At 73.0% G+C, this 115,343-nt stretch carries 87 protein-coding genes, 1 pseudogene and 2 riboswitches (2 of these 90 cut by a window edge); of the genes and pseudogenes, 48 read left to right on the forward strand and 40 right to left on the reverse strand.

Annotated elements, in window-relative coordinates:
- Positions 1 to 266 carry the 5' end (the start) of a Gfo/Idh/MocA family protein gene (locus FVE25_RS35325; RefSeq protein ID WP_157251591.1) on the reverse strand. Its footprint begins 724 nt before the window's first position, so 266 of the gene's 990 nt are visible here — the first part of the coding sequence; it begins with the start codon at positions 264 to 266; the stop codon falls past the left edge of the window.
- A 94-nt stretch (positions 267 to 360) separates the two neighbouring features.
- Between FVE25_RS35325 and FVE25_RS35330 the strand changes: the two genes are divergently transcribed.
- On the forward strand, positions 361 to 1,197 hold the full coding sequence (locus tag FVE25_RS35330) for a Gfo/Idh/MocA family protein (protein WP_157251593.1): 837 nt from the start codon (positions 361 to 363) through the stop codon (positions 1,195 to 1,197).
- Here FVE25_RS35330 and FVE25_RS35335 read toward each other — a convergent pair.
- Positions 1,175 to 1,891 (reverse strand): alpha/beta hydrolase, encoded by a 717-nt coding sequence (locus FVE25_RS35335; RefSeq protein WP_157251594.1) that lies wholly within the window; start codon positions 1,889 to 1,891, stop codon positions 1,175 to 1,177. The genes FVE25_RS35330 and FVE25_RS35335 overlap by 23 nt on opposite strands.
- A 145-nt stretch (positions 1,892 to 2,036) precedes the next feature.
- On the opposite strand from FVE25_RS35335, the gene FVE25_RS35340 reads away from it, so the two are divergent.
- From FVE25_RS35340 to FVE25_RS35375, 8 genes are all read left to right on the forward strand, one after another.
- Positions 2,037 to 3,269 carry an enolase C-terminal domain-like protein gene (locus tag FVE25_RS35340; RefSeq protein ID WP_157251596.1) on the forward strand — a complete coding sequence of 411 codons (1,233 nt, stop codon included), beginning with the start codon at positions 2,037 to 2,039 and terminating at the stop codon, positions 3,267 to 3,269.
- 51 nt (positions 3,270 to 3,320) lie between these two features.
- Entirely contained in the window at positions 3,321 to 4,265 is a 945-nt protein-coding gene (locus FVE25_RS35345) for an NAD(P)-dependent oxidoreductase (RefSeq protein ID WP_157251597.1), read from the forward strand.
- A complete protein-coding gene (locus FVE25_RS35350) occupies positions 4,262 to 5,029 on the forward strand; it encodes an amidohydrolase family protein (RefSeq protein WP_157251599.1) in 768 nt (255 codons plus the stop codon). Before FVE25_RS35345 ends, FVE25_RS35350 begins: the two co-directional genes overlap by 4 nt.
- Before the next feature lie 97 nt (positions 5,030 to 5,126).
- The gene (locus FVE25_RS35355) at positions 5,127 to 6,062 is read left to right on the forward strand and encodes a Gfo/Idh/MocA family protein (protein ID WP_281367947.1); all 936 of its coding nucleotides are present in this window, start codon (positions 5,127 to 5,129) and stop codon (positions 6,060 to 6,062) included.
- The gene (locus tag FVE25_RS35360) at positions 6,059 to 6,811 is read left to right on the forward strand and encodes a creatininase family protein (RefSeq protein WP_181019810.1); all 753 of its coding nucleotides are present in this window, start codon (positions 6,059 to 6,061) and stop codon (positions 6,809 to 6,811) included. The genes FVE25_RS35355 and FVE25_RS35360 overlap by 4 nt, the downstream gene beginning before the upstream one ends.
- The gene (locus FVE25_RS35365; RefSeq protein WP_157251605.1) at positions 6,811 to 7,509 is read left to right on the forward strand and encodes an NAD-dependent epimerase/dehydratase family protein; all 699 of its coding nucleotides are present in this window, start codon (positions 6,811 to 6,813) and stop codon (positions 7,507 to 7,509) included. Before FVE25_RS35360 ends, FVE25_RS35365 begins: the two co-directional genes overlap by 1 nt.
- Positions 7,510 to 7,581: 72 nt before the next feature.
- Positions 7,582 to 8,307 (forward strand): helix-turn-helix transcriptional regulator, encoded by a 726-nt coding sequence (locus FVE25_RS35370; protein WP_246267906.1) that lies wholly within the window; start codon positions 7,582 to 7,584, stop codon positions 8,305 to 8,307.
- 79 nt (positions 8,308 to 8,386) lie between these two features.
- The gene (locus FVE25_RS35375) at positions 8,387 to 8,938 is read left to right on the forward strand and encodes a hypothetical protein (protein WP_181019811.1); all 552 of its coding nucleotides are present in this window, start codon (positions 8,387 to 8,389) and stop codon (positions 8,936 to 8,938) included.
- Here FVE25_RS35375 and FVE25_RS35380 read toward each other — a convergent pair.
- Both FVE25_RS35380 and FVE25_RS35385 read right to left on the reverse strand, forming a co-directional pair.
- Entirely contained in the window at positions 8,892 to 10,088 is a 1,197-nt protein-coding gene (locus tag FVE25_RS35380) for a cytochrome P450 family protein (RefSeq protein ID WP_219825771.1), read from the reverse strand. The two genes, FVE25_RS35375 and FVE25_RS35380, sit on opposite strands and share 47 nt — an antisense overlap.
- Positions 10,089 to 10,110: 22 nt before the next feature.
- Positions 10,111 to 11,016 (reverse strand): AraC family transcriptional regulator, encoded by a 906-nt coding sequence (locus tag FVE25_RS35385; RefSeq protein ID WP_157251607.1) that lies wholly within the window; start codon positions 11,014 to 11,016, stop codon positions 10,111 to 10,113.
- Positions 11,017 to 11,097: 81 nt separating this feature from the next.
- On the opposite strand from FVE25_RS35385, the gene FVE25_RS35390 reads away from it, so the two are divergent.
- Positions 11,098 to 11,928: an NmrA family NAD(P)-binding protein gene (locus tag FVE25_RS35390; protein WP_219825772.1), complete on the forward strand. Its 831-nt coding sequence runs from the start codon at positions 11,098 to 11,100 to the stop codon at positions 11,926 to 11,928.
- Positions 11,929 to 12,128: 200 nt separating this feature from the next.
- Complete coding sequence (locus FVE25_RS35395; RefSeq protein WP_157251611.1) at positions 12,129 to 12,542, forward strand: hypothetical protein; 414 nt, start codon at positions 12,129 to 12,131, stop codon at positions 12,540 to 12,542.
- Here the strand turns inward: FVE25_RS35395 and FVE25_RS35400 are convergent.
- Both FVE25_RS35400 and FVE25_RS35405 read right to left on the reverse strand, forming a co-directional pair.
- Entirely contained in the window at positions 12,457 to 12,759 is a 303-nt protein-coding gene (locus FVE25_RS35400) for a winged helix-turn-helix domain-containing protein (protein WP_157251613.1), read from the reverse strand. The genes FVE25_RS35395 and FVE25_RS35400 overlap by 86 nt on opposite strands.
- Positions 12,759 to 13,223: a hypothetical protein gene (locus FVE25_RS35405; protein ID WP_157251615.1), complete on the reverse strand. Its 465-nt coding sequence runs from the start codon at positions 13,221 to 13,223 to the stop codon at positions 12,759 to 12,761. The genes FVE25_RS35400 and FVE25_RS35405 overlap by 1 nt, the downstream gene beginning before the upstream one ends.
- 269 nt (positions 13,224 to 13,492) lie before the next feature.
- On the opposite strand from FVE25_RS35405, the gene FVE25_RS35410 reads away from it, so the two are divergent.
- The 4 genes from FVE25_RS35410 to FVE25_RS35425 all read left to right on the forward strand — a co-directional run bounded on the left by FVE25_RS35410 (position 13,493) and on the right by FVE25_RS35425 (position 17,164).
- On the forward strand, positions 13,493 to 14,998 hold the full coding sequence (locus tag FVE25_RS35410) for a carbohydrate binding domain-containing protein (protein WP_246267908.1): 1,506 nt from the start codon (positions 13,493 to 13,495) through the stop codon (positions 14,996 to 14,998).
- A 102-nt stretch (positions 14,999 to 15,100) separates the two neighbouring features.
- Positions 15,101 to 15,292 carry a DUF5708 family protein gene (locus FVE25_RS35415; protein ID WP_157251619.1) on the forward strand — a complete coding sequence of 64 codons (192 nt, stop codon included), beginning with the start codon at positions 15,101 to 15,103 and terminating at the stop codon, positions 15,290 to 15,292.
- Between the two features lie 25 nt (positions 15,293 to 15,317).
- A complete protein-coding gene (locus FVE25_RS35420; RefSeq protein WP_157251620.1) occupies positions 15,318 to 15,707 on the forward strand; it encodes an ACT domain-containing protein in 390 nt (129 codons plus the stop codon).
- A gap of 47 nt (positions 15,708 to 15,754) precedes the next feature.
- Positions 15,755 to 17,164: an FAD-binding oxidoreductase gene (locus FVE25_RS35425; RefSeq protein WP_157251622.1), complete on the forward strand. Its 1,410-nt coding sequence runs from the start codon at positions 15,755 to 15,757 to the stop codon at positions 17,162 to 17,164.
- Here FVE25_RS35425 and FVE25_RS35430 read toward each other — a convergent pair.
- Positions 17,157 to 17,549 (reverse strand): MerR family transcriptional regulator, encoded by a 393-nt coding sequence (locus tag FVE25_RS35430; protein ID WP_157251625.1) that lies wholly within the window; start codon positions 17,547 to 17,549, stop codon positions 17,157 to 17,159. The genes FVE25_RS35425 and FVE25_RS35430 overlap by 8 nt on opposite strands.
- Positions 17,550 to 17,596: 47 nt before the next feature.
- Here FVE25_RS35430 and FVE25_RS35435 point away from each other — a divergent pair, with 47 nt between their 5' ends.
- A complete protein-coding gene (locus tag FVE25_RS35435) occupies positions 17,597 to 18,391 on the forward strand; it encodes an MBL fold metallo-hydrolase (protein WP_157251627.1) in 795 nt (264 codons plus the stop codon).
- 78 nt (positions 18,392 to 18,469) lie between these two features.
- Here FVE25_RS35435 and FVE25_RS35440 read toward each other — a convergent pair whose 3' ends face one another.
- Both FVE25_RS35440 and FVE25_RS35445 read right to left on the reverse strand, forming a co-directional pair.
- Positions 18,470 to 19,465: a S1 family peptidase gene (locus FVE25_RS35440; protein WP_157251629.1), complete on the reverse strand. Its 996-nt coding sequence runs from the start codon at positions 19,463 to 19,465 to the stop codon at positions 18,470 to 18,472.
- A gap of 206 nt (positions 19,466 to 19,671) precedes the next feature.
- Complete coding sequence (locus tag FVE25_RS35445) at positions 19,672 to 20,865, reverse strand: glycosyltransferase (protein ID WP_157251631.1); 1,194 nt, start codon at positions 20,863 to 20,865, stop codon at positions 19,672 to 19,674.
- Between the two features lie 38 nt (positions 20,866 to 20,903).
- Between FVE25_RS35445 and FVE25_RS35450 the strand changes: the two genes are divergently transcribed.
- Positions 20,904 to 21,524, forward strand: a complete 621-nt coding sequence (locus FVE25_RS35450) for a TetR/AcrR family transcriptional regulator (protein ID WP_181019812.1) — start codon at positions 20,904 to 20,906, stop codon at positions 21,522 to 21,524.
- On the opposite strand, the gene FVE25_RS35455 is transcribed toward FVE25_RS35450, so the two are convergent.
- The gene (locus FVE25_RS35455; protein ID WP_181019813.1) at positions 21,482 to 21,880 is read right to left on the reverse strand and encodes a RidA family protein; all 399 of its coding nucleotides are present in this window, start codon (positions 21,878 to 21,880) and stop codon (positions 21,482 to 21,484) included. The two genes, FVE25_RS35450 and FVE25_RS35455, sit on opposite strands and share 43 nt — an antisense overlap.
- A gap of 150 nt (positions 21,881 to 22,030) precedes the next feature.
- Between FVE25_RS35455 and FVE25_RS35460 the strand changes: the two genes are divergently transcribed.
- The 4 genes from FVE25_RS35460 to FVE25_RS35475 all read left to right on the forward strand — a co-directional run bounded on the left by FVE25_RS35460 (position 22,031) and on the right by FVE25_RS35475 (position 25,870).
- A complete protein-coding gene (locus FVE25_RS35460) occupies positions 22,031 to 22,456 on the forward strand; it encodes a MarR family winged helix-turn-helix transcriptional regulator (protein ID WP_219825773.1) in 426 nt (141 codons plus the stop codon).
- Between the two features lie 9 nt (positions 22,457 to 22,465).
- A complete protein-coding gene (locus tag FVE25_RS35465) occupies positions 22,466 to 22,957 on the forward strand; it encodes a MarR family winged helix-turn-helix transcriptional regulator (protein ID WP_246267910.1) in 492 nt (163 codons plus the stop codon).
- 269 nt (positions 22,958 to 23,226) lie between these two features.
- On the forward strand, positions 23,227 to 23,484 hold the full coding sequence (locus FVE25_RS35470) for a hypothetical protein (RefSeq protein ID WP_157251637.1): 258 nt from the start codon (positions 23,227 to 23,229) through the stop codon (positions 23,482 to 23,484).
- Between the two features lie 166 nt (positions 23,485 to 23,650).
- On the forward strand, positions 23,651 to 25,870 hold the full coding sequence (locus FVE25_RS35475; RefSeq protein WP_181019814.1) for a S8 family serine peptidase: 2,220 nt from the start codon (positions 23,651 to 23,653) through the stop codon (positions 25,868 to 25,870).
- Here the strand turns inward: FVE25_RS35475 and FVE25_RS35480 are convergent.
- The gene (locus FVE25_RS35480) at positions 25,867 to 26,817 is read right to left on the reverse strand and encodes a LysR family transcriptional regulator (protein WP_157251641.1); all 951 of its coding nucleotides are present in this window, start codon (positions 26,815 to 26,817) and stop codon (positions 25,867 to 25,869) included. The genes FVE25_RS35475 and FVE25_RS35480 overlap by 4 nt on opposite strands.
- Positions 26,818 to 26,907: 90 nt before the next feature.
- Here FVE25_RS35480 and FVE25_RS35485 point away from each other — a divergent pair, with 90 nt between their 5' ends.
- Positions 26,908 to 28,257: an MFS transporter gene (locus FVE25_RS35485; RefSeq protein ID WP_219825774.1), complete on the forward strand. Its 1,350-nt coding sequence runs from the start codon at positions 26,908 to 26,910 to the stop codon at positions 28,255 to 28,257.
- On the opposite strand, the gene FVE25_RS35490 is transcribed toward FVE25_RS35485, so the two are convergent.
- The 3 genes from FVE25_RS35490 to cobF form a co-directional block, all read right to left on the reverse strand.
- Positions 28,211 to 29,533 (reverse strand): amidohydrolase family protein, encoded by a 1,323-nt coding sequence (locus FVE25_RS35490; RefSeq protein ID WP_157251643.1) that lies wholly within the window; start codon positions 29,531 to 29,533, stop codon positions 28,211 to 28,213. The genes FVE25_RS35485 and FVE25_RS35490 overlap by 47 nt on opposite strands.
- 70 nt (positions 29,534 to 29,603) lie before the next feature.
- Entirely contained in the window at positions 29,604 to 30,869 is a 1,266-nt protein-coding gene (locus FVE25_RS35495; protein WP_219825775.1) for a right-handed parallel beta-helix repeat-containing protein, read from the reverse strand.
- A gap of 107 nt (positions 30,870 to 30,976) precedes the next feature.
- On the reverse strand, positions 30,977 to 31,723 hold the full coding sequence (gene cobF, locus FVE25_RS35500; RefSeq protein ID WP_157251645.1) for a precorrin-6A synthase (deacetylating): 747 nt from the start codon (positions 31,721 to 31,723) through the stop codon (positions 30,977 to 30,979).
- An 81-nt stretch (positions 31,724 to 31,804) separates the two neighbouring features.
- Here cobF and FVE25_RS35505 point away from each other — a divergent pair, with 81 nt between their 5' ends.
- From FVE25_RS35505 to FVE25_RS35520, 4 genes are read left to right on the forward strand one after another with little or no spacing between them, the layout of a single operon-like run.
- A complete protein-coding gene (locus FVE25_RS35505) occupies positions 31,805 to 32,185 on the forward strand; it encodes a pyridoxamine 5'-phosphate oxidase family protein (protein WP_157251647.1) in 381 nt (126 codons plus the stop codon).
- A complete protein-coding gene (gene cbiE / locus FVE25_RS35510; protein WP_157251649.1) occupies positions 32,182 to 33,429 on the forward strand; it encodes a precorrin-6y C5,15-methyltransferase (decarboxylating) subunit CbiE in 1,248 nt (415 codons plus the stop codon). Before FVE25_RS35505 ends, cbiE begins: the two co-directional genes overlap by 4 nt.
- On the forward strand, positions 33,426 to 34,169 hold the full coding sequence (cobM, locus tag FVE25_RS54500) for a precorrin-4 C(11)-methyltransferase (protein WP_157251651.1): 744 nt from the start codon (positions 33,426 to 33,428) through the stop codon (positions 34,167 to 34,169). Before cbiE ends, cobM begins: the two co-directional genes overlap by 4 nt.
- Entirely contained in the window at positions 34,166 to 34,948 is a 783-nt protein-coding gene (locus FVE25_RS35520) for a cobalt-precorrin-6A reductase (RefSeq protein ID WP_219825776.1), read from the forward strand. Before cobM ends, FVE25_RS35520 begins: the two co-directional genes overlap by 4 nt.
- Here the strand turns inward: FVE25_RS35520 and FVE25_RS35525 are convergent.
- Genes FVE25_RS35525 through FVE25_RS35535 form a run of 3 tightly spaced genes read right to left on the reverse strand, consistent with a single transcriptional unit; the run spans position 34,936 to position 38,125 of the window.
- A complete protein-coding gene (locus FVE25_RS35525) occupies positions 34,936 to 36,423 on the reverse strand; it encodes a precorrin-2 C(20)-methyltransferase (RefSeq protein WP_157251653.1) in 1,488 nt (495 codons plus the stop codon). The genes FVE25_RS35520 and FVE25_RS35525 overlap by 13 nt on opposite strands.
- The gene (locus tag FVE25_RS35530; protein WP_157251655.1) at positions 36,423 to 37,043 is read right to left on the reverse strand and encodes a precorrin-8X methylmutase; all 621 of its coding nucleotides are present in this window, start codon (positions 37,041 to 37,043) and stop codon (positions 36,423 to 36,425) included. The genes FVE25_RS35525 and FVE25_RS35530 overlap by 1 nt, the downstream gene beginning before the upstream one ends.
- Complete coding sequence (locus tag FVE25_RS35535; RefSeq protein ID WP_219825777.1) at positions 37,040 to 38,125, reverse strand: precorrin-3B synthase; 1,086 nt, start codon at positions 38,123 to 38,125, stop codon at positions 37,040 to 37,042. Before FVE25_RS35535 ends, FVE25_RS35530 begins: the two co-directional genes overlap by 4 nt.
- Before the next feature lie 4 nt (positions 38,126 to 38,129).
- A riboswitch (cobalamin riboswitch) is annotated at positions 38,130 to 38,308 on the forward strand.
- Between the two features lie 36 nt (positions 38,309 to 38,344).
- Here FVE25_RS35535 and cobN point away from each other — a divergent pair.
- Entirely contained in the window at positions 38,345 to 41,953 is a 3,609-nt protein-coding gene (gene cobN / locus FVE25_RS35540; protein WP_157251657.1) for a cobaltochelatase subunit CobN, read from the forward strand.
- Here the strand turns inward: cobN and FVE25_RS35545 are convergent.
- From FVE25_RS35545 to FVE25_RS35565, 6 genes are all read right to left on the reverse strand, one after another.
- Positions 41,908 to 43,233 carry a cobyrinic acid a,c-diamide synthase CobB gene (locus FVE25_RS35545; RefSeq protein ID WP_246267974.1) on the reverse strand — a complete coding sequence of 442 codons (1,326 nt, stop codon included), beginning with the start codon at positions 43,231 to 43,233 and terminating at the stop codon, positions 41,908 to 41,910. The genes cobN and FVE25_RS35545 overlap by 46 nt on opposite strands.
- The gene (gene cobO / locus FVE25_RS54025) at positions 43,230 to 43,832 is read right to left on the reverse strand and encodes a cob(I)yrinic acid a,c-diamide adenosyltransferase (protein WP_181019816.1); all 603 of its coding nucleotides are present in this window, start codon (positions 43,830 to 43,832) and stop codon (positions 43,230 to 43,232) included. The genes FVE25_RS35545 and cobO overlap by 4 nt, the downstream gene beginning before the upstream one ends.
- Before the next feature lie 5 nt (positions 43,833 to 43,837).
- Positions 43,838 to 45,880: a magnesium chelatase subunit D family protein gene (locus FVE25_RS35550; protein ID WP_157251661.1), complete on the reverse strand. Its 2,043-nt coding sequence runs from the start codon at positions 45,878 to 45,880 to the stop codon at positions 43,838 to 43,840.
- A complete protein-coding gene (locus FVE25_RS35555; RefSeq protein ID WP_157251663.1) occupies positions 45,877 to 46,620 on the reverse strand; it encodes a histidine phosphatase family protein in 744 nt (247 codons plus the stop codon). The genes FVE25_RS35550 and FVE25_RS35555 overlap by 4 nt, the downstream gene beginning before the upstream one ends.
- A 5-nt stretch (positions 46,621 to 46,625) precedes the next feature.
- On the reverse strand, positions 46,626 to 47,366 hold the full coding sequence (locus FVE25_RS35560; RefSeq protein ID WP_157251664.1) for a CbtA family protein: 741 nt from the start codon (positions 47,364 to 47,366) through the stop codon (positions 46,626 to 46,628).
- 12 nt (positions 47,367 to 47,378) lie between these two features.
- Positions 47,379 to 47,570, reverse strand: a complete 192-nt coding sequence (locus FVE25_RS35565; protein WP_157251666.1) for a CbtB domain-containing protein — start codon at positions 47,568 to 47,570, stop codon at positions 47,379 to 47,381.
- Positions 47,568 to 47,718, reverse strand: a riboswitch (adenosylcobalamin (AdoCbl) riboswitch). Its footprint overlaps the gene before it by 3 nt.
- A gap of 103 nt (positions 47,719 to 47,821) precedes the next feature.
- On the opposite strand from FVE25_RS35565, the gene FVE25_RS35570 reads away from it, so the two are divergent.
- From FVE25_RS35570 to FVE25_RS35600, 7 genes are all read left to right on the forward strand, one after another.
- Positions 47,822 to 48,121 carry a YbaB/EbfC family nucleoid-associated protein gene (locus FVE25_RS35570; RefSeq protein ID WP_157251668.1) on the forward strand — a complete coding sequence of 100 codons (300 nt, stop codon included), beginning with the start codon at positions 47,822 to 47,824 and terminating at the stop codon, positions 48,119 to 48,121.
- Positions 48,118 to 49,023 (forward strand): WXG100-like domain-containing protein, encoded by a 906-nt coding sequence (locus tag FVE25_RS35575; RefSeq protein ID WP_157251670.1) that lies wholly within the window; start codon positions 48,118 to 48,120, stop codon positions 49,021 to 49,023. The genes FVE25_RS35570 and FVE25_RS35575 overlap by 4 nt, the downstream gene beginning before the upstream one ends.
- 7 nt (positions 49,024 to 49,030) lie before the next feature.
- Positions 49,031 to 49,387 (forward strand): hypothetical protein, encoded by a 357-nt coding sequence (locus FVE25_RS35580; RefSeq protein ID WP_157251672.1) that lies wholly within the window; start codon positions 49,031 to 49,033, stop codon positions 49,385 to 49,387.
- 48 nt (positions 49,388 to 49,435) lie between these two features.
- Complete coding sequence (locus FVE25_RS35585) at positions 49,436 to 50,173, forward strand: hypothetical protein (protein ID WP_157251673.1); 738 nt, start codon at positions 49,436 to 49,438, stop codon at positions 50,171 to 50,173.
- A gap of 125 nt (positions 50,174 to 50,298) precedes the next feature.
- On the forward strand, positions 50,299 to 51,177 hold the full coding sequence (gene sigJ / locus FVE25_RS35590) for an RNA polymerase sigma factor SigJ (protein ID WP_157251674.1): 879 nt from the start codon (positions 50,299 to 50,301) through the stop codon (positions 51,175 to 51,177).
- Positions 51,178 to 51,234: 57 nt separating this feature from the next.
- The gene (locus FVE25_RS35595) at positions 51,235 to 51,771 is read left to right on the forward strand and encodes an NUDIX hydrolase family protein (protein WP_157251676.1); all 537 of its coding nucleotides are present in this window, start codon (positions 51,235 to 51,237) and stop codon (positions 51,769 to 51,771) included.
- Between the two features lie 74 nt (positions 51,772 to 51,845).
- The gene (locus tag FVE25_RS35600; protein ID WP_157251678.1) at positions 51,846 to 52,658 is read left to right on the forward strand and encodes a glycerophosphodiester phosphodiesterase; all 813 of its coding nucleotides are present in this window, start codon (positions 51,846 to 51,848) and stop codon (positions 52,656 to 52,658) included.
- Between the two features lie 82 nt (positions 52,659 to 52,740).
- Here the strand turns inward: FVE25_RS35600 and FVE25_RS35605 are convergent, their stop codons facing one another.
- The gene (locus FVE25_RS35605; RefSeq protein ID WP_157251680.1) at positions 52,741 to 53,973 is read right to left on the reverse strand and encodes a hypothetical protein; all 1,233 of its coding nucleotides are present in this window, start codon (positions 53,971 to 53,973) and stop codon (positions 52,741 to 52,743) included.
- A gap of 148 nt (positions 53,974 to 54,121) precedes the next feature.
- Positions 54,122 to 55,198, reverse strand: a complete 1,077-nt coding sequence (locus FVE25_RS35610) for a calcium-binding protein (protein ID WP_181019817.1) — start codon at positions 55,196 to 55,198, stop codon at positions 54,122 to 54,124.
- A 136-nt stretch (positions 55,199 to 55,334) separates the two neighbouring features.
- On the opposite strand from FVE25_RS35610, the gene FVE25_RS35615 reads away from it, so the two are divergent.
- From FVE25_RS35615 to FVE25_RS35625, 3 genes are read left to right on the forward strand one after another with little or no spacing between them, the layout of a single operon-like run.
- Positions 55,335 to 56,219, forward strand: a complete 885-nt coding sequence (locus FVE25_RS35615; RefSeq protein ID WP_157251683.1) for an ABC transporter ATP-binding protein — start codon at positions 55,335 to 55,337, stop codon at positions 56,217 to 56,219.
- Positions 56,220 to 56,221: 2 nt separating this feature from the next.
- Positions 56,222 to 57,793 carry an ABC transporter permease gene (locus FVE25_RS35620; protein ID WP_157251685.1) on the forward strand — a complete coding sequence of 524 codons (1,572 nt, stop codon included), beginning with the start codon at positions 56,222 to 56,224 and terminating at the stop codon, positions 57,791 to 57,793.
- Entirely contained in the window at positions 57,793 to 58,476 is a 684-nt protein-coding gene (locus FVE25_RS35625) for a M24 family metallopeptidase (RefSeq protein ID WP_157251687.1), read from the forward strand. The genes FVE25_RS35620 and FVE25_RS35625 overlap by 1 nt, the downstream gene beginning before the upstream one ends.
- Here the strand turns inward: FVE25_RS35625 and FVE25_RS35630 are convergent.
- Together FVE25_RS35630 and FVE25_RS35635 are read right to left on the reverse strand one after the other, a co-directional pair.
- Positions 58,461 to 59,105, reverse strand: coding sequence for a response regulator (locus tag FVE25_RS35630; protein ID WP_157251689.1), 645 nt, complete (start codon positions 59,103 to 59,105; stop codon positions 58,461 to 58,463). The genes FVE25_RS35625 and FVE25_RS35630 overlap by 16 nt on opposite strands.
- Positions 59,057 to 60,112, reverse strand: a complete 1,056-nt coding sequence (locus tag FVE25_RS35635; protein WP_246267923.1) for a sensor histidine kinase — start codon at positions 60,110 to 60,112, stop codon at positions 59,057 to 59,059. Before FVE25_RS35635 ends, FVE25_RS35630 begins: the two co-directional genes overlap by 49 nt.
- Positions 60,113 to 60,222: 110 nt before the next feature.
- Here FVE25_RS35635 and FVE25_RS35640 point away from each other — a divergent pair.
- Positions 60,223 to 60,873: pseudogene (locus FVE25_RS35640) on the forward strand (ATP-binding cassette domain-containing protein); the annotation flags it as partial.
- 113 nt (positions 60,874 to 60,986) lie between these two features.
- On the forward strand, positions 60,987 to 63,164 hold the full coding sequence (locus FVE25_RS35645; RefSeq protein ID WP_246267925.1) for an alpha/beta fold hydrolase: 2,178 nt from the start codon (positions 60,987 to 60,989) through the stop codon (positions 63,162 to 63,164).
- A 98-nt stretch (positions 63,165 to 63,262) separates the two neighbouring features.
- Here FVE25_RS35645 and FVE25_RS35650 read toward each other — a convergent pair whose 3' ends face one another.
- Positions 63,263 to 64,210 carry an NAD(P)H-dependent flavin oxidoreductase gene (locus FVE25_RS35650; protein ID WP_157251692.1) on the reverse strand — a complete coding sequence of 316 codons (948 nt, stop codon included), beginning with the start codon at positions 64,208 to 64,210 and terminating at the stop codon, positions 63,263 to 63,265.
- 61 nt (positions 64,211 to 64,271) lie between these two features.
- Here FVE25_RS35650 and FVE25_RS35655 point away from each other — a divergent pair, with 61 nt between their 5' ends.
- From FVE25_RS35655 to FVE25_RS35670, 4 genes are all read left to right on the forward strand, one after another.
- Positions 64,272 to 67,073, forward strand: a complete 2,802-nt coding sequence (locus FVE25_RS35655) for an AfsR/SARP family transcriptional regulator (RefSeq protein ID WP_219825778.1) — start codon at positions 64,272 to 64,274, stop codon at positions 67,071 to 67,073.
- Positions 67,074 to 67,121: 48 nt separating this feature from the next.
- Complete coding sequence (locus FVE25_RS35660) at positions 67,122 to 67,826, forward strand: PASTA domain-containing protein (protein ID WP_157251696.1); 705 nt, start codon at positions 67,122 to 67,124, stop codon at positions 67,824 to 67,826.
- The gene (locus FVE25_RS35665) at positions 67,823 to 68,455 is read left to right on the forward strand and encodes a hypothetical protein (protein WP_157251698.1); all 633 of its coding nucleotides are present in this window, start codon (positions 67,823 to 67,825) and stop codon (positions 68,453 to 68,455) included. Before FVE25_RS35660 ends, FVE25_RS35665 begins: the two co-directional genes overlap by 4 nt.
- An 89-nt stretch (positions 68,456 to 68,544) precedes the next feature.
- A complete protein-coding gene (locus tag FVE25_RS35670) occupies positions 68,545 to 70,230 on the forward strand; it encodes a hypothetical protein (protein WP_157251700.1) in 1,686 nt (561 codons plus the stop codon).
- 52 nt (positions 70,231 to 70,282) lie between these two features.
- Here the strand turns inward: FVE25_RS35670 and FVE25_RS35675 are convergent, their stop codons facing one another.
- Positions 70,283 to 70,936, reverse strand: coding sequence for a phosphotransferase (locus tag FVE25_RS35675; protein ID WP_181019819.1), 654 nt, complete (start codon positions 70,934 to 70,936; stop codon positions 70,283 to 70,285).
- 212 nt (positions 70,937 to 71,148) lie between these two features.
- Between FVE25_RS35675 and FVE25_RS35680 the strand changes: the two genes are divergently transcribed.
- From FVE25_RS35680 to FVE25_RS35700, 5 genes are read left to right on the forward strand one after another with little or no spacing between them, the layout of a single operon-like run.
- Entirely contained in the window at positions 71,149 to 71,985 is an 837-nt protein-coding gene (locus FVE25_RS35680) for an ABC transporter ATP-binding protein (RefSeq protein WP_157251703.1), read from the forward strand.
- Positions 71,975 to 72,751 (forward strand): ABC transporter permease, encoded by a 777-nt coding sequence (locus FVE25_RS35685; protein ID WP_157252029.1) that lies wholly within the window; start codon positions 71,975 to 71,977, stop codon positions 72,749 to 72,751. The genes FVE25_RS35680 and FVE25_RS35685 overlap by 11 nt, the downstream gene beginning before the upstream one ends.
- A gap of 35 nt (positions 72,752 to 72,786) precedes the next feature.
- A complete protein-coding gene (locus tag FVE25_RS35690) occupies positions 72,787 to 77,481 on the forward strand; it encodes a type I polyketide synthase (protein ID WP_157251704.1) in 4,695 nt (1,564 codons plus the stop codon).
- Positions 77,478 to 81,323, forward strand: coding sequence for a type I polyketide synthase (locus FVE25_RS35695; protein ID WP_157251705.1), 3,846 nt, complete (start codon positions 77,478 to 77,480; stop codon positions 81,321 to 81,323). Before FVE25_RS35690 ends, FVE25_RS35695 begins: the two co-directional genes overlap by 4 nt.
- A complete protein-coding gene (locus FVE25_RS35700) occupies positions 81,310 to 82,467 on the forward strand; it encodes an acyl-CoA dehydrogenase family protein (protein ID WP_157251707.1) in 1,158 nt (385 codons plus the stop codon). Before FVE25_RS35695 ends, FVE25_RS35700 begins: the two co-directional genes overlap by 14 nt.
- Here FVE25_RS35700 and FVE25_RS35705 read toward each other — a convergent pair.
- The 11 genes in view from FVE25_RS35705 to FVE25_RS35755 are tightly spaced (at most 32 nt apart) and all read right to left on the reverse strand, a layout consistent with a single transcriptional unit that may run on beyond the window.
- The gene (locus tag FVE25_RS35705) at positions 82,430 to 83,056 is read right to left on the reverse strand and encodes a 4'-phosphopantetheinyl transferase family protein (protein ID WP_157251709.1); all 627 of its coding nucleotides are present in this window, start codon (positions 83,054 to 83,056) and stop codon (positions 82,430 to 82,432) included. The genes FVE25_RS35700 and FVE25_RS35705 overlap by 38 nt on opposite strands.
- The gene (locus FVE25_RS35710) at positions 83,047 to 83,841 is read right to left on the reverse strand and encodes a thioesterase II family protein (RefSeq protein ID WP_219825779.1); all 795 of its coding nucleotides are present in this window, start codon (positions 83,839 to 83,841) and stop codon (positions 83,047 to 83,049) included. The genes FVE25_RS35705 and FVE25_RS35710 overlap by 10 nt, the downstream gene beginning before the upstream one ends.
- Positions 83,842 to 83,851: 10 nt before the next feature.
- Positions 83,852 to 84,922 carry an HAD-IIIC family phosphatase gene (locus FVE25_RS35715; RefSeq protein ID WP_157251712.1) on the reverse strand — a complete coding sequence of 357 codons (1,071 nt, stop codon included), beginning with the start codon at positions 84,920 to 84,922 and terminating at the stop codon, positions 83,852 to 83,854.
- A complete protein-coding gene (locus FVE25_RS35720; RefSeq protein ID WP_157251713.1) occupies positions 84,919 to 86,040 on the reverse strand; it encodes an acyl-CoA dehydrogenase family protein in 1,122 nt (373 codons plus the stop codon). The genes FVE25_RS35715 and FVE25_RS35720 overlap by 4 nt, the downstream gene beginning before the upstream one ends.
- Positions 86,037 to 86,285 (reverse strand): acyl carrier protein, encoded by a 249-nt coding sequence (locus tag FVE25_RS35725; protein WP_157251715.1) that lies wholly within the window; start codon positions 86,283 to 86,285, stop codon positions 86,037 to 86,039. Before FVE25_RS35725 ends, FVE25_RS35720 begins: the two co-directional genes overlap by 4 nt.
- A gap of 15 nt (positions 86,286 to 86,300) precedes the next feature.
- Positions 86,301 to 87,143 carry a 3-hydroxyacyl-CoA dehydrogenase family protein gene (locus tag FVE25_RS35730; protein WP_157251717.1) on the reverse strand — a complete coding sequence of 281 codons (843 nt, stop codon included), beginning with the start codon at positions 87,141 to 87,143 and terminating at the stop codon, positions 86,301 to 86,303.
- A gap of 13 nt (positions 87,144 to 87,156) precedes the next feature.
- The gene (locus FVE25_RS35735; protein ID WP_157251719.1) at positions 87,157 to 96,192 is read right to left on the reverse strand and encodes a type I polyketide synthase; all 9,036 of its coding nucleotides are present in this window, start codon (positions 96,190 to 96,192) and stop codon (positions 87,157 to 87,159) included.
- Complete coding sequence (locus tag FVE25_RS35740) at positions 96,185 to 100,942, reverse strand: type I polyketide synthase (protein WP_157251721.1); 4,758 nt, start codon at positions 100,940 to 100,942, stop codon at positions 96,185 to 96,187. Before FVE25_RS35740 ends, FVE25_RS35735 begins: the two co-directional genes overlap by 8 nt.
- Positions 100,943 to 100,974: 32 nt before the next feature.
- Positions 100,975 to 106,221: a type I polyketide synthase gene (locus FVE25_RS35745; RefSeq protein WP_219825780.1), complete on the reverse strand. Its 5,247-nt coding sequence runs from the start codon at positions 106,219 to 106,221 to the stop codon at positions 100,975 to 100,977.
- 3 nt (positions 106,222 to 106,224) lie between these two features.
- Positions 106,225 to 111,528, reverse strand: a complete 5,304-nt coding sequence (locus FVE25_RS35750) for a type I polyketide synthase (RefSeq protein ID WP_157251723.1) — start codon at positions 111,526 to 111,528, stop codon at positions 106,225 to 106,227.
- Positions 111,518 to 115,343, reverse strand: the 3' end of a protein-coding gene (locus FVE25_RS35755) for a type I polyketide synthase (protein WP_181019820.1). The gene runs 4,568 nt beyond the window's last position; 3,826 of the gene's 8,394 nt are visible here — the last part of the coding sequence; its start codon lies beyond the right edge, outside the window — the gene reads right to left on this strand; the stop codon is at positions 111,518 to 111,520. Before FVE25_RS35755 ends, FVE25_RS35750 begins: the two co-directional genes overlap by 11 nt.

Consider the following 115,343-nt stretch of genomic DNA (forward strand, 5'->3'; position numbering starts at 1 on the left):
ACGTGCTTGCCCGCCTTCAGCGCGGGCACGGCCGCGTCCGCGTGCAGGCCGCTCGGCAGGCAGATCACCACCGAGTCGACGTCGTCCCTGGCGTACAGCGCCTCGGCCGAGCCCACGGCCTCGCACCCGTGCTTGCCCGCGAGCTCGGTGGCCCGCTCAAGGTCGTTGTCGGCGACGGCGACGAGTTCGGCCGTTCCTGTCATGTCCGCGATGAGCCTGGCGTGCAAGCCGCCGATGACTCCGCTCCCGACGATCCCGAACCGCACGGACCACCTCCAGATCGCAACTTATGACCTAGGACTCTAGATTGCTCCCGCGAAATAGGTCAATATGCCGTGTAACCCAGAAAAGGAGTGCAGCATGAGGCTCGGGCTCATCGGCCTGGACAACACCCACGCCGACCACGCCATCCGCCATCTCAACGCCGAGCGGGCCCTGGGCGACGTCCGCGTCGTGGCCCTCTGCGGAGGTACGGCGGAGCGCACCGCCCAGCTCTCCGGCCAGGGCGGCGTCGAGTTCGGCGTGGACCGGCCCGAGGACCTGATCGGCCGGATCGACGCCGCCATCGTCATGGACCGCGACCCCGCCCTGCACCGCCCGAACGCCGAGCCCCTGCTGAAGGCCGGAATCCCCGTCTTCGTCGACAAGCCCCTGGCCGGATCGGTGGCGGACGCCGAGGCGATCCTGGCCGCGGCGCGGACCGGCGGCGTGCCGGTGACCTCGTCCAGCGCGCTGCGCTGGGCGGTGGAGGCGCTGCGCGAACGTCTCGACGGCCTCGGGGAACTGCGGTCGGTCGTGGCCACCGGGCCCGTGCAGCGCGACAGCCCGTACGGCGGGGTGGCCTTCTACGGCGTGCATGCGGTGGAGATGGCGTTGCACCTGTTCGAGCCGCCCTCCGCGGCGCCGCTGGTCTCGGTGCTGCCCGGAGCGGTGCTCGCGACCGCTCGGGCGGGCGCGGCGCACGCCGTGGTGAACCTGGTCGAGCGGGACGCCGAAGGCGCCGTGCCGTTCACCGTCCAGGTCACCGGGACCCGGGGTGTTCTCGCCGAGCCGATGGCGCTGGGCAAGGACTACACGCTGCCCGCGCTCCGGAGGTTCGCCGACATGGTGGAGACCGGCAAGCAGCCCCTGGACGAGGCGGAACTGCTGGCGCCGGTGCGCTTCATGGAGGCGATCACCCGGGCGTTGCCCGCGTGACGAAGGCGTCGATCTCGGCCTGGGCGCGGGCGCTGTCCGGCGTGTCCGGGTCGTAGAAGAAGCCGTGCTCGGCCTCGGGCAGCAGCACCACCCGCGCGTCGTCCAGGCGCGCGGCCAGGCTGCGGACGTGATCGTGCGGGAAGTAGCGCTCCTTGCCGACCACGACGAACAGCATGGGCGGAGCGGTCGCCGGGTCGGCGTGATGCTCGGGCGAGGCGGCCGCGTAGTCGCCGCCGGCCAGGTGCTCGACCGCGGCCCGGATCTCCGGGTCCATGCCCGGCCACGGGTGCAGCGTGCCCGGCCCGTTGAGCGCCACGCACCCGGCGGGCGGCCTGATGCCGTCCGGCGGCGCGAGGGCGAGCAGGGTGGCGAGATGCGCGCCGGCGGAACTGCCGACCAGGAACACCGGCCGCGGCCCGTCCAGGTGCTCGAGGAACAGCCGGTACCCGTCGGTGACGTCGGCCATCATCGCGGGCAGCCGCTCACCGACCCGGTAGCCCAGCGAGGCGCTGATCACGCCGTACTGGGCGAACCTGCGCATCTGCCGATGCCACTGCGCGGGCTCGCCCGCCCGCCAGCCGCCGCCGTGGACGAAGCACAGGGCGTAGGGGGCGTGCGGGGCGGGCGGGCGCAGGAGGTCGAGGTGGCGTCGCGGATGGGAATCCTGGTCGTACGGCAGGGCGCGGATGTCCATAGATAGATCCTAGGTCCTAAGTTGAAGAGGATGACATATGCCGAATATCCAGATATGTCGGGCGCATGCGGAGTTCACAGATGTTGTGCTTGACCATCCCCTCAGGTTGGCTGGAGGTGATGTCGACCGGTTCACACTGGCGGTGGTGACGGCCGAGGCCGAGAGCGCGGACGGGCGGCTCGTCCGGGGACGTGGGGCGAGCATGTTGTCCGTGCCCTGGGCCTGGCCGCGGTCGCCGCTGGGGTGGAGGGAGCGTGATCGGGCGTTGCGGGAGCTCACCGATTCCCTGTGCGACCAGGCGGGGCGGACCGCGCCGGGCGATCCCCTGACGATCTTCGACGAGCTGGAGGCCCACCTGGACGCGCGGGACGGCCACCTGAACCAGCGAGGCGGCCGACCCGGCCCACGGAACGGCCATATGAACGCGCCGGACGGCTCTGGGCCCATGCCGCGGCTGGCTGCGGCGCTCGCGCTCGGGGCGGTGGACAACGCGGTGCACGACGCCTGGGCGCGAGCGGCCGGGAAACCCGCCGCCGACCTCTACCCCGACCTCCTCGGCGTGCCCGCGTGGGGTCCGCCCAGGACGCGCCTGCCGGTCCAGCACGTGGTCGGCGTCGGCGACCCGCTCGACGAGGTACGCGCCTGGCTGGCGCGCGACGGCATCCGGCACGTCAAGGTGAAGGCCGCCGGACGCGACCCCGAGGCGGACGCGGCCCGCGTCACCACGATCCACGCCCTGCTCAGCGAGGCGACGGCGAAGGCAGGGGCAGGGGCAAAGGCAGAGGCAGAGGCGGGAGCGGGGGCAAGGGCGAAGGCGACGGCGAAGGCAGGGACGGCGGCAAGGGCCGGGGCGGCGGCGGGCGCCACCGTCTCGGTGGACCTGAACGAGGGGTACGCCTCCCCGGCCGACGCGGTCGCGATGATCGACGCCCTGCCCCCCGAGGTCCTGGCCGGCGTGACCTACCTGGAGCAGCCGGTCGCCAGGGACGCTCCCCCGGACCCGGACGGCATGCGGGAGCTGACCCGCCGCCTGCCCGTCCTGGCCGACGAGTCGCTGGCCGCCACCGCCGACCTGGAACGCCTGGCCGCCGACGGCTGGAGCGGCGTCGTGGTCAAGGCGGCGCGGGGGCAGAGCCTGGCGTTGCGAAGCTGGCGGTTCGCCAGGGAGCGCGGCCTGGCGGCGATGGTGCAGGACCTGACGGCGGTGGATCTGGGCCTGGCCCACTCGGCCCGCCTGGCCGCGTCGCTGCCCTGGTCGTGGCCGGCATTCGAGTGCAACAGCAGGCAGTACGCGCCGGGTGCCAACGCGGGGCTGGACTTCATGAACGTCGTCGACGGCCACCTCACCCTGGCCCCGCCCGGCCCCGGCCTGGCATGAAATAGGACCTAGGTCTTTTCTTCTGACCGCTGTCGTCCTAGAGTCGAGGCCGTGCGCGTGGCATGGATAGGCACCGGGCTGATGGGCGAACCGATGGCACGGCGGGTGCTGGAGGCGGGCCATCAGGTCACGGTCTACAACAGGACACCGGCCAAGACCACGGACCTGGCCGCCCGAGGCGCTTCCGTCGCCGCTTCTGTGGCCGACGCCGTCCGCGGTCTGGCACTCCCCGAGCCGACGGTGGAAGTGACCTCCGGCCTGGGCACAGTGGCCGACGCCGGGCTGGACGCGGCAAGCGGCGGGCCCGATGGGGGCGCGTGGGCCGAGGTCGTGGTGACCATGCTGCCCTACCCCGACGACGTCGAACGCGTCTACGGCGAGGTGTTCGAGGCCGCGACCCCGGGCACGGTCGCGGTGGACTGCTCCACGTCCTCCCCCGCTCTGGCCCGTGCCCTGGCCGAGCGGGGGGCCGCCCGTGGCATCGCCGTACTGGACGCGCCCGTCAGCGGCGGACCGGCGGGGGCGCACGCGGGGTCGTTGTCGGTGATGGTCGGCGGCGAGGCGGCGGCGCTGGAGAAGATACGGCTGGTGCTGGGGGCGGTGGCGGGCACGGTCGTGCACCACGGCGGCCCGGGGGCCGGGCAGGTGGCCAAGCTCGTGAACCAGACGCTGGTGGCCGGGGTCACGCTGGCCGCCTGTGAGGCGTACGCGCTGGCCGAGCGGGGCGGGCTGGACATCGACAAAGCTCTGGCATCGGTACGGCCGGGCGTCGCCGGATCACCGCTGATGGAGTTCATCTGGACCCGGCTGCGCTCCGGCGACCTGGAGCCCGGGTTCAAGCTCGACCACTTCCTGAAGGACCTCGGCCTGGCCAGGGAGGCGGCCGGCGGGCTGAACCTGTCCGGGCTGGACCAGGTGATCGAGGTGGCCGAGCGGGTGCGGGCCGCCCATGGCGGGGACCGCGGCACGCAGGCCCTGGTGAAGGGGACCGAGTGATCGTCGACTCGCATGTGCACGTGGGCACGTGGAAATATCCCGAAATTTCGGCCTACCTCCCGGACATGGCCGGCGCCGGCGTGGACGCCGCCGTGCTGGTGCAGTTCGTGGGCAACATCGACAACGCCTACCTGCTGCGCTGCGCCGAGGCCCATCCCGGCAGGCTCGCGGTGGTCGCCATGGTCGACCCCGGCGCGCACGGCGCGCCCCTCCACGTCACCCGCCTGGCCGCCTCTCCGCACGTCAAGGGCATCCGGTTGTGGGCAAGCACCCGATCCCCCGGCCCCGATCCCCTCGCGCTGTGGCGGGCCATCGCCGCCGCCGGACTCGTGGCCAGCGTCCGCGGGCCGCTCCAGGACATCGCCGACCCGGCCTTCGCCGCCCTCCTCGACGAGCTGCCCGGCCTCAAGGTCCGCCTGGAACACCTCGGCTTCACCACCTACCCGGACGCCGACCGGAAGGACTTCGCCCGCTTCCTCGCCCTGGCCGGACGCCCCGGGGTTCACACCATGTGGGCGGGCTTCTACGCCAACAGCGGCCGGCCGTACCCCCACCCCGACGCCGACCCGTACCTGCGTGAGGCGGTCGCCGCCTACGGCGCCCGCCGGATCACCTGGAGCGGCGACTGGAACCGGCCCGACCCCGGTCCCGGCGACTACGCCGCGGCCATCCGGCACGTGCTGGAGCGCCCCTATCTGACCGACGCCGACAAGCGCTGGATCCTGGGCGGCTCCGCGGCCGAGTTGTTCGGGCTGGGCCGGTGAGCGTGCAGACCGGGGTACGCGGTGAACCGGTGAGCGTGCGGGCCGGGTGCGAGGTGGGGCCGTGAGCGTGTGGGGTGGTGGCACGGGGCCCGGGGCCGTGGGCGTCCGGGTTGGTGTCGTGGGACCCGGGGCCATCGCCGAGCGGCACGCCGCAGCGCTTCTGGCGGCCGGGGCGGAGCTGGTCGCGGTGGCCGGTCCCGAGCGGGAGCAGACCACGGCGTTCGCCCGCGGCTTCGGCGTCCCCGCCGCCTACGGCACGGCCGAGGAGCTTTACGCGCATCCGGGGCTGGACGCCGTCGTCATCGCCTCCCCGCACGCCCATCACGCGAGGCAGACCCTGACCGCGCTGGAGGCGGGGCTGCACGTGCTGTGCGAGATCCCGATCGCCCTGAGCCTGCCCGAGGCGCAGGCGGTGGCCGAGGCGGCACGGGCGGCCGGCAGGCACGTCGCGGTGGCGCACACGTTGCGGCACTGCCTGCCGTACCTGCGGGTGCGGGAGGAGGTGGAGCGCGGCGCGCTCCACGTGCGGCACATTGTGGCCCGCACGCTGATGTTGCGCCAGGACGACACCGGCATGGGCGGCCGGCCGCGCGGCTGGACCGACGACGTGCTCTGGCACCACGGCGCGCACACGGTGGACGCCGCGCTGTGGTTCCTCGGCGCGACCGGCGCGGAGGTGCGCGGGATGCGCGGCGAGTCATGGGCGCGCAGCGGACGGCCCATGGACGGCGGCGCCGTGCTGCGGACCCCGGACGGCGGGCTGGCCACGATCGCGCTGTCCTACCACGCCCGGCTCCCGTCCAGGGACATGACGATCATCGCCGAGGACCGCACCCTTCACCTGTCCGGCGGCGTCCTGCGCGAGCACGACGGCACGGTGCTCGTGGACTGCGGTGACCAGATGGAGGACGACGGCCTGGCCCGCCAGGACGCCGACTTCGTGGCGGCGATCACCGGCGGGCGGCCACCCGGTTGCGCCGTGGCCGACATCCTGCCCGCGATGCGGGTGCTGCACGAGTGGGGAGCACAGTGAACGACCTGGCCACCATGGTCGCCGAAGAGGCCGCGCGAGCGCTGGAGACGGCCCGGCTGGCGCTGCTGCCGATCGGCGCGACCGAGCAGCACGGCAGGCACCTCACGCTGGAGACCGACTACGCCATCGCGCGTGCGTTCGCCCGCCGCCTGGCCGCCGACCTGGACGGCGACGCGGTGCTGTGCCCCGGCCTGCCGTACGGGCTGTCCGAGCACCACCTCGGCTTCCCCGGCACGATGACGCTGCGCCCCGAGACCCTGATGGCGATCCTGCGCGACCTGGCCGAGTCGCTGGCCGCGGCGGGGGTGCGCAAGGTGCTGGTCGTGAACGGGCACGGCGGCAACGTCGACGCGGTACGGCTGGCCGCCAGGACCCTGCGCCGCGACCACGGCGTGGTCATGGCGCACGTCATGTGGGCCGGTCTGGCCGCGGACGTGATCCCGGAGCTCATGGGAAGCGAACGGTACGGCCACGCCTGCGAAGGTGAGACGTCGGTGGCGATGGTGCTCGTCCCCCACCTGGTCCGGGCCGAGCGGCTGGCCGAGCCGGCGGCGGCGCTGCCCATCCTGCCGCACACCGTTCCGCACGCTCCCCGGGTGGATCTTCACTACCCCTATCACCGGCTGTCCGCCTCGGGGGCGCTGGGCGATGCCCGGCTGGCCTCCGAGGAGCTGGGCCACACGATCGTGAACACCGCCTATGCGCGGGCGCTGGAGTTCGCCCGCGCGTTCGCCGCCGAGGAGGTCTGATGCGCGTTCTGGTCGCCGGGGGTTCCGGCGCGGTCGGCGCGATGGTGCTGCCCGCGCTGGCCGAGCGGCACGAGGTCCGGGTGCTGGACCTGCGTCCGCCGGGCACGCCGGTGGAGTTCGTGGAGGGCAGCGTCACCGATCCCGGCGCGCTGGCCCGGGCGGCCGACGGCCAGGACGCGCTGGTCTACATGGCGATGGGCAGGAAGACCGGCTGGCGGGACGGGCTGGAGTGGGCGCGCACCCATTTCACCGTCAGCGTCACCGGGCTGTACCTGACCGTCGAGGCGAGCGCCGCCGCCGGGGTGCGCCAGGTCGTCTACGCCAGCAGCATGTCCGTCTACGACAACTACCAGACTCGCGACTACACCAAGGCCCCCGAGCCGGACGCCACCGACGCCTACGGCCTCAGCAAGCGGCTGGGCGAGCAGGTGTGCCTGGCCGCGGTACGGCAGCACGGCCTGAAGGTGACCGCGCTGCGCCTGGTGGGCCCGATGCCGGACGAGGACTGGCGGGCCGCGGACGTATCCCCGGTCATGACCGCGGCCTCCGACGTGGCCACCGCGTTCCTGGCCGCCCTGGAGCGTCCGCAGCCCACGTTCGCCGCCTACACGATCACCGGCGACCATCGCCGCGAGGTCCTCGACTGGACCCCCGCGGAGCGCGACCTCGGCTGGCGCCCGATGGCCCGCCGTACGTAAACGCCGTACGTAAAACGCCGTACGGAGGACGCCGTACGGAGGACGCCGTGCCCGACCCGGGATGATGGGCGGGTGGAAGAGAGCGCGCCCCTGAACCAGCTCGCCCGGCGGCTCGAGGAGGTCGTGCGGGAGCTGCGCGGCATCCCCGTGGACGTCGAGCGGCTGGAGAACAGCGAGCAGGTCAGGCAGGAGATCTCCCGGATGGTCGGCGTCTCGCGCGAGCTGCGCGCGATGCATCCGGTGGGCACCGACGACCAGGGCCGCGCCGAGCAGCGCACCAGGCGGGACGTGCTCGACGCGCTGCGGCACGGCCTCACCATGCGCACGGTCGTGCACGCGAGTGTGCTGGACGATCCGCGCAAGGCGGCCCGGGTCAGGGAGCTGAACGCCGCGGGCGACCGGCACCGCGTCGTGGACGAGCCGATCCAGCAGTTGCTCGTCTTCGACCGCGCGGCCGCCTTCCTGCGGATCACCCCGGTGGACGGCGCGCCCGGCGGGCTGCTGGTCAGGCAGCAGAGCCTGATCAGCGTCTGTGTGGACCTGTTCGAGCGGACCTGGGAGCGGGCCCGGGAGGTGGAGGCACCGGTGGCGCGGCTGAGCCCGCGCGAGCGGGAGGTGCTGGCGCTGATCGCGGAGGGGCGGTCCAACGGCGCCGTGGCGCGGGCCCTGTCGATCACGGAGGCGGCGGTGGGCAAGCACGTGGCCGGCGTCTTCGCGAAGCTCGAGCTGCCGGCCGGCGACGACGTCAACCGGCGGGTGCTGGCCGTGCTGGCGTACCTGCGCGGGGCGGTCAGGTAGGGACGGCCCTACCCGGGGGTCGGCCTGGCACCCGTACCGGGGCGCCGCCGTACGAACTTGGATGAAGACCATGCAGCGCATGACTGGATTGCTGGTGGGCGCGGTGTTCGGCGCGGTCTTCGTGGTCGTCAACGCCGGCAGCCCGCTCGACGACGTGGTGGCGGTCGCCTTGAAGGCGGCCGCCTGCCTGGCCGCGCTGGGCGTGGCCGCGATGTGGATGGCGGGCGTGAAGAGGGAGAGGGAGAGGGCGGAGCCTCGTCGGCGGATGTACGGGCGCGGCTATCTCGTGGTCGTCGGGCTGGAGGTGGTCGCGCTCTTCGGTGGCCTGCGGGTCATGGCCGTGATGGGGGTGCCGGAGAAGGCGGCCGTGGCCTGGGTGGCGTTCGTGGTCGGCGTGCACTTCGTCGCGCTGGCGCCGGTGTGGAAGGACTGGTCCATCGGGGTCGTCGGCCTGGTGCTCACCCTGCTCGGCGTCGCCGGCGGCGTGCTGGCCGCGACGGCGGGACTCGACTGGGTCCCGCTCGTCAGCGGCGTGGGCTCCGGGGTGTTCCTGCTGGCGGGCGCGCTCGGCGCGGGCTGGCGGGCTACCCGCCGGCCACGCGTACCGGCAGCCCGGTCAGTCCGTGCATGAGCATGCCGACCCGCCACCGCGTCTCCCCTGCCGGTTCCAGGCCGGGGAAGCGGGTCAGCAGGTGAGTGAAGGCGACCTCGCCCTCGGTCCGGGCCAGGGACGCGCCCAGGCAGTAGTGGATGCCGTGGCCGAAGGCCAGGTGCTGGCCGGCACGGCGGGAGACGTCGAGGTCGTCGGGACGTTCGTACTGCGCGGCGTCGCGGTTGGCCGACAGCAGGGAGACCAGGACGAGCGCCCCGGCCGGGATGTCCGTCTCGCCGATCGTCACCGGTTCGGTGGTGAACCGGTAGGTGGAGGTGCTGAGCGGGCCGTCGAAGCGCAGGAACTCCTCGATGGCCTGCGGCACCAGCGCGGGGTCGGCGCGCAGCAGGGCCATCTGGTCGGGACGGCGCAGCAGCGCCCGCATGCCGTTGGCGATCAGGTGCACGGTCGTCTCGTGCCCGGCGACCAGGAGCAGCCAGGTGGTGCTGACCAGCTCCTCCATGGTCATCCGGCCCTCTTCGTCGTGGGCGTGGACCAGGGCGCTGACCAGGTCGTCGCCGGGGTTCTCGCGCTTGGCCGCGCACAGGTCGCCCAGGTAGGCGACGGTGGCCTGGGCGGCGGCCACGACCTCGGCGGGGTCGAGCGCCGAGCCCTCGATCGTGGTGCTGGACCAGTCGATCACCTTCGGCCAGTCGGGTTCCGGAATGCCGAGCAGTTCGCCGACGACCATGGCGGGCAGCGGGACCGCGTACTCCTTCATCAGGTCGAACTCCCCGCCGAGCCCGTCCAGGAGGCCGCGGCTGAGCTCTTCGATCCTGGGCCGTAACGCCCTGACGCGCCCGGCGGTGAACGCGGCCAGCACCAGGCGGCGCAGCCGCGCGTGGTCGGGCGGGTCGTTGAAGAGCATGTTGTCCGGGACGACGGCGGCGGCGCCGCTGCTGTCGCCGCCCTCGATCTCGTTGGCCTTCATGATGTGCGGGTTGTCGGTGAAGTTCTTGCTCATGCGCGGGTCGGCGAGGACCGCCTTGACGTCCTCGTACCGCGTCACCAGCCAGACGCGGACGCCCTGGGAGGTGACGGTCAGGGCCACGGGCTGCTCTTGTCTCAGCCGGGCGTAGACGGCGTGCGGGTCGCGCAGGTACTCCTGATCGAACACACGGTTAATCACGATTGCCCCTCTGCGTCGGGGATCACTCTATTCCGGAGAGCGCCGCCGCTCTATGCTCCGCGGGGCTCACTCCCGTCAGCCGTTTGAAGGCGGTGCTGAGCGCGAAACCGTTGGCGTAGCCGACCTTCCGCGCGATCGTGGTCAGCGTGGAGTCCGAGGAGCGCAGCAGCTCGGCCGCCATGCGCATCCGCCGGCCGGCCAGGTACGCCATCGGCGGCTCGCCGACCTGCGCGACGAAGCGGCGGGCCAGGGCGGCGCGGGAGACGCCGGTCTCGGCGGCCAGCATCGCCACCGTCCACGCGTGGTCGGGCCGCTCGTGCAGCAGCCGCAGCGCCCGGTCCACCACGGAGTCCCGGCCCGTCACGTGCTCCTCGAACCAGGAGCGCAGCGCGGTCACCAGGGCCAGGTCCAGGAGCCGGTCGAGGACGGCCTGCTGGCCGGGCCGTACCGCGGCGATCTCCTCGGCCAGGAGGCCGAGCGCCTTGTGGCGGCCGGCGGGCAGGACCAGCACGGGCGGCAGCTCCCGCAGCAGCCGGTTGCCGACGGGGCCCTCGTAGGCGCCGCTGAGCAGAAGCGCTTCGCTGTCAGGGCGTGCTCCGCAGGTTCGCGGGGCGAGGGTGAGCGCCCGGCCCAGCTCGCGGCCGTCGGCCCGCATGCAGTAGGACTCGGCGGTCACGACGAAGGCCGGCGGGGTGCCCGGCCGGTCGCCGACCTTGTGCGGCCCCTTGACGACGGCGACGTCGCCGGGGCCGATGCGCGCGGGCGCGCCCTGGTCGGGGACGACCCAGCCCTGCCCGCGCACCATCGTGGTGAGGGTGAGTTCGGCCCCCGCCGCGAATCTGATGGACCACGGCGGGTCCATCAGCGCCTGTCCGAACACGGCCCCCCGTGCCCGCACCCCGTCCAGCAGATCGGCAAGTGCGTCCATGGCCCAGACCATAGACGCTCAGACATCCCGGTGAGCGTTTCGGCCATGGATCGTCTGACAGGCCGGGACTTGACTGGTCACATGAACACCGAATCTCCGATCGTCGTCGTGGGCGGCACCGGCATCACCGGGCGCCGCGCGGTCTCTCTGCTGGCCGGGCGCGGGATCCCCGTGCGGGCCGCCTCGCGCTCCGGGCAGACCAGGTTCGTCTGGGACGAGCGCGCCACATGGGAGCCCGCGCTCGCGGGCGCGCGGGCGCTCTACGTGGTGCCGCTGGACGGCGCGCTGCTCACCGCGCCCCTCGTCGAGCTGGCGGTACGGCTGGGCGTGCCGAAGATCGTGCTGCTGTCGGGCCGCGGGGTGGACGTGCCCGGGTACGGCGAGGCCACCAGCCCGGTTGGCGCCACTCACACCCAGGGGGAGGCGGCCGTGCGCGCCTCGGGAGTGGCGTGGACGATCGTCCGGCCCGGCTGGTTCGCCCAGAACTTCACCGAGGGCTTCTTCCGCGAGGCCGTCGCGGCCGGGGAGATCCGCCTGCCGGCCGGGGACGGCGCCGTCTCCTTCGTGGACGCGGCCGACATCGCCGAGGTCGCCGTGGCCGCGCTGACCGAGGACGGCCACGCCGGGCAGGTGTACGAGCTGTCGGGCCCGCGGGCGCTGACCTTCGCCGAGGTGGCCGCGGCCCTCTCGGCGGCCTCCGGGCGCGCGATCCGCTACGTGCCGGTGGACGAGGACGCCTACGTGGCCGAGAAGATCGCCGAAGGCTGGCCCGTCGAGGACGCCCGGGCCCTCGCCGACACGGTCACGCCGGTACGCAAGGGGATGGACGCCCACATCTCCGACGGCGTGTGGCGGGCGCTCGGCCGGCCGCCGCGCGACTTCGCGGAGTTCGTCCGCGACGCCGGCTTCTAGCCAGAACGGCCAGCCGGCGGTCCTGGCCTTGTCCATGTACGGCCGCGCCGCGAATCCCCACTGTCACTCAAGCGCTCGGCACGAGGTGTTGACGCCCCTTTGACGACGTGATCACGGTGTCCGTCAATAGGGTGTATCGGAGGCGTATGAACGGCGTAGCGGTTGCTGATTTCCGGCCGGATGAAGCGTTGGCTGGATTCATGGAGACGCGTTTCTTGATCGTGGGCGGGTTCGTCGCCGCCGTGCTGTCCAGCGCGGTAGCGGCCCTGCTGTTCCTCGAGCCCGGCGCCCGCGTGGCGGTGGTCGCGGTGCTCGTGGGCGCCTACGCGACGTGGGGACGCAGCCTGGCCGCCGCGCTGGCGACCGGCGTGATGGCCTGGATGTTCGCCACCGGGTTCCTGGTCAACGGCCTCGGCGTGCTGAGCTTCTCCCCCGATGACCTGGTACGGCTGGCCGTCCTCCTGGCCGTGGGCGTCTCCGGCTACCTGCTGGGCGCGGGACCGGCGATGGTGCGCGCCCTGGGCGGCGCTACTCAGGCGTACGCAGTGCGGCGGAGGCGATCCGCCGCAGCGCCTCCGCGTGCCGCCGGAACGCCGTACGCCCCTGGGGCGTGAGCCGTACGTGGGTGCGCCTGGCCCGGCGGTCTTGGTCCTTGCGCACCTCGACGTAGCCTTCCCCGGCCAGGGCGGACACCTGCTTGGACAGGGCCGAGTCGCTGGTCCCGATGCCGTCGCGCAGGAAGGCGAAGTCCACCCAGTCGGCCGGGGCCAGCAGTGCCAGGATCGACAGCCGGGCGGGGACGTGCAGGAACTCGTCGAACTCGGGGTCCATCAGCCGTCCCTGCGCATGATCGCCGCCAGGGCGAGCCGGATCAGCGGCGCGGTGGCCAGGTAGGCCAGGGCGACGACCAGGGCGCCCACGGTGGCCTGTGACAGCAGTCCGCCGGCCGGGAGGTCCAGCACGGCGAAGGCGAGCATGCGCCCGACGCCGAAGATCAGGCAGAGCCCGAGGAGCCAGCCCGAGTACAGCATCATCTCGGCGGTGCCCGGCCGCAACCGGGCCAGGGCGCGGCGCTCCTGCACGATGCCGGCGACCACGTAGACGAGGAGGCCGGCGCAGAGGACGATCCAGTTCCAGGGCGCGGCGAAGTCGGTGCCGACGAAGCCGACGAAGAGTCCTCCGGCGGCGATGAGGGTGTAGGGCAGGGCGAAGCTGTGGCGGACGATGAGTTCGCGCGTGGTTCCCTTGAGACGATCGATGTCGTTCAGGGCCTTCTGAGCGTCGTGCGGGTCCATGAGACATCCCCCGAGAGTCGTTACGGCTTTCCTGAGAGGAAAGTAGCACAGACTTTCCCCGGAGGAAAGTCGTCGGTTGCGGTCGGGTCCCGTCATGGACACGGAGTGGATTTATCCCGATAATTCGGTTAACCCGGCGCGAGCCCCCAGCCTCGCAACCCTGTTGTGTCGTCATGTCCTGTGACCTGCCGTGCCCCCCAAGCGGCAGAAAGGGTTGTTCCGCCATGCAGCGAACACCGCGTCTCCTCGTGCTGGCCACATCGTTACTGTTGGCGATCGCCGCAGTCTTCGTTGTCCAGACCTCGGCCCAAGCGGCCAACATCCTCGTGAACCCCGGCTTCGAATCCGGCGCCCTGTCTCCCTGGTCGTGTACCGGCGGGCTGGGTTCGGTCGTCGCCACACCCGTGAAATCCGGCTCCAAGGCGCTGGCGGGCGCCGCGAGCGGATCCGACAACGCCAAGTGCACCCAGTCGGTCAGCGTACGGCCCAGCACCGCGTACACCCTCTCCGCGTGGGTCCGCGGCAGCTACGTCTACCTGGGCGTCACCGGCGGCAGCGCCCGCTGGGCCTCCTCCGGCGACTACACGCAGCTGACGGTCGCCTTCACGACCGGCGCTGCGCAGAACACCGCCGAGGTCTACCTCCACGGCTGGTACGGCCAGGGCACCTACTACGCCGACGACGTCAACCTCGACGGGCCCGGCGGCCCGTCGCCCACGCCCACCGTCACCCCCACCGTCAGCCCGACCCCGACGATCAGCCCGACGCCGACGATCTCCCCGACCATCTCCCCCACGCCCACCGTCACCCCGACCGACGGGACCTGCGCGGTCAAGGGCAAGCCGGCCGGCAAGGTCCTCCAGGGCTACTGGGAGAACTGGGATGGCGCGATCAACGGCGTGCACCCGCCCTTCGGCTGGACCCCGATCACCGATGCGCGCATGAAGGCCCACGGCTACAACGTCTACAACGCCGCCTTCCCGGTCATCCGCTCTGACGGCACCGTGCTGTGGGAGGACGGCATGGACGCCACCGTGAAGGTGGCCACCCCGGCCGAGATGTGCGCGGCCAAGGCGGCCGGCGCGACGATCCTGATGTCGATCGGCGGCGCGACCGCCGGCATCGACCTCAGCTCCAGCACCGTCGCCGACCGCTTCATCGCCACCGTCGTGCCGATCCTCAAGCGCTTCAACTTCGACGGCATCGACATCGACATCGAGACCGGCCTGACCGGCAGCGGCAACATCAACACGCTGTCGGCCTCGCAGTCCAACCTGATCCGCATCATCGACGGCGTGCTGGCCCAGATGCCGGCGAACTTCGGCCTGACCATGGCGCCGGAGACCGCCTACGTGACCGGCGGCAGCGTCACCTACGGCTCGATCTGGGGCGCCTACCTGCCGATCATCAAGAAGTACGCCGACAACGGCCGCCTGTGGTGGCTGAACATGCAGTACTACAACGGCAGCATGTACGGCTGCTCGGGCGACTCCTACTCGGCCGGCACCGTGCAGGGCTTCGTGGCCCAGACGACCTGCCTGAACAACGGCCTGGTCATCCAGGGCACCACGATCCGCGTGCCGTACGACAAGCAGGTCCCCGGCCTTCCCGCCCAGCCGGGCGCGGGCGGCGGCTACATGTCGCCGTCGCTGGTCTCGCAGAGCTGGAACAGCTTCAGCGGCCAGCTCAAGGGCCTGATGACCTGGTCCATCAACTGGGACGGCTCGAAGAACTGGACCTTCGGCGACAACGTCAAGGCGCTCCAGGGCCGCTGACGTCAACCGAAAGATGTAGCCGTGGATCGTCAGCCCGCAGGACGATCCACGGCTCGTCCTTCACTACCGTTCTACGCAGACAGTCATTAACAGGAGGAAAGAGTGTCTGCGGCCCGAAAGACGATGTTGACCGGCCTCGCCACCTTCGCCGTCGGCACGGCGTTGTGGTTGTGGGGTCTCGACGTCGAGATCGTGATCTTCACTCCGTCGAAGGTCGGCGTGGTCCTGATGATCGTCGGCGGCCTGGAGTTCGCCTACGGCCTGTTCAAGGCGGTCCGGCCCGAGCAGCCGTGATCGCCGCCGCTCTAGGCTGAAGGGCATGAGCTCTCCCACCGCCCAGCGCCTGGGCGTCGTGCCGTCCGTCTTCGCCGTGGAGCACCTGCCGCACGCCACCTTTCCGGAGGACGACGAGTGGATCGCGCTCGTGCGCGCTCCCGAGGGCCTGACCGTGGTGCGCGAGACGTGGCCGACCGGCTCCGGCGAGCGCTGGATCGGCCTGTACGGCGGCGCCACGGCGCACGGTCTGGACACCCCGGGCATGCTGGCGGCGGTCGTGAGCCCGCTGGCCGAGGCGTCCATCCCGGTGTTCGTGGCCTCGACCTTCCACGCGGACCTGGTGCTGGTGCCCGAGCACCGGATCGAGGAGGCGGTGGCGGCCCTGGAGGCGGCGGGCCACCGCGTGGACACCAAGCACCTGCCCGCCCGATAAATCACCTATTTACGGTCTGTCAATCGCCCTGGTGAAAGCTGTCCGTTATGGACAGGCGGACATTGATCAAGATAGGCGGGGCCGTAGCGCTGAGCGGGACGATCGCGGCGGGCGACCCCGGCGGACGACCGGGCCCGCGCCCGGTGACCGGGCTGAAGAACCGGGTGAAGGGCCCCGTGCTCTTCCCCGGCGACAAGGACTTCGCGGCGGAGACCAGGGGCTACAACCCGATCGTCACCCACCGCCCGCAGGCCGTCGTGGTGGCCTCCGACGCGGCGGACGTGGCGGCGGCGGTCGCCTTCGCCTCGATGAACGGGCTGCCGGTGGCCGTCCAGTCCACCGGCCACGGCATCGGCGCGAGCGCGCGGGACGGCATCCTGATCAACACCCGCAAGCTCGACCACGTCATCGTGCACCCCGACCGGCGCACCGCCCGCATCGGCGGCGGCGCCCGGGTCCGCGCGGTCGTGGAGAGCGCGGCCGCCGCCGGGCTGGCCATGCTCAACGGCTCCTCCCTCGACGTCGGCGCGGTCGGCTACACGCTCGGCGGCGGCCTCGGCCCCTTCGGCCGCAGGTACGGCTACGCGGCCGACCACGTGCGCAGCATCGACCTGGTCACCCCGTGGGGCCGGGCGCTGCGGGTGACCCCGCGCGCCCACCGGGACCTGTTCTGGGCACTGCGCGGCGGCCGGAGCAACTTCGGCGTGGTCACCGGCATGGAGATCGACCTCTTCCCGATCCCCGCCGTGTACGGCGGGGCCCTGTTGTTCCCCGGAGCGGCGGCCCCGCAGGTGCTGGCCGCCTACGCAGGACTGCGCCTGCCGGACGCCATGACCACCTCGCTGGCCTTCCTGCGCGCCCCCGGCAAGCCCATGGTGATCCGGGTGACGGCCGCCTTCCTGGGCACGAAGGCCGCGGGCGAGCAGCTGCTGGCCCCGTTGCTGGGCCTCGGGCCGATCCAGAACACGCTGGCCGTGGTGCCCTACGCCAAGGTCGGCACGATCTACAACGACCCGCCGGCGGCACCGATGCCGGTGCACGAGCGCTCGGCCTTCCTCGGCTCGTTCCCGGTCGAGCGGCTCCTGGCGGCGGCCGGGCCGGACGCGCAGCTCCCGCCCGGGATGGTCGAGGTCAGGCAGCTCGGCGGGGCGTTGTCCCGCGAGCCGCGGCTGGACAGCGCGATCGGCCACCGGAAGGGCGCCGCCCACCTGCTGTTCCTGGCCTCGCCGGCGCCGGCCGAGCAGGCGGCCCCGGTGGCCGCGGCGCAGCAGAAGGTCCTGGACACGCTGAAGGCGGACCTGTCCGGCGGCACGCTGCCCACGTTCATGAGCGCCGCGGACATCTCCCCGGAGCGGGTGCGCGCCGCCTACGAGCCGCGCGACTACGCGCGCCTGCTGCGGATCAAGAAGAACTACGACCCGCGCAACCTGTTCCGGGTCAACCACAACCTCAGGTGACGCGGGCGGCCTGCCGGACGGCTGCCTTGAATTCCGGGCACTCGACGAGCGGGTCGTGATCGCAGACGGCGGCGTGGCGGAGGCTGTCGCGCAGGCGGGTGAGCTGGGCGACCTTCGTATCCACCTCGCGCTCCTTCGCCACGAGGTGGGCGCGCAGGGCCGTGTCGTCGGGGCGGGCGCGCAGGAAGCGGGCGATCTCGGCGAGCGTGAAGCCGGCGTCGCGGGCGCAGGTGATGAGGTTGAGGCGGTCCAGGACGCCGGGCTCGTAGGCGCGGCGCAGGCCGTTGCGGCCGTCGGACTCGATGAGACCCTTGCGCTCGTAAAAGCGCAGCGCCGACGGGGCCAGGCCGGAGCGGTGCGCCACCTCGCCGATGTCGAGCAGCATGCGACCTCCTTGACTTGAAGCGTGGTTCAAGTAGCAGCCTATCCGGCATGCGTATTCACCACCTGAACCTGGGGTCGATGCGGGCCATCGACCCGACCTACGACTCCCTGCCGTCCGCGCCTGCCGTCTGCCACGCGCTGCTGGTCGAGACGGCCGGCTCCGGGCTGGTCCTGGTCGAGGCGGGGCTCGGCCGCGACGACATCGCCCGGCCCGGCGAGATGCTCGACGCGGAATGGGCCGAAGCGGTGGCACCCGCCCTGCTGAGCGCCGAGACCGCCGTCGAGCAGGTCGCCCGGCTGGGGTACGACCCGGCGGACGTGCGGCACATCGTGCTGACCCACCTCGACGTGGACCACAGCGGCGGGCTGCCCGACTTCCCGCACGCGCGGGTGCACGTGATGGAGGCGGAGCTGAAGGCGGCCTACGCCGAGGCGCCGAGCCGCCGATACCGGCCGGGACACTGGGCCCACGGGCCCGACTGGGCTGCCTACCAGCCCTCCGGCGAGCGGTGGTTCGGGGTGGAGGGCGTGCTCGAACTGGACGGGGTGCCGCCGGAGATCCTGCTGGTCCCCCTCGCCGGGCACACCCACGGGCACGCGGGCGTGGCCGTACACGATGGGTCGCGGTGGCTGCTGCACGCGGGCGACGCCTACTTCTACCACCGTGAGCTGGAGGAGAAGGACCCCGAGGTCCACCCGCTCATGGACATCCTGCAGAACTCCTCCCAGGTGGACGAGGAGCGGCGGCTGTCGTCGCGGGAGACGCTGCGGGCGCTGCGCAACGAGCACGGCGTGGAGGTCGTCTCCGCGCACGACCCGTGGGAGTTCGCCCGCCACGCATAAGCGTGCCCGGCGCGCGATCCGCGCGCCGGGCACGCCTGGTGGCCCGGGTGAGGCGGGGGGAACCACCCGGGCCCAGGGTCAGCCGACTGTGAGAGTCAGGCCGTAGGTCTGGAGGATCTCGTTCACCGGCTGGTGGAAGGTCGTCCCACCGCTGGTGCAGTTGCCCGAGCCGCCGGAGGTGACGCCCTGGGCCTGGCTGCCGGAGATGAACGAGCCGCCGGAGTCGCCGGGCTGGGCGCACGCGCTGGTGCGGGTCAGGCCGGAGACGGTGCCCTGCGGGTAGGTGACGGAGGCGTTGTGCTGGCGGATGGTGCCGCAGCGCCAGCCGGTGGTGGAACCGGAACGGCAGATGGAGGCGCCCACGGAAGCCTGGGTGGAGCCGCGGACGATCACATTCTGGCCACCGGAACCGCGCACCCACGGCCGGACCGTGTTACCCGGAGCCGCGACCCACGCGTAGTCGTTGCCCGGGAACGACGAGCCCTGGAAGGTGCCGGTCGGCTGGGTGGTCCGCGCACCGGTGCGGCCGCAGTGACCGGCGGTCACGAAGCCGGGGGTGCTGCCACGGGTGATGGAGAAGCCGATCGAGCAGCGTGTGCCGGAGCCGATGAAGTAAGCCGCGCCACCGATGATGTCGATGAACGGCTGCGGGCTCTCGGCGGACACGACGATCTGGACGAGGCTTCTGTCGACGCCGGCGCGGGTCACGAACGCCTCGCCGGCCTCCTGGGTGGGGGCCACGACGGCGACGGTGTTCGTGGTGACGTCGACGTACCACAGTGAGGCCGCGCCCCTGGGCTTGGCGGCAGCTCGGTCGAGCTGGTCCTTCACCGCGGTGAGCTGGGCGAGTGTACGGGCCACGACGACCGGCTGGGCACCCTGTGCCTCGATCGACGCGGCGGCGGACTTGTCGGTGGTGGCGACGTTGAGCTTGGAGGCGTCGGCATTCAGCCAGGCGCCCGCGTAGGTGTCGCCGAGTTGGGTGGTGAGTCTGGCCTCTGTGGCCGCGGCGCGCTGCTCGTTGGCGAGGCGGGTGTGCACCTGCTGCTCGGTGAGGCCGAGGTCTCGCTCCATGGCGTCGACCATGGCGGGCGGAGCCTGCTCAGGGGCTGCTGACGGTGGGTCTGCGTGGGCGGCGGTAACCGGGCCCGCTAAGCAGAGTGCCACCACGGTGATGCCGACGAGTGCGGAGCGTTTACTCGACATATGCACTCCTTTTTGGGGGGTGCTGTCAAATTAACGGCTCATATTCCGGACGTTGCATCCCAAAGGGATCCCCATCACCGCGTTATGAAAGCACGTTCTACCGCCCTCACCACGGGCTCCGCGCCGTCCTCGGCCGCGATCAGCCCGCCGACTTTCTCCGCTCTGGTACGGCGGGCCGGCGCGTCGGCCAGCGCCGCGGCCAGGCGTTCGGCAGTGAGCCGCCCGGTGAGCGGGGGCGGCGCCACGCCCAGCCGGTGCAGCTGCCTGGCCCACAGCGGCTGGTCGTTGATCCAGGGCATGGCCACCGCCGGCACACCGGCGCGCAACCCGGCCGCGGTCGTCCCGGCCGCCGCGTGGTGGGCCACCACCGCCATGCGCGGGAACAACCACGCGTGCGGCACGACACCCACGCCCAGCACGTCGTCGGAGAGCCGTCCCTGGACCCCGGTCTGCAGGACGCCGCGTAACCCGGCCCGGCGCAGCGCGGCCAGCGCCACCTCCGTGTGCCGCTCGGCGTGGCGGCCCAGGGTGGCCTGGCTGCCGAAGCCGACGAACGCCGGCGGCGGCCCCGACTCCAGGAAGTCGGCCAGTTCGGGGGAAGGCCGCCAGTTCGGCCTGGGCTCCGGCCACCAGTACCCGGTGACCTCCAGCCCCGGCCGCCAGTCGGCGGGCCGCGGCAGGACCAGCGGGCTGAACCCGTGGAACACCGGCCAGCGCATGGCCTCCCGGCGCCGGTAGGCGGCGCATGAGCTGATCGGCGGCAGCCCCAGCCTGGCCCGCAGCCGTTTGGCCGAGCCGGAGTGCGCCGGCGTGGGCATGGCGAACATGAGCCGCCCCGCCGTCCGGTTGCCCCACCGGCCGAGCGAGGACCGGACGGCGCCGTGCACCGGCGGGTACTCCGCCGACGGCTCGACCGGCTGCAGATGGGCGCCCATGCTCGGGATGCCCATGGCCTCGGCCACGTGCGTCCCGGCCGAGCTCGCCGCGTTGAGGATCAGCAGGTCGGCGCCCTGGGCCGCGGCGTCGGCCAGCCCGTCGGCGACCTGCCTGCCGTACTCCGCCCAGGCGGCGGGGCGCAGGGTGCTCAGCGCCGCCAGGGGGTCGCCCGGGATGGGGCGGAAGCCGAGCCCGGCCTCGGCCACCATGCTGGCGTAGGGGGTGTGGGCGGCGATGGTCACCTCGAACCCGGCCTCCCGGATCCGGGCCCCCAATCCCGTGTAGGGGGCCACGTCACCCCTGGTGCCGATTCCTATGATCAGTACCTGCATGCGTTTTACCATGCACTCGCATGGCAAAAGGAGTCAAGATGCCGAAAATCGTCGACCACGCGGTACGGCGCCGCCAGATCGCCGAGGCCGTGCACCGCCTCATCGACGCCAAGGGCATCGAGGCCGTCAGCCTGCGCGAGGTCGCCGCCGAGGCCGGGTTCTCCATGGGACTCGTCCAGCACTACTTCACGACCAAGGACGAGATGCTCCTGCTGGCCATGGAACACCTCCACCACCGCATCAGCGACCGCGTCGCCGAGGTGACCGGCACGCCCCGGGCGATCCTGCGCGCCGCCCTCCTCGAACTCCTGCCCCTCGACGAGGGGCGGCGCACCCTGTCCAGGATCGGGTTCGCCTACCTGGCCCGCTCGGTGGTCGCCGAGCCGCTGGCCAGGGTGCTGCGGGACGGCCTGCCGTACGTGCTGGGGTTCTACGCGGGGGTGCTCAGGGACGCCCAGGCCCGGGGCGAGGTGCCGGCCGCGCTCGACGCGGACCGGGCGGCGCGCGGGCTGTACGGCCTGGCCCTGGGCCTGGTGCACCCCGCCCTGGTCGGCCCCTACTCCGCCGAGGAGACGGAGGCGATCGTCGACCAGCACCTGGACCTGTTGTTCACCGGTCAGGGGGCGACGACGGCGACGGCTTCCACCTCGACGAGCTGATCCTCGTAACCCAGCACGGTCACGCCGAGGAGGGTGCTGGGGGCGTCGTGCTCGCCCATGTACGCGCGGTAGACCTCCCATGCGGCGACCAGGTCGGCCCGGCGGGTGGAGGCCACGTACACGGTGGTCTTGGCGATGTCGGTCAGGCTCGCGCCGGCGGCCTCCAGGGAGGTGACGAGGTTGCGCATCACCTGGTGGGTCTGGGCGGCGACGTCACCCGGCGCGACGGTCTTGCCGTCCAGGTCCAGGGGGCAGGCGCCGGCGACCCAGACGTTGCGCGCCGGGACGTCGGCCACGGCGGCGTAGGCGTAGTCGGCCCGGGCGAGCCGGTCGTTGTGCACAAGGCGAACACTCATGATCTCTCCATTCGTCAGGTGGCAGGCAGGGAGCGGCCCACCCGGTCCACCACCGCCACGCCGGCCCGCGCGTCCAAGCTCACGAAATCAGTAAGCATGCGCCTATCGTCTGCATGGGCGTATCGTAAGTCAATCGATTATCGTGGCGTGGTGACCGGACGCCCCGACCTCGCCGCGCTGCTGCAGCCGGTGGTGAAGGCGCTGATCGCGGCCGAGGTCCGGGTGCTGGCGGGCCATGGGATCTCCATGTGGGCCTACGTCGTGCTGAGCGCGCTCGACGACGGGCCGGTGCGCACCCAGACCGCGCTGGCCGAGGCGATCGGCGCGGACAAGACCCGCATCATCTCCACCCTGGACGGGCTCCAGGAGGCGGGGCTGATCTCGCGCGAGCCCGATCCGGGCGACCGCCGGGTGCGGCTGCTGGCGATCACCGCCGCGGGCCGGCGGGCGCGCAGGGCGGCGCAGGCCGAGATCCAGGCCGGCGAGGAACGGCTGCTGGCCTTACTGCCCCCGGACGACCGGGAGGCGTTCCTCCGAGCGGCCGGGACATTGGCCGATATAACAGCGCTTATATAGCCTGGCCGCGTGAAGCACGACGACCCCACCGAGATCAGCCACTGGCGGCCACTGCGTCTCCTGCAGGCGCGCATGGACGACGACATCGCGCGCCTGTACGCCGAAGCCGGGATCGACGGGCTCAAGCCCAGCTACGTCATGGAGCTCATCAAGCTGCACGCGCATGGCCCGATGACCATCAAGGAACTCGCCGCGGCCGTACGGCGCAGCCACTCCGCGCTCAGTCAGAAGGTCGCCGCCATGCGCAAGGCCGGGCTGGTCGAGACCGTCACCGGCGCCGACGCCCGCAGCAAGCAGGTCATGCTCACCGAACGCGCCGAGGGCCTGGTCGGGCGGCTGACGGCGGAATGGCGGGCCACCGAGGCCGCGCTGGCCGAGCTGGAGGCCGAACTCCCCTACCCGCTCGCGCGGGTCGTCGCCGACCTCGAGGAAGCGCTGGCGCGCAGGAGCTTCCACGACCGCATCGCCGACCGCCTCGCCCGGGACCCCGACTGGCGCTGAGCCGCCGCGACGGCGCGCTGTGCCGTACCTGTTATGACAAAAGCGGTTTCTGCCGAATTGACCGCTGATCGTCACCCAAATTCAGCAATAAATGATCAATCAATTGACCCGCCCCGATCGGCGCTATTGACGAATACTTCGGAATTCTTCAGAGTTTGAGCCGATCACAACACGGGGTGACGGGGAAAATGAGAGTGATCGTCCTAGCTTTTGCGGCATTGGCGCTGTCGTGGTCCTGCGCGCATCCACCCAGCGGCACGCGGGTGGTCGTGACCCTCGAGGTCCCCCTCAGCGCCCCGGCGGACCCCGACGACGCCCTCGCCGAACGCCGCTACGCCAAGGCCATCGCGGACGCCCAGGACCGGCTGCTGCAGGAGCTGCGCCCCTACGACACCCAGCTCCTCACCCGCTACCACAATCTCCCGCAGCTCGCCCTGGTCGTCGACCCGGCGGCGCTGCGGCACCTCCGGGAATCACCGCTGGTCACGGCGGTACAGGAGGACACCCCTGGATCACCGCCCAGCTAACGCGGAGGAACAAACCTTGAAAAAGCTAGGAATTGTCGCGACTACGGTCCTGACCAGCCTTATGACCGTTTTGCCACCAGCAGTGGCGAAAAATGCGGATCCGCCGACATCGCCGGAAAGAGCGCTCATCGCCAAAGCGGAGAAACAGGGCCCGCTCCGGGTCATCGTGCGCCTCAAAGACCAGGACGACCAGCAGCCCGTGCTGGCCGCGGTCAGCGAGGAGAGGGTGCTGCGGCGCTACGAACACTTCCCGCTGCTGGCCATGCAGGTCGGCAGCGAGGGCATCGCGCAGCTCGCCGCCTCCGCCCACGTCATCGGCATCCAGGAGGACCCGATCGGCGATCCGGGCCTGGCCTCCACCATCCCGCTCATCGGCGCCGACCGTGCCCACACCCGCGGCTTCACCGGCACCGGCCAGACCGTGGCGGTCCTGGACACCGGCATCGACCGCGACCACCCGTTCTTCGGCAACCGGATCGTGGACGAAGCCTGCTTCTCCAACCCGATGAACACCACCAGCCAGCAGTCGCTGTGCCCCAACGGCCAGACCACGCAGACCGGCGCCGGATCGGCCGACGCCGAGACGGCGCGCTGCCTCAACGGCACCGCCAACCTGTGCGCGCACGGCACCCACGTGGCCGGCATCGCCGCGGGCGGCGCGGGCGTGGCCGGCTCGCCCGGGCCCGGCGTGGCGCCGGCCGCGACCATCATCGCCATCCAGATCTTCGTCCGGTTCAACTCCGGCTGCCCCGGCGGCAACAACCCGTGCGTGCGCTACTTCGGCTCCGACCTGCTGGCCGGGCTGGACCGCGTCTTCGACCTGCGCAACAACTTCACCATCGCCGCGGCCAACATGAGCGTGTACGAGGGCGCCGTGCAGACCGCCGCCTGCGACACCGACAACCGCAAGGCGGCGGTGGACCGGCTCCTCAACGCCGGCATCGCCTCGGTCATGATCGCCGGCAACGAGGCCGACGACCCGGGCGTGCGCGCGCCGGGCTGCATCTCCACCGCCGTGACCGTGGGCAACTCCACCGACAACGACACCATCGCCAACAGCAGCGGCAGAGGCCCCCTGCTCGACCTGTTCGCACCGGGCACCAGCGTGGACTCGTCCGTCCCCGACGACGCCTGGGCGAACTTCGACGGCACCTCGATGGCCGCCCCGCACGTGGCCGGGGCCTTCGCCGTGATGCGCCAGGCGTTCCCCGGCGAAGGCGTCAACCAGATCCTGAACAGGCTGCGCGCGGCCGGGGTCGCCATCACCTACACCACCGGCGGTCAGCAGGTCACCACGCCACGGCTCGACCTGGGCGCCGCGCTGCCGCCCAACCAGGCTCCGCAGGTCTCCATCGACCCCGGCCAGGTCAAGGAGATCGACGAGGGCCAGGAGGTCACCGCCCGCGCGAACTTCACCGACGCCGCCGCCGACGGCCCCTTCACCGGGCAGATCGAATGGGGATTCGGCGACCTCGACCCCGGCACGATCGGTGACGGGACGCTCACGGGCGCGCGGCGCTACGGCGACAACGGCTCCTTCGAGGTCACGATGAGCGTGACCGACAAGGAGGGCGCCACCGGCTCGGCCGCCTTCCCGCTGACCGTCAAGAACGCGGCTCCGGCGGCGGTCATCGACGAGTCGGCCGCGGCCCCGGTCAACGGCACGCCCACGGTCGTCGGCCCGCGCATGGGCGAGCTCCAGCTCAAGGCCCGGATCACCGACCCGGGCAGCGACGATCTCAAGAACACCTGGACGTGGGGCGACGGCACGGAGACGACCACCACCTCGCTGGTCAACCCGCCCGACCAGGACCCGCTGCCCAGCCCGGACGTGCAGCCGCGCGACATCACCGACACCGGCCGGCACTCCTGGCCGGAGCCCTGCTTGTACGACGTCAAGCTGACCACGGCCGACGACGACGGTGGCGCCGGCGAGGACGCGGTCAAGGTCCTCGTCACCGGCGCCCACCCGCGCCGGCTGCCCACGGCCTACTGGGTCAGCCAGTACCGGCCGGGTCCGCGGCTCCCGACGGACCTGCCGGTGCGCACGCTCACCTGCTACCTGGACATCGCCCAGTACGCGAGCAAGGTCTTCTCCGAGGCCGTGGACGCCTCCACCCGGGACAAGGCGCTGCGGATCCTGGCGACGCTGAGCATCGGCCCGAAGGACAGGCTGGACGCCCAGCTCCTGACCGCCTGGCTCAACTTCGCCAACGGCTCCGTCGCCTACAACCAGCTGGTGGACACGGACTTCAACTTCCGCCCGGAGACGAAGTTCGCCGACGCCGTGGCCGCCGCGGAGGCGGTCCGGCTCAACCCGAACGCGCCCGCGGCCGACCTGCTGCGGCAGATGAGGATCATGGAGTGGATCAACCTCGGCTTCTAGCCGGGTGAAGCGGGCCCGTGCGTCAGGTGGCGCACGGGCTCTTCCTCGCCTCCGGCGAACACCGCGCGCACGCGCTCGCGCAGCCAGGCGTGCGCCGGATCGACGTCGTGCCGGGGATGCCACGCCTGCGAGAGCACCAGCGGCGGCAGCTCCAGCGGGAGCGGGAACGTCACCAGGCCGAGCGCGTCGAGGGTGGGCCCGACCATCCAGGCGGCCGCCATGCCGACCAGGTCCGTCTCCCGCACCACGAGCAGGGAGGTGGAGAACGTCGGGACCGTGCCGCCAACCCGGCGGGCGAGTCCCAGAGCGGCCAGCGCGTCGTCGATGGGCCCCCGGGTGCGTCCCTTGCGCGAGGCGATCACATGGTCGAACGCGGCGAAGCGCTCCGGCGTGACAGGGCCGTCCAGCAGAGGGTGCCCGGCCCGGACCACGCCCAGCGGCGCGCGGCTGGCCAGCGGCTCGACCAGGGTCTCCGGCGCCGGGTCGCTGATGATCGTGACCTCCAGCTCGGCCAGGCCGTCCCGCAGGGCGAGCTGGTCGCCCGGCCCCTCGGAGATGAAGCGCAGCCGCACGCCCGGCGCCGTCGCGGCCAGCTCGGTCAGCAGCGGGGCCGCAGCGGCCATGATCACCGGGTCTGAGGCGAGGATCACGAACTCGCGCACCAGCGTCGCCGGGTCCGGCGCCCCCGGCGGCGTGAACACCCGCCGCGCCCCCTCCACCAGTGCGCGCACCTCGGCCCGCACGGCCAGCGCCCGGGGCGTGGGCACCATCCGCTGCCCCGACCGGACCAGGATCGGATCGCCCATCGCCTTCCTGATCCGGCCGAGCGTCCTGCTCATCGCCGGCTCGGACAGGTGCAGCCGGTGCGCGGCGCCGGACACGCTGCCCTCGTCCAGCAGCACGTCCAGAGCGATCAGCAGGTCGAGGCTCGGTTGCGTCTGACGCATATATCTCCTGCAAAAGTTGCATTTGAGGTTAGGCCGACCCTCAGCCTACGGTGAGCGCATTCCCACCACCTCATCTCCCGGGGGACTCCCATGTCTGTCACCAGGCCCGGCCGTGTCCTGGCCGTCATGTCATCGGCCGTCGTCGTCGCGGTCGCCCTCGTGGCCGCGGTCAACCTCGCCCTGCCCACGCTGGCCGCGAGCGAGCTGAGACCCACGCCCGCGCAGCTCGTCTGGATCGTCGACGCCTACGTGCTCGTCTTCGCCTGCCTGCTCATCCCCGCGGGCGCCGCCGGGGACCGGTTCGGCCGCAAGGGCGTGTTCCTGGCCGGGCTCGGCGTCTTCGCGCTCGGCTGCCTGACCGCCGCGCTCGCGCCGGACGTGGCCGTGCTGATCGCCGGGCGGGCCCTCAGCGGCGCGGGGGCCGCCATGGTCATGCCCGGCTCCCTCGCGCTGTCCGTGCACGCCTACCCCGCCGAGCGGCGCGGCCACGCCGTCGCCGTCTGGACCGCCGCCACCGGCATCGCCGGGGTCGTCGGCAACATCGGCGGCGGGCTGGTCATACAGTTCCTGCCGTGGCGGGCGTTGTTCGCGGTCATGGTGCCGATCGCGCTCGTGCTGGCGCTGCTGGCCGCCCTCCTGGCGCCGCGCGTGGACCGGCACGACGCCGCGCTCGACGTGCCCGGCGCCGTCCTCCTGACCGCCGCCTCGGTCGCGCTGGTCGGCGGCATCGTCGAGGGACCCGCGACCGGCTGGGCCAGCCCGCTCGTCATCGCGGCCTTCGCCGGCGCGCTGGTGTTGTTCGCCGCCTTCGCCTTCCACCAGTCGCGTACGGCCCGGCCGCTGCTGGACCCGCGCCTGTTCCGGCTGCCCGGACTGCGCGCGGGCAGTCTGGGCGTGGCGGTGACGTTCTTCGGGATGTTCGCCCTGTTCTTCGTCAACGCCGGCTTTCTCCAGGACGTCAAGGGCTTCTCCCCGCTGCTGACCGGGCTGGCGATCCTGCCGCTGGCGATCCCGATGATCGTGTTGTCGCGGATGTCGGGGCGGTTCAACCGGTTCACCGCGGTCGCCGCTGGGATCCTCGGGAACGTGGCCGGGCTGGTCCTGCTGTCGTTCGCCGACGCGGCCATGCCGTACCCGGTCTATGCCATCGGGCTGGTGGCCATGGGGGCGTCCATGGGGCTCTGCCTGCCGGTGCTCTCGCACGAGATCATGGCCAGCCTGCCGCCCGCGCGGGCCGGGCTCGGGTCCGGGCTCAACAGCGCCGCCCGGGAGCTGGGCAGCGCAGTCGGCGTGGCGATCATGGGGACGGTCGCCGCCACCGCCGGCACCGGGGCCGCCTACCTGACGGTGGCCGCGGTGGTGCTGGCCGGTGGCCTGGTGGCGCTGGGCTGGTTCAGGAGCCGCTTGACGAGATCACACTCGTTGTCCCCGACTGCGTGACCGGGCGGCCGGAGACCAGGACCAGGTCGAGGTCGCGCAGGTCGGCCAGGCGGGTCAGGGGGTTGCCGCGGACCGCGATGACGTCGGCGCGCCGGCCCGCCTCCAGAACCCCGGCCACGCCGCCCAGCCCGATCGCCTCGGCCGCCCGGACCGTGGCCAGCTCGATGATCTCCGCGTTGCCGAGGCCCGCCTCCGCCCACGCCTCCAGCCCGCCGACGTAGCCGTCGACGGAGTTGGCCAGGGACCCCAGCACGAAGCCGGAATCGGTGCCGGCGATCAGCTTCACCCCGGCCGCGTGCATCCGGCTGACGACCGACAGCCAGCGCTCCATCCGCTCGATGCCGACGATCTCGCCCATCGTCCAGTAGAGGCCGTGGACGGTCGGGCACACGTAGGTCTCGGCGGCGGCGATCCGGTCAACCAGTTCGGGGTCGTAGGCGTGGCCGCCCGTCGCGTCGAGGAACGTGCAGTGCTCGATCGTGGCCACGCCCGCCTCGAGGGCGCTGCGGATCGCGTCCGGGGCGTGCGCGTGGGCGGCCACGCCCTTGCCCCTTCCCGCCGCTTCCTCCACCACGACCCTGATCTGGGCCGCGGTGTACTGCGACTGCCAGCTCTGGGGCCCGCCCGGCGTCATCCGCCCGCCCGAGGCCATGACCTTCAGGCAGTCGGCGCCCGCGCGCAGGTTCTCCCTGGCCACGCGGCGGATGGCGGCCTCGTCGTCGGCTTCGCCGCCCATGTGCCAGCAGTGGCCGCCGGTGATGGTGATCGGGCGGGTGGCGGCCACCACGTGCGGCCCCACGGCCAGCCCCGCCTCGATCGCGTCCCGTAACTCGAGGTCGAGGAACCCGCGCCCGCCCAGGTCACGGGCGGTGGTCACGCCCGCCGCGACGAGCTTGCGGGCGTTCTCGGCCATGCGCAGCAGCAGGCGGGCGTCGGTCTCCTGGGCCGTGCCGGAGGAGAAGCCCAGGTGCACGTGGGCGTCCACGAGCCCGGGCAGGACCGTGCGGCCGGGAAGCTCGACGATCTCCGCGCCCTCCGGCCCGCCGTCCCGTCCGCCCTCCGGTCGGCGCTCCGGTCCGTCCTCCGGTCGGCGCTCCGGTCCGTCCTCCGGTCCGTCCTCCGGTCGGCGCTCCCGGCGGCCCTCCGGGCGGTCCTCCGGTGTGCCGTTGCGCGGGCCGACGGCGGTGATGACGCCGCCGTCGATCAGGATCTCGCCGTTCTCGATGATCTCGCCTGGGCGGCCGGTGAGTATCCGGTCCGCGCGGATGATCCTCATTCGGCCCAGACTGCCACAGCCTTTTCGCCGGCGTACGGCGGAGCCGGGCGGCCCCGCCGTACCTCGTGGGTCAGTACTCGTAGGCGCCGGCCTCGATGGTGCCGTTGCCGCCCACGGGGGCGCCGGCCAGGTCGAGGTCGTTGTACTTGACGTTGCCCAGGCCGACGGCGGGGCTGCCGGCCTTCAGGCGCAGGGGGTTGGCGGTGTCGAACAGCGGGTCGGCGTGCTTGTTGCCGGTGCCGGGAGGCATCTGGTACTGGCCGCCGTAGAAGACGTTGCGGGTGTTGTCGGTGAAGCCGGATTCGGCGTAGCCGCTCTTCTTGGCGGCGTAGATCACGTTCTGGGTGAGCTTGAGGTGCCGGTTGGTGCACCCGGCGTCGCAGACCACGCCCTCGGCCGCGGCGTTGGTCAGGTAGATCGAGTTGTTGCGGAAGATCGTGCCGAAGACCGGGCCGTTGGGCTCGGGCTTGCCGTTGTCGTGGACGGCACCACGGGTGATCATGCCGCCGCGGCCCTTGGCGCCGTAGACGGCGTTGTACTCGAAGACGTTGTCGTCGGCGGTGCCGCCCGGGCCGATCCCGAGTTCGGTGAAGGTGTCGTTGTCGATCGAGACGTTGTGGTGGATGCGGTTGCGCGAGCCGTTGAAGATCTCGACGGCGGCGCCGTCCCAGTCGTAGTCGTAGCTGAAGGCGACCGAGCCCCGCATCGTGTTCCACGCGATGTTGGCGTCGTCACCGTGCACGAGCACGGCGAAGGCGCCGGAGTCGTCGTTGGGGTGGACTTCCTTCGGCGTGAGCTTGCTCATCTTGTTGTTGTTGACGAAGTCGTTGGCGGTCACCGCGGTGTACTTGGCGCCCGCGTCGATGAAGACGCCGGCCGCGGCACCGGTGACGAGGTTGCGCTCGACGACGTTGTCGTTGCCGCGCACCTTGATGCCGGACCACGAGCAGCGGCCCGCGTCGCCGTCCACTCCGATCTGCAGGTTGTAAACCTCCAGGTAGTTGCCCGCAAGGTCGACGCACGCCTCGCCGTCGTCCTTGACGACGGGCCGGGCGCCGGTGCCGTACGCGTCGATCACGATGGGGGCGGCGGCGGTGCCGGACTCGGCCACGGTCAGCCTGTCGGGGAACTGACCGCCGCGCTTCAGCAGCAGCTTGGCGCCGGGGACCAGGGTGGCCGACGACGCCTTGGCCAGGCTCCGCCACGCGGTGGCCGCCGAGGTGCCGTTGTTGGCGTCGTCGCCGTTGACATCATCGACGTAGTAGACGGGGGCGGCGGCCGCCGCCGCGCTGGTCGCTCCGATGCCGGCGCCCGCCAGGGCGACCGCGAGCGTCACACAGATCCTTAACAAGGATGGCCTCACCTTCACGACAAGATCGGTTAGGTTTGTGCGGCTCCCACCATAGGCGAAAAGTGGGAGCGCTCCCAGATCTTCGGAAAAGGTCAGACCCTACGCAGCAGATAGGTGTCCATGATCCAGCCCTTGCGCTCGCGGGCCTCGGCGCGCACCCGCCGGATCTCGTCCTCGACCTCGGGCACCGGCCCCTCCACCCGGATCTCGTCTGGAGTGCCCAGGTAGGCGCCCCAATAGATGCGCCACTCCGGGCCCAGCCCGGCGAAGGAGCAGTGGGCGTCCAGCATGACCAGGACGTCGTCGGCCGGCGGCCCCTCCGCGGCCAGGCGGCGGCCGGTCGTGACCTGCACCGGGCGGCCGACCCGGGTGAGGCTGGCGCGATGGGTGGCGGTCAGGGCGGAGATGCTCGTGATGCCCGGGATCACCGCGTAGGAGAAGTCCACCCGGCCCGCGGCCAGGACCTCCTCGACGATGGCCAGCGTGCTGTCGTACAACCCCGGATCGCCCCACACCAGGAAAGCCCCGGTCTGTCCGTCCGGCAGCTCGTCGGCGATCAGGCGCTCGTAGATGGCGGCCCGGCGGTTGCGCCAGTCCTCGACCGCACTGGTGTAGGCGGGCGTGGTGCGGTCCCGCTCGGGGTCCTCCGCCTCGACGATCCGGTACGGCTGCCGCCCGTGCTCCTCGATGAGACGCTGCCGCAGGTCGGTCAGGTCGTGCTTGACCGCGCCCTTGTCCAGGATGAAGAAGACCTGCGTGGCGGCGATGGCCTTGACGGCCTGGAGGGTCAGGTGGTCGGGGTCGCCGGCGCCGATGCCGACGATGAGGATGCGTTTCACCGGGTTGAGTCTGCCTTCGGAGGGAACGACGGGCGCGATTACGATATCCCCGGCTGTCCAGGCTTGGGGCGAAGGAGACGTGTGGAGCTATTCGAGCAGGGTGCGGGCTTTGCTGAGTTCTGGGAGGAACGTCACCTTTGCACGCTCACGACCATCCGGCCCGACGGGACCCCGCACGTCGTGCCCGTCGGCGTCACCCTGGACATCCCCACCGGAATCGCCCGCGTGATCACCTCGGGGACCTCCCGCAAGGCCGCGTTCGCCGACGGCGCCCGGGTCGCCGTCTGCCAGGTGGACGGGCGGCGCTGGTCCACGCTCGAAGGCCACGCCGTACTCAGGACCGAGCCCGAGCAGATCGCCGACGCCGAGCGCCGCTACACCCTCCGCTACAAGCCGCCGCGCCCGAACCCCGCCCGCGTGGTCATCGAGATCCACGTCACCCGCGTCATGGGCAACGTGTGATCACCGTCGTCGGCATCGGCGCGGACGGCTGGGCCGGGCTCACGCCCGCTGCCCGGGCCGCCGTGGAGAGCGCCGACGTGATCATGGGCAGCGCGCGGCAGCTCGAGACCGTTCCCGGCTCCTCCGCCGAACGCGTCACCTGGCCGTCCCCGCTGCTGCCCGCGCTGCGCGACCTCGTCGAGTCACGGCAGGGACGGGCCATCTGCGTGCTGGCCAGCGGCGACCCCATGTTCTTCGGGATCGGGACCACGCTGGTCCGGCTGTTCGGCGCCGAGCGGCTGCGCGTGCTGCCGCACGTCTCCTCCGTCTCGCTGGCGTGCGCGCGGCTCGGGTGGGCGGTCGAGGGAACCGAGGTGATCAGCCTGGTCGGACGGCCCGTGGCAGCCCTGAACGCCGTCCTCTCCCCCGGTCGGCGCTTCGCCGTCCTGGGATCCGGGCCGGAATCGCCCGCCGTGGTCGCCGCGCTGCTGACCGGCCGCGGGTACGGCCCCAGCACGCTCACCGTCCTGTCCGACCTCGGCTCCGCGACCGAGTCCCGGCTGGACGGCGCCGCCGCCTCCTGGCCGCATCCGCCCGGCTCCGCGCTGAACGTCATCGCCGTCACCTGCCGTCCCGAGCCGCTGGTGGAACCCCTCTCCCGGGTGCCGGGGCTCCCCGACACCGCCTACGAACACGACGGGCAGCTCACCAAGCGCGAGGTGCGCGCCGTCAGCCTGTCCCGACTCGCGCCGCAGCCAGGACAGCGCCTGTGGGACGTCGGGGCCGGGGCGGGCAGCCTCGCGATCGAATGGATGCGCAGCCATCCCGCCTGCACCGCCGTCGCCGTCGAAAGCCACGCCGGCCGGGCCGCCGCCATCCGCCGCAACGCCGACACCCTGGGCGTGCCCGCGCTGCGGATCGTCACGGCCCGGGCGCCCGAAGGGCTCGCCGGGCTGCCCGCGCCGGACGCCGTCTTCGTCGGCGGCGGCGCCACCGTGCCCGGGGTGCTGGAAACGTGCTGGGACGCCCTGCCTCCCGGCGGGCGGCTCGTGGTCAACGCCGTGACGCTGGAGTCGGAGGCAATCGTCGCGCAGTGGCAGGCCCGGTGCGGGGGTGAGCTGGTACGGCTGGCCGTCCAGCGGGCCGCGCCCGTGGGAAGGTTCACCGCCTGGCGGCCCATGATGCCGGTGACCGTGTGGTCGGTCACCAAACCCGGCCCGGCCGCCCCCGCGGCCGGGCAGCCCGATCTTGAGGAGACGCCGTGACCGTGTACTTCATCGGGGCCGGGCCCGGGGCGGCCGACCTCGTCACCGTGCGCGGGCTGAGGGTGCTCGAACGTGCGCCCGTCTGCCTGTACGCCGGCTCCCTGGTGCCCCGCGAACTGCTCGATGCCTGCCCCCCGGAGGCCAGGCTGGTCGACACCGCCAACCTCAACCTCGACGAGATCGTCGCCGAGATCCAGGCCGCGCACGCCGCCGGGCACGACGTCGCCAGGCTGCACTCCGGCGACCCGTCCGTCTTCAGCGCCGTGGCCGAGCAGATGCGCCGCCTGGACGCCATCGGCGTGCCGTACCAGGTGGTCCCCGGCGTGCCCGCCTTCGCCGCGGCGGCCGCCTCCCTCGGCCGGGAGCTGACCGTGCCCGGCGTCGGGCAGACCGTGATCCTCACCCGGATCTCCGGCCGGGCCACCCCCATGCCCGCCGGCGAGGACCTGGCCACGCTCGGGGCGAGCGGGGCCACGATGGTGCTCCACCTGGCGGTGCAGCGGATCGACCAGGTCGTCGCCGAACTGCTGCCCGCCTACGGGGCCGGATGCCCGGTCGCGGTCGTGGCGCGGGCCAGCAGGTCCGACGAGCTGATCCTGCGCGGGACCCTGGCCGACATCGCCGGCCAGGTGCACGAGGCCGGGGTCAAGCGCACCGCGGTGATCGTGGTCGGGCGGGTGTTGTCGGCCGCGGAGTTCCCGGACAGCCACCTGTACAGCGCCGCGCGGCCCCGGCCGTGAGCACGGTGCTCATCCTCGGCGGTACGGCCGAGGCCAGGGCGCTGGCCGCCGAGCTGGTACCCCTGGGCAGGAGGGTCGTCTCGTCGCTGGCCGGCCGGGTCACCAACCCCCGCCTGCCGGTGGGCGAGGTTCGCGAGGGCGGCTTCGGCGGCTCCGCCGGGCTGGCCGCCTGGATGCTGTCCGAAGGCGTGGACACGCTGGTGGACGCCACCCACCCGTTCGCCGAACGCATGAGCGCCGCCGCGGCCGAGGCGTCGGCCCGGACCGGGATCCCGTTGCTCATGCTCCGCCGCCCCGGCTGGCACGAGGGCCCAGGCGACCACTGGCACCGCGTCCCCACCCTCCAAGCCGCCGCCACCACCCTCACCCGCCCCCAGCCCACCACCGCCGTGGGCAGTCGGGAACCGGAGCGCGGGAAGGCGGGGATGCGGGTGTTTCTGACCACCGGCAGGAGGAGTCTGCCGGTGTTCGCGGGGTTGTCCGGGGTGTGGATTCTGGCCAGGTCGGTGGATCCGCCGGAGCCGCCGGTGCCCGGGAACGTGCGCGTGCTCCTGGACCGCGGGCCGTACACGGTGGAAGGTGAGCGTGCGCTCCTCCGGGAGCACCGGATCGGCGTGCTGGTCACCAAGGACAGCGGCGGCCCCATGACCACCGCGAAGCTGGTCGCGGCGCGGGAGCTGGGTGTCCCGGTGGTCATGGTGGACCGGCCCCAGCCGCCGCCGGGGGTGCGGCTGGCGGAGAGCGTCGGGGAGGCCGTGGCCTGGGTTCAGGCGGGGTAGCGGCGGGGCGTGTAGACGCTTCCGTCCGGGTTCACCCGGGTGGTCGAGGAGCCGATGATGAGCAGGCAGCGCATGTCCACCGCGGCCGGGGCGAGCGTGCCCAGGGTGGTCACCGTGATCGACTCCTCGGGGCCGCCGGCGTCGCGGCCGATCACGACGGGCGTGGCGGGGTCGCGGTGTTCCAGGAGCAGGTCACGGGCGGCGGCCACCTGCCAGGTACGGCTGCGCGAGGCCGGGTTGTAGAGCGCCAGCACGAGATCGGCCCGGGCGGCGGCGCGGAGCCGGTCGGCGACCACGTCCCATGGCTTGAGCAGGTCCGACAGCGACAACACGCAGTAGTCGTGCCCCAGCGGCGCCCCCGCCCGTGCCGCGACGGCCTGCGCCGCGGTCAGGCCGGGCACCACCCGCACCGGAATCCCGGGGAAGCCGGCCGACGCCTCCAGCACGGCGCTGGCCATCGCGAACACCCCGGGATCCCCGGACGACACCACCGCCACGCGGGCCCCGTCGCGCGCCATCTCCAGCGCGTGCCGGGCGCGTTCCGCCTCGACGCGGTTGTCGGTGCGGTGCCGCCGCTGCCGCGGGTTGGGCGCGACCCGGTCCACGTACGGCCCGTAGCCGACCAGGTCGGTGGCGGCGGCCAGCGCCTCCTGCGCCTCGGGCGTCAGCCAGGGCCGCCCGGCGGGCCCGAGCCCGACCACGACGACCTCCCCCTGTCGCTCCACGGCAGGCGGATCGGCGACGAACGTGTGCTCGGCCGGAGAAGGCAGCAACGCCAGCGAGAAGTACGGCACGCCGTCAGGGTCGACGTCCTTCAGCGGCGCCACCCGCTCGGCCCCCATCGTGGCCCGTTCCACGTACCAGGCGTCGTCCAGCCGCCCGGCCTCGGCCAGCGCGTCGCGGACCTTCTCGAACGTGCGCCCCAGCTTGAGCACCGCCGCGGAGTCGGTGGCGCGCAGCTTCTCGGCCAGCACGTCCCCGGGCAGCGTCCCGGGCAGCACGGTCAGCGTCTCGTCCCGCTCGACCAGGGGCCGCCCCAGCACGGCCGACGCCCCACTGATCGAGGTCACCCCGGGCACCACCTCGGTCGGATAGCGGTGGGCCAGCCGCTTGTGCATGTGCATGTAGGAGCCGTAGAAGAGCGGGTCGCCCTCGCTGAGCACCACCACGGTACGGCCGGCGTCGAGGTGGGCGGCGAGCCTGGCCGCGCACGCGACGTAGAAGTCGTCCAGCGCCCCCTGGTAGCCGCCCGGGTGGTCGGTGGTCTCGGTGGTCAGCGGGTACAGCAGCAGCTCCTCGACCTGCCCCTCCCGCAGGTACGGCGCGGCGATCGAACGGGCGATGCTGCGGCCGTGCCGGGCGGCGTGGTAGGCGATGACGTCGGCCTCCCCGATGAGCCTGGCCGCCTTCACCGTGATCAGCTCCGGGTCACCGGGCCCGAGCCCGACCCCGTACAGCCGTCCAGTCGTCTCCATCAATCCACCTCGCTCGCGATGGCGTTGACCGCCGCCGCCGTCATGGCGCTGCCGCCGCGCCGCCCGTGCACGACCAGGTGCTCCAGATCGCTCTCCGCCAGCGCCTGCTTGGATTCGGCGGCGCCGATGAACCCCACCGGGATGCCCAGGACCGCGGCCGGCCGTACACCGGTCTCGGCGACGATCTCCAGCAGCCGGAACAGCGCCGTGGGCGCGTTGCCGATCGCGACGACCGCGCCGCCGAGCCGGTCGCGCCACAGCTCAAGGGCGGCGGCGCTGCGGGTGGTGGCCAGCTTCTCGGCGAGTTCGGCGACCCCGGGCTCGCCCAGCGTGCAGACGACCTCGTTGCCGGCGGGCAGCCGACGCCTGGTCACGCCGGAGGCGACCATCATGGCGTCGCACAGGATCGGCGCGCCGGCGCGCAGGGCGGCGCGGGCGTCCCGGACGACGTTCGGCGACCAGCCCAGGTCGCCGGTCAGGTCGGTCATCCCGCAGGAGTGGATCATCCGGACCGCCACCTGGGCCACGTCGGGCGGCAGCCGGGTGAGGTCACTCTCGGCGCGGATGGTGGCGAACGAACGCCGGTAGATCTCGGCGCCGTCGCGTAGGTAGTCGGTCACTTCTGCCTTTCTTGGTATCCGTCGCCGGTGGCGACCATCTCGACGACCCGGCCCCTGGGCAGGCCGCATCGGCGTTCGCACCCGGCCCAGTGCACGGGCAGCGCGGGCCGGTGCGGCTGGGCGGCGACCCACCGGGCGGCGTCCCCTTGAACGTCGGCCAGCGACTTGGCGCACCCCGGGCTGCCGGTGCACGCGCTGACCCCGGCCCACGGGGAGTCCGGGTCGGTCACCAGGCCGGAGCCGGCCAGGTCGGGGAGGTGGCCGAGGTCCAGGAGGACGACCGTGCGCCAGGGCGTCAGCCGTACCGGGACGTCGAGCTCGGCGAGCAGGCGCGCCTGGGCGGCGGTGAGGCGGCCGAGCGGGACCACGGCCTCCAGCGCGAGCCGCCCGTCCGGGAGCCGCGTCACCCCGGCCGCGGCACCGCGGCCCTCAGCAGGGGATCCTGCGGCGGCGGGGCGGGCGGCCAAGTGGGCGGCCAGGCGTTCGGGGCCGCCGGGGAGCTCGGCCACGCGCCAGGCGCCGGTGTCGCCGCGTTCGGCCAGGAAGGCGGCGGCGGCCTCGATCATGGTGACCACGCCCGCGCCGGGCAGGACGTAGGGGCGCCCGGCCAGCAGGAGGCCGTCCTTGACCAGCGTGACGTCGGCGCCCAGGCCGGCCACGTCGCCGGTGCCGTCGTCCACGGCGAACAGGAAGCGGCCCGGCAGCTCGGCGAGGTCCGGCCGGGCGCACAGGGCGTGATCGAGGGCCGTCACCAGCGGTTCCGTGGCGAAGCCGGTCAGCCGTCCGCCGAGCGGCGAGGCGACGATGTTGCGGATCCGCTCGTGCGTGGCCGAGGGCAGCAGCCCGGCGGCCGCCATCCGCTCGGCGAAGGCGGCCGGGTCGGCCACCGCCCGCACCTGGACGTTGGCCCGCGAGGTCAGCTCGACCCCGCCGAACGCGGCCAGCTCACGGAGCTGAGCAGGGCTGATGGCGCCTCCGGGCACCCGGATCCTGGCCAGCGGGCCGTCCGCCGCGGCATGCGTCTGTAGCGCTCCCGGACAGGCATCTGGGCGGACTCGTCCGGAAAAGTCGGCTATGGACACGATGAGGATGGTAACGCCAGTAGGCTCACCCTTAGGCGACGGCAAAAGGAGGAAGCCGGTGTGAAACCGGCGCGGTCCCGCCACTGTAACCGGGGAGCGAACCCCACCGACGGCCACCGTAGAGGGAAGGCCGGGGTGAACGTCGATCCGGAAGCCAGGAGACTCCTGCCGTCGTGACACCCACGTACCGGGGCGAGGACCCCGAGGGAGGACTGCGGCGTGCCTGGCGTTCTGCTGCTCTCGACATCCGACACCGACCTGCTGAGCGCCCGCGCCAGCGGCGCCGGCTACCGCCTGGGCAACCCCGCCAGGCTCCTGACCGACGACCTGCCCGCACTGGTGGACGGCGCCGACCTCGTCGTCGTCCGCCTGCTCGGCGGGCGCCGCGCGTGGGAGGAGGGCCTCGACACCCTGCTCGCCGGCCCCCGCCCGGTCGTCGTGCTCGGCGGCGAGCAGGCCCCCGACGCCGAACTCATGGAACTGTCCACGGTCAGCGCCGGCGTCGTCGCCGAAGCGCACGCCTACCTGGCCCACGGCGGCCCGGACAACCTGGCCGAACTGCACCGTTTCCTGACCGACACCGTCCTGCTCACCGGGTACGGCTTCGCCGCCCCGCAACCCGCCCCCACCTGGGGCCTCCTCGACCGGCCCGCCGCTCCCGGAGACGGGCCCGTCATCGGCGTCCTCTACTACCGCGCCCACCACATGGCCGGGAACACCGCCTTCGCCGAGTCGCTGTGCGCCGCGATCGAGGACGCGGGCGGGCGTCCGCTGCCGATCTTCTGCTCCTCCCTGCGTACGGCCGAGCCCGCCCTCCTGGAAACCCTGGGCCGGGCCGACGCCCTGGTCGTCACGGTCCTGGCGGCCGGCGGCTCCCGACCGGCGACCGCCGGCGCGGGCGGCGACGACGAGGCGTGGGACGTGGGCGCGCTGGCCACCCTCGACGTCCCCATCCTCCAGGGCCTCTGCCTGACCAGCAGCCGCGCCGCCTGGGAGGAGAACGACGACGGCCTGTCCCCGCTGGACGCCGCCTCGCAGGTGGCGATCCCCGAGTTCGACGGCCGGATCATCACGGTGCCGTTCTCGTTCAAGGAGGTCGACGAGGACGGCCTGACCGTCTACGTGGCCGACCCCGAGCGGGCGGCCCGGGTGGCGGGCATCGCGGTACGGCACGGCCTGCTGCGGCACACGCCTCCGGCCGAGCGCAAAATCGTGATCATGCTGTCGGCCTACCCGACCAAGCACTCCAGGGTCGGCAACGCGGTCGGCCTGGACACCCCGGCCAGTGCCGTACGCCTCCTCGCCCGCCTGGAGGCGGCCGGCTACGACCTCGGCGACAACTTCCCCGGCGTCCGCGAGCAGGACGGCGACGCGCTCATCCACGCCCTGATCGCCGCCGGCGGCCAGGACCAGGACTGGCTGACCGAGGAACACCTGGCCGGCAACCCCGTCCGCATCCCCGGCGCCGCCTACGAGCGGTGGTACCGCACCCTCCCCGGCGACCTGCGCGAAGGCATGGAACGCCACTGGGGCCCGCCACCCGGCGAGCTGTTCGTGCACGAGGGCGACATCGTCCTGGCCGCGCTCCGGGCCGGGAACGTCGTGGTCATGGTCCAGCCGCCGCGCGGCTTCGGCGAGAACCCGATCGCCATCTACCACGACCCCGACCTGCCGCCCAGCCACCACTACCTGGCCGCCTACCGCTGGCTGTCAGCGGAGTTCGGCGCGCATGCCATGGTCCACGTCGGCAAGCACGGCAACCTGGAGTGGCTGCCCGGCAAGTCCGCCGGCATGTCCGCCTCGTGCGGCACCGACGCGGCCATCGGCGACCTGCCCCTGATCTACCCCTTCCTGGTCAACGACCCGGGCGAGGGCACCCAGGCCAAGCGGCGGGCGCACGCGGTGCTGGTGGACCACATGGTGCCGCCCATGGCCAGGGCCGAGTCGTACGGCGACATCGCCCGGCTCGAGCAGTTGCTGGACGAGCACGCCTCGATCGCCGCGATGGACCCGGCCAAGCTGCCCGCCATCCGCGCCCAGATCTGGACGCTCATCCAGGCCGCCCGGCTCGACCACGACCTCGGCATGAGCGACCGGCCGCACGACACGGAGTTCGATGACTTCCTGCTGCACGTGGACGGCTGGCTGTGCGAGGTGAAGGACGCCCAGATCCGCGACGGCCTCCACGTGCTCGGCCAGGCGCCCACCGGGCCGGCCCGGGTGGGTCTCGTCCTGGCCATCCTCCAGGCCCGGCAGATGTGGGCGGGCAAGGAGGCCCTGCCCGGCCTCCGTCAGGCGCTCGGCCTGGCCGAGGACGCCCCTTTGAAGGAGGTGGACCGGGTCGAGGGCATCGCCCGGGCCCTGGTGGAAGCCATGGAGGAACGCGCCTGGGACCCGGAAGCGGCCCGCGAGGTCACGGCCCAGGTCCTGAGCAGCCCCCGCGAAGCCCCCGCCGACCGGGTAGTTGTGCCCGGGCTGCGCGAAGTTGAGAAGATCTTGGTGTTCGCCGCCGCCGAGGTGGTGCCCAGGCTGGGCCGTACCACTGATGAGATCGACCACGTCCTCCACGCCCTGAACGGCGGCTACGTGCCCGCGGGCCCGAGTGGTTCGCCGCTGCGCGGCCTGGTGAACGTGCTGCCGACCGGGCGCAACTTCTACTCCGTGGACCCGCGGGCCGTCCCCAGCAGGCTGGCGTGGGAGACCGGGCAGGCCATGGCCGACTCGCTCCTGGAGCGCTACCGTGCCGACACCGGTGAGTGGCCGCGTTCGGTGGGGCTGTCGGTGTGGGGCACCAGTGCCATGCGGACCGCCGGTGACGACGTGGCCGAGGTGCTGGCGCTGCTGGGCGTCCGCCCGGAGTGGGACGAGGCGTCCCGCCGCGTGTCCGGTCTCGCGCCGATCCCCCTGGCCGAGCTCGGCCGCCCCCGCATCGACGTGACGGTCCGCATCAGCGGCTTCTTCCGCGACGCCTTCCCGCACGTCGTGGCGATGCTCGACGACGCGGTACGGCTGACCGCGAACCTGGACGAACCCGACGCGGACAACTACGTGCGCGCCCATGTGAAGGCCGAGACGCACGGTGACGAGCGAAGAGCCACGATGCGCATCTTCGGCTCCGCCCCCGGCGCCTACGGGGCGGGCATCCTGCCGCTCATCGACAGCCGCAACTGGCGCGACGACGCCGACCTGGCCGAGGTGTACGCGGTGTGGGGCGGCTACGCCTACGGCCGGGACCTGGAGGGCGTCCCGGCCCGCGCCGACATGGAGAACGCCTACCGGCGCATCGCCGTCGCCGCCAAGAACGTGGACACGCGCGAGCACGACATCGCCGACTCCGACGACTACTTCCAGTACCACGGCGGCATGGTCGCGACCGTGCGGGCGCTGACCGGCAAGGCGCCCGCCGCCTACATCGGCGACAGCACCCGCCCGGACGCCGTCCGCACGCGCACCCTGTCGGAGGAGACCTCCCGGATCTTCCGCGCCCGCGTCGTCAACCCGAACTGGCTGAGCGCGATGCGCAGGCACGGCTACAAGGGCGCCTTCGAGCTGGCCGCCACCGTCGACTACCTGTTCGGCTACGACGCCACCACGGGCGTCATGGCCGGGTGGATGTACGACAAGCTCGCCGCCACCTACGTGCTCGACCCCGAGAACCAGGCGTTCATGGCCACGTCCAACCCATGGGCGCTGCACGGCATCGCCGAGCGTCTGCTGGAGGCGGCCGAGCGCGGCATGTGGGACGAGCCGGACCCGGAGATCCTCCAGGGCGTGCAGGAGGTCTACCTCAAGACCGAGGGCGATCTGGAGGACGACACGAGCCGCTGAGCCAGTGCCGGGCTGCCCGCCCAGTGCAGGTGCAGGTAGGAGGCGGTGAGCAGCGGGTCGCCGTACCCGTCGCCGCCGCCCTCCCACCGGAACAGCGACCAGCCGCCCAGGTCGGCCGCGGTCCGGTGGAACTCGTGCCCGCGAAAGCGTTCTCCCGGCCGGGTCAGGAGGCTTCTGCTGACGGCGGTGGCGTCCCGGTAGCCGAGCGTGAGCCGGTCGGTCATCCACGCCCGGCCCGGCACCCGGCCGCACATCTTCTGGCCGTCGAGTTCCCGGCACAGGTACAGCAGCCCGGCGCACTCGGCCGCGATCGGGCCGTCGAAGGCGGCCACCGCCTCGCGCAACGGCTCGTTGGCGGCCAGTTCCGCCGCGTACACCTCGGGGAAGCCGCCGCCGATCACCAGCGCGCCCGCCCCGTCCGGCAGCCTTTCGTCGTTCAGCGGGTCGAAGGCGACGACCTCGGCCCCGGCCGCCCGCAGCAGCTCGACGTGCTCGGCGTACCCGAACGTGAACGCCGCCCCGCCCGCCACCGCCACGACCTTCTGGTACGGCGCCGCCGCGGCCTCCGGCTCCCAGGGGGTGTCGCCGAGCGCCGGGGCCGTGGCCGCCAGCCGTACCAGGGCGTCGAGATCGCACGAACGGGCCACCAGCTCGCCCAGGCGCGCGACCGACTCCAGCGCCTCGCTCCGGCGTTCGGCGGCCGGGATCAGCCCCAGGTGGCGCGAGGGCGTCGCGACCGCGTCGTCGCGGCGGATCGCACCCAGCACCCGCACGCCCGCCTCGGCCAGCGCGGCCCTGCACAACTCCTCGTGCCGGTCGGACCCCACCCGGTTGAGGATCACCCCGCCCACCCGGACGTCCGGATCGAACGTGGCGAACCCGTGCACGACCGCCGCCACCGACCTGCTCTGCCTGGCCGCGTCCACGACCAGCACCACCGGCGCCTCCAGCAGCCGCGCGACGTGGGCGGTGGAGGCGAAGTCCGTCTCCCCCCTGCCGTCGAACAACCCCATGACGCCCTCGACCACCGCCACGTCACACCCGGCCGCCCCGTGCAGGAACAACGGCGCCACCCGCTCCTCGCCCACGAGCCACGGGTCGAGGTTGCGGCCCGGCCGGCCGGTGGCCAGCGCGTGATAACCGGGGTCGATGTAGTCAGGGCCCACCTTGTGCGGCGAGACCGTCAGGCCGCGCCCCCGCAGGGCGGCCATCAGCCCGGTGGCCACCGTCGTCTTGCCGCTGCCCGACGACGGCGCCGCGATGACCAGCCGCGGGATCACCACTCGATGCCCTTCTGCCCCTTCTGCCCGGCGTCCATGGGGTGGCGTACCTTGCCCATCTCCGTCACCAGGTCCGCGGCCTCGATCAGCCGCTCGGGGGCGTCCCGCCCGGTGATCACGACGTGCTGGTTGCCGGGCCGCCCGGCCAGGGTGCCGAGCACGTCGTCCAGGTCCAGCCAGCCCCACTTGAGCGGATAGGTGAACTCGTCCAGCACGTAGAACCGGTACGTCTCGGCCGCCAGATCCCGCTTGATCTGCTCCCAGCCCTCGCGGGCGTCCGCCGCGTGGTCCTCCTCCGTGCCCGGCCGCTGGATCCACGACCAGCCCTCGCCCATCTTGTGCCAGGTCACCGCGCCGCCCTCGGCCGAATCCCCCAGCACCTGCAGGGCGCGCTCCTCGCCGATGCGCCATTTGGCCGACTTCACGAACTGGAACACGCCGATCGGCCAGCCCTGGTTCCAGGCGCGCAACGCCATCCCGAACGCCGCCGTGGACTTCCCCTTGCCCGGCCCGGTGTGCACCATCAGCAACGGCCGCGTCCGCCGCTGCCGCGTGGTCAGCCCGTCCTCCGGCACCACGCTCGGCTTCCCCTGCGGCATCCGTCTCAGCCCGCTTTCCGATATTCACGCACGACATCCCCCAGGTCATCCAGCGGGACCACCTCCGCGCCCAGCCGGGCGGCCAGCCGTACGGCCAGCCCCAGCCGGACCGGACCGCTCTCGCAGTCCACCACCACGCACGCCACCCCCTTGAGCAGCCCGGCAGCCCGGTCCACGTCACCCGCGGCGGTCGCCCGCCCATCGGTCACCACCACCACGAGCGGCCGCCGATCCGGATCCCGCATCCGCTCCACCCGCAGCACCTCGGCCGCCCTGATCAGCCCCGCCGCCAGCGGCGTCCGCCCGCCCGTCGGCAACCGCCGCAACCGCGCCGCCCCCGCCTCCACCGAGGACGTGGGCGGCAACGCCACCTCAGCCGTCGAGCCGCGGAACGTCACCAGCCCGACCTTGTCCCGCCGCTGGTAGGCGTCAAGGAGAAGGCTGAGCACGGCCGTCTTCACCACCGTCATCCGCCGACGCGCCGCCATCGACCCGCTGGCATCGACCACGAACAGGACAAGGTTGCTCTCCCTGCCCTCCCGGACGACCTCCCGCAGATCCCCGTCCCTGAGCAGCAGCCCGGGCCCGCTCCGCCCACGCTCCTTCTGGTACGGCGCCGCCGCCAGGAGAGTGGCGGTCACATGCAGATCCCTGACCCTGCCTTCGGGCACCCGCGCTCCGGTCCCGCGCCCCTGAGGCGTCCTGGCCCGCGACCGCCGCCCCGAAGCCCCGGCCCCGAGCCCGGGCACCTTCAACACCGGCACCCGATACGGCACCGCCACCCCAGCCACAGCACCGCCCTGGCCGCCCCCGGCCTCCGCGCCTTCCTTCTGTCCAAGCCGGGAGTCGTGCCCGGCTTCCCCGGAAGGCCCGTCTGCCCCCTGGCCGGCCTGGGAGTTGTGCCCGCCCTCCCCGGTGGGGCCGTCATCCCCCCGGTCAAGCTGGGAGTTGTGCCCGGTGCCGTCCGGACCCTCCCCGGAAGGCCCGCCTTCGCCCTGGTCGTGCCCGCTGCCTCCGGGGTCGGGGTCGTCGTCCCCCCGGTGGCGTTCCAGGAGGTCCTGCAGCAGCGCCTCATCCAGGCCGGGCGCGTCGAAGGGGTCCCGGCGCCGCCGGTGTGGCAGGGACAGGCGGCAGGCCACCCCCACGTCCTCACCGGTCACCACGTCCCGCCCCTGCCAGGCGGCGTGGGCCATGGCCGCGTGCGCGGTGACCAGGTCGGCGCGCAGGCCGTCCACCTCGAACCCGGCGCACACCCCGGCGATCTGCCGCAGCCGGGCGTCGGGCAGCTTCACGGACCCGAGCAGGGCACGGGCGCGGGCGATCCGCTCCCCCAGGGCCACCTCCTCCCGGGTCCACCGCGCGACGAACGCCTCGGGCGCGGCGTCGTAGGCGAGCCGGCGGCGCACCACCTCGGCCCGCTCCTCCGGCTCCCGCGACGCCTTGACCTCGACGGTCAGCCCGAACCGGTCCAGGAGCTGGGGCCGGAGTTCGCCCTCCTCCGGGTTCATGGTGCCGACCAGCAGGAACCGGGCGGCATGCCGTACGGAGACCCCCTCGCGCTCGACGTAGCAGGTGCCGAGCGCGGCGGCGTCGAGAAGCAGGTCGACGAGATGGTCGTGGAGCAGGTTCACCTCGTCCACGTACAACACGCCGCGATGCGCGGCGGCCAGCAACCCGGGCTCGAACGCCTTCACGCCCTCGGTCAGGGCCCGCTCCACGTCGAGGGAGCCGACCAGCCGGTCCTCCGCGGCGCCGACGGGCAGCTCGACCAGCGCGGCAGGCCGCCGGTGCCGCTGCTCACCGGGATCGTGCGGCCCGTCGGGACACCGAGGGTCGGCCGCCCGAGGGTCACAGGCGAACCGGCACCCGGCCACCACGTCCACGGACGGCAACTGGGCCGCCAGCGCCCGGACGATCGTGGACTTGGCGGTGCCCTTCTCCCCGCGGACCAGCACACCCCCCACCCGCGGGGACACGGCGTTGAGCACCAGTGCCAGCTTCAGGTCGTCCAGCCCGACGATGGCGCTGAACGGATAGGTGGCGATCAAGAGGTAGCCTTCCGGAGCTCGTGGGCCACCCGGTTGACGTGGGCGACCCGCCAGCCGCCGCGGGTGGCGGCCAGTTCGGTGGTGGACAAGGGTGCGAGGTCGATCCGCGCCGCCTGCGGCGGCGCCAGCCCGAGCGCGTGCCCGAGAGCGGCCCGGATCGCGCCGGCATCGCAGATCACCAGCAGCGGCCGTCCGCGCCGGCCGTCGAACCTGGCGGCCGTCTCGTCAAGCCACCCGGTCACCCGCGCGCTCATCCGCGCGAGGCTCTCCCCGCCGTACGGCGCCGCCTCGGGGTCGGCCAGCCAGCTCGCGAGCGCGTCCGGCTCTTCTTGGGCGACCTCCGCGTACGGCCGGCCGCTCCACCGCCCGAAGTCCGCCTCGGCCAGGGCGTCGACCACGATCGGGGCCAGCCCCATGGCGGCGGCGGTCTGCAACGCGGCCACCGAGGGCGCCACGAACGCCGCCCCGGCCTGACCGGCGGCAACGATCCCGCGCACTCCAGAACCACCCAGCCGAGGATCGGCTGCCCGGCGGCCGGTCGCCTTGCCAGGGTGTGTCGTGCCGGGGTTGCCGTCCTCTGGCTCTGGGGCGGGTGGGCCTGCGTAGGCCGTGGTCCTGGCCAGGTCGGCGGTCCCGGCCAGGAGCGCGGCCCTCGCCAGGCCGGCGCGGTCGGCCTGTTCCGGGGCGGGGAAGCAGGCCGTGCGCATGCCGGGCGTGCCGGCGTGCCGTACGAACAGCACTCCGCTCAGCTCGGTGTGGTGACGGGGACGGCGGCGGCCGTCCGGCGGGTGGCCCGTTCGCCCGCCCAGGCGAACAGCACCCCGAACGCGGCCCAGAACACCAGCTGGGTCCCCAGCGAGGCCATTCTGAACTCCCACAGCAGCGTGGCCGGGAACCCTTCCGGCACCTCGTCGACCCGGGGCAGCAGGATCCAGGCGGCGACGACGGGTACGAGGAAGGTGGCGACGGTCACGGACCAGCGGGCCCAGGGGCCGCCGGTGACGCGGCGTCCGCTGGCGATCGCGATGGCGACCGCGGCCAGGCCGGCCAGGATCATCACCACGTAGAGCAGGGTGCGGCTGTTGATCGTGTGGGGGTCGCCGACCGCGGGAGGGTTGGCCGGATATTTCAGGAATGGGAGGAGGATGATCGCCAGATAGGCGGTTCCCGCCGCGGCCAGGGCCAGCGCGGGGTCGGAGCGTGGGCCGACTCGGCCTCTCAACCCGGCGATGACCAGGCCGAAGATGCCGCCGACGGCCAGGCCGTACAAGCCGGTGGCGAGGAACAGCCCGGCCCTCTGCACGGGCCTGCCGACCTCGGCCCCGTCGCCGTGATGGTCATCGGCGGGAGCCTGTGCTGCGGCCGCCTCTTCGAGGGCGATCGCGCTGTCCACGTGGGGCTCTCCCACGACGAACGCGAACGCGCCCGCGATCAACCCGGCCAGGAGGCCCAGGAGCAGCCCTCTGACCACGAGTGTGCGCACCATGTGCCCGGGGCCCTAGTGGCAGGGCACGCCGAGCAGGTGCCGCCCGTCGTGCATGAGCTCGTGCAGGAAGGTGCCGGTCTGCGAGACCGCGCCGTTGTCCATCAGGACCAGGTACGCGACGAGCAGGAACAGCGGCACGGTGAGCAACCAGGGCCGCAGGCGGGGAAAGGGTACGGACGTGGAAGTAGTGGTGCCACTACTCATCAGTGCCTCCTCAGGGATGACGCGTCCCGACTATTGAGGTCACGACCGTCAGGCGACCTGGCTCCCGGGATCTAGTCCCGGATACAGTGGCGCGTCCGCACCGGCATCTCACCGGATTTCCCCTGACAGGCGTGAAATCTACCGGAACGTATCCTTTCACCCCGTTCCCGTCAACAGTTACTCGATCTTCGAGAGATCTATCTGGCGAAAAATCCCGATAAATACCTTTACCTACCGGTAAAGTGGGCTGAATGACAGACGAGCTGGACCGGATGTTCGCCGAGTTCCACGGGGAGATCTCCCGACTCCAGGGACTCCAGCACGAGATCGAGGAGATCCGCGGCCGGGGCACCGCCGCGGACGGCAGGATCGTCGCCGAGACCACCATGACCGGCGCCCTGGCCGCGCTCACCATCGACCCACGCGCCATGCGGCTGGGATCGGGCGAACTGGCCGAGGCCATCCTCGGCGCCGCCGCCGCGGCCGCCCAGGACGCCGCCGACCGGGCCAAGGCGCTCATGGAGCCGTTCACGCCCGACGAGCTGCGATGAGGATCAACCCCGGCCGCGCCTCCATCTACGGCTTCGGCGCCCTGGGCATCACCGGCTTCGTCTTCCAGATGCTGGCCGTCGACTACCCGGACGCCGACCCCGCGCGGGCCCGCCAGGCCCGCGACACCTGGGTACGGCTGGCCGACCGCCTGGACCAGAGCGCCGGCACCACCTACCCGGCCGCCGCCGCGGTGTGGCGGCACAACAGCGGCCAGGGCGTCGAGGCGTTCAAGAAGGCGGTCACCGCCGGCCTCTACCCGCCACCGCCCGGCCTCGGCTACCCGGGCAGGCTCGCCGCGGCGTGCCGGGCCAACGCCGCCGCCTGTGACGAGTTCGCCGACCTGATGGAGACTGCCCAGAAGGCGTACTGGACGATGGCGCTGGCCAACCTCGCCAGCTTCATCTTCATCACCACCTTCCCCTGGCAGGCGGGCGCGGCCTACCAACTGACCCAGTTCCTCATGCGCAGGGCGCAGGCGAAGCTGCTGGCCAAGCTCCTGGAGCACGCGGTCGCCAGGGTCGTGCTGGCCAAGCTGACCGAGTACTCCATCGGCAGCGCGTTCTTCGCCGTCGGCGACGTGGCCGTGGTGGCCGGGGTCAAGGCGCTGCGCGGCGAGGACCCGGGCTCGTTCGGCGACAACGCCCGCCAGGCGCTCAAGGAGTTCGCCGCCTCGGTCGCGTTCTACGGCGTCTTCGACGCCGCCATGCCGGTCGCCAGGGCGGTGACCAAGAACGCCGACCTGCAGTACTTCATCGCCCGCATGGCCGGCGGCTCCGTCGGCTACGGCCCGAGCTACGACGCGATCAACGGCCAGAGCGGCGAGGAGCTGATCCCCACCTGGAAGGAGACGCTCGGCCGCATGCTTCTCTACTTCACGATGGCCCACAAGCCCGCGGGGTGACACGCACATGGACATCGACCGCAGCCGCCTCAGGGCCACCGCCGAGGCGTATGACGTGGAACGCCGGGACCTGGCCGACGCGGTACGGCGGGCCGCCGACGAGCTGACGGCCATCGGCGACTTCTGGGGAACCAGCAAGCCGGGCACCACCTTCTTCAAGGGCGAGGGCCGGGGCTACGAGGCGGCCACCGACCAGATCGCGAAGGGCCTGACCCAGCTGGACAAGGGCCACGCCTCGATCGCGCACCGCCTGCGGCTCATGGGCGACGTCGTCCAGGTCGCCGACTGGGACACTATCGCCGAGATCCTCGCCAGGCTGCCGGAGCCGGATGAGGATCCGCACGTGTGGGGCGAATCACCCTGACGTCCTGAGGGAAGACTTCAGATCACCCCCCGACCGGAGAGGGGGGAGATGCGCGACTGGTTCGCCCGGGAGATCGTCGACGCGGGCAAGCTCCGGCTGTTCTGCTTCTTCGTGGTGTTCCTGCTGACGTTCCTGTTCATCCGGTTCAGCGTGCGGATGATCAGGAAGCGGGTGCGCTGGTGGCCGGGGAACGTCGCGCCGGGCGGGCTGCACATTCACCACGTGGTGTTCGGGCTGGTGTTCATGTGCCTCGGCGGGACCGGCGGGCTGGCCGTACAGGATGGGACCTCGGCCGGGGCGGCGGTGCTGGCGGGGGTGTTCGGCGCGGGGACGGCGCTGGTTCTCGACGAGTTCGCGCTGGTGCTGCATCTGGAGGACGTCTACTGGTCCGAGCAGGGGCGGCTGTCGGTGGACACGGTCTTCATGGCGCTGGCGTTGTGCGGGCTGGGGCTGCTCGGGGTCAGCCCGCTGGACGCCGACACGTTGTTCCTCGGGACGGACCTGGTCGACGGGGGGATCATCGTCGCGATGAACATCCTGTTCGCGGTGGTGTCGCTGGCCAAGGGGAAGGTCTGGACGGGGCTGATCGGGGTCTACCTCACGCCGCTGGCGCTCGTGGGGACGGTACGGCTGGCGCGGCCGGGCTCGCCGTGGGCGCGGTGGCGGTACCAGGAGGGCTCGCGGAAGATGCGCCGGGCCGTGTGGCGTGAGCGGAAGCTCCGGGAGCCGATCGAGCGGGTCAAGCACCTGGTTCAGGATGCGGTGGCGGGGCGGCCGAGCCTGTGATCCGGCCGCTTGCCCTCTGGGTTTTGGTGGGGTTTCATACCTACTGGGTCGTTCATCCCCCCCTGAGTGCTTGGCCGTACAGTGGCGTCACCCTACTGACGGACCGTGCGGAAAGAGTGTGACCGATGAACGACATGGACCTGCTGGCGGAGCGCTTCGAGTCGCACCGGAGCCATCTGCGGGCCGTGGCCTACCGCATGCTCGGTTCGCTCAGCGAAGCCGAGGACGCCGTGCAGGAGGCGTGGTTCCGGCTCTGCCGTACGGACGTCGGCACGGTGGACAACCTTCCCGGCTGGCTCACGACCGTCGTGGGACGGATCTGCCTGGACATGCTGCGGTCGCGGGAGTCCCGCCGGGAGGACCCGATCGGCGAGCGGTTGCCCGACCCCGTCGTGAGCACCGGTGACAGCGTGGATCCCGAGCACGAGGCGATGCTGAGCGACTCCGTCGGGCTCGCGCTGCTGGTCGTGCTGGACGCCCTCGCTCCGGCCGAGCGGCTGGCGTTCGTGCTGCACGACATGTTCAGCGTGCCGTTCGAGGAGATCGCGCCCATCGTCGAGCGCTCGCCCGCCACCACCCGGCAACTGGCCAGCCGGGCCAGGCGCCGGGTCCAGAGCGCCAACGTGACCCCCGACCCTGACGTGGCCCGCCAGCGGCAGGTCGTGGCCGCGTTCCTGTCGGCCGCGCGGGACGGCGACTTCGCCGCGCTGGTCTCCGTGCTCGACCCGGACGTCGTCCTGCGCGCCGAGGGCGGCGACGTGCCCTTCGGCACGCTGCGCGTGGTCCGCGGCGCGGCCGAGGTCGCGGGACAGGCGCTCACCTACCGCTCCATGGCCGAGCACGCGGTGCCGGTCCTGGTCAACGGGGCCGCGGGCACGCTCGGCACGATCAACGGCAAGCCGCTCGTGGTCTCCGCCGTCACCATCCGCGACGGCAAGATCGTGGAGATCGACATCATCGCCGACCCGGAGCGCCTGCGCCGCCTGGGCATCGGCGCGGGCTAGCGCGCCGGGGCACCCCGGCTGCCGGGCCGGCGGCCGGGGAGGACGTACGATCAGCGGGTGACCGAAAAGACCGAAACCGTACCCGGGTGGCTCGCTCCAGACGAGCTGGAGTCGATGCGCGGGCAAATGCCGATCCTCTACATCGACGCCGTCCCCGTGCGCGTCGACGAAACCGGCGTGGTGACCCACGTCGGCCTGCTGCTGCGCATCCTGTCGGACGGAACGGTCAGCCGGGCGCTGGTCTCCGGCCGGGTGCTGCACCACGAGAGGATCCGCGACGCGCTGCTGCGCCACCTGGAGAAGGACCTCGGGCCTGTGGCGCTGCCGAACATCCCGGTCTCGCCCCAGCCGTTCACGGTCGCCGAGTACTTCCCGACGCCCGGCGTCACCGCCTACCACGACCCGCGCCAGCACGCGGTGTCCCTGGCCTACATCGTCCCGGTCACCGGTGACTGCCGGCCGCGCCAGGACGCGCTCGACCTCGTCTGGTTCACCCCGGAGGAGGCGGCATCCCCGCTCGTGCAACAGGACATGGCGGGCGGACAGGGCGTATTGCTCAAACAGGCGCTCGCACACGTGGGCCGGCTCACCTGAACGGCCGGCAAAGGTAAACGCAGCGTCATCCATTCCTCAACTCTGCGTCATTTCCCTGTGTCAAAGTCGTTGTCATGCGACGACTGGGCCTCCTCATCGTGACCGCGTTGACGACCCTGACGACTCTGACGAGCTTCACCCCGGCGGCCGAAGCCGCCGACCCGACCAACGTCGCCCACCGCGGCGCCTCCGCCGACGCGCCCGAGAACACCCTGGCCGCCTTCCGGCTGGCCGCCCGGCAGGGCGCCGACATGTTCGAACTCGACGTCCAGGAGACCAAGGACCACCAGCTCGTGCTCATGCACGACACCACACTGGCCAGGACCACCGACGCCGAGCGGGTCTTCCCCGGCCGCTCCCCGTGGCAGGTCGGCGACTTCACGCTCGCCGAGATCCGCAAGCTCGACGCCGGCTCGTGGTTCGGCTCCCGCCACGACGGCGAGCCGGTGCCCACGCTCGGCGAGACCCTGCGCGAGATGGACGGCACGGGGCTCGGGCTGCTGCTGGAGATCAAGGCGCCGCAGCTCTACCCCGGCATCGAGGGGCGCGTCGCCGCCGAACTACGCGACAACGCCGCGTGGCTGCGCCAGGGACGGCTGGTCGTCCAGTCGTTCAGCTGGCGCTCCATGCGCACCTTCCACCGCAGGCTCCCCCAGGTCCCCGTCGGCCTGCTGGGCACGCCCGCCGTACAAGACCTGCCCGCGCTGGCCGCCTACGCCACCCAGATCAACCCGCCCTACCAGGACCTCACCCGCGCCTACGTGCGCCGCGTGCACAGTCTCGGCATGCAGGTCTTCACCTGGACCGTCGACGACCCCGCCACCTGGCGCCGCATGGCCTCCTACGGCGTGGACGGCATCATCACCAACAGACCCGGCATGGTCTGAGCCGGCCCCGGAGCCGGAGCGGTCCGACTCAGCCGCGGAGCCGGAGCGGTCTGACTCAGCCGCGGAGCCGGTGTGGCCTGAGTCAGCCGCGGAGCCGGCGGGCCAGTGCCTCGGCCTCGGCGCGATTGCCTGAGGCGCGCGTCAGCTCGATCGCCTCGCGCAGGCAGGCCCGCCGCGCCTCCTCGTCTCCAGCCAGTTCCGCCAGCTCCGCCCAGGCCAGCGCCTCCAGCGACGGGATGCGCCGCGCCCGCATCACGGCCGCGCCCCGGCGCAGCGCCGCGCCCGCCTCGTCGGTACGGCCCAGCCGCCGGTAAGCCGGCCCAAGCGCGATCGCCACCTTGGCCTGGGTCAGCTCGTCACCCGCCGCCAGCCCGGCGGCGTCCTCCAGAGCCCTGGCCGCGGCCCGATGCCGACCGGCGGCGTCCAGGGCCCGTCCGCGCTGATAGGTCTGTACGGCAGCGCCGCGCCGGTCACCCAGCTGCTCGTGCGCCCGCAGGGCGGCGGCAAACCACTCCGCCGCCTCGTCCGCCCGCCCCTGGGCCAGCTCGAGCAGCCCGCGCGACTCGGCCAGCTCCGCCTCCAGCCGCAGACCCGTGCCCGTGGAGGCATCCGGCTGGATGGCCGGGGTGGGTGGGGTGGCTAGGTTGAGTTCGGCGGTGGCGGCCGGGTAGTCGGACAGTTCGACGAGGGCTCTGGCCGTCTGGTTGCGGAGGCTGGCCTCGGCTGCCCGGTCGCCCAGCCGGTGCGCGGACAGCACGCCGAGTCTGCTGGTTTCCAGCCAGTCCGCGTAGTGCCTGCGGTGCGCGTACAACGCCCACATGGCTTCCGCGCTCTGCCACACCAGCCGGTCCCAGCCGGCCATCGAGGCCCGGCGCAGCAGCGCCAGCAGGTTGCCGCGCTCGTCGTCCAGCCAGTCGAGCGCCTCCCCTGCCCCGGTGAACACCTCGCCGTGCTCGGGCTGCTGGGCCAGGCGGAACCGCTCCCCGGTGACGAGGTGGTCGGCGGCGGCCACCATGCGCGAGTACCACGCCACGGCCCGGCGCAGCGCCTCATCCCGCTCGGCCGCGGGCTCGCCGTCGGCCGCGTGGGCGGCGTGCAGCCGGACCAGGTCGTGCAGCCGGTAGCGTCCGGGCACCGGCTCCTCGACGAGGTGGGTTTCCAGGAGCGTCCCGAGCTGCGGGCCGACCTCGCCGCCCGCCAGGGCGGCCGCCAGGTCCGCGGTGAAGTCGTTGCCGGGCAGGAGACCCAGCAGCCGGTAGAGGCGGGCGGCCTCCGGTGACAACCCCCGATATGCGCTCTCGAACACCGTTTCCACGACGGGTTCCCTTCCGCGGCGAACCTGCCGGACGTTGCGGACTCCGGTGTCGCCACGGGAGAAGTCTCGCGTCGTGCCGCAATCTGGGCAAGACACTTGAACCGCACTTCACATCCGGAAAGGCCGCCGACGGAAGGGAGGTGACGAGCTAGATCTCGCAGTTGGTCTCCGTGTCGGCGTCCGGGCCGCCGTCGCAGTCGTCCGCCGCGCCCGACCCGCCGTCCAGATGATCGAGGCCGTAGCTGCCGCGCAGGACGTCGTTGCCGGCGCCCGCCTCCATCGTGTCGTTGCCGGTGCCGCCGTTCAGGGTGTCGGCGACCGGGCCGCCGTAGATCGTGTCGTTGCCGGAGCCGCCGTACTCCGTGTTGGCCCCCGGCCCGCCGTACAGGGTGTCGTGGCCGCCGTCGCCGTACAGGATGTCGTTGTCCCAGTCGCCGAAGACCTCGTCGTCGCCCGTGCCGCCGGAGACCGTGTCGTTGCCCTCCACCCCGCTCACGAAGTCGTCGCCGGCGCCGCCGTACACCGAGTCGTCGCCGTCCCAGCCCATGATCGTGTCGTTGCCCGCGCCGCCGCTGAGGACGTTGGCGGCGGCGTTGCCCTCGATCGTGTCCGCCCCGGAGCCGCCGGTGACGTTCTCGATGCCGGGCAGGCCGTCGTTCTCACCGGCCTCCCCGCAGGGGCAGGCGGCGAGCTTGACCGTGACCGCGGCGACCCGGCCGGCGTAGCTGACGGTGTCGGTGCCGAGGCCGCCGTCGATGGTGTGGCGGCCGGGGCCCGAGAAGATCAGGTCGTTCCCGGCGCCGCCGCTGACCAGCGAGCCGACGCTGCCGGGGTAGCCATAGGCCACGTCGTCGCCGGCGCCGAGGCCGACCAGGGCGTGGTTGGGGCCGGTGGGGTTAACGCTGTCGTTCAGGTCGCCGACGTCGATGATGAGCTGGCCGGTGAAGCCGGCGGCGGCGGTGCACTCCACCAGCGTGAGGTCGGCCGGGTTCGGATGCGCGCAGCCGCTCAGCGGGGTGATGGGGACGATGTCGTCGACGAAATAGGTGTCGGCGTCGGGGGCGGTGAAGACCACCTGGTTGACCTGGCCCGGCGCGGCCTTGTACTCGAGCTCGCCGGACATGACCCGGGCGAAGGCGTCGGCGGCGTGGGCGGGGGTGACCGCGACGGTGGCGATGGCGATGGCCGCCGTGGCGACCATGGCTAACTTGCTGGTTGCTCTCATGGACGGACTGTGCGCCTGCCCGATTGAACCGGGCTTGCAGGTACCTAGCCGGTAGTTAGGGCGGATGCCCGATACCGTCTGCAGGTCGCGAAATCTAACGTTGTGACCTGCAAGAACCCCCTGACGAAGGAACGACATGAACACCGCCATCGCCGTCCAAGGGCTCCACAAGAGCTTCGGCAAGGCCCACGCCCTGGCCGGTCTCGACCTGACCGTCCGGGCCGGCGAGGTCCACGGCTTCCTCGGCCCGAACGGCGCCGGAAAGTCCACGACGATCCGCATCCTGCTGGGCCTGATGCGCGCCGACTCCGGCAGCGCCCGCCTGCTGGGCGGCGACCCGTGGAAGGAGGCCGCCGAGCTGCACAAGCGGCTGGCGTACGTGCCGGGCGACGTGAACCTGTGGCCGGGCCTGACCGGCGGCGAGGTCATCGACCTGCTGGGCCGGATCCGCGGCGGCCTGAACAAGGAGCGCCGCGCGGAGCTGCTGGAGCGCTTCGAGCTGGACCCGCGCAAGAAGGCCAGGACCTACTCCAAGGGCAACCGCCAGAAGGTCGCCCTGGTGGCCGCGTTCGCCTCCGACGCCGAACTGCTCATCCTGGACGAGCCGACCTCCGGCCTGGACCCGCTGATGGAGGCGGTCTTCCAGCAGTGCGTGGCCGAGCAGAAGGCGCTGGGCCGCACGGTGCTGCTGTCGAGCCACATCCTGTCGGAGGTGGAGGCGCTGTGTGACCGGGTGAGCATCATCCGGGCCGGGCGCACGGTCGAGTCGGGCACGCTTGCCGATCTCCGCCACCTCACCATGACCCAGATCAATGCCGAAATTTCGGGACAAGTCACGGCGATCCCCGGCGCCCGCAACCTCACCACCACCGGCCGCACGATCAGCTTCCAGGTCGACGACCGCGACCTCGACAAGGCCATGCTCACCCTGGCCCAGGCCGGGATCGTCAGCCTGACCAGCGCCCCGCCCTCCCTCGAAGACCTGTTCATGCGCCACTACGCCGCCGAGAAGAGCAACTGACCATGCACGGCACCTGGACCCTCATCAAGCTCGCCGTCCGCCGCGAACGCCTGACCACCCCCGCCTGGATCCTGCTCCTCGCGGTGCTGGCCGCCGGCCAGGCCAGCCGCTACGCCCAGACGTTCACCACGCCCCAGATGGTCGCCGACTTCGCCCGCGAGATGACCGCCAACAAGGCGCTCACCGCCTTCGCCGGCCAGGTCTACTCCCCCACGATCGCCGGCATGGCCGTCTGGAAGAACGCCGACGCCATCTACACGATCCTCGCCCTGATCGCGATCCTCACCATCGTCCGCCACACCCGCGCCGAGGAGGAGTCCGGCCGCGCGGAGCTGATCCGCGCCGGCGCCGTCGGCCGCTTCGCCCCGCTGACCGCCGCCCTGACCGTCACCGGCGTCTCGATGCTGCTGGCCGGCCTGGTCACCGCCCTGTCCATGGCGAAGCTCGGCTTCGACGTCACCGGCTCGCTGGCCTTCGGCGCCGCCGTCACCGGCATCGGCCTGGTCTTCACCGCCGTCGGCGCGCTGGCCGCCCAGCTCACCGAGGGCGCCCGCACCACGGTCGGCCTGGCCGCGCTCGGCCTGGGCGTGTCCTACCTGGCCCGGTTCATCGCCGACGGCGCCGGGAGCACCGCGCTGAAGTGGGCCACCCCGCACGGCTGGGCGCACCTGGTCCAGCCCTACGCCGCCAACTCCTTCGCCGCCCTGCTGCCCGCCCTCGCCCTCACGCTGATCGCCGTCGCCGCCGCCTACCGGCTCTGCGCCCGGCGCGACCTCGGCCACGGCGTCATCGCCCAGCGCCCCGGCCCCGCCCACGCCCCGCGCCTCACCTCGCCGCTGGCCCTGGCCTGGCGCCTGCACAAGGGCCTGCTGACCGGCTGGAGCATCGGCTATACCGTCGCCGGCCTGGTGCTCGGCGCCCTGGCCCTGTCGATCCCGGAGGTCTCCCGGCAGGGCGCCTCGGTCCAGGAGTTCCTCAACCGCTACACCGCCGCCGACACGGCCACCATGACCGACGCCTACCTGTGGCTGATCTCCCTCAGCCTCGGCTACGTCGCCGCCCTCTACCCCCTGCTGGCAGTCCTCCGCCTGCGCGCCGAGGAGAGCACCGGCCGCGCCGAGCTCCTGCTCGCCCACCCCGTCAGCCGCCTGCGCTGGGCCGCCGGCCACCTGGTGTTCGCCCTCGCCGGGCCGGTCGTCATCCTGACCCTCGCCGGTCTGGCCATGGGCATCGCCGTCGGCGACCCGCTGGGCGTCCTGCCCGGCACGCTGGTCCAGGTCCCCGCGGTCTGGGTCCTGGCCGGGTTCGCTACCGCCGTCTTCGGCCTGCTGCCCAAGGCCGCCGCCGCCCTGAGCTGGGCCGCCTTCCTCTTCGTCAACCTCTTCGGCGAGGTGCTCGGCCCGATCATCGGCATCGACTACTGGATCGCCAAGTACTTCGTCCCCTTCCCGAACCTGCCGATGGTCCTGTCCGGTGAGGGCTTCGCCGCCGGCCCCATCCTGATCATGACCGGGCTGACCGCCGCGCTCGTCGCCGCCGGCCTCACCGCGCTCAACCGCCGGGCCCTGGTCTGATGCACCTCATCGGCAACGACACCACAGCGGTGACGGAGGCGGCGCGGATCGCCGGGGAGATGGCCGTGGCCCTTCTGGACGCGGCCCGCCCCGGGGCCCGCGCCGCCGCGCCGTACCAGGCGGCCATGACCGCCGCGCACCTCCGCGAGGCCCGCGCGGAGGTGCGGGTCGAGCGCTACCAGAGCGCCGGCGGGGCGGTGCTGCTCGCGCAGCTCGTCTGCTGGTACGGCGGGCACGAGGTGCGCAGGGCGCTGACGGTGCCGGTCGGCTCGCCGACTCCCGGACTCGAATCCGCCCTCCAGGCGGCCGAGGAGCGCTACCTGGCCGGGCTGCGCGCCCTGAGCCCCGGGGCCACGCTCGGCCAGGTGCGCGCGGCCATGGGCCCAAGCGCCGACGTGACCGCCCGGGTGAGCCTGCTCAACCACCGGATGAGCGGCGACGTGCGCGTCGTGCCCGGCATGACCGTGGCGCTGGAGGTCGCCTGCGACCTGGACGGCAACCCGGCGCTGCGCGGCGGCACCGCCCTCACCACCGCGCACGGCCCGATCGACCTGAACCGCCAGCACCACCCGATCGACCTGGACCGCCAGCACGGCACAATCGACCTGAACCACCAGCACGGCCCGATCGACCTGAACCACCAGCACGGCCCGATCGACCTGGACCGTCAGGACTCCAGATAGGCCAGCACCGCCAGCACCCGCCGGTTCTGGTCGTCGGAGGGCGGCAGGTTGAGCTTGGCGAAAATGCTGGAGGTGTGCTTGCCGATCGCCTTCTCCGTCACCACCAGCCGGGCGGCGATGGCCTGGTTGGACAGCCCCTCGGCCATCAGCCCCAGCACCTCGCGCTCCCGGGGCGTGAGGGCCGAAAGCGGCTCGTCCCTGCCGCGCCGGGACAGAAGCTGGGCGATGACCTCGGCGTCCATGGCGGTGCCCCCGGCCGCGACCACACGGACCGACTCGACGAACTGCTCCACGTCCCCGACCCGGTCCTTCAGCAGGTAGCCGATGCCGCCCGAGCGGTCGGAGAGCAGCTCTTTGGCGTAGAGCTGCTCGACGTACTGGGACAGGATCAGCACCGGCAGCCCCGGGATGCGCCGCCTGGCCTCCAGGGCGATCCGCAGGCCCTCGTCGGTCTGCGTGGGCGGCAGCCGTACGTCGATGACCGCCACGTCGGGCCGGTGCCTGAGCAGGGCGGCGAGCAGCATCGGGCCGTTGTCCACGGCCTCCACCACCTCGAAGCCGTGTGTGCGCAGCAGCCGGGTCAGGCCGTCCCGGAGGAGGGCGAGGTCTTCGGCGATGACAACGCGCACGGCAGCTCCATGATCAGTTCGGTCGGCCCGCCGGGCGGGCTGTGGACGGCCAGCGTGCCGTCGAAGGCGGACAGGCGGCGTTCGATCCCGCGCAGCCCGGACCCGGCCAAGGGGTCGGCGCCCCCTCGGCCGTCGTCGCCGACCGTGAGCCGGATCAGGCCGCCGGAGTGGCGCAGCCGTACCCAGGCGCGGCCGGCGCGGCTGTGGGCGGCGAGGTTGGCGAGGGCCTCGGCGGCGGCGAAATACAGCGCGGACTCCACCGGCGCCTCCGGGCGGCCCGGCAGGTCAAGGTCCAGCTCGACCGGGACCGGGCAGAGCATGGCGGCGGCCCGGATCGCGCCGGCCAGCCCGCGGTCGGCCAGCACCGGCGGGTGGATGCCGCGCACCAGGTCACGCAGGTCGGTCAGGGCCTGCGCGGACGACTGCCAGGCTTCGTCGACCAGGCCGCGCATCTGGTGGATGTCCATGCTCCTCCTGGCCATGCCGAGGCTCATGCGCATGGAGATGAGCCTGGCCTGGGCGCCGTCGTGCAGGTCGCGTTCGATGCGGCGCAGCTCGGCGGCCTGCGCGTCCACGGCGGCGGCCCGGGAGGCGGTCAGTTCCCTGATGCGCCGGGCCTGGGGGCTCTCGTCGGCGAGCAGGCGCTTGTCCAAGCCCTCTTGGAGGCGCGTGGAGACGTAGGCGGTCAGAATGCCGACCAGGAAGATCGCTGCCATCGCCACGCTGAGCGAGAGGGTGACCTCCACCCCGGGCCTCGCCGAGATCATGAGAATCAGCCTGATCACGTAGAGCATCGCCGCGACGAGCACGGCGGTGCCCGGGCCGAGCAGCACGCGTACCGCCAGCCACGCGATCATCCTCAGGTCACCCGTCCCCGAGACCCCGGCCAGCGACCTGGCCGCGCGCAGCACCGGCGGCGGCGCGAACGGCAGCGCGAGCAGCAGCGCCAGCGCGGCCACACCGGTGACCACGTTGCGCGCGGCGCGAACCGCCCAACCCCGTTTCACCCCTGCAGTCTGCCTCCTCCACGCCGGCACTGTCGGTGGGCCTAGACCTACCCCCGACAGTGGGCATGCGCCGATGGCCTGCGCACACGCGGGCGGCGAGCCTGGATGTCGTGATCGAGATACACGGGCTCACCATCAAGTACGGCGCCGCCACGGCCGTGGACGATCTGACGTTCCACGTGAAACCGGGCCGGGTCACCGGGTTCCTGGGGCCGAACGGCGCGGGCAAGTCCTCAACGATGCGGGCGGTCCTCGGGCTGGAGACCCCGCAGGCCGGCGTCACGCTCGTGGACGGCCGGCCGTACGGCTCGTTCGGCAGGCCGCTGGAGCGGGTCGGCGCGCTTCTGGACGCGTCCGCGGCGCACGGCGGGCGCCGGGCGCGCGACCACGTGGCCTGCGTGGCGCGCAGCAACGGCATCGGCCGGCGCCGGGTGGAGGAGGTCCTGGAGCTGACCGGGCTCGCGGGAGTGGCGCGGCGGCGCGTGGGCGGGTTCTCGCTGGGCATGCGGCAGCGGCTCGGCATCGCGGTGGCGCTGCTGGGCGACCCGGGGGTGCTGATGTTCGACGAACCGGTCAACGGGCTGGATCCGGAGGGGATCCGGTGGATCCGCGGGCTGCTGCGCACGCTGGCCGGGGAGGGGCGGACGGTGCTGGTGTCCAGCCATCTGATGGGCGAGATGGAGCTGACCGCCGGGCACGTGGTGCTCATCGGGCGGGGGCGGCTGATCGAGGACACCTCGATGGCGTCGCTGGTGGAGCGGTTCGGGTCGCTGGAGGAGGCGTACCTGCGGCTGACGGAGTCGAGCGTGGAGTTCGCCGCCGGGAGGGCCGGGTGATGCGCGGTGGAAGCGGGAGCCAGGGGCGCGCGAACGGCGTGATCACGGATGCCGTCGCGGCGGAGTGGCTGAAGTTCCGCACCCTGCGCTCCAACCTGTGGCTGCTGGCCGCCTCGCTGCTGGCGGTGCTGGTCAGCACGGGGGTGGCCGTGCTGACCGTGCGCGGCTTCGCCGGTCAGGACGCGGCCGAGCGGATGCGGTTCACCAGCGTCGGCGACGGGCTCGGCCCCGGTCTGCCGGTGGCGTTCTTCGTCATGAGCGTGCTGGGCGCGCTCGCGGTGACGGCCGAGTACGGAACCGGGCAGATCCGGACCAGCCTGGCGGCGGTGCCCAACCGGCACGTGCTGCTGCCGGCCAAGGCCACGGTGCTGCTCGGGGTCGGGCTGGTGGCGGGGCAGGTGCTGGCGTTCCTGATGCACGCCGGGGCGATGGCGGCGCTGGGCGGGCACGCCGGATTCGTGCTGCTCGACGGGCAGACGCTGGGCACGCGGCTGACGGAGCCCGGCGTGCTCGGCGGCGTGCTGCGCTCGGGGCTGGCGATCGGGCTGGTGACGCTGGTCGGGCTCGGGGTGGGCGCCGTGGTGCGGGCCACGGCGGGGGCGATGACCGTACTGATCGTCGCGCTGGGTGTGCTGCCGATGGCCGCCGCGACGCTGCCCCGGCCGTGGAACGCACGGGTGGGCGCGGTCCTGCTCGACGGGCTGGTGGGTGACGGCCTGCTGGTGCCGGGGGCGGCGCTGGCACTGCTGCTGGCCTATCCGGCAGCGGCGCTCGGCGCGGGCGCGGTGGCGATCGCGCGCAGGGGCCGCAGGGCGCACCCGCTCATCGTGGCCGGGGCCGCGACGGGCGTGCTGCTGACCGCGGTCGTCGTGATCCAGCCCGCGCACGCCGAGACCTTCGCCTGGAAGCCCTGCCAGAAGGAGCTGGAGTGCGGGGTCGTCCAGGTCCCGGTCGACTGGGACCGGCCGGCCGGCAGGAAGATCGGCATCAAGCTGGTACGGCTGGCCGCCACCGGAGCCCATCGCCGGATCGGCGTCCTCATGGCGTTGCCCGGCGGCCCGGGCGGCTCCGGCATCGAGGACCTGGAGAAGAAGGGCGGCGCCTTCGACCGGATCCGCGACCGGTTCGACGTCGTCAGCCTGCTGCCGCGCAACGGCGTCGAGTTCGGCCGCATCCCCCAGGACTGCCTGGAGACGCCGGTGGAGATCGGCCTGCCGTACAGCGAAAGGGACTTCGAGCGGCAGGCCGCGGTCAACAGGCGGGCGGCCGAGCGGTGCCGGGCGGCCGACCCGGAGTTGTTCGACAACATGGACTCGGCCTCCGTGGCCCGTGATGTCGAGGCGGTCCGCGTGGCGTTGGGCGAGAAGCAGCTCAGCATCCTCGGCACCTCGTACGGCGGCGTGACCGCGACCAACTACGCCCGCATGTTCCCCTCCCGGGTCCGCGCGCTGGTGGTCGACGGCGCGGTGAACCTGCTCGACCGCCAGGTGCGCTACCCGGTGCTGGATACCCAGCTCGACCGCTTCGCGGACTGGTGCGCCGCCACCACCGACTGCGCGCTGAACGGCCAGGACGTGCGGGCGATCTGGAAGGAGGTGACGGTGCCCGACCGGCGGCTCCCGGCCAAGGGCAGAGGCGTGGTCTACACCGGCTTCGACGTCCAGATCGCGGCGGCGCCCCACCTCGTCTCCCCCGGCGAGAACCATGTCCGCTGGAAGGAACTGGCCACGGCCATCGCGCTGGCCAGGTCGGGCGACGCCGCCGGGTTCGCCGACTACGTGCGGGCGGGCACCCGGGGCACGAGCCGCAAGCCGCCGGCGCCCGTCGGCATGAGCATGACCCACTGCCTGGACTTCACGGGGCTGCGCGACTACGCCTCGGTCGTCGAGGAGAAGCGGCGCGGCGAGGAGAGGTCGCCCTACTTCCCCTACACCCGGCTCTGGCACGAGCTGGCCTGCGCGGGCTGGCCTTCCCCGGCCACGAACCCACCGCTGCCCATGCCCGGGACCGGGCTGCCGCCGGTGCTCGGCATCGCCACCTGGACCGAGCCCGACGTCAACGAACTGATCAAGCACGTGCCCGGCTCGGTGACGCTGCGGTACAAGGGCCACGGCCACGGCCTCTACCTCAGCGCGGAACCCTGCGCGATCGGCCGGGTCAACCGGTACCTGATCCGCCTGGAGACGCCGGACACGGCCTGCGTGCCCACGTCATGACCAGCGCCTGCGTGCCCACGTCATGACCAGCGCCTGCCTACCCATCTCATGACCAGCGCCTGCCTACCCATCTCATGACCAGCGCCTGCCTACCCATCTCATGACCAGCGGCGCAGGAGCGCTCCGGCGGCGGCGAACTCGGCCACGACCGCGGCCGCCGGGCGCTCCTCGCGCACCATGCCGACCGCCTGGCCGGAGTAGATGCAGGCGGTGTCGTAGTCGTCGTTCTCCCGCGCCGCCGCCAGCTCCGCCTGGGCGCCTTCGTCTGCGGCCAGCTCGCGCTCGCGGCCGTCCCAGGCGTCGAAGAAGCGGTTGCGCAGGGACCGCCCGCCGTACTCCCGGGGCCAGTCCAGCCGCTGGGCCACGTCGAAGACCCGGCCGTAGGCGGTGTCGTCCTCCTGCGCCGCCAGGATGCGCCGCTTGGCCGCCGCGGAACCCTGCGCCTCCTCGCAGGCCAGGAACGCCGTCCCCACCCAGGCGCCCTCGGCGCCCGCGGCGAGCACCGCGGCCAGCCCGCGGGCGTTGGCGATCCCGCCGGCCGCCAGCACCGGGATCTCCACCGCCTCCAGCACGCTCTGCAGCAGCGGCAGCGTGGCCACGTCGGCGCGCCCGTGCCCGCCGCCCTCTGCGCCGCGGGCCACGACGGCGTCCACGCCGGCCCGCTCGGCCTCGACCGCCTCGCGCGTGGTGCCCGCCTGGGTGACCACGGTGATGCCCGCCGCCTTCAGCCGTCCGACGTGCGGGGCGTAGTCGCCGAAGCTCACCGACACCAGGCTCGGCCGCGCCTCGATCACCGCGTCGACCTGCTCCGGGTTCCCGGCCAGCGCCCAGGCCATCAGCCCGATCCCGTACGGCAGGCCGTCCGCGCCGGCGACGCCCGCCTCCCGGGCGATCCACCCGGGTGTGGCCGCGGCGCCCGCCCCGAACATGCCCAGAGCCCCGGCCCGGGAGACCGCGGCGGCCAGCCGGCCGCCGCCGACCCCTGCCAACGGCGCCCCGACCAGGGGAAGCTCACGACCGAACCGCTCAGTGATCCACGTACGCATGAGTAACTTCCTCTCGATACCCTGTCCAGGCTAGATGTCAGGTTCGGCGATGGAGGCTGCGGTGCCGGCGGATCTTCGGTACGCGGTGCTCGGCCCCGTACGGGCCTGGCGCGGCGGCGAGGAGATCGCGCTCGGCTCCCCGCAGGCCAGGCTGACGCTGGCCGCCCTCCTGCTCGCCGAGGGCCGGGCCGTCGGCAAGGACCAGCTCGTCGACATGCTGTGGGAGGACGAGCCCCCGCGCACCGCGATCTCCACCGTGCGCACCTACATCTCCCGGCTGCGCACCGCGCTGGGCGCCGAGGCCATCGTCTCGGCCGGGGACGGCTACGCGATCAAGGACGCCCGGCTCGACCTGGTCCGGTTCACCGCGCTGTGCCAGGCGGCGGACTTCGACGCGGCGCTGGGCCTGTGGCAGGGCGAGGCGCTGGCCGGGCTGGACGGCGCCTACGCCAGGAACCAGCGCGCCCGGCTGGAGGAGCTCCGGCTCACCGCGGTCGAGCAGCGCATGGAGCAGGCCATCGAGAGCGGCCGCTCGGGCGACCTGATCGGCGAGCTCAGCGCCCACTGCGCCGCCCACCCGCTGCGCGAACGCCCGCGCGCCCTGCTCATGCACGCGCTCTACCTGGCCGGACGGCAGGCCGAGGCGATCGCCGTCTACGCCGACACGCAGAAGCTCCTGAAGGCCGAGCTCGGTGTCGCGCCCTCCGCCGACCTGGCCGGCCTCTACCAGCGCATCCTCACCGCGGACGTGGCGCCGCCCCCGCCCGTGCCCATGCCCGCGGCGGCGGCCAGGCCCGCCCAGCTGCCCGCCGACATCGGCGACTTCACCGGCCGCGCCCGCCAGGCCGGCGAGATGGCCGCGAGCCTCACCCCCGGGCGGACACTCGTGGTCTCGGCCCTGGCCGGGATCGGCGGCGTCGGCAAGACCACGCTCGCCGTCCACGTCGCCCACCGCGTCGCCGGCGACTTCCCCGACGGCCAGCTCTACATCGACCTCCAGGGCATGAGCCCCGGCCCGGTGGACCCAGCCGCCGCCCTCGGCTCCTTCCTGCGCGCCCTCGGCCTGACCGACCTGCCCGACGGGCTCGCCGACCGGGCCGCGCTGTTCCGCTCGGCGCTGGCCGGGCGCCGGATGCTCGTGCTGCTGGACAACGCCCGCGACACCCGCCAGATCCTGCCCCTGCTGCCGGGCGCGCCGGGCTGCGCGGTCGTGGTGACCAGCCGGGCCAAGCTCGCCGACCTGGCCGGGGCCACCCACGTGGCGCTGGAGGTGCTCGATCCGGGCGAGGCGCTGGAGCTGTTCTCCCGGGTCGCCGGGGCGGAGCGGGTGGCGGCCGAGCGCGGGGCGGCCCTGGACGTGGTCGCCGCCTGCGGGTTCCTGCCGCTGGCCGTACGCATCGCGGCCGGACGGCTGGCGGCGCGGCCCGCGTGGACCGTGGCCTCGCTGCGCGACCGGCTGGCCGACGAGCACGACCGGCTGGCGGTGCTCAAGATCGGCGATCTGGCGGTGGAGGCGACGTTCGCGCTCGGGTACCGGCAACTGACCCCCGCCGAGGCCCGCGCGTTCCGGCTGCTGGCGGTGGCGGGCGGGCCGTCGGTCTCGCCGGCGGCGGCGGCCGCGACGCTGGAGCTGCCGGAGACGGAGGCGGAGGACCTCTGCGAGGCGCTCGTGGACCTCAGCCTGCTGGAGTCGCCCTCGCCCGGCCGCTACCACTACCACGACCTGCTGCGCGTGTTCGCGCTCGGCCGCGCCGACCAGGACGAGCTGACCGCCGCCCGCCGCCGCCTCCTGGACCATTACCTGGTCGGCGCGCGAGCCGTGCTCCGCTGCACCTGGCCGGGCTCCTTCCTGATCGACCAGCTCGCCACCGCCGAAGCCGACTTCCCCGCCTTCCCCGGACCGCTCGAGGCCAAGGAGTGGATCACCCGCGAGTTCGCCGCCGTCGTCGCCGTGCTCGGGGCGCCGGGGACGCCGCCGCGCCACAGCGTGGACCTGCTCCAGGTGCTCATCCTGGACACCGACCCCGGCCAGCGGGGCGGCGAGCTCGTCCGCCCCCTGACCGCGCTGGCCGCGGCCGCCCACGACGACCCCCTCGTCGAGGGCCGCGCCCGCTACCTGCTGGGCTACGTCTTCTGGTACATCGGCCGCCCCGACGACTGCGCCCGCGAGGCGATGCGGGCCATGCAGCTCGTGGGCCAGACCGGCGACCTGCTCGTCCGCCTCGGCCTGGCGCAGGCCAACGGCATCCGCCTGCTCGCCGCCGGCGACCACGCCGCGGCCGCCGACTGCCTGGCCGACCTGGTCGAGGTACGGCGGAGCATCGGCGACCGGGCCGGCACCGCCTGGGACCTCGCCAACCTGGCCAACGCGCTGACCAACCTCGGCGACTACGTCACCGCCCACGCCCGGGTCGAGGAGAGCATCGCGATCGTGCGCGAGCTGGGCCACCACTCGATCCTGACCTACGCGCTGGGCGAGCGCGGCCGGGTGCTCCTGCGGCTGGGTCACGACCAGGCGGCCCGCGCCGACCTGGTCCAGGCGATCGCCATGGCCCGGCAGACGCGCGAGACCTACCTGGAGTCCAGGGCCAGGCTGGCGCTGGCCGAGCTGCACCTGACGGCCGGGCGCGACCTTGAGGCGCTGGCCGAGGCCGAGGCGGCCGCCGCCTACGTCGTGGACCACGGCACCGGCATCCTGCGCGCGCTGGCCGTCGCCATGCTGGGCCGCGCCCTGCTGCGGGTCGGGCAGGACGAGCGCGGCCTGGCGTGCCTGCGCACCGCGCACGAGGTCTTCGAACGGCTCGGCCACCCGATGGCGGCCGAGATCGCGGCAAAGCTCGGGGCAAATTCGCGCGCTGAGTAGGGGCTACGCATGATCTAGGCGGGCTTCGTGCATATCGTCCGAGCTGTGATGTGGATCATGCGTGCGTTGTTCGCGGGCCTGCTGGTCGTGGTCCCGACCGATCCGCCCGTGACGCCCGATACGCCACCGCCGCGGTTGATCAAAGTGCCGCCGGTCATCGGCCTCCCTTGGGCAGAGGCGACGGCGGCCCTCGAGGCGGCCGGGCTGACCTGGGAGAACACAGGCACCGAAGGCGCGCCGCCGTATGTGGTGACCAGCCAGGACCCGTGCGGCGGCTGCAGGACCAAGCCTGGCTCCTCCGTGGCCATCCAGCTTGGACACGACCCCGCGTTCACCCCGACCCCGACCCCGACGCCTACCCCGACCCCGACACCCACCCCAACCCCAACCCCGACACCCACCCCGGCCCCGACGCCGAGCCCGTCGCCCTCACCGGAGGTGAGCGAGACCCCCGAGACCACGGACACTCCCGATCCGGTCATCTCGGAGGAGCCGGCCTCCGGCACGTCCCCGTGGGGCCAGCTCGGGCTGGTGGTGGTGCTGCTCCTGCTGGCCATCCTGGGCGGCGCCTTCTGGCTCGTACGGCGGGCCTGGCCGAACCGGCCCCAGGCGCCCCCGCCCCTGATCCACTGCACCCCCTGCCCGGATCCCCGCCCCACGGTCGAGATCCACGAGACGGGCCCGCCCTTCGACCTCCGCCTCGAACCCCACCACGACCCAGGACACCAGGAGATCGAGGAGGTCACCCGTTGACCGTGTCCATCAGCACCGACCCGGGCAGCGCCGACCTCCTGCTCTTCGGCGACCCGGAGCAGGCGGCGGCCACGATCGGCCAGGCGATCGGGGCCCAGAACATGCTGGAGAACGTGCGGCGGCAGGCGGGCAGGGCCGACGCCGTCTTCACCCACGCGCTCAACGGCCGCGTGGCCGAGGCCGGCGCCTCGCTGCTGCAGGGCCTGAACCTGGGCACGGTCCTCCTGGCCGGCTGGCAGAAGTACCGGGCGCTGCGCGAGGCCGCCCGCCGTACCCTGGACCATCCCGGGACCGGCGAGATGGTCAGGCTGGCCGAGCACAAGATCTTCTCCAAGCACGCGCCGTGGGTGGACATCACGGTCAACGGGCAGCCGCTGGGGCGGGTGACGTTCGGCGTCGACCTGAGCTTCGACATCGCCTGCGTCCAGGCGAGCGTGCTGGCCGGGCGGCTGCTGCGGCTGACGGCCGGCGAGTGCACGGCGGCGATCGCCTGGAGCATCCAGGGCTTCGAGGTGGCCCGCAAGGACTGCGCCCCGGTGACACTGCCGTTCAACCTCTCCTTGGGCGACGGCATCCCGATCCTTCCTCCCCGTTCCGGTGAGGGGGGCGACCTGGAAGACAGGCACTAGGATCGCGTCCCGTGCTGTCGGATGGTTTATGGCGGATTATCAGGATCGGACTTGTAGGTCTGGTTCTTGCGGCGGCAATCGCGGGCCTGGTGCTCGGCGACGACTGGCTCTGGATGGCCACCACGTGGTCGCCGCCGGCCGACGTGCCTGGCGGGTTCAGCACCCTGACGACTGTGGCGCTGCTCGTGGCCGCGCTGGTGAAGGCCGCGTACCTGTGGCTGATTCTGCGTGCCCCCGTGCGGGGAGCGCTGGACGGCCGGGCGAAGGCGCTGCGCGCACTGCTGTATCTGGCGGTGGTGTACGCCCTCGTGTTGTGGTCCGTGATCGTGCTGCTCCCCGACGTGGTCTACCCGGCGTTCCAGCTCGCGCTGTGGACCGCGATCAACGTCCTCTACCTGCTCGTCATCCGCTGGCGGTCCCGCGTGCTGCGTACGGCGGCCGGAGCCATGTTCGCGGTCGGGCTGGCCGGGATGACCAACGGGCTGCTCGAGCAACTCGACCTTCCTGCGCTTGAATGGAGCGTCGGCGTCGAACTGAGCGTGACGCTGGGCGGGGTGGCGGCGACCGTCCTCACGGTCGTCGGGCAGCGGCGCGACGGCCGGTGGAGCCGCGGGACACAGGTCGCCGGGTGGTCGTCGGCGGGCTTCCACACGCTGATGGTCCCGCTCAACTTCGGCTTCGGAAGCGTCTACAGCGGCGATCTGGCGCTCCCGGTCCTGATCAACGTGGTGGGGCTCGTCGACATCGTGTGGTTCGCGGCGACCGCCCGTGAACTGCCCCTCGAGGGCAGCCCGGTGGGCCCTCCGCCCGTGCGGCGCGTGATCCGCGTCGCGGTGGCGGCCGTGGCCGTACTGCCGATCATCGCCCTGATCCCTCCGGAGCAGACCCCGCGCCTCACCTACACCGGCGGGTCGGCGGGGTGCTATGACCGGCCCAGGTTCGGCGACCTGAAACCTGCGGAACGCGAGGCCATGTTCCTGTGTCTGGCGCGGAGCACGGACAACGGATTCTCGCCCATGTTCCCGGACAGCCGATCGGACCAGGAGATCCTCGCGTTCGGGCGGGAGCTGTGCCGGGCGAAGGACCGCGACGAGCAGAAGGCGATTCTGACCCGGGCCGGGAGCGAGCGGCCCGACTGGGGCGTGGACTCCTGGGACCTCGTCTACGTCTGCCCGGAGATCGTCGGCGCGACCCAGCCCGACCTGCTGCGGTCAACCGAGGAGGCGGCGGAGGCGGGGGCCGCCTACATCGCCGAGCAGAACGCGAAGTGCCGCGACCCGTGGCCCAAGCGGAAGGGCGTCGTCCAGGCCACGGCCAAGTACTTCCTGTTCGTCGACGGCGACCACGGCTATCTGGTCCACGACCCCGAGGACAAGGCGGCCGACGAGGAGGCGGAGCGGGCGACGGACAGGGTCTACGACGACGGCCGCACCCTCATCGGCGTGTCCGGGAGCGCGGCGCTCGTCGGGCACCTCGACGACATCTCCGATCTGTGCCTCACGGTGAAAGCCTTCCGCACCGCGCCGCCGCGGCGGATGGCCGGCTGGGATCAGGTCACCGAGGTGCCGATCGTCAGCCGCAGCGGCCGGCTCACCGTGCCGTACATGGGCGAGGGCGGAGAGGTGGGCGCGGGCATCCCGATGCCGAACCTGGCGATCGCCGGGAAAGGCCGCTACCGGCTCCGCGTCTACGTGCGGGTCGACGCCGCGGGGGAGGAACACCTGATCGTCGTGTTCCCGGGCGCGTCGGAGGAGCGGCTCAAGCTGAAGCCGTGAGCGGGCCGCGCGCTCAAGCGGCTCAAGCTGAAGCCGTGAGCGGGCCGCGCGCTCAGGCGGCGAGGATGGCGTCGATGCGGGCCCGTTCCTCGTCGCCGGTGTGCTTGTGGTCCCTGCGGCGCCGGGCCAGCGCCGGGAGGTAGCGGCGGGCCGACTCGGCGTCGACGCGCTCGAGGAAGGCGTCGATCATGCCGGCGCGCATGGGCTCCAGCGCGGGGTCCAGGGGGGCGGCGGCCAGGACCAGCCAGGTGGCGGCCACGTCTGCGGCGGCGGCGCCCCTGGCGGCGTCGGCCCAGTCGATGACCTGGGGGCCGTCGGCCGTCAGCAGGACGTTGGCCGGGTGCAGGTCGAGGTGGAGCAGGCGGTTGCCGGGGCAGCCGTCGGCGGCGGGCAGCCAGCCGGGGGCGCGGACCGTGCCGAGCCTGCCGAGGAGTCCGGCCAGGAGCCTGCCGTACTCGAGCAGCCGGTCCGGGTGGGCGCGGGCGTCGTCGGCGATGCTCACCCCGTCCACGCGCTCCATGAGGATGTCGGGCCCGTCGGCGTCGTAGACCTCGGGTGCGGGGAAGCCGTGCCGGCGCGCGTGGCGCATGATCGACGCTTCGCGCTCCAGGCTGCGGCCGTCGCGGGCGCGCCGGATCACCTTGCCGGCGCCGGCGCAGAGAATGTGGCAGTCGCGGCCGGAGGCGATGAGGTTTCCCGCTTGCATGCCTCCCAGGCTATGCATAATCCGATAAATCCTGCACTGGCCAGAAAAGGCGGTAACTAGTGGCCAATGCAGCCTCGACGTCCTCTAATACCGGGCCACTTCCTGCCATCGGGTGCTTTATGTATCTACGGCTATGGTGGCCACAACGGCCGATCAAATCGCATTCAACTGCTTATTGTGCTGCATTCAATAAGGCACCGAGGAGGTGCACGTTGCTGGAAGTAGTCGAGCTTGTCAAGCGCTACGGCCCGGTCACGGCACTGGACGGCTTCACCCTGAGCGTGGCGGCCGGGGAGATCGTCGGGCTGGTCGGGCACAACGGCGCGGGAAAGACCACCTTCGTCGAGATCGTGTCCAACCTGCTCCGCCCGGACAGCGGCCACGTGACGATCGACGGCAACCCGCCCTCCGCCATGCGCGGGCAGGTCGGCGTCGCCCCCCAGCACATCGCGTTGTACCCCACGGTGACCGTCCGCGAGCATCTGCGGTTGTTCGGCCGGCTCGGGGGACTGCGGCGTGCCGCCCTGGACTCCGCCATCGACGACCTGGCCGGCATGCTCCGGCTCAACGAGATCATGGACCGGCGCACCGGCCGGCTCTCCGGCGGGCAGCAACGCCGTACCCAGGCCGCGACGGCGCTCATCCACCGGCCGTCGCTGCTGCTGCTCGACGAGCCGACCGCCGGCGCCGACCTGGAGACCAGGCAGGCCATCCTCGACGTGGTCAAGCAGCGCGCCGGTGAAGGCGCGGCGGTGGTGTACACCACCCACTACCTGCCCGAGATCACCGAGCTGCGGGCCACCATCGCCGTCGCCCGCAACGGCCGGGTCATCGCCCGCGGCACCCACGACGAGCTGCTCGAAGGGCTGCCCGGCGAGGTGCGGCTGGTCCTCGACAACGAGGAGGAGGTCAGCGTCTCCACCACCGAGCCCACCGCCACCCTCATCGACCTGCTCAAGAACGCCGAGCGCCCGATCAGCGCCGTGGACGTGCGCAACCCGTCCCTGGACGACCTCTACCATTCCCTGGCGGTCCGTGATGCTTCTTAGTGCCGCTCCCCGCGCGGGGGGCTCGTTCTACCGGATCGGCGCGATCGCCCGGCACAACGGGATCATCCGGCTGCGCGACCCGGGCCAGATGATCAGCTACATCGCCATGCCGATGGTCCTCATGCTCGTGCTCAAGCCCCTGTACGTCCAGGCGCTCGACGCCGGCGCCACCCAGGTCGCCACCGGGCTCATGGTGATGTTCTCGGTCTTCGCGATCTCGCTGGCCGGCAACTCGATCCTGTCGGAGCGCACCTGGCGCACCTGGGACCGGTTGCGGGTCAGCCGGGCGCCCGCGGTCGAGCTGCTGGTGGGCAAGACCTTCCCGATCTTCCTGGTCATGGTGCTGCAACAGACCATTCTGGTGATCTACGGCGTGCTCGTCATCGGCCTGCCGCTGCCCCGGGAGCCCTGGTGGGTGGCGGTGGCCATCCTCGTCTGGGCCTTCGCCCTGCTCGCGATCGGCGCGGCGCTGGCCACGATCGTCCGCAGCCACGGCGAGCTCAGCGTGATCTCCGACGTGGGCGCGCTGACGCTCAGCTCGCTCGGCGGCGCCCTCGTGCCGCTGAGCATCATGCCCGAATGGGCGCAGATCGCCGGGCACGTCTCCCCCGGCTACTGGGCGCTGACGATGCTGCAGGCCGCGGTCGGCGGCGACGAGGCGGCGATGGTGCTGCCCGGCGCCGTCCTGCTCGCGATCGGCCTGGTGGCCGGAGCCTTCGCCGCCCGGCGGCTGACGCTCGGCTGGGGCCGCGACCGCCTCATGTAACACCCACAGCTCTAGCCAATTCCGTGAAGAGGGGCATGTTGATGGACCAGCACCACTCACCGGGCGACGCCGATGTCGCGATCATCGGCATGGCCGGCCGGTTCCCAGGGGCCTCGGACGTGGGGACGTTCTGGCGCAACATCAGCTCGGGCACCGAGTCGTTCACGCATTTCTCCGACGAGGACCTGATCGGCTCCGGCGTCAGCCCCGCTACCTTCCAGCAGCCGAACTACGTGCGCATCCGGCCGATCCTGGAGAACATCAAGGGCTTCGACGCCGGCTTCTTCGGCTACAACCCGCGCGAGGCGACGCTGGCCGACCCCCAGCAGCGCATCTTCCTGGAGTGCGTCTGGGAGGCGCTGGAGTCGGCCGGCTACGCGCCGACGGAGAACCGCGGCAGCGTCGGCGTCTTCGCCGGCATGAACATCAGCGGCTACCTCCTGACCCGGCTCGGCGCCTTCAACATGGGCATCGACACCTCCGCCCTGATGATCGGCAACGACAAGGACTCGCTGGCCACGAACGTCTCCTTCCGCCTGGACCTGAACGGGCCGAGCGTGTCGGTGCAGACGTTCTGCTCGACCTCCCTGGTCGCCGTCCACCTGGCCAGTGAGAGCCTGCGCCGCGGCGAGTGCGACATGGCGATCGCCGGCGGCGTCTCCGTGCGCATCCCCGACCGCATGGGCTACCTGTGGGAGGAGGGCGGCCAGGAGTCGCCCGACGGGCACGTGCGCACCTTCGACGCCGAGGGCCGCGGCAGCATGTTCGGCGACGGCGCGGCCGTGGTCGCGCTGAAGCGGCTGAGCGACGCCGTCGCCGACCGCGACACCGTGCTGGCCGTCATCCGCGGCTCGGCCATCAACAACGACGGCGCGATCAAGTTCAGCTACCTGGCCCCGAGCATCGACGGCCAGCGCCGCTGCGTGTCGGCCGCCATCGCCAGGGCCGGCGTGGACCCGAACGACATCTCCTACGTCGAGGCGCACGGCACCGCCACCGAGGTCGGCGACCCGATGGAGGCGGCCGCGCTGACCCGCGCCTTCGGCCGGACGAACAAGAAGCAGTACTGCGTGCTCGGCTCGATCAAGCCGAACGTCGGCCACCTCGACCGCGCCTCCGGCGTCACCGGCCTGATCAAGGTGATCCAGTCGCTGCGCCACGAGCTGATCCCGGGCACCCTGCACTACACCTCCCCCAACCCGGAGATCGACTTCGAGAGCAGCCCGTTCTACGTCACCGCCGAGAACACCCCGTGGCCCCGCCGGGACGACCGCAAGCGCATCGCCGGCATCAGCTCGCTGGGCATGGGCGGCACCAACGCGCACGTCATCCTGACCGAGGCGCCGCCGCCCGCGCCGCGCGGGGAACGCGGCCGCCGCTGGCAGATCCTGCCCGTCTCGGCCAAGTCGGCCGCCGCCGCCGAGGCGTCCTGCGCCCGGCTGGCCGAGCGGCTGACCGGCGACGACGTGGACCTCGGCGACGTGGCCTACACCCTGCAGCTCGGCCGCCGGGTCTTCAACCACCGCAAGATCGTCGTCGCCGACTCGACCGGCGCCGCCGCCGCCCGCCTGGCCGACCCGGCCGGTTCGCTGGGCCGTAACGACGCGACCGTCGGCCGTAAGACCGGCTTCCTCATCGCCGGCGTCGGGGAGCAGTACCCCGGCATGGTCGCCGACCTGTACGCGGCCGAGCCGGCCTTCCGCGCCGACGTCGACGAGTGCCTGTCGGTGCTCGGCCTGACCGAGCCCGGCCAGCTGTCCGACGTCTTCACCGAGCCCGCGCAGGACACCCGCGACGACGCGGGCGACCTGGCCAGGCTGCTGGGCCGCGCCCAGGCCACGCCGGTCTCGGCCACCGAGTCCCACCTGGTCCAGCCAGCCGTCTTCGTCGCCGAGTACGCGCTGGCCAGGCAGTTCATCCGGTGGGGCGTGCGGCCGGAGATCATGGTCGGCTACAGCCTCGGCGAGTACGTGGCCGCGTGCCTGTCCGGCGTGCTGTCGCTGACCGACGCGCTGCGCCTGGTCGCCTACCGGGCCAAGCTGATCACCTCGCAGCCCGAGGGCGCGATGCTGGCCGTCGCCGCCGACGAGCGCCGGCTCAGGACCGTGCTGGGCGCATTGTTCGCCGACGAGCTGGACGTGGCGGTCAGGTCCGGCTCCCAGGTGACGCTGGCCGGCCCGGTCGAGGCCGTCGAGGCCGCGATGGCCAAGCTGCTCGAGGTCAAGATCGGCCACCGGCGGCTGGAGACCACGCATGCCTTCCACTCCCGCATGCTCGCCCCCGTCGCCGCCGAGCTGACCGCCTGGATCGCCGACAACATCACGCTCAACGCGCCGGAGATCCCCTACGTCAGCAACGTGACCGGCAGGCCCGCCACCGCCGAGGACGTCACCGACCCCGGCTACTGGGCCCGCCACATGTGCGAGACCGTCGAGTTCGGCGCCGGGCTGGAGCACGTGCTGAGCATCCCCGAGCTGGCCCTGGCCGAGATCGGCCCCGGCCAGTCATTGGGCGCGCTGACCCGCGGCCACCCGTCCTGCGACCGCAACCAGTGGCCGCTGATCGTCACCACGCTGCCCGCCGCCGGCGACCGCCAGGACGCCGGCGCCGCCGTCGCCACCGCGCTGGGCCGCCTCTGGCTGACCGGCGTCTCCGTCGACTGGGCGGCGCTCCACGACGACGAGAGCCGGCAGCCCGGCCGCGTGCCGCTGCCCACCTACCCGTTCGAGCGCCAGGACTACTGGCTGGACATCGACCTCAACTCCCCCATGATGGGCGGCGGCGCCGCGGTCTTCGACGAGAGCGACCCCACCAGCATCGCCAACGCCTTCCCGCGCCTGCCCGAGACCCAGTGGATCCACACCCCGGTGTGGAAGCAGACCTCCCACCGCCCCGCCCGCGCCGACGAGGCCGTGCGCTGGCTCGTCTACACCGACGCGGGCCACGCCGACGAGCTGACCGCCCGGCTGGCCGCCGACGGCCGCGAGATCGTCCAGGTACGGCCCGGCGACCGCTTCACCGGCGACGGCGACGTGCTGACCATCCGCCCAGGCTCCCCGGAGGACGCCGTCTCCGCGCTGCGCGAGCTGGCCAAGCGCGATTGGCAGCCCGAGCGCATCGTCCACCTGTGGAACGTCGAGCAGGGCGGCGAGCCGATCGAGACCTGCCTCCAGCGCGGCATCCACACGCTCGTGGCCTTCGCCCGCGCCGCCGGCGACATGGGCCTGCCCGGCTGGTGGCTGGACCTCGTCACCACCGGCAGCCACCACGTGCTGCCCGGCGACACGGTCACCCCCGAGCGCGGCACCCTGCTCGGCCCGGCCCGCCTCATCCCCGTCGAGTACCCGAGGGTCAGGACCCGCCTCATCGACCTGGACCAGGCCAGCGACCGCCAGGCCGTGGCCGAACTCCTCACCGAGCCCACCGACCAGGTCGTCGCCCTGCGCGGCGGACGGCGCTGGATCCCCGACTACGAGACGCTCGACGCCGCCTACATCGAGGCGGCCCCGCCCGCGGCCACGATCCGCGAGGGCGGCGTCTACCTGGTGACCGGCGGCCTGGGCGGCATCGGCCTGGCCATGGCCGAGCGCCTGGCCGAGGACTACCGCGCCAGGCTCGTGCTGCTGGGCCGTACCCCGGTGCCGCCGCAGGACCAGTGGAACCAGATCCTGGCCTCCGACACCACCGCCCCCGAGGTCCGCCGCCGCATCGAGGGCCTGCGCCGCCTGCAGGCGGCCGGCATCGAGGTGCTCACGGTCGCCGGCGACGTCTCGAAGCCGGACGACGTACGGCGGGCCGTACGCGAGACCCTGGACCGGTTCGGCGAGCTGAACGGCGTGCTGCACGCGGCGGGCGTGCCCGCGGTGGGCCTGATGCAGTTCAAGACCGGCGCCGACATCGAGCGGGTGCTGGCCCCGAAGGTCGCCGGCACGCTGGCCCTGGCCGAGGTGCTGAAGAACGTGCACGTGGACTTCCTGGTGCTGTTCTCCTCGACGACGTCGGCGACCGGCGGCGGCGCCGGCCAGGTGGACTACTGCTCGGCCAACGCCTTCCTCGACGCCTTCTCCTTCGGCGACGCGCTGCCGGGTGTGGCGGTGGCCTCGATCGACTGGTGCGAGTGGGAGTGGAACGGCTGGACCGACGGCCTGGAGAACTACGACGAGGGCTCCAAGCAGTACTTCGAGTGGTATCGCGGCCAGTTCGGCCTGTCGTTCGACGACGGCTGGCGGACGCTGCAACGGGTGCTGGCCAGCGGCGAGCGGCACGTGGTGGCCTCGACGCAGGAGTTCGCCCCGCTGGTGGCGATGAGCCGCCGCTCGTCCATCGAGAGCCACCAGGCGACGGTCAAGAAGATCCGTGACGCCTTCGGCCGCCATCCGCGGCCGGACCTGTCGACGGCCTACGTCGAGCCGCACACCGAGACCGAGACCAAGATCGTGGAGGTCTGGGAGGAGGCGCTCGGCCTGGAGCAGGTCGGCATCCACGACAACTTCTTCGAGCTCGGCGGCAATTCGCTGCTCGGCATGGAGATCATCGCCGACGTCAGGAAGGCGCTCGGGCTGACCTACCTGCCGCCGCACATCCTCTACCAGGCGCCCACGGTCGCGTCGCTGGCCGAGGCCGCCACCGCCGGCGAGGGCGGGGACGAGGAGCAGGACGAGGCGAAGGACCAGCAGCGCTCGAGGATCGCGCAGCGTCGCAACATGCTCAGGAGTGGGAGGAATTCATGACGGAGAGCACCGACTATGACTCAGCGATCGCGCTGATCGGGATGTCGGGACGGTTCCCCGGCGCGAGCAACGTCGACCAGCTGTGGAGCAACCTGCTGGCCGGCGTCAAGGGCCTCAGGACGATCACCGAGGAGGAGTTGCGGGATTCGGAGGCCGAGCCCGGCACGCTGGCGGACCCGCGTTACGTGCGCGTCGGCGGCCCGCTGGAGGACCTGGCGATGTTCGACGCCACGGTGTTCGGGATCAACCCGCGTGAGGCGGAGTCGATGGACCCGCAGCACCGGTTGTTCCTGGAGTGCTCGTGGGAGGCGCTGGAGAGCGCCGGCTACTGCCCGACGGACGTGCCCGGCCAGGTGGGCGTCTTCGGCGGCTGCGGCTTCCCCGACTACATCGTCAAGAACATCAACCATTTGATCTACCAGCCCGGCGGCGCCCTGCTCATGGCGGTCGGCAACGAGCGCGACTCGCTGGCCTCGCTGGTCGCCTACAAGCTGGGGCTGCGCGGCCCGGCCATCTCCGTCCAGACGTTCTGCTCGACCTCCCTGGTCTCGGTGCACCTGGCCTGCCAGAGCCTGCTGACCTACGAGTGCGACCTGGCGCTGGCCGGCGGCGCCTTCACCCCGCTGCCCCAGCCCTCCGGCTACCTGTACGAGCAGGGCGGCATCATGTCGCCCGACGGCATCGTGCGCAGCTTCGACGCCGAGGCCGGCGGCACGGTCATGGGCAGCGGCGCGGGCGTGGTCACGCTCAAGCGTATGGCCGACGCGCTCGCCGACGGCGACGTCATCCACGCGGTGATCCTGGGCTCGGCGTCCAACAACGACGGCCGGATGCGCGCCGGTTACACCGCGCCCGGCGTCGACGGGCAGGCCGAGGTGATCGAGTCGGCGCTCGGCGTGGCCGGGGTCAAGCCGGAGACGGTCGGCTACGTGGAGTGCCACGCCACCGGCACGATGCTCGGCGACTCGATCGAGCTGGCCGCGATGAACCGCGTGTTCACCGGCCACCGCGAGGCGCCGTGCGTGCTCGGCTCGGTCAAGCCCAGCCTCGGCCACCTCGACCGGGCCTCCGGCGTCACCGGTCTCATCCGGGCGGCGCTGACGCTCAAGAACGAGCTGCTGCCCGCCGTCCCCAACTACCAGACGCCCAACCCGGCGCTGGCCACGGCGCAGGACCGCTTCACCGTCCTGACCGAGCACCGGAAGTGGCCCGAGGGCCCGCACCCGCGGCGCGCGGGCGTCAGCTCGTTCGGCCTGGGCGGCACCAACGCCCACGTCGTCCTGGAGCAGGCGCCGCCGCGCGAGGAGCGGCCCGCCCGCCCCGGCCCGTACCTGCTGGTCTACTCCGGCGGCGACGAGCAGGCGCTGAAGGACGTGGCCGAGCGGCTGCGCCGTCACCTCGAGGACGGCGCCGACGACCTGGCCGACATCGCCTACACCCTGCAGGTCTCCCGCGGCGGCTTCGCGCTGCGCCGCGCGGTCGTGGTCAGGGACCGCGCCGACGCCATCGCCGCGCTGGCCGACCCCGAGCGCTGGATCACCGGCAAGACGCAGCGCCGCAACGCCAAGGTCAAGCTGGTACGGCCCGGCGGCGAGGTGCCCGAATCCTGGTGGGCCGACCTGCGCGCGGCTTCCATGCGGATCCTCACCGGCGAGGCGGCCAAGAAGCTGCGGGCCGTACCGGATGAGCCGGAGAACGCCAGGGAGGCGGCGCTCAACGCCTTCGCCTACGGCCTGAGCGGGCTGGGCGTGCGCGTCCTGCGCGACGGCAACGACCAGACGAACGGCGTGGAGCACCTCGTGGTGGAGCCGGACGGCGACCTGACGGCCGAGGAGTGGCTGCTGGCCGCGCTGGCGCGGTTGTGGCAGGGCGGCGTCCCCGTGGACTGGCCGGCGCTGCACAAGGGCGAGGGGCGGCGCGTGCAGTTGCCGACCTACCCGTTCCAGCGGCGCAGGTTCTGGGTCAAGCCGCTGCCCGGCGGCGGCAGTCAGGCGCAGGTCACCGACGGCAAGACCTTCGACCGTTCGCAGTGGACCTACCTGCCGGTCTGGAAGCAGCGCCCGCTGCCCGTCGCCGGCCTGGACGAGCAGGTCAGGGCGGCCGGGCCGTGGCTGGTGCTCGCGGCGGACGCGCGGGGCGAGGCGCTGGTCGAGCGGCTGAACCAGGCCGGGGCCGAGGTCGTCGCGGTACGCCCCGGCGAGCGGTTCGCGCAGGACGAGGCGGGTGACTTCACCGTCCGCGCGGACCAGCCGGACGACATGGCCGAGCTGATCTACTCGCTGCCGGTCAGCCCGCGCTCGATCGTGCACGGCTTCAGCCTGGCCTCCCCGGAGGGAGCGGGCGATCCGGTCGCGCACTTCGCCGCCGAGCAGGACCGCGGCTTCTACTCGGTGCTGGCCCTGGCCAGGGAGCTGGTGGACAACACGGGCTCGGCCCAGCGGGCGGAGCTGGTGCTGCTGACCTCGCAGGCGGTCGGCGTGGCCGGCGCGGACCTGCGCCACCCTGAGCACGCCACGATGGCGGCGCTGCCCCCGAGCCTGGCCCAGGAGAACCCGCGGCTGCGGGCCCGGCACATCGACGCCGACGCGGCCGGCGCCGACTCCCTGCACCAGCTCACCACGCAGATCCTGGCCGCCTCGGTCGCGCCGTACGAGGGGCCGATGGCGATCCGCGCGGGCGAGACGTTCGTGCGCGCCTACGACAAGTACCCGATCGCCGACCTCGACGCCGAGACCCGGCCGATCCGCGACGGCGACACGGTCCTCATCACCGGCGGCCTCGGGGACGTCGGCCTCGTGCTCTCCCGTCACCTGGCCGGCGCGTACGGCTGCCGCCTCGTGCTGACCGCCCGCTCCCCGCTGCCACCGCGCGAGGAATGGGACGCCTACCTGGCCGAGCACGCGGGTGACCGTACCTCGCGGCACATCGCCAACGTCCGCGACCTGGAGGCGAGGGGCGCCACCGTGCTGGCCCTGTCGGCAGACGTGACCGACGAGGAGCAGATGCGCGCGGTCGTCAAGGCGGCGGTCGCCCGCTTCGGCGCGATCGACGTCGTGGTCCACGGCGCGGGCGTGCAGGACGGCGCGTACTTCAACTTCGCCCACCTCATGGACCGCCGGCAGTGCGACGCGCACCTGGCAACCAAGGTGACCGGCTTCCACGTGCTGCAGAAGGTGCTGGGCGAGCGCTGCCCCGAGCGGCGGATCACGCTGTCGTCGATCGCCTCGGTGCTCGGCGGCATGACGCTGGCGCCGTACGCGGCGGCCAACGCGGCGCTCGACGCCTACGCCCGCCAGGCGCGGACGGCGGGCGACGGCCGCTGGGTCACCGTGGACTGGGACACCTGGGCGATCGACGCCGCCCGCGTCGAGGGCCACAGCGAGGCCGTCGTCGGCTACGCGATGGCCCCGGCCGAGGGCGTGGACGTCTTCGAGCGCACGCTGTCGGCCGGCGACCGCGTCGGCCACCTGGTCATCTCGACCGGCTGGCTGGAGACGCGCATCGCGCAGTGGGTCACCGGCGACATCCACGACACCGACGGCGACTACGACGAGTCGGAGCGCCACCCGCGCCCCGAGCTGAACAACCCGTTCGTCGAGCCCGCGGCCGGCACCGAGAAGACGCTGGCCGACATCTGGTCACGGGTGCTGCGCATCGAGCCGATCGGCGCGCTGGACAACTTCTTCGAGCTCGGCGGCCACTCACTGCTGGCGATCGAGCTGACCACCCGCATCCGCAAGGCGGTCAGCGCCTCCATCCCGGTGACCGGCCTGCTGGAGTGCCCGACGGTCCGCCAACTGGCCGCCCTTCTCGACGCGAGGGACGAGAATGAAGCAGCCTGAGTACCTGCGCACCGTCCAGGGGTTCGCCCGACGCGAGCTTCTCGGCAAGGACGCCTACCTGGACTCGCTGGCCGACGCTCCGCTGCCGCTCTACGAGCGGTTCGCGGAGACCGGCCTGGCGAACTGGTGGCTGCCGAAGGAGAGCGGCGGGCTGGGCCTCAGCCTGGAGGAGAGCGTGCGGATCACCGCCGAGCTGGCCTACGCCGACGCGGGGGTGGCCTTCACGCTCTTCGTCCCGATCCTGACCACGAGCATGGTCTCCTGGTACGGCAGCGCCGAACTGAAGGAACGTCACCTGGACCCGCTGGTCAACCGCGGCTACGCGGCGACCCTGGGCAGCGAGCACGAGGCCGGCAGCGAGCTGGCCAGGATCACCACGTTCGCCCGCAGGGAAGGCGAGCAGATCGTGCTCGACGGCCAGAAGGCGTTCTCCACCAACACCGACTTCGCCGACTTCCTCGTGGTGATCGCGCGGGACCGGGACGACCCGGCGGGCTACCTCGCCGTCCTGGTCCCGCGCGGGGCCCCCGGCGTCACGATCGACAAGCGCTGGGACGTCATCGGCCTGCGCGCCTCGGCCACCTACCAGGTCTCGCTGTCGGGGGTGCGCGTCCCGGCGGGCAACGTCCTGCGCGGCAACGGCCTGCGCCTGCTGGAGATCGGCCTCAACGCCAGCCGCATCCTCATCGCCACCACCGCCCTCGGCATCGCCCGCCGCATCCGCGACGTCTGCATGGAGTACGGCAAGGCCAAGCAGGTCAAGGGCGCCCCGCTGGCGAACAACGCGGTGTTCGCCGCCCGGCTGGGCCAGTTCGAGATGCAGATCGAGGTCATGGCCAACCAGTGCCTGGCCGCGGCGCGGGCCTACGACGAGGTGGCGGCGCGGCCGGACGCCGCCGGGGAGTGGCTGCGCACGGGCACGCTGAAGCAGGCGCTGACCACGAAGATGTTCTGCGGCCAGACCGGCTGGCAGATCGCGTCCACGGCGTCGGAGATGTTCGGCGGGGCCGGCTACACGCACGAGTCGGTCATCGGCAAGCTGGTGCGCGACATGCGCTACGTCTCGATCGTGGAGGGCGGGGACGACGTGCTGCGGGAGCTGGTCTTCAGCCGGTACGTGGTACCGGTGTCGAAGCGGTCGTGACCAGCGCGGCGGCGTAGCCGGGCGCCACGTCCAGCCAGCGCACCGGCCACCGCTCGGCACGGGAGCGCGAGCCCACCAGGGCCGCGCTCCCTTGCTGTGTCACCTCGGTGTCGCGCAGGCCGGCCAGGCCGACGCCGGTGGCCTTGACGAACGCCTCCTTGGCGGTCCAGAGGCGGAAGAACTCGGGCGCGCCCGCCGTACGGACCCGCTCGGCCTCCTCCGGCTGGTACATGCGCGCGGCCAGCTCCATGAAGCCGGTCTCCGCGCTGACGCGCTCGACGTCGACCCCGACGCGCTGCCCTTCGGGCGCCACGGCGATCAGCGCCCACTGCCCGGAGTGCGACAGGTTGAAGTCCAGGCCGTCGACCGACGGCCGTCCGCCCTGGTCGGCGCGGATGGCGAGGCGCGTGGCGGGCACGCCGGTCAGCTCGCCCAGCAGCCGCTTGAGGGTCGAGCGCGCCACCACCCAGCGGCGGCGCTCCAGCGGGTCGGCCAAGCGCAGCGCCCTGCGGCACTCGGCCGTGGAAAGCGACGACCAGCCGGGCATGCCCGGCCGGTCGAGGTTGACGCTCCAGACCTTCACACCCACGGCCGCAGCGCCTCCGCGAGGATGCGGTGGGTGAGCATGGCCTGTTCGAAGACGGCGAAGTGGCCGCCGTCGAAGGGGCGCAGCACGTACGCAGCCGAGGTCTGGTCCCGCCAGCCGACCACCTTGTGCTCGGCGATGCGCGGGTCCTTGGTGCTCGGCAGGCAGGTGATGGGCACGTCCAGCGGCGGTTCGTGGTCGTACTTGTAGGTCTCCTTGATGGTGAAGTCCGCCTGGATCGCCGGCAGGATCATCGCCATGGCGTCCTCGTCGTTCAGGAGCCATTCCGGTGTGCCGCCGAGCCCGCGCAGGAAGTTGACCAGCTGGGGCCGGTTCATCGTACGGACCGGCTGGCCGTCCTCGTAGGTGACCTGGGGGGCGTCGCAGCCGGAGACGAACAGGTGCACCGGCTCCGGTCCGCCCCGCCGCCGGATCTCCCTGACCAGCTCGAACGCCTCCAGGGCGCCCAGGCTGTGGCCGTAGAGCGCGTAGCGGTGCCCGGCCGCGTTGAGGTGCACGTCCGACAGGATGACGTCCGCCAGGTCGGAGACCAGGGCGGGCATCCGCTCGTAGGGCGGCTCGGAGTGCCTGGCCTCGCGGCCGGGCGGCTGGACCGGCTGGACCGCCACCCCCGGCAGCTTGCGCTGCCAGAGGCGGAAGGCCGAGGCCGCGCCGCCCGCGTGGGGCAGGCAGTACAGCGGGAGCGCGCCCGGCTCGGCGCCCGTCTGCGTGCGGAAGGGCAGCCACCGGTTGAGCGCGTCGGTGCTCATCACGTCGTTGACGGTCATGGCGGACGCCTCATTCCACGATCTCGAGCCGCACGTACGCCGGCGGCGGCTGCACCGCGCTCAGGTCCGCCTCCAGCACGACGTGGGAGCCGTCCCTGCTCACCTCCCGGAACCCGGCGAAGGCGTAGGTGATCTGCATCATGCGGTTGCGGCCGGTCTCCACGAAGTCGGCGCGGACCGCGGCTCCGGCGCCGGCGGCCAGGCGCATGATGTGGTTCAGCAGGACCATGCCGACGCCGCGCGACATCACCCGGCACGACATGAGCATCATGTTGAGCCGCCAGACGTCCTCGCCCTTCTCCACGAGGGCCAGCCCGATCTTTCCGTAGCTGCCGAATTTGTCGGTCAGCGAGGCCACCAGCACCAGGTGGTCCGGCGACTCGCGCAGCTCGTCCAGCTCCTCGTAGGAATAGGTGCGGCCGGTGGAGTTGAGCTGGTTGGTCCGGACGGTGAGCTCCTCGGCGCGCTGCAGGTCGGCCCGCTGCGCCGGGGCGATGGTGAACGACATCTCCAGGCTGGCGAGGAACTCCTCGTTGGTGCCGACGAACTCGCTCTCCAGCTCGTCGCGGGCGATCTGGCCCTGATACATCTCGCGCCGCAGCGCCGACTCGTCGGTGACGAACCGCGGCTGGAACTCGGGCCGCTCCAGCGCCTCGTGCACCTCCAGCACGTCCACGCAGGTCACCTCGGGCACCTCGTGGGTCACCTCGGCCAGCTCGAACGGCTGGTCGTCGACGAAGGCGAAGGCGTCCAGGCCCAGGTTGAGCGCCTTGGCGATCTTCTTGATGGACTCCGACTTCGCGTTCCAGCCGATCTGCGGGAACAGGAACATCTTGTCCAGGCCGAGCACGCGCAGCTTCTCCAGCGCGGTGTCCCGGTCGTTCTTGCTGGCGATGGAGTGGAGCACACCCTTGCGGTCGAGCTCGTGGATCGCCTCCACGATGCTCTCGCGCGCATGCACCTCCTCATCCTCCAGCAGCACCCCGTCCCAGAGCGTGTTGTCGAGGTCCCAGACGATGCACTTGATCCGCCCCTGGCGGGGTTTCTCGGGCAGGAGGGCGACGGACTCTTGCACGGTCATGGCTTCTCCCGATCTGCCTGACCAGCGATGGTCATCCGCTGGATCTCGTTGCTGCCTTCGATGATCTCCATCACCTTGGCGTCCCTGTAGAAGCGCGCCACCGGGTAGTCGGGGGTGAACCCGTTGGCGCCGTGGATCTGGACCGCCTCCGAGGCGTGCCTGGCCGCCGCGGTCGAGGCGAAGTACTTGGCGATCCAGGTGGCCATGAGCGTGGCCGAGTCGCCCGCGTCCTTCAGCCGGCCGGCCTCGGCCAGCAGCAGGCGGGCCGCCCGCGCGTCGGTGACCATGTCGGAGAGCTTGGCCTGGATGAGCGGCAGGTCGCGCAGCGGCCGGCCGCCCACCTCCCGCTTGGCGGCGTAGGCCGCGCACGCCTCCAGGCAGCCCTGGACGATGCCGACCGAACCGGCCGCCACGCTGTAGCGGCCGAGGTCGAGCGTGCCCGTGAGCACCATGCCGGCGGTGAAGCCGCTCGGGCCGAGCAGCGCGTCGCGCTCCAGCTCGACGTCCTCGAAGGTGATCTCGGCCAGCATCGACGCCCGGGTGCCCAGGATCTCCTCGATCGGGCGGACCCGGACGCCGGGCGTGTCCCTCGGCACCAGGAAGGCGCCGATGCTGTTCGCGGTCCGGGCGAAGACGAGATAGACGTCGGCGCGCCGGCCGTTCGTCGTCCACTTCTTCGTGCCGTTGATCACCCAGCCGCGATCGGTCTGGGTGGCGGTGGTGGTGATGCCCGAGGTGTCGCTGCCGGCGCCCGGCTCCGACAGGCAGAAGGCGCCCAGCGCCTGCCCGCTCGCCAGCACCGGGCCCCACTGCTCGCGCTGGGCCGGGGTGGCCCAGCGCTGCACGGTCCACGACAGCATCGTGTGGACCGTGAGCAGGCTGCGGACCGAGGAGCAGCCCCGGCCCACCTCCTCGTGCAGCTCGCCCACCCTCACCCAGTCCATGCCGGCGCCGCCGTACTCCTCGGGGAGGAAGGGGGCCCACAGGCCCGCCTCGCTCACCTTGCGGATCAGGTCCTCCGGCACGCGGCCGTCGAGGTCCCAGGCGTCGGCGTGGGGGACGATGTGCGCGTCGACGAACTCGCGGGCCGAGCGCCGGTCGGTGACCTTGGCCGTCACGCCGCCACTCTCGCCAGCCTGTCGACCAGCTCCGCCATCGAGTCGGCCGTACGGAAGTTGTCGATGCGCAGCTCGTCGTTGGGGATGGTGACCTCGAAGGTCTTCTCGACGAACATCACCAGCTCCATCGCGAACAACGAGTTGACGAAGCCGAGGGCGAAGATGTCCTGCGCGGCGTCGATCTCGGCCTGCGGGAAGCGGCCGCGGACGAAGTCGAGGATCTGCCCCTGAGCGGTGTTGGACATGAGGGATGGCCCTTCTCAGTTGTAGGTGTAGAAGCCGCGGCCCGACTTGCGGCCGTGCAGCCCGGCGTCCGTCATCTGCTTGAGCAGGGGGCACGGCCGGTACTTGCTGTCCGCGTAGTGCTCGTAGAGCACCTCGACGGAGTAGAGGATGGTGTCGACGCCGATCAGGTCGGCGGTCTCCAGCGGGCCCATCGGGTGGCCGAAGCAGCTGCGGAAGACCTCGTCGACGGACTCGGCGGTGGCCACGCCCTCGTGGACCAGGTAGGCCGCCTCGTTGACGGTCAGCATGAGGACCCGGTTGGAGACGAAGCCGCAGGCGTCCTTGACGTCGATGGCCTTCTTGCCCATCGCCGTCAGCAGCTCGCGCGTGCGCTCGACGGTCTTCTCGGAGGTGTGGAAGCCGGGGATGAGCTCGCAGGCGGGCTTGGCCGGCACCGGGTTCATGAAGTGCACCCCGACCACCTTGTCGGGGCGGTTGGTGATCGAGGCCATCTTGGTGATCGGGATGGCCGAGGTGTTGACGACGAAGATCGTGTCAGGGCCGCAGACCCGGTCCAGCTCCTCGTGGACGCTCCGCTTGATCTCCCAGTTCTCGGTCACGTTCTCGATCACGACCTCGGCCTCGGCCGCGCCGCCGACGCCCACCGACGTGGTGATCCTGGACAGGATCGCGTCGGCGTCCAGCGCGGGGCCGCCCATGAGGCGGCTCATCCGCGCGTTGCGGTTGATGGTCTCGAGGGCCTCCTTGAGGATCTGCTCGTCCTTGTCGACCAGGACGACGTCGTGCCCGGTCTGCGCGAGGTTCTGGGCGACGCCGACGCCCATGACGCCTGCGCCGATTACGCCGATCAAAGCCATGACATTCCTTTCGTTACCGGCCACGCCGACGGGCGGCCGAGGCTTCGAGTCCGGATCTGCGGAGCTGGGCACGCACCTGGCTGCCGCCGTCGGTGCCGCCGTTGGTCGGGGTTTCGCCCGAGGTCATCGCCTCGACGGTCTGGGCCAGCGCGGCCACCGTCGGCGCCTCGTAGAGAATGTGCGGGGGCAGCTCGGCCAGCTCGAACGCGCGCCGCACCGCGGCCACGATCGTGACGCCGAGCAGCGAGTTGCCGCCCAGTTCGAAGAAGTTGTCCAGGACGCCGACCCGCTCCAGCTTCAGCAGGTCGCACCAGATCCCGGCGATCCTCTCCTCCGACTCGCCCGTGGGCTCCTGGTAGGAGGTGACCAGCTCGGGACGCGGGTGCCGCTCGCCGCCCGACTCGGTGGCGGTGACCGCCTCCAGGGTGAACATCGAGCTGCCCTCGACCAGCGTGGGGAAGTCCTGGGTGGAGACCACGACACGGGGCTCGCCGCTGGCCAGGGCGCGCAGCAGCGAGCGCCAGCCGTCCTCGAACCCGATGCCGATGCGCGCCCGGTTCTTGCGGAAGAAGTCCTGCAGGCCCTCGTCGTACCCGGCCAGCCCGGCCTCCCAGGCGTTCCAGGTCCACTCGCCCCAGTCGAGCGCCACCACGCGGCGGCCGGAGGCGGCCAGCCGGCAGGCGTAGGCGTCGAGGTAGGCGTTGGCCGCGCAGTAGTCCACCTGGCCCGGCCCGCCGCCGGTGGCCGAGGTGATCGAGGAGAACAGGACCAGGAAGTCCAGCTCCACCTCGTCCGGCTCGCCCAGCCGCAGCGCCTCGGCCAGCGCCAGCGTGCCGGCGATCTTGGGCGCCATCACCTCGTCGAGCTCTTCCGGCCGCTTGAACTGCATGAGGCCCATGCCCGGCACGCCCGCCGCGTGCAGCACGCCGTGCAGGGCGCCGAACCGCTCGCGGGCCCGCTCGACCGCACGGGTGACGTCCGCCGCGCTCGCCACGTCGCCGACGACCACCTCGACCGCGCCGCCGGCCGCCTCGATCGCGGTCACCTTCTCGACCCGGTGGCGGGTCGTCTCGTCGACCGGGTCCGCGCCGCTCAGGATCGCCGCCCACCGGGCGCGCTCCGGCAGCCCGCGCCTGGCCAGCAGGACGAGCTTGGCCCGGCACTCCTTGGCCAGTTGCTCACCCAGGCCCAGCGCGATGCCGCCCAGGCCGCCGGTGACCAGGTAGACGCCGCCGGAGCGCAGCGGCTCGGCCGCGGGCGGCGGCATCTTGTCGTAGCCGGGCACCCAGCGCCTGCCGCGGCGCAGCGCCACGGTCCTGGCCGACTGCTCGCGGCCCAGCTCGGCCACCAGGGCGGCGTGGCCGTCCGGCTCGGCGTCGATGAACCGGGTGACCACGTTCGGGTACTCCAGCGGGATCACCAGGGCCGGGCCGATCAGCTGGGCGCCGTCCGGGTTCGTCACCTCCTCGCCCAGCACCTGCTGGGTCCCGGCCACCGCCACGTCCAGCGACCAGCGGTCCACGCCCGACTCGCCCGCCGCCCTGGCCAGCGCGACCAGCGTGTGCAGGCCGTGCCCGGCGTCCGGCAGCGTCTCGTCGAGCGACCACAGGTGCACGACCCGGTCCAGGGGACGGCCGGCGGCACGCAGGTCACGCAGCAGGGCGGCGGTGTCGGCCACGTTGCCGGGCCGTACCGTGTAGCCGTCGGGGCCGCCGGTGTAGGCGTCGCCGGGCCGTACCACCGAGACGGGCGCGCTCGTGGCCCGGCGCAGCGCGGCCAGCGCGCGGTCGGCGAGGCCGCCGCGGGAGTAGACCAGCCAGGTGGCCGGCTCGGCCTTGCGGGAGGCGGTGACCTGACGCCAGACGGGCTGGTAGAGCCATTCGTCCTCGGGCAGCTTGGCCAGGCTGCTGATCGCGTCGAGCAGCGAGCCCTCGGCGATCGCCTCCTCGACCGTCTTCTTCCTGGACCGGGTGGCGGACGGGTCGATCCAGTAGCGCAGCCGCTGGAACGGGTAGGTGGGCAGCGGGATCCGGCCGGCCCCTCCATCGTGGTAGGCCGCCCAGTCGAGCGTCACGCCCGCCAGCCACAGGCGCGCCAGGCAACCGGCGAACACCTGGTCGTCGGGCCGGCTGTCGCTCGCGGCGGGCAGTACGTGGGAGATGAGCGGCCAGCGCTGCGGCGGGCAGCCCGCCCCGCGCACCAGCGCGCCGAGCGACTGACCGGCGCCGATCTCCACGATCGCCAGCTCCGGGTCGGCCAGCAGGCTCTCCACCCCGGCGGCGAACCGCACGGTCTCGCACATGTGCCGGGCCCAGTAGCCGGGGTCGCGCACCTCGGCGCCGGCCACCTCGCCCGTCAGGTTCGAGATGTACGGCAGCGCCGGGGCGTTGAGCCGGATGTTCTTCTTGACCCAGTCGGTGAGCTCTTCCGCGATCGGCGACAACATCCTGGAGTGGAAGGCGTGGGTCGTCCGCAGGGACCGGCAGGGCACCTCGGCGGCCCGCAGCCGCGCGGCGAGGGCGTCCACCGTCTCCCCGGGGCCCGCGACGACCGTGACCTGCGGCCCGTTGAGCGCCGCGAGGTCCAGCCCGTCGAGCGGGAAGCGGCGGCGCAGGTCGGCCTCGGGCAGGGAGACCGCGAGCATCGCGCCGCCGGGCAGCCCGGCGATGAGCCCGGCCCGGTGGGCGACCAGCTTGAGGGCGTCCTCCAGGGAGAGCACGCCCGCCAGGCACGCGGCCACGTACTCGCCGAGGCTGTAGCCGAGCATGAGGCGCGGCTGGACGCCCCAGTCCATGAGCGTGCGCGCCAGCGCGTACTCCACGGCGAACAGCGCGGGCTGCACCGCCTCGGTGCGCTCCAGCGCGGCGCCCCGCCCGTCACCGCCGCGTGCGCCGGTCAGCAGGTCCTTGAGTCCTTCGTCCAGGTGTTCCAGGCAGGCGTTGAGATGCCGCTGGAAGACCGGCTCGTGCGCGTACATCCCGGCGACCAGGCCCGGATACTGCTCCCCGACCCCGCCCAGCAGGAACGCCACCTGCCGGCCCTGGACCGTGTCGACCCGGTTCAGCACCTCGGGGCCGGTCAGTCCCCCGGCCGCCTCCTCGACGCTCGCGGCGACCAGGGCCCGGCGGTGCTCGAACGTCTTGCGCCCCACCTGCAGGGTGAAGGCCACGTCCGGCAGCCGGACCCCGGCCGCCTCTCGCAGGTGCTCACCGAGGCGATGACACGCCTGGTCCGCGGCGGTCGCGTTGCGCGCGGACAGCGGGAGCACCTGGTACCTGCGCGGGGACTCGGGGGCGTGGTCCCTGGCAGGCGCTTGTTCGACCACGAGGTGCACGTTCGTGCCGCCCATGCCGAGGGAGTTCAGCCCGGCGATGCGCGGGCGGCCGTCGCGGGTGCGCCAATCGGCCAGCTCGGTGTTGACGTAGAACGGGCTGTTCTCGAAGTCGATCTCCGGGTTGGGGCTGGTGTAGTGCAGGCTCGGCGGGATCAGCCCGCTGTTCAGCGAGAGCGCCGTCTTGATCAGGCCGCTGGCGCCCGCGGCGCGGTCCAGGTGGCCGACGTTGGTCTTCACCGAGCCGATCGGGCAGTAGCGCCGCTCGCTGGTCTGGCCGAAGGCCCGGGTCAGCGCCGCCACCTCGATCGGGTCGCCGAGCTCGGTGGCGGTGCCGTGCGCCTCGATGTAGCTGATGTCGTCGCCGGTCACGCCCGCGTCGGCCATCGCGTCGGCGATCACCCTGGCCTGGCCGATCACGCTGGGCGCGGTGTAGCCGACCTTGAGCGCGCCGTCGTTGTTCATCGCCGCGCCGCGGATCACCGCCCAGATGTGGTCGCCGTCGCGGATCGCGTCCGGCAGCCGCTTGAGCAGGACGGCCGCGGCCCCGTCGCCGAACATGCTGCCGCGCGCCCGGGCGTCGAACGTGCGCACGTGCCCGTCCGGCGACTCCTGGCCGCCGGGGCCGAACTTGTGCCCCACCCGGTCCGGGATCCGGATCGAGACGCCGCCGGCCAGCGCCAGCTCGCACTCCCCCGCCCGCAGGCTCTGCACCGCCAGGTGCGCGGCCACCAGCGAGGTCGAGCAGAACGTCTGCACCGCCACGCTCGGCCCGTACAGGTCGAACAGGTAGGACACGACCGTGGTCAGGGCGTCCTTGTCGTTGCCCATGATGACCTCGAAGTCGCTGAACTCCTCGCTGCCCGCGCCCAGCAGCTGGTCGCTCAGGCGCAGCAGGTAGGTGGAGATGTTCGTGCCGCCGAACACCCCGACCCGCCCCCGGTGCTCCGGCGCGGCGTACCCCGCCTGCTCCAGCGCCTCCCAGCACACCTCCAGGAAGGCACGCTGCTGCGGGTCGGTCATCGCGGCCATGCGCGGGCTCATCCCGAAGAAGGCCGCGTCGAACGTGTCGATCTCGTCCAGCACCGGCCGGGCCGGCACGTAGGCCGGGTCCCGCACCAGCTCGGGATCCACGCCCGCCGCCACCAGCTCGTCCTCGCCGAAGAAGGTGATGGACTCGACGCCCTCCCGCAGGTTCCGCCAGAACGTCGCCACGTCCGGCGCGCCCGGGAAGCGCCCGGCCATGCCCACGATCGCGATCCGCCGGTCGTCGTCCTGCTCGCGCTGGACCACCTTGACGGGGACGACCGGCTGCGTGACCGCGCCGCGCTCGTCCAGGATGGCCGCCAGCCGGTTCACGGTCGGCGCCTCGAACAACATCACCGTCGGTACGGCGACGCCGAACCGCTCCTTCACCAACCGGAGCATCTGCAGCGCGACCAGCGAGTTGCCGCCCAGGTCGAAGAAGTTGTCCCGGGTGCCGACCGGCTCGACCCCCAGCACCTCCGACCACAGCTCCGCCAGGCCGCGCTCGGCGTCCGTGAGCGGAGGGCTGTACGGCTGCGGCAGCTCGGGCCGGGGGAACCGGTCACCCTTCGGCGCCGCGGGCGCCGCCGCCCTGGGCAGCCGGTCGTCCAGCCCGCCCGCCGCCACCACCAGGTCCGGCTGCGGCGCGGCCAGCATCTCGTCGAAGGCGGCCATGCCCTGCTCGGTGGACATCGAGTGCGCCACCATCGCCGCGCCCAGGCCGCCGCCCAGCCGTTCGAGCGTGATCGACCAGGTGTCCCAGCTCGCCGCCACCCACGTGGTGGCGGTACGGCGGGCGTGGTTGCGGTGGGCCAGGGCGGTCAGAGCGGCGTTGGCGGCGGCGTAGCTGCCGAACGTGATGCCGCCCAGGATCGCGGAGGTGGAGGAGAACAGCACCGCGAACTCCGGCGGGCCGTCCATCTCGGCGAAGACCCGTTCAAGGACCTTCGCGCCCGCGACCTTGGCGGCGAAGTGCCGGTCCACGGCCTCCTCGTTCAGGTCCCGGAGGGAGACGAAGGTGTCCGGGGTGCTGACGGCGGCCAGGTGGACGACGCCGTCCACGCCTTCCAGGTGGACGCGCATGGCCGCGGCGTCGGTGACGTCCACGGCCGGGGTGCTGACCTCGACGCCGCGGGCCCGCAGCCGCTCCACAACCTCGCGGCGCGCGTCGTCCGGGCCGGTGCGGCTGGTCAGGACGAGTCGCCCGGCTCCGGCGTCGGCCAGATGCTCGGCCATCAGCAGCCCGACCGGCCCCAGGCCACCGGTGACCAGGTAGGCACCACCCTTCCGGATGACCGGGGCGTCCTGGGCCGGGCCGCTCTGGGTGGCCGGGGCGCTCTGGGCGAGCGGGGCGCTCTGGTCGGGGGCGCTTTGCCGTACCGGCTCGAAGGTGCGCACCAGGCGGCGGCCGTCGCGGTAGGCGGCGAGGGTCTGCCCCGGAGGGGTGGCCAGTTCGGCGGCCAGCAGGGCGGCGGCCTCCTCGGGCGGGAGACCGGGTGCCAGGTCGACGGCTCGGCAGTCGAGGTTGAGGTACTCCTGGTTGGCGACCAGCGGCAGCGTGGCCACGGCGGCCTGGGCGGGCGACGGGCTGTCCCCGCCTATCGCCTGGCCGCCCGCGGTGACCACGAGGACCCGCGTGTTGTCGCCGCTCTCGGCACAGCCGTCCAGGAGCGCGGCCACCGGGAGCAGTGCCTCACGGCCGTCGGAGCCGGCGTCGGTGTGGTCGAGCATGCGCAGGTCCACCACGACGTCGGCGGTAGCGGTACCCGGCTCGACCTCGGTTCCGGCGGCCCGCAGAACCCTGGCGAGCGCGTCGGCGACCCCGCCGCGGTCGGCCACCAGCGCGACCTTCCCGGGCGGGTCCGCGGGGGCGGGGAGGTCGGCGGCCGTCCACGTCGGGGCCATCACGCGCACGTGCGGCTCGGGCTCCGCGACGACCGGCTCCGGGGCGGCAGCCACCGGCTTGGCCGTGGGCGCGTCCACCCAGTAGCGCTCACGCTGGAACGGGTACGGCGGCAGCGACACCTTGGCGACAGGGCGCCCGCGCTGGTAGCCGGGCCAGTCGACCGGTACGCCGGCCAGCCACAACCGGCCGACCGCCTCGGTGAGCACGTGCCCGGCGGAGCGGGTGTCGCTCTCGGCGGGCAGCGCCTGGACGATGAGCGGCCAGCGGTCCCTGGGGCAGTCCCGGTGGCCGCGGACCATCGCGCCGAGCGACTGGCCGGGGCCGATCTCCAGCAGGGCGGCCTCGCCGTACCCGATCAAGGTGCCGATCACCTTGTCGAACTGGACGGCCGCGCACATGTGCTCGGCCCAGTAGCCGGGGTCGGTCACCTGCTCGGCGGTGGCCAGGTCGCCGGTGACGTTGGAGACGTAGGGGATGCGCGGCGGGTTGAGGGTGACGTTGGCGGCGATCCAGCCGGTGAGCTCGCCGCGGATCGGCTCCAGCATGCGCGAGTGGAAGGCGTGCGTGGTGGCCAGCGGGCGGCACGGGATCGAGTCGGCCTCCAGGAGCGCCCGGACGGCCTCCATGCCCTCGGGTTCGCCGGCGACGACCGTGAGCGAGGGGCCGCTGACGGCGGCCACGTCCACGCCGGGGATGCCGGCGAGGCGGGCCCGTACCTCGGCCGCGGGCAGGGGGACGGCGCTCATGCTTCCGGCGGGCAGCTGGTTGATCAGCTTGGCCCGGTGGGTGACCAGCTTGAGCGCGTCGTCCAGGGACAGCACGCCGGACAGGCACGCGGCCACGTACTCGCCGAGGCTGTAGCCGGCCAGGATCGACGGCTCGATGCCCCACGAGCGGACCAGGTGCGCCAGCGCGTACTCGACCGCGAACAACGCGGGCTGGAGCCGGTCGGTGGTGGTGGCGTCGGCGGCTTCGGCCCGGCCCAGCATCCTGGCCAGCGCGCCCGCCTCGCCGCTGACGCGGGGGCGGAGCATGTCGGCCAGCGGGTCGGCGCCGCCCATGAGGCCGCGCAGCGCGTCGCGGCAGCGGTCCAGCGTCTGGCGGAAGACCGGCTCGCCGGCGTAGAGGTCGGCGGCCATGCCCGGGTACTGCTCGCCGGTGCCCGCGATGAGGAAGGCGACCTGCCGGTCGGTGCGGGTGTCGGAGCGGCCCAGGACGGCGGGCTCGCGCAAACCGGCCACGGCTTCCTCGGTGCTGCCGGCGACCAGGATCCTGCGGTGGCCGAAGAGCCGGCGGCCGGACTGCAGGGTGTGCGCCACGTCGGCCAGCCGGTCGCCGCCGTGGCTCGGCGGTACGGCCGTGCCGCCGGTCCGGTTGCCCGCGTCCCCCGCGAGATGGTCGGCCAGGCGGGTGGTCATCGTGTCGGCGGCCTCGGCGGTGCGGGCCGACCAGACGAGCAGTTCCGCCCGCGGCGCCGTCGAGGGGCGTGCCACCTCGGGCGCCGCCTCCAGCACCACGTGCGCGTTCGTGCCGCCGATGCCGAAGGCGCTGACGCCCGCCCGCCGGGTGCGTCCCGTCTCCGGCCAGGAGCGCAGTTCGGTGACCACCTCGATGGCGGCCTCTCCCGAGGCGAGCTGCTGGTTGGGGGTCTCCAGGTTGAGCGTGGGCGGGATCTCGCCGGTGCGCAGGGCCAGCGCGGTCTTGATGAGGCTGGTGACCCCGGCGGCCCGGTCGAGGTGGCCGAGGTTGGTCTTGACCGAGCCGACGAGCAGCGACTCGCCCCGGTACACCTGCTGGATGGCGGCCAGCTCGGCGGCGTCGCCCAGGGCGGTGCCGGTGCCGTGCGCCTCCACGTAGTCGATGTCGGCCGGGTCCAGGTCGGCGGCGGCCAGCGCCTCGGCCATGACGGACGCCTGCCCCTGCACTCCGGGCGCGGTGAAGCCGACCTTCTTGCCCGCGTCGTTGTTGACCGCCCAGCCGCGGATGACCGCGTAGATCTGGTCGCCGGCCTCCAGCGCGTCCTCCAGGCGGCGCAGCACGATCACGCCGACGCCGCTGCCGAGCGGGCTGCCGAGACCGGCGGCGTCGAAGGCGCGGCACTCGCCGTCCGGCGGCGCGATCCCGCCGGGCTGGTAGGCGTAGCCGACCCGGTGCGGCACGCTGACGGCGACGCCGCCGGCCAGCGCCATGTCGCACTCGAACCCGGCCAGGCTGGTGGCGGCGGCGCAGATGGCGACCAGCGAGGTGGAGCAGTAGCTCTGCACGCCGTAGCTCGGGCCGGACAGGCCGAGCGTGTGCGCGACCCGGGTGGTCAGCGAGTCCTTGTCGTTGGCCAGGCCGAGCGCCAGGTGGCCCATGACCTCGCCGACGCCGCCGGGGATCAGGTTGTTCTGCATGTAGGAGCTGTGGGCGCAGCCGCCGAAGACGCCGATCGAGCCGTCGAAGCGGGCCGGGTCGCAGCCGGCGTCCTCCAGCGCGGCCCAGCTGTGCTCCAGGAACAGCCGGTGCTGCGGGTCGAGGATCTGCGCCTCCTTCGGGGTGAAGCCGAAGAAGTTCGCGTCGAACAGCTCGATGCCGTCGATGACCGGGCCGGCCTTCACGTAGCTCGGGTCCTGGAGCTCGTCCTCGGTGACGCCTTCGGCGCGCAGCTCCTCGTCGGTGAAGCGGGTGATGCCCGACCGGGCCGCCCTGATGGCGGCCCACAGCTCGGCGACGCCGGACGCGCCCGGGAACCTTCCGGACATCCCGACGATCGCGATGTCGGTGCCCGTGCTCTCGTCACTCACGTTCTGCTCCCTTTTCGGCTTGTCCCCTGTGGGTGCCGGCCCGGGCGCGACGCCGCCGCTGCCCCCTCGCCGAGCTGCTGGTCAGTGCTTCCTGCGTGGCCGACGCGCCGCCGTCGACCGCCGCGGTGAACGCGGCCACGGTCGGATGCTCGAACAACACGGCCGGGGCGATCGGGACGCCGAGCTCCTTCTCGATGGCCAGCACCATGGCCATGCCGACCAGGGAGTTGCCGCCGAGGTCGAAGAACGGGTCGTGCACGCCCACCTGGGCGATGCCGAGATAGGCGCCCCACAGCTCGGCGACCAGCGCCTCCCGCTCGTTGCGCGGCTCGGCGTAGTCGGTGCGCAGCTGCGGCCGCGGGAACCGTTCGCCCCGGGGTACGGCTTCGCCGATGAGGTTGTCGATGTCGAGCATCGCGGTCCACTCGCGGACCACGTCCCCGAGCGGCTGCCGGGCGGCCAGCACGTGCCCGTGCCCGCCCCTGATGATCGTGTCGAGCAGGTCGTTGCCGGCCTCCTCGGCGAAGCCGTACCTCTCGCGGTAGTTCCTGACGCGCTCGGCCAGGCCGCCGGTGTTCTTGAAGTTCTCGGCCTGCCAGTCGTCGTGCAGCCAGGGGCCCCAGGAGATGGCGACGACCCGGGTGGAAGGGGCGGTGGCGGCCAGCGCCTCGCCGTACGCGTCCAGGACGGTGTTGGCGGCGCAGTAGTCGCCCTCGCCGATGCCGCCGAACGCGGTGACCGCGGAGGAGTACAGGACGAGCAGTTCCGGCCGCTCGTGCTCGGGGGTGTCCGCGCCGACCAGCCTGGCCAGCGGGCCCATGGCCAGGACCTTCGGCGCGAGGACCGCCCGGGCCTCCGCGACCGTCCTGCGTTGCATGAGGCCGCCCGCCGGGAGCCCGGCCGAGTGGATCACGCCGTGGAGCGCGCCGTAGTGCTCGCGCACGCCCGCGATGGCGCGCTCGAACTGCGCCGCGTCGCCGGTGTCCGCCGCCACCAGCAGCACCTCGGCGCCCGCCGCCTCCAGCGCGGCGACGTCGGCGAGCGTGCGCTCGGTCCGGCTGCCGGGCTCGGGGGCGGCGTTCCGGTCGAGAGGGGTACGGCTGAGCAGGGCCAGCTTCCTGACCCCGGTGCGCACGAGGTGCCTGGCCAGGCCCATACCCAGGCCCCGGGTACCACCGGTGACCAGATAGACGCCGTCGGCCCGCCAGGGGGAACCGGTGGCATCGGGCTCGCCGGGAACCTCCGCCCAGGCACGCACCCAGCGGCGTCCGCGCCGCCAGGCGGCCAGCGCGTCACTCCCGCCGGGCGCGGCCACCAGCTCACCGGCCACCTGCCCGCCGGCCTGGTCTGCGGTGGCCGGGTCCAGGTCGACGCCGGTCCAGGTCAGCTCCTTGAACTCGTGCTGTACGGCCCGGCCGAACCCGTGGGCCAGCGCCTGCTGGGGCGCGACGTTGTCGCCGCCCAGGACCTCGGCGGCGCCCCGCGTGACGGTGAGCAGGCGGGCGCCGGGCTCGACGGTCAGCGACTGGATGGCCAGCAGGAGGCTGTCGAAGCCGTGGCCGATCGCCGCCTCCAGGTCTTCGCGGGCCGTGAGCAGGCTCCACAGGTGGGCCACGTGCACGGGGCCTTGGGCGAGCCCCTGGAACACCTCGGCGTAGTGGGCCGGGTCCGCGGGGTCGATGGTCAGGCAGCGCCCGTCGCGGTGCAGCCGTGATCCGGCGAAGACCTCCACGACCTGGCCGCCGCCCGCCTCGGCCAGGTCGGCGAGAGCCGTACCGGCCGCGCCTTCGGAGAAGACGACCAGCGGGCCGGGCAGCGCGAGCAGGTCCGGCAGGACGGGACGGACGGGATCCTGCCGCCAGGAGGGCACGAACCGGAAGTCGGCCCCCTCCGTCCGGACGCCGTCGGCCCGTTCCCCGGAGCCGGTCGGGGCGCCACCGGTCCCGGCTCCGCCGGTCGAGGCGGCGGCCGTGCCGGAGGCGGGCTCGGGCCAGAAGCGGGTGCGCTGGAACGGGTAGGCGGGCAGGGTGACCACCCCGGCCGTGGCCGGTCCGGTCAGCTCCCAGCGGACCGGCGCGCCCGCCTCCCAGAGGCGTCCGGCGCTCTCCAGCAGCTCGGTCCTGGCGTCGCGGCGCTCACCGGCCGTCCACAGGGCGGGCAGCGTGCCCAGCACCGCGGCGGGTGCGCCGCCGGTCAGGTTCTGGCGGACCAGCCCGCCCAGCGTCTGCCCGGCGCCCAGTTCGACGAAGACGTCGATCTCCTGGTCCACGCAGTGGCGGACGCCGTCGGCGAAGCGCACGGGGCTGACGAGCTGGTCGGCCCAGTAGGAGTCGCTGATCGCCTGCTCGGGGGTGAGGGCGGCGCCGGTGAGGTTCGAGATGATCGTGAGGGCGGGCGCCTGGCGTGGCACGGTCTCCAGCAGGGCGAACAGCTTGTCGCGGGCGGGCTGCAGCAGCGAGGAGTGGAAGGCGTGCGCCGAGCGCATCGGGCGGCAGGCCAGGCCGGCGGCCATCAGGTCCGCGGTGGCCCGCTCGATCAAGGTGGGCAGGCCGCTCAGCACGGTCATCGACGGGCCGTTGAGCGCGGCGACGTCCACCTCGAGGCCGGGCAGCACCTCGCGGATGCGCTGCTCGGAGGCGGCCACGGCGACCATGCGGCCGGCCGGGACCGCGTTGATCAGGTGTGCCCGCTCGATCACGACCCGCACGGCGTCCTCGAGCGTGAAGACGCCGGCCAGGCAGGCGGCGACGTACTCGCCGAGGCTGTAGCCGATGAGCATGTCCGGCGTCACGCCCCAGTGGGCGAGCAGCCTGGCCAGCGCGTACTCGACGGTGAACTGGAACGGGTGCGAGATCGGCGCGTGCTCCAGCGGGTCGTCCCCGGCGTCCTGGCCGCTCTCCCTGCCCAGCATCGCGGCCAGGCCGTCCTCGCGCGGCGCGGGGTCGGCCTCGAAGAACGGGAGCAGGTCCAGGTCGGCGTGCCGGCGGACCAGTTCGACGCAGGCGTCCACAGCCTGTGCATAAACCGGCTCGGTGGCGTACAGCTCCTTGCCCAGGCCCGCGTACTGGTCGCCGACGCCCGGCAGCAGGAACGCGATCCGCGGATTGTCCTTGGCCCTGACGACATCCGGGCCGCCGGCCAGGGCGCGCAGCCGGGTGACGGCGCCGGCCACGTCGTCCACCACCAGGAGCCGCCGGTGGTCGAGCGCCGCCCTGCCCGTGTGCAGGGTGCGGGCCACGTCGGCCGGTTCCAGCCCGGGGTCCGCGGCCAGCCGGGCGGCCAGCCGTGCCGCCTGCTCGCGCAGCGCCGCCTGGCTGCCCGCGCTGACGGGAAGAGTGTGTACGGCGGGCCCGGCCACACCCGGGGAAACACGCTCGGGGGCGGCCTCCAGCACCACGTGGGCGTTGGAGCCCGACAGGCCGAACGAGCTGACCCCCGCCAGCCGGGGCGCCGTCTCCAGCGCCTCGGTCACCGGCCGGATCGTGCCGTCCTCGTGGATGGCGGTGGCGGGCCGGTCCATGTTGAGGTTGGGCGGGATGACCCCGTTCTCCAGGATGAGCACGGTTTTGATGAGCCCGGCCACGCCGGCGGCCGCCTGTGTGTGGCCGATGTTGGTCTTGATGGCGCCCACCCGCAGCGGCCGCTCGGCGGGGCGCCTGCCGAACACGTCGTGCAGCGCCGACAGCTCGATCGCGTCCCCGAGCTGGGTCCCGGATCCGTGCGCCTCCACGTAGTCGACGTCGTCGGCGTGCACCCGAGCCGCCACGTGCGCCCGCGTGATCACGTCCACCTGGGCGTTCCTGCTGGGCGCGGTGAGCCCGTTGCTGCGCCCGTCCTGGTTGGCCGCCGAGCCGCGGATGACCGCGCGGATCCGCCTGCCGTTGGCCAGCGCCTTCGACAGCGGCTCCAGCACGACCAGGCCGCCGCCCTCGCCCATCACATAACCGTCGGCGCCCTCGTCGAACGTCTTGCACCGGCCGTCGGAGCACATCATCATGCCCGCGCACGCCTGGATGAACATCGACGGATGCAAGGTCAGCGAACACCCGGCGGCCAGCGCCATGTCGCACTCGCCCCTGCGCAGGCTCTCCACCGCCAGGTGGACGGCGATCAGCGAGGAGGAGCACGCGGTGTCCACGGTCAGCGTGGGCCCGACCAGGTCGAACTGGTAGGCGATGCGGCCGGCGGCCACACTGGCGATCGCGCCCTGGCCGAGGTACGGGTCGGAGACGGCGTCCCGGCCCTGGATCTCGATCTGGAGCCGGCCGTACTGGAGGGTGTCCATGTAGCCGACCATCACGCCGGTTCTGCTGCCCTTCATCCGGCTGGGCGCCAGCCCGGCGTTCTCCAGGCCCTCCCAGGCCAGTTCGAGCAGCAGGCGCTGCTGCGGGTCCATGCGCAGCGCCTCGCGGGGCGAGATGCCGAAGAACTCCGCGTCCCAGCCGGTCACGTCGTCGAGGAAGCAGCCGTAGCGGGTGTACATGCCGCCGGGCTTCTGCGGGTCGGGGTCGTAGTAGGCGTCGATGTCCCACCTCGCCGGAGGCACCTCGCCGACCGCGTGCCTGCCCTCGCGCAGCAGTTCCCACAGGCCCTCGACCGTGTCGCCACCGCCGGGGTAGCGGCAGGCCATGCCGATGACGGCGATGGGCTCGTGGCGGCGGTCCTCGGCCTCGGTGAGGTTACGGCGCGCTTGGGCCAGTTCGACGGTCACACGCTTGAGGTAGGCGCGGAGCTTTTCCTCGGTCCCCATCGGCGAACCTTTCCGGTAACGGGAGTCAGTGGTCACAGTTCGTTGTCGATGAGCGCGAAAATCTCCTCATCGGAGGCGGCGTCGATCTTTTCGACCATGCCGTCGGCGTCGCTCCCGGCCCCGCCGTACCTGGTCAGGGCGGCCTGCAGGATGGGGACGAGCCGGCCGCGGATGGCCTCGCCCTCCCCGTTGGCGCTGGTGAGCATGGCCTCGACCCGGTCCAGGGCGCCCTGGAGCACGTCCTCGGGCGAGAGCGACTTGGGGGCCAGCGTGCGGAACAGGTAGGTGGCCAGGGAGGTCACGGTCGGGTGGTCGAAGACGAGCGTGGCGGGCAGCCGCAGGCCCGTCTCGGCGTTGAGCCGGTTGCGCAGCTCGACCGCGGTGAGCGAGTCGAAGCCGAGCTGGCTGAAGGCGGTGGTGACGTCGATCTGCTCGGGGCTGCCGTGCGCGAGCACGGCCGCGACGTGGGCGCGGACGGCGCCGGTGAGCAGCCGCAGCCCTTCCGCGGGCGCCAGCTCGGCCAGCCGCGCGGCCAGCCCGGCCGCGTCCGCCGCCGCCGCCGATGCCGTACGGCGGGGCGCGCGCACCAGGCCGCGCAGCATTCCCGGGAGGTCGTCGTTGTCGGCCCTGGCCCGGAGGCCGGCGGTGTCCCAGCGGACGGCGACGACGACCGGCTCGTCTCCGGCCAGGGCGGCGTCGAACAGCTCCAGGCCGGTGGCCGAGTCCAGTGGGGCGACGCCCGATCGGGCGAGTCTGGCCTTGTCGGCGGTGCTGAGGGCGCCGGTCAGTTCGCTGGAGCTGTCCCAGAGTCCCCAGGCGATGGAGACGGCCGGCAGGCCCTGCGCCCTGCGGTGTGCGGCCAGGGCGTCGAGGTAGCTGTTGGCGGCGGCGTAGTTGCCCTGGCCGGCGTTGCCCAGGATCCCGGTCAGCGAGGAGAACAGAACGAACGCCCCCAGGTCCCGATTTTTCGTGAGGTGGTGGAGATGCCAGGCGGCGTCGAGTTTGGGGGCGAAGACACGGTCCACCCGCTCGGGGGTGAGACCCTCGATCGTGGCGTCGTCCAGGACGCCTGCCGTGTGGATGACGGCCGTCAGGTTGGGGATGTCGTCCACAACTGTGGACAGCTTCTCGCGGTCTGCCACGTCACAGGCGATCACCCGGACCCGGGCGCCGGTCTCCCGGAGCCCGGCGGCCAGGACGTCGGCCCCGGGCGTCTCCGGTCCACGCCTGCCCACCAGGACCAGGTCCCGCACACCGTGCCTGTCCACCAGATGGCGGGCCACCAGGCTGCCCAGCCCACCCAGCCCACCGGTCACCAGAACCCCGCCGGTCGCCCAGCCGGCCACCGACACCTCGGTCCGGGCCCCCTCCGGCGAAGAGGTGCGGCGGGCCAGGCGGGGGGCCAGGAGTCTGCCGTCCCCGACCCGGATCTCCGGCTCGCCGGTTGCCAGCACGCGCTCCCAGTCCGCGAAGCCCTCAGGGGCGTCCACCAGGACGAACCGCCCCGGCTGCTCCACCTGGGCCGTCCTGACCAGGCCGGGCACCACCCCGGCCGCCAGGCCACGCGGTGCGAACACCACGTGGCGCTCGTCCTCGGCCATGGCCTCCAGCGCGCGGGCGGCCAGTTCGCGGGGTGTGCCCTCGGCCAGCGGCACCACGGTGTACGGCCCCACCGGCGCACCCGTGGAGGGAGCCTCCACCCAGTCCACGCCATACGGGACGATCTGGGCGGGCACCGGCCGGGTGGCGGCCTGCCGTACGCGCAGGGAGTCGATCGTGAACACCGGGCGACCGGAGGCGTCCACCGCCTCGATGGCCGCCTCGTCCGCGCCGCGCGGCGTGAGCCGTACCCGGAGTGAGCCCGCCTGCGCGGCCGACAGCCGCACGCCGCCGAAGGCGAAAGGCAGGCGGAGCGTACTCTCCCGGGCGGCGAAGAGCAGCGGGTGGAAGCAGGCGTCGAGCAGCGCCGGGTGGATGCCGAAGCCGGTGACGTCCACCCCCTCGGGGGCCGTGACCTCGGCGAACAGCTCCTCCCCCGAGCGCCAGGCCGCGCTCACGCCCTGGAAGGCCGGGCCGTAGGCGTAGCCACGGGCGGCCAGCGCCTCGTAGGCCACCTCGACCGGCTCGGCGTCCGCGGGAGGCCAGGCGGTGGCCCAGCCGGGCGAGGTGGCGACGGCGGTGGACAGGGTGCCGGAGGCGTGACGGACCCAGTCGTCGCCGGTTCCGGAGAAGATCGTGATCGTGCGGTGGCCGTCCGCCGAGGGGGCGGAGACGACGACCTGGAGGCGGGCGGCGCCGTCCAGGACCAGCGGCGCCTCGATGACCAGCTCCTCGACCCGCGCGCAGCCGGCGGCCGCGGCGGCTTCGAGGGCCAGTTCGGCGAAGGCGGCCCCGGGCAGCAGCACGCCGCCCTCGACGGCGTGGTCGGCCAGCCAGGGCGCGGCCTTGACCGACAGCCGCCCGGTCAGGACGAGCCCGCCGTCGGCCACCGGCACCACGGCGGTGAGCAGCGGGTGCGCGCTGCCGTCCACGCCGGGCGGGGTGCCGCGGCCGTCCGCGGCGGCCAGCCAGAAGCGGCGCCGGTCGAAGGCGTAGGTCGGCAGCTCGACGTGCCGATGGGGGCCGGCGGCGAGCGCGCGGGCCCAGTCGACCTCGGCGCCGAGCACGAACGCCTGGGCCAGCGCGTGCAGGAAGCGCCGCCAGTCGCCCGCGTTGCGGCGCAATGTGCCGCAGACGCTGCCGGACTCGGCGATCCCGGCCACGTCCACCTGGAGCACCGGGTGCGGGCTCACCTCCACGAACAGGCACGGGCCGGTGAACGCCCCGACCGCCTGCCGGAACAGCACAGGGTTGCGCATGCTGTCGAACCAGTACTCGGCCGTCAGTCCCTCGGGATCGACGAACCCCCCGGCGGAGGAGGAGCAGAACTCGATGTCGGTACGGCCCGGCCGTACCTCACCGAAGAGGCTGACCAGTTCCTCACGCAGGACCTCGACGTGCGGGGTGTGGGAGGCGTAGTCCACGGCGACCCGGCGCGCCCGGTAGGGCTCCTCCCAGAGGGGGGCCACCTCCTCGATCGTGTCCACGGCGCCGGCGATCACGCAGCCGGTCGGCCCGCTGTCCACGGCGATCCACAGGCGGCCGGCGTAGGGCTCGATCAGTTCGCGGGCCCGGTCGGCGGGCACGGCGACGGAGACCATGGCGCCGGTGCCGCCGAGCCGGTCGACGCTGACGCGGCTGCGCTCGGCGACGATGCGGGCGGCGTCCTCCAGGGAGAGCGATCCCGCGACGCAGGCGGCGGCGATCTCGCCCTGGGAGTGGCCGACGACCGCGGACGGTTCGACGCCGAGGGAGCGCCAGAGCTCGCCGAGCGCGACCATGACCGCGAACAGCGCGGGCTGGATGGTGTCGGAGCCTTCCATCTCCTTGCCGGTGCGCAACGCGTCCTCGACCGACCAGCCGGTGTGCGCCTTGAGCGCCTCGTCGCAGGCGCGCAGCCGGTCGCGGAAGACCTCGCTGGCGTCCAGGAGGTCGACGGCCATGCCGGTCCACTGCGAGCCCTGGCCGGGAAAGAGGAAGACCGTGCGCGCGCCGGTGGCGGCGACGCCGTCGAGGACGGCCGGGTGCGGCGTACCCGCGGCCAGCGCGTCGAGTCCGGCGACCAGTTCGTCCCGGGTCTCGGCGAGCACCGCGGCCCGGTGCGCGAACCTCGCCCGCCTGGCCAGCACCTGCCCCGCGTCGGCCAGATCAGCCTCCGGCGCGGCGGCGGCCCAGTCGCGCAGCCTGCCCGCCTGGGCACGCAGGGAACGCTCGTTCTTGGCCGACACCACCCACACGAGGAGCGCGCCCGTCGGCGGCGCGGGGTCCGGGTCGGGTCCGCGTTCCAGGATCACGTGGGCGTTGGTGCCGCTGATGCCGAAGCTGGAGACCCCGGCCCGCGGCGGGCGCTCGCCCTCGGACAGCTCGACCTCGCCGGTCAGCAGCCGGACGCCGCCCTGCGACCAGTCCACGTGCGGAGTCGGCTCGGCCACGTGCAGGGTGCGCGGCAGCACCCGGTGCTCCAGCGCCTTCACCATCTTGATGACCCCGCCGACGCCGGCGGCGGCCTGGGTGTGCCCGATGTTGGACTTCAGCGACCCCAGCCAGAGCGGCCGCTCGGCAGGCCGCCCGCGGCCGTACGTGGCAAGCAGCGCCTGCGCCTCGATCGGGTCGCCGAGCGTGGTGCCGGTGCCGTGCGCCTCGACCGCGTCCACGTCGGACAGGTCGAGGCGGGCGTCGGCCAGCGCCTGCTCGATCACCCGCTCCTGGGCCGGGCCGCTGGGCGCGGTCATGCCGTTGCTAGCGCCGTCCTGGTTGATCGCGCTCCCCCGGATCACGGCGAGGATGCGCCGCCCGTTGCGCTCGGCGTCCGGCAGCCGCTCCAGCAGCACCACCCCGGCGCCCTCGCCCCACGCGACGCCGTCGGCCGTCGAGGAGAACGCCTTGCATCGCCCGTCCGGCGACAGCACCCGCTGCCGGGCGAACTCCACGAACGGCACCGGCGACGGCATCACGGTCACGCCACCGGCCAGCGCCAGCGTGCACTCGCCCCGGCGCAGCGCCTGCACCGCCAGGTGGATGGCCACCAGCGAGGACGAGCAGGCGGTGTCGAGCGAGATCGACGGCCCCTCCAGCCCGTAGAGGTAGGAGACGCGGCCGGACAGCACGCTGGCCACGCTGTTGGTGAACAACGTGCCCTCCATCGCCCCGGGCGAGCCGGCGAGGAAGCGGTTGGAGTAGTGCTCGTACATGACGCCCGCGTAGACGCCGGTACGGCTGCCGCGCAGCGTCCCCGGGTCGATGCCGGCCCGCTCGAACGCCTCCCAGGTCGCCTGGAGGAACAGCCGGTGCTGCGGGTCGGTCCCGAGCGCGGTGCGCGGGCTGATGCCGAAGAAGGCGGCGTCGAAGTCGAAGGCGTCGGGCACGAAGGCGCCCTGGCGGGCGTACGTCTTGCCGGTGGCGTCCGGGTCCGGGTCGTAGAGGTCCTCGGCGTCCCAGCCGCGGTCGGCGGGGAAGCCGCCCATGGCGTCGCGCCCGGAGCGCACCAGCTCCCACAGGTCGTCGGGGGTGCTCACCCCGCCCGGGTAATGGCAGGCCATGCCCACGATGGCGATCGGCTCGTGGCGGCGGCTCTCGTCCTCGGTCAGGCGGCGTCGGGTTTCCGCGAGTTCCACGGTGGCGCGTTTGAGGTAGTCACGGAGCTTGGCCTCGGTCCCCATCGCTCGGGCCTTTCCTGTCATGGGTCACAGTTCCTTGTCGATGAGTGCGAAGATCTCCTCATCGGTGGCGGAGTCGATGTCGACTTCCTCGTCGCCGCCGCCGCTGGTACTGCTGCCTCCGAACCTGGTCAGGCCGCTTTGCAGCACGGCGACCAGCCGGCCGCGCAGGTCCTCGCCGTTGTCCTTGGCGGTGGTGAGCATGGAGCCGACCCGTTCGAGGACGCCACGCAGCAGGTCCTCGGGCGAAGGGGCGGCCGGGGCCAGGGTCTCGTGCAGGTACTTCGCCAGCGACGAGACCGTCGGGTGGTCGAAGACGAGCGTGGCGGGCAGCCGCAGGCCCGTCTCGGCGTTGAGCCGGTTCTGCAGCTCGACCGCGGTGAGCGAGTCGAAGCCGAGCTGGTTGAAGGCGCTGTCCACGTCGATGTGGTCGGCGCTGGCGTGGGCCAGCACCGCGGCCACGTGCCCGCGGACGGTGGAGGTGAGCAGGCGGATGGCCTCCGACTCGGTGAGCGCGGCCAGCCGTTCCTTGAGCTTGCCCGCCCCCGTCTTGTCGGAGGCGGTACGGCGCGGCGTCCGCACCATCCCCCTGAACAGGGGCGGCAGGGTGCCGTCGTCGGCCCGTGCCCTGAGGCCGGCCTGGTCCCACCGGGCCGCCACGACCACCGGGTCGGCGGCGGCCAGCGCGGTGTCGAACAATTCCAGGCCGTGCTCGACCGGGAGCGGGGCCACGCCGGCCCGGGCGAGCCGGGCGATGTCGAGCTCGGTGAGGTCGCCGCCCATGCCGCCGTCCCAGAGTCCCCAGGCGATGGAGACGGCCGGCAGGCCCTGCGCCCTGCGGTGTGCGGCCAGGGCGTCGAGGTAGGCGTTGGCGGCGGCGTAGTTGCCCTGGCCCGCGTTGCCCAGGATCCCGGCCAGGGAAGAGAACAAAACGAACGCCTTCAGATCCCGATTTTTCGTGAGGTTGTGGAGATGCCAGGCGGCGTCGAGTTTGGGGGCGAAGACCCGGTCGATGCGCTCGGGCGTCAGCCCGTCGATCGTGGCGTCGTCCAGGACGCCTGCCGTGTGGATGACGGCCGTCAGGTTGGCGGCGCCGTCCACAACTGTGGACAGCGATCCGCGATCCGACACGTCACACGCGACCACCCGGACCCGGGCGCCCTTCTCCCGGAGCCCGGCGGCCAGAACGTCGGCCCCGGGAGCCTCCGGCCCCCGCCTGGACACCAGGACGAGGTCCCGCACACCATGCTTGTCCACCACGTGCCGGGCGATCAGGCTGCCCAGCCCGCCGGTGCCTCCGGTGACCAGCACGGTCCCGTTCATCCAGGTGGAGGCGTCCGGGTAGGGCGTGGAGGCGTTTCCGGAGGCGGACGCCGTGGCGGCTTCCGCGGCACGGCGGGCCAGACGGGGCACCAGGATCTTGCCGTCCGTGAACCGGACCTCGGGCTCCCCGGCCCCCAGCACCCGCTCCCAGTCCGAGAACCCCTCGGGAACGTCCGCCAGCACGAACCGCCCCGGCTGCTCCGTCTGCGCCGTCCGCACGAGACCGCGCACCACCCCGGCCGCCAGGCCGCGCGGCGCGAACACCACCCGGCGCTCGTCCGGCAGGGCGTCGGTCAGCACGCCGAGCACCTGGGCGGCCACCTCACGCGGCGTCCCCCGGGTGACCGGCACGACCGTGTAGTCCCCGGCGGGCTCCCCGGCAGAGGGCGCCTCCACCCAGTCGACCCCGTAGGGCACGGGCCCGGCCGAGCCGCCGGACAGCGCGCCGGCGGCCACCGTGCGGATGCGGGCCGACTCCAGGGCGAACACCTGCTGCCCCGAGGCGTCGGCCGCCTCGATCGCGCAGCCGTCGGCGCCGTCGCGCGTGAGCCGTACCCGCAGCGAGGTCGCCCCGGGCGCGGTCAGCCGCACCCCGCGGAACTCGAACGGCAGGCGCAGCTCCGGCACGGGGTCGGCCATCAGCAGGAGGTGGAACATCGCGTCGAACAGCGCCGGGTGGATCCAGTGCCCGGCCACGTCGAGTTCGCCGACCGAGACGTCGGCGAAGATCTCCTCGCCGGAGCGCCACAGGGCGCGCACGTTCTGGAACGCGGGCCCGTAGTCGTAGCCCATGTCGGCCAGCGGCTCGTAGGCCACCTCGACCGGTTCCGCCCCTTCTGGAGGCCAGGTCGCCGCCCAGGCGCAGGCCGAGGCGACGGGCGGCTCGGGTGAGAGGACCGCGCGGACGTGGCGGGTCCAGGAGGCGTCCGGGTCGGCCGCGGGGCGGGAGAGCACGCGGGCCTGCCGTACCCCTTCCTCCGACGGGGCCTCGACCACGATCTGGAGGTGCACGCCGCCGCGCTCGGCCAGGACCAGCGGCGCCTCGAAGACCATCTCCTCGATCTGGCCGCCGGCCTCGAGCAGCAGGTCGGCGAAGGCGGCGCCGGGCAGGACGGGAGCGCCGTTGACGGCGTGGTCGGCCAGCCAGGCGGTGGCGGCGGGCGAGAGGCGGCCGGTCAGGACGCTCACGCCGTCGTCGGCCACGTCGAGTCCGGCGGTCAGCAGCGGGTGGGAGACCTCGCGCAGGCCGGTGACGGCCAGGTCGGCCACGCGGACGGGCGGGTCGAGCCAGAAGCGCTCCCGCTCGAAAGCATAGGTGGGCAGGTCGATGGCGGTGCCGCCGCCGGTCAGCGCCGCCCAGTCGACGCGGGCGCCGAGGGTCCAGGCGCGGGCGAGGCAGGCGGTCAGCGCGTCGGTCTCCGAGCGGTCGCGGCGGCTCAGGGTGAGGACGGTGGGGTCCACGGCGGGCAGGCAGTCGTGGGTCATCCCGGCGAGCACGGCCTGCGGGCCGACCTCCAGGTAGGCGTCGGCGCCGAGCGAGTCCAGCCGCTCGATCATGGCCTGGAACTGCACGGCCCGCCGGATCTGCGCCAGCCAGTACTCCCGGTCGGCCCACGAGCCGCCGTTGAGGTTCGTCGCGAACTCCAGCGCCGGCCTGGCGAACTCCACGCTCTCCAGCACGGCGGAGAAGGCGGCGAGCATCGGCTCCATGAGCGGCGAGTGGAAGGCGTGGCTGACCGGGAGCCTGCGGGTGCGGCGGCCGAGGTCCTTCCAGTGCTCGGCGACGGCCAGGCAGGCGTCCTCGGCGCCGGAGACGACCACGCTCTTCGGGCCGTTGACGGCGGCCACGCCGACCAGGTGCTCCTGCCCGGCCAGCGAGGGGGCGACCTCCGCGGCCGTGGCCTCGATCGCGACCATCGCGCCCGGGGTGTCCAGGCTCTGCATGAGCCGGCCGCGGGCGGCGATCAGGCGGGCGGCGTCGGCCAGCGACCAGACTCCGGCGGCGTGCGCGGCGGCGAACTCGCCGACCGAGTGGCCGGCGACGACGGCCGGCCGTACGCCCAGGGACTCCAGCAGCCTGAAGGCGGCCACCTCGAACGCGAACAGCGCGGGCTGCGTGTAGGACGTCTCGTTGAGCAGCACGGCCTCCGGGGTGCCCGGCTCGGCCCACATCACCTCGCGCAACGGGCGAGGCAGGTGGCGGTCGAGTTCCGCGCAGACCTCGTCGAGGGCCTTGGCGAAGGCGGGCGAGGCGGCATGCAGCTCGCGGCCCATGCCGGCGCGCTGGCCGCCCTGGCCGGTGAAGAGGAAGGCCAGCCTGAGCTCGTCCTTGGCGACGCCCTCGACCACCTCGGGCGGATTCTCGCCGCGCAGGTGGGCGCCGAGGCCCTTCAGCAGCGCGTCGCGATCGGCCCCGAGTACGGCGGTGCGGCAGGAGAAGGCGGCGCGGGTGCGGGCCAGGCTCCATGCCACGTCGGCGGCGTCGGCCAGCGGCTTGGCCAGGGCGAAGTCCCGGAGCCTGGCCGCCTGTCCGCGCATCGCCTTGGCGTTCTGCGCGCTGATCGTCCAGACCAGCGGCGCCCCGGTGACGGCCCGCTCGGCGGCGGGGGCCTTGACCGCCTCCTGGGCGTACTCCTCCAGGATGGCGTGCGCGTTGGTGCCGCTGATGCCGAAGGCCGAGACCCCGGCCCGGCGCGGCCGTTTGTCCCGGCGGGTCCACTCGCGGGGCTCGGTCAGCAGGTTGACCTTGCCCACCGACCAGTCCACGTGCGGGGTGGGCTCGACCACGTGCAGCGTGGGCGGCATGACGCCGTGCCGTAAGGCCATCACCGCCTTGATCACGCCGGCGACTCCGGCGGCGGCCTGGGCGTGGCCGATGTTCGACTTGACCGAGCCGAGCCACAACGCCTCCGCCCGATTCGCTCCATACGTTGACAAGATGGCCTGCGCCTCGATCGGATCGCCGAGCTTCGTGCCGGTCCCGTGCGCCTCCACCATGTCCACGTCCACCGTGGTCAGCCGGGCGTCCGCCAGCGCCTGCCCGATCACCCGCTCCTGGGCCGGGCCGCTGGGCGCGGTCATGCCGTTGCTCGCGCCGTCCTGGTTGATCGCGGTGCCCCGGATCACCGCCAGGATGCGCCGCCCGTTGCGTCGCGCGTCCGACAGCCGCTCCAGCAGCAGGATCCCCACGCCCTCGCCCCACGCCACGCCGTCCGCGGTGGAGGAGAACGACTTGCACCGCCCGTCGGGCGACAGCCCGCGCTGCTTGGAGAACTCCACGAACGTGTCCGGCGGCACCAGCACCGTCACGCCGCCGGCCAGCGCCATCGCGCACTCCCCGTTGCGCAGCGCCCGCGCCGCCAAGTGGATCGCCACCAGCGACGAGGAGCAGGCCGTGTCCACGGAGACCGACGGCCCCTCCAGCCCGAACGTGTAGGAGACCCGCCCCGACAACACGCTCGACGTGCTGGAGGTCAGCAGCAGCCCCTCCACCGCCTGCGGGATCGCCCCGTGGCCGAACCTGGCCGCGTAGTCGGTGTACATGCACCCCGCGTAGACGCCCGTACGGCTGCCGCGCAGCGCCGCCGGGTCGATCCCGGCCCGCTCGAACACCTCCCAGGCCGCCTCCAGGAACATCCGCTGCTGCGGATCCGTGGCCAGCGCGTTGCGCGGGCTGACCCCGAAGAAGGCGGCGTCGAAGTCGGCCACGTCGTGCACGAACCCGCCGTGCCTGGTGTACGACTTGCCCGGCGCCGCCGGGTCCGGGTCGTAGAGGTCCTCGTCCCAGCCCCGGTCCACGGGGAACTCGGTGATCGCGTCCACCCGCGACATGACCAGGTCCCACAGCTCCTCCGGCGAGCCCACCCCGCCCGGGTACCTGCAGGCCATGCCCACGATCGCTATCGGCTCATGGCTGCGCGCCTCCGCGTCGGCCAGGCGCTGCCGGGTCTCGGCGAGCTCGACCGTGGCCCGCTTAAGGTAATCGCGGAGCTTTTCCTCAGTTGCCATGATCGGGTCCTTCCGCCATGCCCCTGTTGTCGATCAAGGCGAAGATCTCCTCGTCGGAGGCCGAAACGATCTTCTCGGCGGCGCCGTTCGCCGCCGTGCCACCGCCGCTGCCACCGCCACCGAACCGGGTGAGGGCGCTCTGCAGGATGGCGACCAGCCGTCCCTTGATCCCCTCGCCCTCGCCGTTGGCGGCCAGCAACATGGACTCGACCTTCTCCACCGCCCCACGCAGCGTGTCCTCCGGAGAGGGCGTCCGCGGAGCCAGGGACTGGAACAGGTGCTCGGCCAGCGCGCTGACCGTCGGGTGGTCGAAGACGAGAGTGGCCGGCAAGCGCAGGCCGGTGTCGGCATTGAGCCGGTTACGCAGCTCGACCGCGGTGAGCGAGTCGAAGCCCAGTTCGTTGAACGACTTGTCCACGCCGACCCGGTCGGCGCCGCCGTGCCCGAGCACCGCCGCCACATGCGAGCGGACCAGCCCGGTCAGGTGGGCGCGCGCGTCCGCCTCGCCCATGACGGCCAGCCGTTCCACCAGCGCCGTCGCGCCGCCGCCCGCCGCCTCACCGCGCCCCCTGTCCGCGGTACGGCGGGGCGTCCGCACCAGGCCACGCAGGATCGAGGCGAGTTCCCCGTCCTCGGCCCGCTGCCGCAGGGCGCCGCCGTCCCAGCGCGCGGCCACGACCAGCGCCCCGTCGGCGTCCGGCACCCGGCCGGCCACGATGCCGTCGAACAGGTCGAGCCCCTGCTCGGCGGAGAGCGCCGCGACACCGGCACGCGACATGCGCGCGGCGTCGGCGCCCTCCAGGTGCCCGGCCATGCCGGTCTCCCACGCGCCCCAGGCCACCGAAACCGCGGGCAGCCCTCTGGCCAGCCGGTAGGCGGCCAGCGCGTCCAGGAAGGCGTTGGCCGCGGCGTAGTTCGCCTGCCCGGCGGTGCCGATCACCCCGGCCACCGAGGAGAACAGGATCAGCGGACGCGCACCGGCCAGCTCGTGCAGGTGCCAGGCGGCATCGGCCTTGGGGGCCAGCACGGTGTCCAGCCGGGTCGCCGACAACCCCGCCACGGTGGCGTCGTCCAGAACCGCCGCCGTGTGCACGATCCCGGCCGCCTCCGGCACCCCCGCCATCAGCCTGGCCAGCGCGTCACGGTCGGAGACGTCACACGCGGCCACGGTCACCCGGGCGCCCAGCGCCTCCAGCCGCCCCGCCAGCTCGGCAGCGCCGGGCGCCGCCGTACCGCTGCGGGAGACCAGCACCAGCGCACGCACGCCGTGCCGGGTGACCAGCCGCTCGGCCACCAGCCCGCCCAGCGACCCGGTCCCGCCGGTCACCACCACGGGCCCGCCGGCCAGGAGAGCGGCGAACGTGTCGCGCTCCCCCGCACCCGCGGCCGGGTCCGACGTGCCGGGGTCTGACGTGCTGGCAGGTTCCGGGGCCGGCGAGCCCGTGTCCGCCGAGAGCGGGCTCGCCGGTGCCCCTTCCGCCGTGGCCCCGGCGGCCCGGCGGGTCAGGCGGGGCGCCAGCAGCTTGCCGTCACGGGCCCGCAATTGGGGCTCGTCGGCCGCTGCCAGCAGCTCCCAGTCGATGAAGCCGAGCTCCACGTCGGCCAGCGCGAACCGGCCCGGGTGCTCGGCCTGGGCGGAGCGGACCAGGCCCCACAGCGGCGCGGTCACGACCTCGTCGCCCCTGGTCACGACGACCATGCGGGACTGCGCGAACCGCTCGTCGCCCACCCAGCCCTGGACCAGGTCGAGCGCCTGGTAGAGGGCGTCGTGCACGGAGTAGGGCAGGTCCTCGGCGTCGGGCTCGCACGGCACCAGCACCGTCTCGGGGACCTCCACGCTCATGTCGGCCAGCGAGGCCAGGTCGTAGTACCGCTGCCCGCCCACCTCGTCGGCGAAGGAGTCGTAGCCGACCACGGCCCAGGCGCGCGTGCCGCGCTCGGGCTCGGGCAGTTCGGTCCACGCGACGGTGTAGGTCTCGGCCGACGGGGCGGCGCCGGTCTTCGGGACAGCCCGGAGGGTCAGGTCCCGGACCGTGGCGATCTCCGTGCCGGTCTCGGTGTACACGGTCAGCGCGTACCGATCCTCAGCCTTGCGCGACAGCCGTACCCCCAGGGCCTGCGCGCCGCGCGCGGAGACGTTCACGCCGCTCCACGAGAACGGCAGCAGCAGCGTGCCCGGGTCGGTGGCGGTGTCGAGCACCAGCAGGTGGAGCGCGGCGTCGAGCAACGCCGGGTGCAGGGTGAACCGGTCGGCGTCCGCCCGGACGTGCTCGGGCAGCGCCACCTCGGCGTAGGCGTCGTCGCCGGAGCGCCAGGCGGCCCGCAGCCCCTGGAAGGCGGGGCCGTATCCGTACCCACGCTCGGCCAGCAGGTCGTACACGTCGTCCAGGTCCGCCGCGACGGCGTCCGGAGGCGGCCACGCCACCAGCGGCTCCGTCTCGGAAGCCTCGGGCGTCTCCGACAGGACGCCGGTTGCGTGGCGGGTCCAGGGAGCGTCGAGGTCGGCGGCGGGGCGGGCGTGGATGGCCAGGTCGCGGTGGCCTCCGGAGTCCGGGGCGGCGATGGTCAGCTGGATCTGCACCGCCTCCGCGGCGGTCAGGCGTAGGGGCGCCTCCAGCGTCAGATCCGCCAGCGACGTGGCGCCGACGGTCGCGGCGGCTTCCAGGGCCAGGTCGACGAAGGCGGTCCCGGGCAGCAGGACGACGCCGTCCACCGCGTGGTCGGCCAGCCACGGGGTGGCCGAGAGCGACAGCCGTCCGGTGAGCAGGTGACCGTCCCCGGCCGCGAGTGGTACGGCGGCGCCGAGCAGCGGGTGGCGCGAGGCTTCCAGGCCGGAGGCGGCCAGGTCCGCGTGGGACGATGCGCCGTCGAGCCAGTAGCGCTCCCGCTCGAACGGGTAGGTGGGCAGGTCGGGCACCGCTCCGGCGCCCAGGACGGCGGGCCAGTCGACGGGGGCGCCGAGGACGTGCGCCTGGGCGAACGCGGTCAGCAGGCGGGCCCGTCCGCCGTCGCCACGCCGCAGGGTCCCTGTGGCGCCGCCGGAGCGGCCCGCGGCCGCCAGCGTGTCCTGGATGTGGCCGGTCAGCACCGGGTGCGGGCTGGTCTCGATGAACAGCGGCGTCCCGGCGAACGACTCGACCGCCTCCTGGAAGCGGACGGGGTTGCGCAGGCTCGTGTACCAGTAGGCGGCGGTCAGCTCGGCGTGCTCGATCGGGGCGCCCGCGTGGGAGGAGCAGAACACGGTCCGGCCTTGGCGCGGGCTGATGCCGTCCAGGGCGGTGAGGATCTCCTCGCGCAGCGCCTCGATGTGCGGGGTGTGGGCGGCGTAGCCGATCGCCACCCTGCGGGCCTGCAGGGGCTCGCCGTGCGCGGCCGCGAACTCGTCCAGCGCGTCGGCGTCGCCGCCGATCACGCAGCTTTCCGGCCCACTGTGTACGGCCGGCCACAGGCGGCCCGTCCACGGCTCGATCAGCTCGCCGGCCCGCTCGGCCGGGACGGCCAGGGCCAGCATCCCGCCCCGGTCGCCCAGCCCCATCAGCGCCCGGCTGCGCAGGACCACAACCTTGGCCGCGTCCTCCAGCGACAGCGCGCCCGCGACGCAGGCGGCGATGATCTCGCCCTGCGAGTGGCCGACGACCGCCGTCGGCTCGACGCCCGCCCGCCGCCACACCGCGGCCAGGGCCACCATCACCGCGAACAGCACCGGCTGGATGACGTCGGACCCCTCCAGCTTGCCCTCCGCACGCAGCGCGTCCTCGGCGGACCAGCCGGTGTGCGCTTTGAGCGCGGCGTCGCAGCGGCGCAGCTCGGTACGG

This window comes from Nonomuraea typhae, assembly GCF_009760925.1.
Taxonomy (GTDB): Bacteria; Actinomycetota; Actinomycetes; order Streptosporangiales; family Streptosporangiaceae; genus Nonomuraea; species Nonomuraea typhae.

Excerpts from the sequence above, each read along its gene's own strand:
- FVE25_RS35725 (WP_157251715.1), bottom strand. The coding sequence starts at position 86,285 with ATGTCCAACACCGCTCAGGGGCAGATCCTCGACTTCGTCCGCGGCCGC.
- cobO (WP_181019816.1), bottom strand. The coding sequence starts at position 43,832 with ATGCCGCAGGGGAAGCCGAGCGTGGTGCCGGAGGACGGGCTGACCACG.
- FVE25_RS35435 (WP_157251627.1), top strand. The coding sequence starts at position 17,597 with ATGCGTATTCACCACCTGAACCTGGGGTCGATGCGGGCCATCGACCCG.
- FVE25_RS35405 (WP_157251615.1), bottom strand. The coding sequence starts at position 13,223 with ATGGACCCGCACGACGCTCAGAAGGCCCTGAACGACATCGATCGTCTC.
- FVE25_RS35400 (WP_157251613.1), bottom strand. The coding sequence starts at position 12,759 with ATGGACCCCGAGTTCGACGAGTTCCTGCACGTCCCCGCCCGGCTGTCG.
- FVE25_RS35490 (WP_157251643.1), bottom strand. The coding sequence starts at position 29,533 with ATGAGGATCATCCGCGCGGACCGGATACTCACCGGCCGCCCAGGCGAG.
- FVE25_RS35425 (WP_157251622.1), top strand. The coding sequence starts at position 15,755 with ATGGACAGGCGGACATTGATCAAGATAGGCGGGGCCGTAGCGCTGAGC.
- FVE25_RS35740 (WP_157251721.1), bottom strand. The coding sequence starts at position 100,942 with ATGGGGACCGAGGAAAAGCTCCGCGCCTACCTCAAGCGTGTGACCGTC.
- FVE25_RS35695 (WP_157251705.1), top strand. The coding sequence starts at position 77,478 with ATGACGGAGAGCACCGACTATGACTCAGCGATCGCGCTGATCGGGATG.
- FVE25_RS35660 (WP_157251696.1), top strand. The coding sequence starts at position 67,122 with ATGTGGATCATGCGTGCGTTGTTCGCGGGCCTGCTGGTCGTGGTCCCG.
- FVE25_RS35420 (WP_157251620.1), top strand. The coding sequence starts at position 15,318 with ATGAGCTCTCCCACCGCCCAGCGCCTGGGCGTCGTGCCGTCCGTCTTC.
- FVE25_RS35525 (WP_157251653.1), bottom strand. The coding sequence starts at position 36,423 with ATGGAGACGACTGGACGGCTGTACGGGGTCGGGCTCGGGCCCGGTGAC.
- FVE25_RS35585 (WP_157251673.1), top strand. The coding sequence starts at position 49,436 with ATGCGCGACTGGTTCGCCCGGGAGATCGTCGACGCGGGCAAGCTCCGG.
- FVE25_RS35625 (WP_157251687.1), top strand. The coding sequence starts at position 57,793 with ATGCACCTCATCGGCAACGACACCACAGCGGTGACGGAGGCGGCGCGG.
- FVE25_RS35480 (WP_157251641.1), bottom strand. The coding sequence starts at position 26,817 with ATGCGTCAGACGCAACCGAGCCTCGACCTGCTGATCGCTCTGGACGTG.
- FVE25_RS35615 (WP_157251683.1), top strand. The coding sequence starts at position 55,335 with ATGAACACCGCCATCGCCGTCCAAGGGCTCCACAAGAGCTTCGGCAAG.
- FVE25_RS35600 (WP_157251678.1), top strand. The coding sequence starts at position 51,846 with ATGCGACGACTGGGCCTCCTCATCGTGACCGCGTTGACGACCCTGACG.
- FVE25_RS35560 (WP_157251664.1), bottom strand. The coding sequence starts at position 47,366 with ATGGTGCGCACACTCGTGGTCAGAGGGCTGCTCCTGGGCCTCCTGGCC.
- FVE25_RS35330 (WP_157251593.1), top strand. The coding sequence starts at position 361 with ATGAGGCTCGGGCTCATCGGCCTGGACAACACCCACGCCGACCACGCC.
- sigJ (WP_157251674.1), top strand. The coding sequence starts at position 50,299 with ATGAACGACATGGACCTGCTGGCGGAGCGCTTCGAGTCGCACCGGAGC.
- FVE25_RS35395 (WP_157251611.1), top strand. The coding sequence starts at position 12,129 with ATGGAGACGCGTTTCTTGATCGTGGGCGGGTTCGTCGCCGCCGTGCTG.
- FVE25_RS35580 (WP_157251672.1), top strand. The coding sequence starts at position 49,031 with ATGGACATCGACCGCAGCCGCCTCAGGGCCACCGCCGAGGCGTATGAC.
- FVE25_RS35445 (WP_157251631.1), bottom strand. The coding sequence starts at position 20,865 with ATGCAGGTACTGATCATAGGAATCGGCACCAGGGGTGACGTGGCCCCC.
- FVE25_RS35565 (WP_157251666.1), bottom strand. The coding sequence starts at position 47,570 with ATGAGTAGTGGCACCACTACTTCCACGTCCGTACCCTTTCCCCGCCTG.
- FVE25_RS35430 (WP_157251625.1), bottom strand. The coding sequence starts at position 17,549 with ATGCTGCTCGACATCGGCGAGGTGGCGCACCGCTCCGGCCTGGCCCCG.
- FVE25_RS35440 (WP_157251629.1), bottom strand. The coding sequence starts at position 19,465 with ATGGAGCGAGACCTCGGCCTCACCGAGCAGCAGGTGCACACCCGCCTC.
- FVE25_RS35730 (WP_157251717.1), bottom strand. The coding sequence starts at position 87,143 with ATGGCTTTGATCGGCGTAATCGGCGCAGGCGTCATGGGCGTCGGCGTC.
- FVE25_RS35700 (WP_157251707.1), top strand. The coding sequence starts at position 81,310 with ATGAAGCAGCCTGAGTACCTGCGCACCGTCCAGGGGTTCGCCCGACGC.
- FVE25_RS35575 (WP_157251670.1), top strand. The coding sequence starts at position 48,118 with ATGAGGATCAACCCCGGCCGCGCCTCCATCTACGGCTTCGGCGCCCTG.
- FVE25_RS35365 (WP_157251605.1), top strand. The coding sequence starts at position 6,811 with ATGCGCGTTCTGGTCGCCGGGGGTTCCGGCGCGGTCGGCGCGATGGTG.
- FVE25_RS35335 (WP_157251594.1), bottom strand. The coding sequence starts at position 1,891 with ATGGACATCCGCGCCCTGCCGTACGACCAGGATTCCCATCCGCGACGC.
- FVE25_RS35375 (WP_181019811.1), top strand. The coding sequence starts at position 8,387 with ATGACTGGATTGCTGGTGGGCGCGGTGTTCGGCGCGGTCTTCGTGGTC.
- FVE25_RS35650 (WP_157251692.1), bottom strand. The coding sequence starts at position 64,210 with ATGCGTACGTGGATCACTGAGCGGTTCGGTCGTGAGCTTCCCCTGGTC.
- FVE25_RS35750 (WP_157251723.1), bottom strand. The coding sequence starts at position 111,528 with ATGGCAACTGAGGAAAAGCTCCGCGATTACCTTAAGCGGGCCACGGTC.
- FVE25_RS35710 (WP_219825779.1), bottom strand. The coding sequence starts at position 83,841 with ATGACCGTCAACGACGTGATGAGCACCGACGCGCTCAACCGGTGGCTG.
- FVE25_RS35385 (WP_157251607.1), bottom strand. The coding sequence starts at position 11,016 with ATGGACGCACTTGCCGATCTGCTGGACGGGGTGCGGGCACGGGGGGCC.
- FVE25_RS35610 (WP_181019817.1), bottom strand. The coding sequence starts at position 55,198 with ATGAGAGCAACCAGCAAGTTAGCCATGGTCGCCACGGCGGCCATCGCC.
- FVE25_RS35745 (WP_219825780.1), bottom strand. The coding sequence starts at position 106,221 with ATGACAGGAAAGGCCCGAGCGATGGGGACCGAGGCCAAGCTCCGTGAC.
- FVE25_RS35675 (WP_181019819.1), bottom strand. The coding sequence starts at position 70,936 with ATGCAAGCGGGAAACCTCATCGCCTCCGGCCGCGACTGCCACATTCTC.
- FVE25_RS35715 (WP_157251712.1), bottom strand. The coding sequence starts at position 84,922 with ATGACCGTGCAAGAGTCCGTCGCCCTCCTGCCCGAGAAACCCCGCCAG.
- FVE25_RS35455 (WP_181019813.1), bottom strand. The coding sequence starts at position 21,880 with ATGAGTGTTCGCCTTGTGCACAACGACCGGCTCGCCCGGGCCGACTAC.
- FVE25_RS35485 (WP_219825774.1), top strand. The coding sequence starts at position 26,908 with ATGTCTGTCACCAGGCCCGGCCGTGTCCTGGCCGTCATGTCATCGGCC.
- FVE25_RS35450 (WP_181019812.1), top strand. The coding sequence starts at position 20,904 with ATGCCGAAAATCGTCGACCACGCGGTACGGCGCCGCCAGATCGCCGAG.
- FVE25_RS35570 (WP_157251668.1), top strand. The coding sequence starts at position 47,822 with ATGACAGACGAGCTGGACCGGATGTTCGCCGAGTTCCACGGGGAGATC.
- FVE25_RS35685 (WP_157252029.1), top strand. The coding sequence starts at position 71,975 with ATGCTTCTTAGTGCCGCTCCCCGCGCGGGGGGCTCGTTCTACCGGATC.
- FVE25_RS35620 (WP_157251685.1), top strand. The coding sequence starts at position 56,222 with ATGCACGGCACCTGGACCCTCATCAAGCTCGCCGTCCGCCGCGAACGC.
- FVE25_RS35690 (WP_157251704.1), top strand. The coding sequence starts at position 72,787 with ATGTTGATGGACCAGCACCACTCACCGGGCGACGCCGATGTCGCGATC.
- FVE25_RS35390 (WP_219825772.1), top strand. The coding sequence starts at position 11,098 with ATGAACACCGAATCTCCGATCGTCGTCGTGGGCGGCACCGGCATCACC.